Annotated in this window: 105 protein-coding genes, 4 tRNA genes and 1 pseudogene (2 of these 110 running past the window's edge); 53 read left to right on the top strand and 57 right to left on the bottom strand. The window is 60.4% G+C overall.

Annotated features, from left to right (window positions below; genetic code table 11):
* The 5 genes from msrP to IHQ43_RS24650 all read right to left on the bottom strand — a co-directional run.
* On the bottom strand, positions 1-373 hold the start of the coding sequence (gene msrP / locus IHQ43_RS24630) for a protein-methionine-sulfoxide reductase catalytic subunit MsrP (protein ID WP_192562410.1). Its footprint begins 641 nt before the window's first position; only the first 373 of its 1,014 coding nucleotides appear in the window; its start codon is at positions 371-373; its stop codon lies beyond the left edge, outside the window.
* Between the two features lie 62 nt (positions 374-435).
* Positions 436-1,293: a CDP-diacylglycerol--serine O-phosphatidyltransferase gene (pssA, locus tag IHQ43_RS24635; RefSeq protein WP_192562411.1), complete on the bottom strand. Its 858-nt coding sequence runs from the start codon at positions 1,291-1,293 to the stop codon at positions 436-438.
* A gap of 147 nt (positions 1,294-1,440) precedes the next feature.
* The gene (gene ilvC, locus IHQ43_RS24640) at positions 1,441-2,457 is read right to left on the bottom strand and encodes a ketol-acid reductoisomerase (protein ID WP_007959661.1); all 1,017 of its coding nucleotides are present in this window, start codon (positions 2,455-2,457) and stop codon (positions 1,441-1,443) included.
* Between the two features lie 48 nt (positions 2,458-2,505).
* Positions 2,506-2,997, bottom strand: coding sequence for an acetolactate synthase small subunit (gene ilvN / locus IHQ43_RS24645; RefSeq protein WP_003176102.1), 492 nt, complete (start codon positions 2,995-2,997; stop codon positions 2,506-2,508).
* A 2-nt stretch (positions 2,998-2,999) separates the two neighbouring features.
* Positions 3,000-4,724, bottom strand: coding sequence for an acetolactate synthase 3 large subunit (locus IHQ43_RS24650; protein WP_007959659.1), 1,725 nt, complete (start codon positions 4,722-4,724; stop codon positions 3,000-3,002).
* Between the two features lie 400 nt (positions 4,725-5,124).
* On the opposite strand from IHQ43_RS24650, the gene IHQ43_RS24655 reads away from it, so the two are divergent.
* Positions 5,125-5,541 carry a DUF4124 domain-containing protein gene (locus IHQ43_RS24655; RefSeq protein WP_192562412.1) on the top strand — a complete coding sequence of 139 codons (417 nt, stop codon included), beginning with the start codon at positions 5,125-5,127 and terminating at the stop codon, positions 5,539-5,541.
* 18 nt (positions 5,542-5,559) lie between these two features.
* Here IHQ43_RS24655 and IHQ43_RS24660 read toward each other — a convergent pair whose 3' ends face one another.
* Genes IHQ43_RS24660 through mrcB form a run of 3 tightly spaced genes read right to left on the bottom strand, consistent with a single transcriptional unit; the run spans position 5,560 to position 8,985 of the window.
* Positions 5,560-5,895 carry a YqcC family protein gene (locus IHQ43_RS24660; RefSeq protein WP_064599443.1) on the bottom strand — a complete coding sequence of 112 codons (336 nt, stop codon included), beginning with the start codon at positions 5,893-5,895 and terminating at the stop codon, positions 5,560-5,562.
* The gene (locus IHQ43_RS24665) at positions 5,895-6,644 is read right to left on the bottom strand and encodes a tetratricopeptide repeat protein (protein WP_192562413.1); all 750 of its coding nucleotides are present in this window, start codon (positions 6,642-6,644) and stop codon (positions 5,895-5,897) included. Before IHQ43_RS24665 ends, IHQ43_RS24660 begins: the two co-directional genes overlap by 1 nt.
* Positions 6,645-6,660: 16 nt before the next feature.
* Positions 6,661-8,985 carry a penicillin-binding protein 1B gene (gene mrcB / locus IHQ43_RS24670; RefSeq protein WP_102686292.1) on the bottom strand — a complete coding sequence of 775 codons (2,325 nt, stop codon included), beginning with the start codon at positions 8,983-8,985 and terminating at the stop codon, positions 6,661-6,663.
* A 118-nt stretch (positions 8,986-9,103) separates the two neighbouring features.
* Between mrcB and IHQ43_RS24675 the strand changes: the two genes are divergently transcribed.
* From IHQ43_RS24675 to IHQ43_RS24690, 4 genes are all read left to right on the top strand, one after another.
* Positions 9,104-10,660 (top strand): bifunctional aminoglycoside phosphotransferase/ATP-binding protein, encoded by a 1,557-nt coding sequence (locus IHQ43_RS24675; protein WP_192562414.1) that lies wholly within the window; start codon positions 9,104-9,106, stop codon positions 10,658-10,660.
* A gap of 91 nt (positions 10,661-10,751) precedes the next feature.
* Positions 10,752-11,096, top strand: coding sequence for a pentapeptide repeat-containing protein (locus IHQ43_RS24680; protein WP_192562415.1), 345 nt, complete (start codon positions 10,752-10,754; stop codon positions 11,094-11,096).
* A gap of 218 nt (positions 11,097-11,314) precedes the next feature.
* Positions 11,315-11,587, top strand: coding sequence for a TfoX/Sxy family protein (locus IHQ43_RS24685; RefSeq protein ID WP_003228231.1), 273 nt, complete (start codon positions 11,315-11,317; stop codon positions 11,585-11,587).
* Positions 11,588-11,602: 15 nt separating this feature from the next.
* Positions 11,603-12,394: a Crp/Fnr family transcriptional regulator gene (locus tag IHQ43_RS24690; protein ID WP_192562416.1), complete on the top strand. Its 792-nt coding sequence runs from the start codon at positions 11,603-11,605 to the stop codon at positions 12,392-12,394.
* Between the two features lie 226 nt (positions 12,395-12,620).
* Here the strand turns inward: IHQ43_RS24690 and IHQ43_RS24695 are convergent, their stop codons facing one another.
* Genes IHQ43_RS24695 through IHQ43_RS24710 form a run of 4 tightly spaced genes read right to left on the bottom strand, consistent with a single transcriptional unit; the run spans position 12,621 to position 16,167 of the window.
* Entirely contained in the window at positions 12,621-13,472 is an 852-nt protein-coding gene (locus IHQ43_RS24695; RefSeq protein WP_192562417.1) for a ChaN family lipoprotein, read from the bottom strand.
* Positions 13,473-13,493: 21 nt separating this feature from the next.
* Complete coding sequence (locus tag IHQ43_RS24700) at positions 13,494-14,261, bottom strand: heme ABC transporter ATP-binding protein (RefSeq protein ID WP_192562418.1); 768 nt, start codon at positions 14,259-14,261, stop codon at positions 13,494-13,496.
* Positions 14,261-15,244, bottom strand: coding sequence for a FecCD family ABC transporter permease (locus IHQ43_RS24705; RefSeq protein WP_192565057.1), 984 nt, complete (start codon positions 15,242-15,244; stop codon positions 14,261-14,263). Before IHQ43_RS24705 ends, IHQ43_RS24700 begins: the two co-directional genes overlap by 1 nt.
* Before the next feature lie 50 nt (positions 15,245-15,294).
* Positions 15,295-16,167 (bottom strand): heme/hemin ABC transporter substrate-binding protein, encoded by an 873-nt coding sequence (locus IHQ43_RS24710; protein ID WP_192562419.1) that lies wholly within the window; start codon positions 16,165-16,167, stop codon positions 15,295-15,297.
* A gap of 162 nt (positions 16,168-16,329) precedes the next feature.
* Between IHQ43_RS24710 and IHQ43_RS24715 the strand changes: the two genes are divergently transcribed.
* Entirely contained in the window at positions 16,330-16,647 is a 318-nt protein-coding gene (locus IHQ43_RS24715) for a Rieske (2Fe-2S) protein (protein WP_192562420.1), read from the top strand.
* Here IHQ43_RS24715 and sfsA read toward each other — a convergent pair.
* Together sfsA and IHQ43_RS24725 are read right to left on the bottom strand one after the other, a co-directional pair.
* Positions 16,644-17,357 carry a DNA/RNA nuclease SfsA gene (gene sfsA / locus IHQ43_RS24720; RefSeq protein WP_192562421.1) on the bottom strand — a complete coding sequence of 238 codons (714 nt, stop codon included), beginning with the start codon at positions 17,355-17,357 and terminating at the stop codon, positions 16,644-16,646. The genes IHQ43_RS24715 and sfsA overlap by 4 nt on opposite strands.
* Positions 17,357-18,529, bottom strand: a complete 1,173-nt coding sequence (locus IHQ43_RS24725; RefSeq protein WP_192562422.1) for a pyridoxal phosphate-dependent aminotransferase — start codon at positions 18,527-18,529, stop codon at positions 17,357-17,359. Before IHQ43_RS24725 ends, sfsA begins: the two co-directional genes overlap by 1 nt.
* Before the next feature lie 333 nt (positions 18,530-18,862).
* On the opposite strand from IHQ43_RS24725, the gene dksA reads away from it, so the two are divergent.
* The 14 genes from dksA to IHQ43_RS24795 all read left to right on the top strand — a co-directional run bounded on the left by dksA (position 18,863) and on the right by IHQ43_RS24795 (position 38,295).
* Entirely contained in the window at positions 18,863-19,306 is a 444-nt protein-coding gene (gene dksA, locus IHQ43_RS24730; protein ID WP_085712147.1) for an RNA polymerase-binding protein DksA, read from the top strand.
* Positions 19,307-19,389: 83 nt separating this feature from the next.
* Positions 19,390-20,286, top strand: a complete 897-nt coding sequence (gene gluQRS, locus IHQ43_RS24735; RefSeq protein ID WP_192562423.1) for a tRNA glutamyl-Q(34) synthetase GluQRS — start codon at positions 19,390-19,392, stop codon at positions 20,284-20,286.
* 77 nt (positions 20,287-20,363) lie between these two features.
* Positions 20,364-20,540, top strand: a complete 177-nt coding sequence (locus IHQ43_RS24740) for a hypothetical protein (RefSeq protein WP_003176118.1) — start codon at positions 20,364-20,366, stop codon at positions 20,538-20,540.
* Positions 20,524-23,478: a sensor histidine kinase gene (locus IHQ43_RS24745; protein WP_007959612.1), complete on the top strand. Its 2,955-nt coding sequence runs from the start codon at positions 20,524-20,526 to the stop codon at positions 23,476-23,478. Before IHQ43_RS24740 ends, IHQ43_RS24745 begins: the two co-directional genes overlap by 17 nt.
* 22 nt (positions 23,479-23,500) lie before the next feature.
* The gene (locus IHQ43_RS24750) at positions 23,501-24,937 is read left to right on the top strand and encodes a sigma-54-dependent transcriptional regulator (RefSeq protein ID WP_192562424.1); all 1,437 of its coding nucleotides are present in this window, start codon (positions 23,501-23,503) and stop codon (positions 24,935-24,937) included.
* Between the two features lie 734 nt (positions 24,938-25,671).
* The gene (locus IHQ43_RS24755; RefSeq protein ID WP_192562425.1) at positions 25,672-27,072 is read left to right on the top strand and encodes a polynucleotide adenylyltransferase PcnB; all 1,401 of its coding nucleotides are present in this window, start codon (positions 25,672-25,674) and stop codon (positions 27,070-27,072) included.
* A 3-nt stretch (positions 27,073-27,075) separates the two neighbouring features.
* Complete coding sequence (folK, locus tag IHQ43_RS24760; RefSeq protein ID WP_192562426.1) at positions 27,076-27,561, top strand: 2-amino-4-hydroxy-6-hydroxymethyldihydropteridine diphosphokinase; 486 nt, start codon at positions 27,076-27,078, stop codon at positions 27,559-27,561.
* 380 nt (positions 27,562-27,941) lie between these two features.
* On the top strand, positions 27,942-28,742 hold the full coding sequence (gene panB / locus IHQ43_RS24765) for a 3-methyl-2-oxobutanoate hydroxymethyltransferase (RefSeq protein WP_039771642.1): 801 nt from the start codon (positions 27,942-27,944) through the stop codon (positions 28,740-28,742).
* The gene (gene panC / locus IHQ43_RS24770) at positions 28,739-29,599 is read left to right on the top strand and encodes a pantoate--beta-alanine ligase (protein WP_192562427.1); all 861 of its coding nucleotides are present in this window, start codon (positions 28,739-28,741) and stop codon (positions 29,597-29,599) included. The genes panB and panC overlap by 4 nt, the downstream gene beginning before the upstream one ends.
* A gap of 358 nt (positions 29,600-29,957) precedes the next feature.
* Positions 29,958-31,622, top strand: a complete 1,665-nt coding sequence (gene pgi / locus IHQ43_RS24775) for a glucose-6-phosphate isomerase (protein ID WP_192562428.1) — start codon at positions 29,958-29,960, stop codon at positions 31,620-31,622.
* 192 nt (positions 31,623-31,814) lie between these two features.
* Positions 31,815-33,752: an acetate--CoA ligase gene (acs, locus tag IHQ43_RS24780; protein WP_192562429.1), complete on the top strand. Its 1,938-nt coding sequence runs from the start codon at positions 31,815-31,817 to the stop codon at positions 33,750-33,752.
* A 145-nt stretch (positions 33,753-33,897) separates the two neighbouring features.
* On the top strand, positions 33,898-34,914 hold the full coding sequence (locus IHQ43_RS24785) for a class I SAM-dependent rRNA methyltransferase (RefSeq protein WP_192562430.1): 1,017 nt from the start codon (positions 33,898-33,900) through the stop codon (positions 34,912-34,914).
* Between the two features lie 133 nt (positions 34,915-35,047).
* On the top strand, positions 35,048-37,999 hold the full coding sequence (locus tag IHQ43_RS24790; protein ID WP_192562431.1) for a DUF748 domain-containing protein: 2,952 nt from the start codon (positions 35,048-35,050) through the stop codon (positions 37,997-37,999).
* The gene (locus tag IHQ43_RS24795; RefSeq protein WP_192562432.1) at positions 37,999-38,295 is read left to right on the top strand and encodes a DUF2845 domain-containing protein; all 297 of its coding nucleotides are present in this window, start codon (positions 37,999-38,001) and stop codon (positions 38,293-38,295) included. Before IHQ43_RS24790 ends, IHQ43_RS24795 begins: the two co-directional genes overlap by 1 nt.
* A 168-nt stretch (positions 38,296-38,463) precedes the next feature.
* Here IHQ43_RS24795 and IHQ43_RS24800 read toward each other — a convergent pair whose 3' ends face one another.
* Entirely contained in the window at positions 38,464-38,820 is a 357-nt protein-coding gene (locus IHQ43_RS24800) for a BON domain-containing protein (protein ID WP_192562433.1), read from the bottom strand.
* 297 nt (positions 38,821-39,117) lie between these two features.
* A complete protein-coding gene (locus IHQ43_RS24805; protein WP_192562434.1) occupies positions 39,118-39,534 on the bottom strand; it encodes a pilin in 417 nt (138 codons plus the stop codon).
* 226 nt (positions 39,535-39,760) lie between these two features.
* Here IHQ43_RS24805 and pilB point away from each other — a divergent pair, with 226 nt between their 5' ends.
* From pilB to yacG, 5 genes are read left to right on the top strand one after another with little or no spacing between them, the layout of a single operon-like run.
* Complete coding sequence (gene pilB, locus IHQ43_RS24810) at positions 39,761-41,461, top strand: type IV-A pilus assembly ATPase PilB (protein ID WP_192562435.1); 1,701 nt, start codon at positions 39,761-39,763, stop codon at positions 41,459-41,461.
* A gap of 2 nt (positions 41,462-41,463) precedes the next feature.
* Positions 41,464-42,681, top strand: a complete 1,218-nt coding sequence (locus IHQ43_RS24815; protein WP_192562436.1) for a type II secretion system F family protein — start codon at positions 41,464-41,466, stop codon at positions 42,679-42,681.
* Position 42,682: 1 nt separating this feature from the next.
* On the top strand, positions 42,683-43,555 hold the full coding sequence (locus IHQ43_RS24820) for a prepilin peptidase (RefSeq protein WP_192562437.1): 873 nt from the start codon (positions 42,683-42,685) through the stop codon (positions 43,553-43,555).
* Positions 43,552-44,175 carry a dephospho-CoA kinase gene (coaE, locus tag IHQ43_RS24825; protein ID WP_192562438.1) on the top strand — a complete coding sequence of 208 codons (624 nt, stop codon included), beginning with the start codon at positions 43,552-43,554 and terminating at the stop codon, positions 44,173-44,175. The genes IHQ43_RS24820 and coaE overlap by 4 nt, the downstream gene beginning before the upstream one ends.
* On the top strand, positions 44,172-44,372 hold the full coding sequence (yacG, locus tag IHQ43_RS24830) for a DNA gyrase inhibitor YacG (RefSeq protein WP_011335983.1): 201 nt from the start codon (positions 44,172-44,174) through the stop codon (positions 44,370-44,372). The genes coaE and yacG overlap by 4 nt, the downstream gene beginning before the upstream one ends.
* A 6-nt stretch (positions 44,373-44,378) precedes the next feature.
* On the opposite strand, the gene IHQ43_RS24835 is transcribed toward yacG, so the two are convergent.
* Both IHQ43_RS24835 and IHQ43_RS24840 read right to left on the bottom strand, forming a co-directional pair.
* On the bottom strand, positions 44,379-44,594 hold the full coding sequence (locus IHQ43_RS24835; protein ID WP_007959584.1) for a hypothetical protein: 216 nt from the start codon (positions 44,592-44,594) through the stop codon (positions 44,379-44,381).
* Between the two features lie 65 nt (positions 44,595-44,659).
* Positions 44,660-45,349, bottom strand: coding sequence for an energy-coupling factor ABC transporter permease (locus tag IHQ43_RS24840; RefSeq protein ID WP_192562439.1), 690 nt, complete (start codon positions 45,347-45,349; stop codon positions 44,660-44,662).
* Between the two features lie 133 nt (positions 45,350-45,482).
* Here IHQ43_RS24840 and IHQ43_RS24845 point away from each other — a divergent pair, with 133 nt between their 5' ends.
* The 5 genes from IHQ43_RS24845 to IHQ43_RS24865 all read left to right on the top strand — a co-directional run bounded on the left by IHQ43_RS24845 (position 45,483) and on the right by IHQ43_RS24865 (position 48,921).
* Positions 45,483-46,109, top strand: coding sequence for a DUF1780 domain-containing protein (locus tag IHQ43_RS24845; RefSeq protein ID WP_007959580.1), 627 nt, complete (start codon positions 45,483-45,485; stop codon positions 46,107-46,109).
* Positions 46,106-46,633 (top strand): MOSC domain-containing protein, encoded by a 528-nt coding sequence (locus tag IHQ43_RS24850; protein ID WP_085655054.1) that lies wholly within the window; start codon positions 46,106-46,108, stop codon positions 46,631-46,633. The genes IHQ43_RS24845 and IHQ43_RS24850 overlap by 4 nt, the downstream gene beginning before the upstream one ends.
* Before the next feature lie 51 nt (positions 46,634-46,684).
* The gene (locus IHQ43_RS24855; protein WP_007909875.1) at positions 46,685-46,858 is read left to right on the top strand and encodes a DUF3094 domain-containing protein; all 174 of its coding nucleotides are present in this window, start codon (positions 46,685-46,687) and stop codon (positions 46,856-46,858) included.
* Between the two features lie 63 nt (positions 46,859-46,921).
* On the top strand, positions 46,922-48,220 hold the full coding sequence (locus IHQ43_RS24860; RefSeq protein WP_064599500.1) for an NAD(P)/FAD-dependent oxidoreductase: 1,299 nt from the start codon (positions 46,922-46,924) through the stop codon (positions 48,218-48,220).
* Between the two features lie 293 nt (positions 48,221-48,513).
* Entirely contained in the window at positions 48,514-48,921 is a 408-nt protein-coding gene (locus IHQ43_RS24865) for an HvfA family oxazolone/thioamide-modified RiPP metallophore (protein WP_007959573.1), read from the top strand.
* 72 nt (positions 48,922-48,993) lie between these two features.
* Here IHQ43_RS24865 and IHQ43_RS24870 read toward each other — a convergent pair whose 3' ends face one another.
* From IHQ43_RS24870 to rluD, 8 genes are all read right to left on the bottom strand, one after another.
* Entirely contained in the window at positions 48,994-50,619 is a 1,626-nt protein-coding gene (locus IHQ43_RS24870) for a methyl-accepting chemotaxis protein (RefSeq protein WP_192562440.1), read from the bottom strand.
* Between the two features lie 159 nt (positions 50,620-50,778).
* Positions 50,779-50,855 (bottom strand) — tRNA-Pro (locus IHQ43_RS24875).
* 97 nt (positions 50,856-50,952) lie between these two features.
* Positions 50,953-51,028, bottom strand: a tRNA-Lys gene (locus tag IHQ43_RS24880).
* A gap of 5 nt (positions 51,029-51,033) precedes the next feature.
* Positions 51,034-51,110: transfer RNA gene (locus IHQ43_RS24885), tRNA-Pro, on the bottom strand.
* Positions 51,111-51,119: 9 nt separating this feature from the next.
* A tRNA-Asn gene (locus IHQ43_RS24890) sits at positions 51,120-51,195 on the bottom strand.
* A 298-nt stretch (positions 51,196-51,493) separates the two neighbouring features.
* Complete coding sequence (gene clpB, locus IHQ43_RS24895; RefSeq protein ID WP_192562441.1) at positions 51,494-54,058, bottom strand: ATP-dependent chaperone ClpB; 2,565 nt, start codon at positions 54,056-54,058, stop codon at positions 51,494-51,496.
* A 130-nt stretch (positions 54,059-54,188) separates the two neighbouring features.
* Positions 54,189-54,911, bottom strand: coding sequence for a peptidoglycan editing factor PgeF (pgeF, locus tag IHQ43_RS24900; protein WP_192562442.1), 723 nt, complete (start codon positions 54,909-54,911; stop codon positions 54,189-54,191).
* Positions 54,908-55,870: a 23S rRNA pseudouridine(1911/1915/1917) synthase RluD gene (rluD, locus tag IHQ43_RS24905; protein WP_192562443.1), complete on the bottom strand. Its 963-nt coding sequence runs from the start codon at positions 55,868-55,870 to the stop codon at positions 54,908-54,910. The genes pgeF and rluD overlap by 4 nt, the downstream gene beginning before the upstream one ends.
* A gap of 152 nt (positions 55,871-56,022) precedes the next feature.
* Here rluD and IHQ43_RS24910 point away from each other — a divergent pair, with 152 nt between their 5' ends.
* The 4 genes from IHQ43_RS24910 (at position 56,023) to IHQ43_RS24925 (ending at position 60,320) form a co-directional block, all read left to right on the top strand.
* The gene (locus tag IHQ43_RS24910; protein WP_127799984.1) at positions 56,023-57,039 is read left to right on the top strand and encodes an outer membrane protein assembly factor BamD; all 1,017 of its coding nucleotides are present in this window, start codon (positions 56,023-56,025) and stop codon (positions 57,037-57,039) included.
* A gap of 125 nt (positions 57,040-57,164) precedes the next feature.
* Entirely contained in the window at positions 57,165-57,398 is a 234-nt protein-coding gene (locus IHQ43_RS24915; RefSeq protein ID WP_115079251.1) for a PP0621 family protein, read from the top strand.
* Positions 57,388-58,977, top strand: a complete 1,590-nt coding sequence (locus tag IHQ43_RS24920; protein ID WP_192565058.1) for a sensor histidine kinase — start codon at positions 57,388-57,390, stop codon at positions 58,975-58,977. Before IHQ43_RS24915 ends, IHQ43_RS24920 begins: the two co-directional genes overlap by 11 nt.
* On the top strand, positions 58,974-60,320 hold the full coding sequence (locus tag IHQ43_RS24925; RefSeq protein WP_192562444.1) for a sigma-54-dependent transcriptional regulator: 1,347 nt from the start codon (positions 58,974-58,976) through the stop codon (positions 60,318-60,320). Before IHQ43_RS24920 ends, IHQ43_RS24925 begins: the two co-directional genes overlap by 4 nt.
* Positions 60,321-60,369: 49 nt before the next feature.
* On the opposite strand, the gene thiO is transcribed toward IHQ43_RS24925, so the two are convergent.
* The 7 genes from thiO to IHQ43_RS24960 are packed head-to-tail and all read right to left on the bottom strand — an operon-like array spanning position 60,370 to position 67,143.
* Positions 60,370-61,470 carry a glycine oxidase ThiO gene (gene thiO / locus IHQ43_RS24930; RefSeq protein ID WP_192562445.1) on the bottom strand — a complete coding sequence of 367 codons (1,101 nt, stop codon included), beginning with the start codon at positions 61,468-61,470 and terminating at the stop codon, positions 60,370-60,372.
* A 57-nt stretch (positions 61,471-61,527) separates the two neighbouring features.
* Positions 61,528-61,929, bottom strand: coding sequence for a type IV pilin protein (locus tag IHQ43_RS24935; RefSeq protein ID WP_192562446.1), 402 nt, complete (start codon positions 61,927-61,929; stop codon positions 61,528-61,530).
* Between the two features lie 15 nt (positions 61,930-61,944).
* A complete protein-coding gene (locus IHQ43_RS24940; protein WP_192562447.1) occupies positions 61,945-65,037 on the bottom strand; it encodes a pilus assembly protein in 3,093 nt (1,030 codons plus the stop codon).
* Entirely contained in the window at positions 65,024-65,503 is a 480-nt protein-coding gene (locus IHQ43_RS24945; RefSeq protein ID WP_085747720.1) for a pilus assembly PilX family protein, read from the bottom strand. Before IHQ43_RS24945 ends, IHQ43_RS24940 begins: the two co-directional genes overlap by 14 nt.
* Before the next feature lie 10 nt (positions 65,504-65,513).
* Positions 65,514-66,227: a PilW family protein gene (locus tag IHQ43_RS24950; protein ID WP_192562448.1), complete on the bottom strand. Its 714-nt coding sequence runs from the start codon at positions 66,225-66,227 to the stop codon at positions 65,514-65,516.
* On the bottom strand, positions 66,224-66,673 hold the full coding sequence (pilV, locus tag IHQ43_RS24955; RefSeq protein ID WP_192562449.1) for a type IV pilus modification protein PilV: 450 nt from the start codon (positions 66,671-66,673) through the stop codon (positions 66,224-66,226). Before pilV ends, IHQ43_RS24950 begins: the two co-directional genes overlap by 4 nt.
* Entirely contained in the window at positions 66,670-67,143 is a 474-nt protein-coding gene (locus IHQ43_RS24960; protein WP_192562450.1) for a GspH/FimT family pseudopilin, read from the bottom strand. The genes pilV and IHQ43_RS24960 overlap by 4 nt, the downstream gene beginning before the upstream one ends.
* 127 nt (positions 67,144-67,270) lie before the next feature.
* On the opposite strand from IHQ43_RS24960, the gene IHQ43_RS24965 reads away from it, so the two are divergent.
* A complete protein-coding gene (locus tag IHQ43_RS24965; RefSeq protein ID WP_192562451.1) occupies positions 67,271-67,825 on the top strand; it encodes a GspH/FimT family pseudopilin in 555 nt (184 codons plus the stop codon).
* On the opposite strand, the gene ispH is transcribed toward IHQ43_RS24965, so the two are convergent.
* The 6 genes from ispH to murJ all read right to left on the bottom strand — a co-directional run bounded on the left by ispH (position 67,797) and on the right by murJ (position 75,215).
* Positions 67,797-68,741 carry a 4-hydroxy-3-methylbut-2-enyl diphosphate reductase gene (gene ispH, locus IHQ43_RS24970; protein ID WP_192562452.1) on the bottom strand — a complete coding sequence of 315 codons (945 nt, stop codon included), beginning with the start codon at positions 68,739-68,741 and terminating at the stop codon, positions 67,797-67,799. The two genes, IHQ43_RS24965 and ispH, sit on opposite strands and share 29 nt — an antisense overlap.
* 72 nt (positions 68,742-68,813) lie before the next feature.
* Positions 68,814-69,251, bottom strand: a complete 438-nt coding sequence (gene fkpB, locus IHQ43_RS24975; RefSeq protein ID WP_192565059.1) for an FKBP-type peptidyl-prolyl cis-trans isomerase — start codon at positions 69,249-69,251, stop codon at positions 68,814-68,816.
* A 7-nt stretch (positions 69,252-69,258) separates the two neighbouring features.
* Positions 69,259-69,771 carry a signal peptidase II gene (gene lspA, locus IHQ43_RS24980; RefSeq protein ID WP_007959539.1) on the bottom strand — a complete coding sequence of 171 codons (513 nt, stop codon included), beginning with the start codon at positions 69,769-69,771 and terminating at the stop codon, positions 69,259-69,261.
* Positions 69,764-72,595: an isoleucine--tRNA ligase gene (ileS, locus tag IHQ43_RS24985; RefSeq protein WP_192562453.1), complete on the bottom strand. Its 2,832-nt coding sequence runs from the start codon at positions 72,593-72,595 to the stop codon at positions 69,764-69,766. The genes lspA and ileS overlap by 8 nt, the downstream gene beginning before the upstream one ends.
* Before the next feature lie 13 nt (positions 72,596-72,608).
* Entirely contained in the window at positions 72,609-73,547 is a 939-nt protein-coding gene (gene ribF / locus IHQ43_RS24990) for a bifunctional riboflavin kinase/FAD synthetase (RefSeq protein ID WP_007959537.1), read from the bottom strand.
* 129 nt (positions 73,548-73,676) lie between these two features.
* Positions 73,677-75,215 carry a murein biosynthesis integral membrane protein MurJ gene (gene murJ / locus IHQ43_RS24995; protein ID WP_192562454.1) on the bottom strand — a complete coding sequence of 513 codons (1,539 nt, stop codon included), beginning with the start codon at positions 75,213-75,215 and terminating at the stop codon, positions 73,677-73,679.
* Positions 75,216-75,467: 252 nt separating this feature from the next.
* Between murJ and rpsT the strand changes: the two genes are divergently transcribed.
* Complete coding sequence (gene rpsT / locus IHQ43_RS25000; protein ID WP_003228351.1) at positions 75,468-75,740, top strand: 30S ribosomal protein S20; 273 nt, start codon at positions 75,468-75,470, stop codon at positions 75,738-75,740.
* A gap of 114 nt (positions 75,741-75,854) precedes the next feature.
* Here the strand turns inward: rpsT and IHQ43_RS25005 are convergent, their stop codons facing one another.
* The 5 genes from IHQ43_RS25005 to rplU all read right to left on the bottom strand — a co-directional run bounded on the left by IHQ43_RS25005 (position 75,855) and on the right by rplU (position 79,609).
* Positions 75,855-76,319 carry a CreA family protein gene (locus tag IHQ43_RS25005; RefSeq protein WP_192562455.1) on the bottom strand — a complete coding sequence of 155 codons (465 nt, stop codon included), beginning with the start codon at positions 76,317-76,319 and terminating at the stop codon, positions 75,855-75,857.
* Positions 76,320-76,329: 10 nt separating this feature from the next.
* Entirely contained in the window at positions 76,330-77,448 is a 1,119-nt protein-coding gene (gene proB / locus IHQ43_RS25010; protein WP_045121906.1) for a glutamate 5-kinase, read from the bottom strand.
* Between the two features lie 137 nt (positions 77,449-77,585).
* Complete coding sequence (cgtA, locus tag IHQ43_RS25015; RefSeq protein WP_115079266.1) at positions 77,586-78,809, bottom strand: Obg family GTPase CgtA; 1,224 nt, start codon at positions 78,807-78,809, stop codon at positions 77,586-77,588.
* Between the two features lie 193 nt (positions 78,810-79,002).
* Positions 79,003-79,260, bottom strand: a complete 258-nt coding sequence (rpmA, locus tag IHQ43_RS25020; RefSeq protein ID WP_016773121.1) for a 50S ribosomal protein L27 — start codon at positions 79,258-79,260, stop codon at positions 79,003-79,005.
* A 34-nt stretch (positions 79,261-79,294) separates the two neighbouring features.
* Complete coding sequence (gene rplU / locus IHQ43_RS25025; protein WP_007950961.1) at positions 79,295-79,609, bottom strand: 50S ribosomal protein L21; 315 nt, start codon at positions 79,607-79,609, stop codon at positions 79,295-79,297.
* Between the two features lie 239 nt (positions 79,610-79,848).
* Between rplU and IHQ43_RS25030 the strand changes: the two genes are divergently transcribed.
* The 3 genes from IHQ43_RS25030 (at position 79,849) to IHQ43_RS25040 (ending at position 81,804) form a co-directional block, all read left to right on the top strand.
* Positions 79,849-80,817 (top strand): polyprenyl synthetase family protein, encoded by a 969-nt coding sequence (locus tag IHQ43_RS25030; RefSeq protein WP_192562456.1) that lies wholly within the window; start codon positions 79,849-79,851, stop codon positions 80,815-80,817.
* Between the two features lie 180 nt (positions 80,818-80,997).
* Complete coding sequence (locus tag IHQ43_RS25035) at positions 80,998-81,339, top strand: zinc ribbon domain-containing protein YjdM (protein WP_192562457.1); 342 nt, start codon at positions 80,998-81,000, stop codon at positions 81,337-81,339.
* 207 nt (positions 81,340-81,546) lie between these two features.
* Entirely contained in the window at positions 81,547-81,804 is a 258-nt protein-coding gene (locus IHQ43_RS25040) for a PA4570 family protein (protein ID WP_007950964.1), read from the top strand.
* Between the two features lie 49 nt (positions 81,805-81,853).
* Here the strand turns inward: IHQ43_RS25040 and bamJ are convergent, their stop codons facing one another.
* From bamJ to IHQ43_RS25055, 3 genes are all read right to left on the bottom strand, one after another.
* The gene (gene bamJ, locus IHQ43_RS25045; RefSeq protein WP_007950965.1) at positions 81,854-82,471 is read right to left on the bottom strand and encodes a BamJ family beta-barrel-assembly machinery protein; all 618 of its coding nucleotides are present in this window, start codon (positions 82,469-82,471) and stop codon (positions 81,854-81,856) included.
* Between the two features lie 126 nt (positions 82,472-82,597).
* Positions 82,598-82,903 (bottom strand): DUF6482 family protein, encoded by a 306-nt coding sequence (locus IHQ43_RS25050; protein WP_007950966.1) that lies wholly within the window; start codon positions 82,901-82,903, stop codon positions 82,598-82,600.
* 135 nt (positions 82,904-83,038) lie between these two features.
* On the bottom strand, positions 83,039-83,527 hold the full coding sequence (locus tag IHQ43_RS25055) for a TIGR00645 family protein (RefSeq protein WP_007950967.1): 489 nt from the start codon (positions 83,525-83,527) through the stop codon (positions 83,039-83,041).
* A gap of 162 nt (positions 83,528-83,689) precedes the next feature.
* Here IHQ43_RS25055 and IHQ43_RS25060 point away from each other — a divergent pair, with 162 nt between their 5' ends.
* Positions 83,690-85,519, top strand: a complete 1,830-nt coding sequence (locus tag IHQ43_RS25060; protein ID WP_192562458.1) for a hypothetical protein — start codon at positions 83,690-83,692, stop codon at positions 85,517-85,519.
* Between the two features lie 32 nt (positions 85,520-85,551).
* Here IHQ43_RS25060 and IHQ43_RS25065 read toward each other — a convergent pair whose 3' ends face one another.
* Together IHQ43_RS25065 and IHQ43_RS25070 are read right to left on the bottom strand one after the other, a co-directional pair.
* Positions 85,552-85,881 (bottom strand): PA4575 family protein, encoded by a 330-nt coding sequence (locus IHQ43_RS25065; protein WP_007950969.1) that lies wholly within the window; start codon positions 85,879-85,881, stop codon positions 85,552-85,554.
* Between the two features lie 246 nt (positions 85,882-86,127).
* Entirely contained in the window at positions 86,128-88,566 is a 2,439-nt protein-coding gene (locus IHQ43_RS25070) for a Lon protease family protein (RefSeq protein ID WP_192562459.1), read from the bottom strand.
* Positions 88,567-88,866: 300 nt separating this feature from the next.
* Here IHQ43_RS25070 and IHQ43_RS25075 point away from each other — a divergent pair, with 300 nt between their 5' ends.
* From IHQ43_RS25075 to IHQ43_RS25090, 4 genes and pseudogenes are all read left to right on the top strand, one after another.
* A complete protein-coding gene (locus IHQ43_RS25075; RefSeq protein ID WP_007950971.1) occupies positions 88,867-89,355 on the top strand; it encodes a DUF3015 domain-containing protein in 489 nt (162 codons plus the stop codon).
* Between the two features lie 92 nt (positions 89,356-89,447).
* Entirely contained in the window at positions 89,448-91,301 is a 1,854-nt protein-coding gene (locus IHQ43_RS25080) for an Lnb N-terminal periplasmic domain-containing protein (protein ID WP_192562460.1), read from the top strand.
* 203 nt (positions 91,302-91,504) lie between these two features.
* The gene (locus tag IHQ43_RS25085; RefSeq protein ID WP_007950973.1) at positions 91,505-91,861 is read left to right on the top strand and encodes a hypothetical protein; all 357 of its coding nucleotides are present in this window, start codon (positions 91,505-91,507) and stop codon (positions 91,859-91,861) included.
* A 70-nt stretch (positions 91,862-91,931) separates the two neighbouring features.
* A pseudogene (locus tag IHQ43_RS25090) lies at positions 91,932-92,426 on the top strand (GreA/GreB family elongation factor).
* Here the strand turns inward: IHQ43_RS25090 and gdhA are convergent.
* Both gdhA and ettA read right to left on the bottom strand, forming a co-directional pair.
* Positions 92,423-93,760 (bottom strand): NADP-specific glutamate dehydrogenase, encoded by a 1,338-nt coding sequence (gdhA, locus tag IHQ43_RS25095; RefSeq protein WP_192562461.1) that lies wholly within the window; start codon positions 93,758-93,760, stop codon positions 92,423-92,425. The pseudogene IHQ43_RS25090 and the gene gdhA sit on opposite strands and share 4 nt — an antisense overlap.
* Before the next feature lie 316 nt (positions 93,761-94,076).
* The gene (ettA, locus tag IHQ43_RS25100) at positions 94,077-95,741 is read right to left on the bottom strand and encodes an energy-dependent translational throttle protein EttA (RefSeq protein ID WP_041065248.1); all 1,665 of its coding nucleotides are present in this window, start codon (positions 95,739-95,741) and stop codon (positions 94,077-94,079) included.
* 286 nt (positions 95,742-96,027) lie between these two features.
* On the opposite strand from ettA, the gene IHQ43_RS25105 reads away from it, so the two are divergent.
* From IHQ43_RS25105 to IHQ43_RS25125, 5 genes are all read left to right on the top strand, one after another.
* Positions 96,028-99,876, top strand: coding sequence for a bifunctional diguanylate cyclase/phosphodiesterase (locus IHQ43_RS25105; RefSeq protein ID WP_192562462.1), 3,849 nt, complete (start codon positions 96,028-96,030; stop codon positions 99,874-99,876).
* A gap of 253 nt (positions 99,877-100,129) precedes the next feature.
* Positions 100,130-101,383: a serine hydroxymethyltransferase gene (gene glyA, locus IHQ43_RS25110; RefSeq protein ID WP_085655048.1), complete on the top strand. Its 1,254-nt coding sequence runs from the start codon at positions 100,130-100,132 to the stop codon at positions 101,381-101,383.
* Positions 101,384-101,659: 276 nt separating this feature from the next.
* Positions 101,660-102,973: a C4-dicarboxylate transporter DctA gene (locus tag IHQ43_RS25115; RefSeq protein ID WP_192562463.1), complete on the top strand. Its 1,314-nt coding sequence runs from the start codon at positions 101,660-101,662 to the stop codon at positions 102,971-102,973.
* A gap of 49 nt (positions 102,974-103,022) precedes the next feature.
* Positions 103,023-103,727: a FadR/GntR family transcriptional regulator gene (locus IHQ43_RS25120; protein ID WP_192562464.1), complete on the top strand. Its 705-nt coding sequence runs from the start codon at positions 103,023-103,025 to the stop codon at positions 103,725-103,727.
* A gap of 24 nt (positions 103,728-103,751) precedes the next feature.
* Positions 103,752-104,462 carry a GntR family transcriptional regulator gene (locus IHQ43_RS25125; protein WP_192562465.1) on the top strand — a complete coding sequence of 237 codons (711 nt, stop codon included), beginning with the start codon at positions 103,752-103,754 and terminating at the stop codon, positions 104,460-104,462.
* 122 nt (positions 104,463-104,584) lie between these two features.
* On the opposite strand, the gene yjiA is transcribed toward IHQ43_RS25125, so the two are convergent.
* The 3 genes from yjiA to IHQ43_RS25140 form a co-directional block, all read right to left on the bottom strand.
* Positions 104,585-105,559, bottom strand: a complete 975-nt coding sequence (gene yjiA, locus IHQ43_RS25130; protein WP_192562466.1) for a GTPase — start codon at positions 105,557-105,559, stop codon at positions 104,585-104,587.
* A 159-nt stretch (positions 105,560-105,718) separates the two neighbouring features.
* A complete protein-coding gene (locus IHQ43_RS25135; RefSeq protein ID WP_003228401.1) occupies positions 105,719-105,916 on the bottom strand; it encodes a YbdD/YjiX family protein in 198 nt (65 codons plus the stop codon).
* 15 nt (positions 105,917-105,931) lie between these two features.
* Entirely contained in the window at positions 105,932-107,998 is a 2,067-nt protein-coding gene (locus IHQ43_RS25140) for a carbon starvation CstA family protein (protein ID WP_064382116.1), read from the bottom strand.
* A gap of 159 nt (positions 107,999-108,157) precedes the next feature.
* Between IHQ43_RS25140 and IHQ43_RS25145 the strand changes: the two genes are divergently transcribed.
* Positions 108,158-108,526, top strand: coding sequence for a PilZ domain-containing protein (locus tag IHQ43_RS25145; RefSeq protein WP_192562467.1), 369 nt, complete (start codon positions 108,158-108,160; stop codon positions 108,524-108,526).
* Here the strand turns inward: IHQ43_RS25145 and radA are convergent, their stop codons facing one another.
* On the bottom strand, positions 108,527-109,894 hold the full coding sequence (radA, locus tag IHQ43_RS25150; protein WP_007950985.1) for a DNA repair protein RadA: 1,368 nt from the start codon (positions 109,892-109,894) through the stop codon (positions 108,527-108,529).
* 143 nt (positions 109,895-110,037) lie between these two features.
* Positions 110,038-111,579, bottom strand: coding sequence for a catalase (locus IHQ43_RS25155; protein ID WP_192562468.1), 1,542 nt, complete (start codon positions 111,577-111,579; stop codon positions 110,038-110,040).
* 285 nt (positions 111,580-111,864) lie between these two features.
* Here IHQ43_RS25155 and mscL point away from each other — a divergent pair, with 285 nt between their 5' ends.
* On the top strand, positions 111,865-112,278 hold the full coding sequence (gene mscL, locus IHQ43_RS25160; protein WP_192562469.1) for a large-conductance mechanosensitive channel protein MscL: 414 nt from the start codon (positions 111,865-111,867) through the stop codon (positions 112,276-112,278).
* 34 nt (positions 112,279-112,312) lie between these two features.
* Here the strand turns inward: mscL and IHQ43_RS25165 are convergent, their stop codons facing one another.
* Positions 112,313-113,089: a ferredoxin--NADP reductase gene (locus tag IHQ43_RS25165; protein WP_192562470.1), complete on the bottom strand. Its 777-nt coding sequence runs from the start codon at positions 113,087-113,089 to the stop codon at positions 112,313-112,315.
* Between the two features lie 300 nt (positions 113,090-113,389).
* Here IHQ43_RS25165 and IHQ43_RS25170 point away from each other — a divergent pair, with 300 nt between their 5' ends.
* Together IHQ43_RS25170 and IHQ43_RS25175 are read left to right on the top strand one after the other, a co-directional pair.
* Positions 113,390-114,097 (top strand): LuxR C-terminal-related transcriptional regulator, encoded by a 708-nt coding sequence (locus tag IHQ43_RS25170; RefSeq protein WP_192562471.1) that lies wholly within the window; start codon positions 113,390-113,392, stop codon positions 114,095-114,097.
* 173 nt (positions 114,098-114,270) lie between these two features.
* Positions 114,271-114,893, top strand: the 5' portion of a protein-coding gene (locus tag IHQ43_RS25175) for a methyltransferase (protein ID WP_192562472.1). Its footprint extends 502 nt past the window's final position; only the first 623 of its 1,125 coding nucleotides appear in the window; it begins with the start codon at positions 114,271-114,273; the stop codon falls past the right edge of the window.

A 114,893-nucleotide genomic window follows, 5' to 3' on the forward strand; every position in this document is an offset into this window, starting at 1 on the left:
CCCCGTCCACCACCACACTCCACGGCTCGGTTTTCAACGAACCGGCATTGGCCGCCGGATCACCCTTATCGGTGCCGAACTCATAGAAGTTGTTGTAGTGGGTCGCGTCTTTGAAAGGTGTGATCGCCTCATCCTTGACGTTCACCCCTCCCCATTTGACAGAGGGCAATTTCTCGGCAAACCAGGCGGGCGCCTTTCCGGCTTCGACATCGGCATAGCGGGCAGCCTCTTCGGCACTGGCCCAGCGCGGCAGACTGCTCATGGCCAGACCGGCCGCGGTCGCTCCAAGCAATTGTCGGCGAGAGAGATAAATGGATTCAGGCGTGACGTCCGACTCATGGCAGTCGGACGCTTTGGGGACTTTGATCAGCATGGCAACTCCGCAGCTTTGGAGGACAGATGCACCATAGACTGCGGAGTATGAGGGAAATTACATCACTCGGCGTGTTTGTGACGACGAAGATGCAACAGATACTGCACCGGACCCGACGCGGCATAGGCGAGGAACACCAGCAGCAGAATGCGAGGCGGATCGCTGAACACCACGGCAAAGACCAGCACCACTGCAAGGATCGCCACGAAAGGCACGCGGCCCTTCAAGTCCAGCTCCTTGAAGCTGTTGTACTTGATGTTGCTGACCATCAGCATGCCGGCAGCCGCCACCATCAGCGCGACCAGGAATGACATCTTCGAACCCTGGATTCCGTAATCGCTGAACGCCCAGACAATCCCCGCAACCACACCGGCAGCAGCCGGGCTGGCCAGACCGATGAAGTAGCGCTTGTCGGCGGTACCCACCTGAGTGTTGAAGCGCGCCAGACGCAATGCCGCCCCCGCCACATAGATGAAGGCAACCATCCAGCCGACCTTGCCCATGTCACCCAGCGCCCAGCCGAAAGCCAGCAAAGCCGGAGCAACGCCGAAGGCAACCATGTCCGAAAGCGAGTCGTACTCGGCGCCGAACGCACTTTGCGTGTTGGTCATGCGCGCCACACGGCCGTCGAGACCGTCGAGCACCATGGCAACGAAGATCGCGATAGCCGCGAAAGCGAAATACTTGCTCGCATTCGCCGAGTCTCCGGCGCTCAACGCTGCCTGAGCGCTCATCGAGTTGATGATGGAATAGAACCCTGCGAACAGGTTCGCAGTGGTGAACAGATTCGGCAGAAGATAGATACCGCGATGCCGGACTTTACGGCCTTCTGCATCATGCCCTTCTTCGATGTGCTCATCGATGGGCAGCAGGCTTTCGGCGTCGGAAGCCTGGTTCGGCTCTTCGTGACGTTCGCTCATGGACAGTACCTTGCAACGGATTGGACATTTTCGACAGGTGTCTGGGACGACGGTTCGGCCACAAACGATGCAGCTTTATACCAGAACCGCCAGCCCATACGAAAAAACGCGGCCGAGGCCGCGTTTTTTCATACAAGGTTCGACGACTTAGTTTTTGGCTTTGTCGACGATCTTGTTGGCACCGATCCACGGCATCATGGAGCGCAGTTGCTCGCCGATGATTTCGATACCGTGAGCGGCGTTGTTACGACGCTTGGCGGTCATCGAAGGGTAGCCGGTTGCGCCTTCGCTGATGAACATTTTGGCGTATTCGCCGTCCTGAATACGTTTCAGGGCGTTGCGCATGGCCTGACGGGATTCGGCGTTGATCACTTCCGGACCGGTCACGTACTCGCCGTACTCAGCGTTGTTGGAGATCGAGTAGTTCATGTTGGCGATACCGCCTTCGTACATGAGGTCAACGATCAGTTTCAGTTCGTGCAGGCACTCGAAATAGGCCATTTCCGGCGCGTAGCCAGCTTCAACCAGCGTTTCGAAACCGGCTTTTACCAGTTCAACGGTACCGCCACACAGAACGGCTTGTTCGCCGAACAGGTCGGTTTCGGTCTCGTCCTTGAAGGTGGTTTCGATGATGCCGGTACGACCGCCACCCACACCGGCGGCGTAGGACAGCGCAACGTTCTTGGCGTTGCCCGAGGCGTCCTGGTAGATCGCGATCAGGTCAGGGATACCGCCGCCTTTCACGAACTCGGAACGTACGGTGTGGCCTGGGGCTTTCGGCGCGATCATGATCACGTCGAGGTCGGCACGCGGAACAACCTGGTTGTAGTGGATCGCAAAGCCGTGGGAGAAGGCCAGGGTGGCGCCTTTCTTGATGTTCGGCTCGATTTCGTTCTTGTACAGCTGGGACTGGAACTCGTCCGGGGTCAGGATCATGACCAGGTCGGCGCCGGCAACAGCGGCAGCCACGTCGGTCACTTTCAGGCCGTGGGCTTCAGCCTTGGCAACGGTAGCCGAACCTTTACGCAGACCGACGGTAACGTCGACACCGGAATCTTTCAGGTTGCACGCCTGGGCGTGGCCCTGGGAACCGTAACCGATGATGGCAACTTTCTTGCCCTGGATGATCGACAGGTCGCAGTCTTTATCGTAGAAAACTTTCATGAATTTCCCCTTTATATCCAGGCCGTTCAGGCCATTCGCTAATTTGGTTTAGATGCTGAGTACTTTGTCGCCGCGGGCAATACCGGTGACGCCGCTGCGGACGGTCTCCAGAATCGATGCGGTGCCGATGGACTGAATGAAGCTGTCGAGCTTGTCGCTGGTACCGGTCAGTTGAACGGTATACACGCTGGCGCTGACGTCGACGATCTGTCCACGGTAAATATCGGTGGTGCGTTTGATCTCGGCGCGCTGGGCGCCAGTGGCCTTGACCTTGACCAGCATCAGTTCGCGCTCGATGTGAGCGCTCTCCGACAGGTCCACCAGCTTGACCACTTCGATCAGCTTGTTCAGGTTTTTGGTGATCTGCTCGATGACTTCATCGTGGCCAACAGTGGTCAGCGTCAGACGCGACAGGGTCGGGTCTTCGGTTGGCGCCACGGTCAGGCTTTCGATGTTGTAGTTGCGCTGCGAGAACAGGCCGACTACGCGAGACAAAGCACCGGGTTCGTTTTCCAGAAGCAAGGAAATAATGTGCCGCATGATTAGGTACGCTCCGTCTTGCTCAGCCACATATCGCGCATGGAGCCGTCTTTGATCTGCATCGGGTAGACGTGCTCGCTGGTGTCGACCGAAATGTCGATCACGACCAGGCGATCCTTCAGGGCGAACGCTTCTTCCATCTTCGACTTCAAATCTTTCGATTCGGTGATGCGCACGCCGACGTGACCATAGGCTTCAGCCAGCTTGACGAAGTCAGGCAAGGATTCCATGTAGGAGTGCGAGTGACGGCTGCCGTAACTCATGTCCTGCCACTGACGAACCATGCCCAGAACACCGTTGTTCAGGATGACGATCTTGACCGGCAAACCGTATTGCAGGCAGGTCGACAGTTCCTGGATGTTCATCTGGATACTGCCTTCACCGGTGACGCACGCAACATCGGTGTCAGGGAAGCTCAGCGCGATACCCATCGCGGCCGGCAGACCGAAGCCCATCGTGCCCAGGCCACCGGAGTTGATCCAGCGGTTCGGCTTGTTGAACTTGTAGTACTGCGCAGCAAACATCTGGTGCTGGCCCACGTCGGAGGTCACAAAGGCGTCGCCCTTGGTCACTTCGCACAGGGTTTCGATCACGGTCTGTGGCTTGATCTTGCTGCCGTCGCCCTTGTCGTAAGGGAACAGGCCGCGATCACCGCGCCATTCATCAACCTGCTTCCACCAGCTGGCAACGGCTTCCTTGTTCGGGGTTTCGCCGATTTCCTTGAGGATCGCGACCATTTCGGTCAGGACGCTTTCCACCGGACCAACGATTGGCACGTCGGCCTTGATGGTCTTGGAAATCGAAGCCGGGTCGATGTCGATATGGATGATCTTGGCATTCGGGCAGAACTTCGGCGCGCCGTTGATCACGCGATCGTCGAAACGCGCACCGACTGCCAGGATCACGTCGGCATGGTGCATCGCCAGGTTGGCGGTGTAGCTGCCGTGCATGCCGAGCATGCCGATGAACTGACGATCAGTGCCAGGGTAGCCACCCAGGCCCATCAGAGTATTGGTCACCGGCAGGTTGAGCATTTGCGCCAGTTCGGTCAGCGGCGCGGAGCCGTTGCCGAGGATCACGCCACCGCCGGAGTACAGCACGGGACGCTTGGCCGCCAGGAGCATTTCTGCCGCCTTGCGGATTTGCCCGGAGTGACCGCGAACGGCCGGGCTGTAGGAACGCAGTTTGGCTTTCTTCGGGAAGATGTATTCGAACTTCTCGGCCGGGTTTGTCATGTCTTTCGGGATATCGACCACGACCGGGCCCGGACGACCGGATTGCGCCAGGTAGAAGGCCTTCTTCATGACTTCCGGGATTTCCGAAGCGTGCTTGATCATGAAGCTGTGCTTCACGATCGGCCGGGAGATACCGATCATGTCGGTTTCCTGGAACGCGTCGGTGCCGACCATGGTGCTTGGCACCTGACCGGAAATGATCACCATTGGAATCGAGTCCATATAGGCAGTGGCGATACCGGTGATGGCGTTTGTGGCGCCTGGACCGGAAGTCACCAATACCACGCCGGCTTTACCGGTGGCACGGGCGTAGCCGTCAGCCATATGGGTAGCCGCTTGTTCGTGACGAACCAGGATGTGGGTCACTTCCGGTTCTTTGAACAGGGCATCGTAAACATGAAGGAGAGCACCACCCGGGTACCCGTAGATATATTTGACGCCTTCGTCACGCAAAAAGCGGACGAGCATCTCACCGCCAGATAAAAGCTCCACGTTGTTCACCTCTAAAACGCCAGAATACCGTCCACAAAAAAGCGAACGGGTCTTAATAGGTTTACTTCTCGGCAGAGCATGAGCGACGGTGGTCGCCGACTACGTCAGCACTGACTGAGCAAGTATTGGGATCGTCCCAAGTGTTGCGGGCCTTTCCCACCCAGCGCGAGGTAACGCGTTGCGGGTGTAACAGGTCGACGCGGATATGCGCCTCATGATCTGCCGAGAGGGTCTGCTTCTGGCAGTCCCTGTACAGCGGACTTTGGATTCTTCTGTTTCGCCCTCTCCAAGTCAAGCCGTCAATGTGCTTAATTGTGGGTAAGCACATGAGAACGCAAGAAAAAACCTGGAAACCGCTACTCTGTTAGCTTCAATTGCGCAGTTTTGCCAAGGAATCAGCATGCGAACGCTTCTCCTGACTCTACTAATCAGCGCCAGCCCATGGTGCATGGCTGGTCAGATCTACAAATGGGTCGATGCCCAGGGCGTCACCCATTTCGATCAACAGCCACCACAAGGGCAGTCATCCACCGCCATGGAGTCGCCCTCCTCACCCGCGCCAAAACCGGCGCCATTACCAGGCGGCGGCGCGTTGGGCGATCAGAAAGCCATTGATGACACGGTCAAGAAGCAAGTGGCCGAGCAACAGAATCAACTCAAGGCATTTTGCGAACAGGCGCGGACGAATCTCGCGCAACTGCAGAACAATCCGCGCTTGAGGGAGGAAGTAGAGGGAGAATTGCGGCGGCTGAGCGACGACCAGCGCCAGCAACGTACTGCGGAGGCACAAAAACAGATTGCGGAAAACTGCCAGTAACCACTGGCAGTTTCCGGTTCATCGCGAAGCGGTGATCAGCAGGTCGAACTCTTTGAGCAAGACCTGAAGCTGCCGATCCTTGCCCTGCAGGTTGCGCTGGGCAAATACCATCTCGGCCATTTCCTGAATGCCCGAGGCATTGGGCAATGGCAGATCCTGTTCGAGGATCATCTTCATGCGCGGCAGGAAGATCCATTGCAGCCACTGCTCGAAATCGAGGGTGTCGACCGAAAACGGCTCGACACTGCTCAAGGCTTCAACCGAAGGCTGGACGTCATCCCACCAGCCCTGGGCGCGCAGTTCACGCTCGATCAACAGCAATTGATCGGCGACTTTGGAGAAACGACTGTCCATCACAGCGAAACCTTGGCCTTCTGACGGGCCAGAGTGGCGCCGGCGGAATCACCCTGTTTCTCACGTGCCTGGGCGATCAACTCCCACAGACTGGCCTGCAAGTCCGGACGACCATTGGCCATGGTCAGTGCACGACGAGCGGTCTGTTCGGCTTGTGGCGCATCGCCTTGGGCCATGCGCACCTGCGCCAGACGGTAGAGCACTTGCGGCTCGCGCGGCGCTACACGCTGGGCGCGCTCCAGACTGGAGGACGCACCGTTGAGGTCGCCACCGGCCTGCTGCTGTTGTGCAGTGGTCAACAGTGCCAGGACCGGGCCGTCCAGTTGTTCATCGGCAGACAGACCACCACTGCTGCTGCTGGCCGAAGGAATGCCGCTCGGCGTCGAAGGCATGCTGTAGCTGCCGGCGTTGATCGGCGCCGACTCGACCGGCGAAGGGTTGTACGGCCCCGGCGTGATGCCGCCAGACGCCGGGCCCGGAACGATCGGCGAGGTGCTGATCGGTGCCGAAGCCGCTGCGCCGCCCGGCACCATCACCACCACACCGGTATCGCCTTGCGGGATCGCCTGGGTCTGTGCCTGTGCAGGACGTTTCACCGTCGTTTGACGGAAACCGCCATTGGCCGAAATGCGCTCGCTGTTGGACACAGCGGTGCCGGAGTCCACAACCGGAATCGAACCACGCTGTACGGTGGAGCAGCCGCTGAGCAAAGCCACGGCGGTCACCGCTGGAATCAACCACTTGTTCACTTGAAACCCTCTTTGCTTAATTCATCCAGCCCTTGACCCAATCCATCACCGACTCGCCCGATGCCGGGCTTTCGCCCGCGCAGGAGGCGCCGGGTGGCGGTTCGCTGCCGCGAATATACGGCATCTGCACGGCGCCCGGACAGTTGGCATCGGAGCCCTGGCCGGTACGCGAATCGACCCAGGCCTGCACCACGTTGTCCGGCTGCGGCATGTCCAGCGGCAGCGGATCGGCCTTGCGCATGAAACTGGTCCAGACCTGCAATGCACCGGTGGCCCCGGTGAACGGCGTCTTGCCGTTGTCGTCACGGCCAAGCCAGACCACCGCCAGCAGATCCTGACTGAAGCCGGCGAACCAGCTGTCGCGCGAATCGTTACTGGTACCGGTCTTGCCCGCCAGTGTCAGGGTCCTTGGCAACACGTTATAAACCGAACTGCCGGTACCTTCACGCATGACCCGCTGCATGGCGTTCTGGATCAGGTAGATCGAGGCCGGATCAAAACGCTGCTCGATCTGGAACGGATAACGCTTGAGCGGCTCGCCGTCGGCAGTCAGCACGCTGCGGATCCCGCGCATCGGCGTATTGAAGCCACCGTTGGCCAGGGTCTGGTACATGGTCGCGACTTCGATCGGGGTCATGCCGCCAGCGCCGAGCAGCATCGACGGGAACGCTGGGAACTCGCGGGTCACGCCCAGGCGGCCCAAGGTCTTGAGGACATTCGGAACGCCGACCGCCAGCCCCAGACGCGAGGTCGACAGGTTGTAGGAATGTGCCAGCCCCTGATACAGGAATACCGTACCGTGGGAGCGACGGTCGTAGTTCTGCGGTTTCCAGACCTGCCCGTCCGCACCTTTGATTGAAAGCGGGTCGTCCGACAGCCAACTGGTCAGCGTGTACTGGCTCGGTTTCTCCAGTGCCGTGAGATAAACCGCCGGCTTGATCAGCGAGCCGATCGGCCGCACGGCATCCAGTGCCCGGTTGAACCCGGCAAAACTCGCCTGACGGCTGCCGATCATGGCCTGAACTTCACCGGTTTCCGGATTGGTCACGACCATCGCCGCTTCCACATCGTCGGAACCCTTGCGACCCGACAGGCGCTTGAAGGTGTCGTTGACCGAGGCTTCGGCTTTCATCTGCAGGATCGGATCGAAACTGGTGAAGATCCGCAGGCCTTCTTCGGTCAAGTCTTCGTCGCGGTAATCTTCACGCAATTGGCGCTTGACCAGATCGATGAAGCCCGGGAAAGAACTGTCGGCCAATTTGCCGCGCGTGGTCACGCCCAGAGGCATTTTCTTCGCAGCGGCTACCTGTTCGGCGGAAGCGACACCTTGCTGCTCAAGCACGTCTAGCACCAGATTGCGTCGTTCCAGCGCCCGCTCCGGGTTGCGACGCGGGTTGTAATAAGACGGACCTTTGACCATGCCGACCAACAGCGCGACCTGATGCAGCTTCAACTCGGACAAGGGCTGGGCGAAGAAGAACTGGCTCGCCAGACCAAAACCATGCACCGCGCGCTGGCCGTCCTGCCCGACAAAGACTTCGTTGAGGTAAGCCTCAAGGATTTCCTTTTTGTCGTAATGCAGCTCCAGCAGCATCGCCATCATCGCTTCGGTGAGCTTGCGGGTCAGGCTGCGCTCATTGGTGAGGTAGAAGTTCTTGACCAGTTGCTGGGTCAGCGTACTGCCGCCCTGAGTCATCTTGCCGCCCGAGGTGTTGACCCAGACTGCGCGGGCAATCGATTTCGGAGACACGCCCCAGTGGCTGTAGAAATCCCGGTCTTCCACGGCGACCAGGGTTTCCAGCAGATACGGCGGTACCTGATCGAGCTTGATCAGAATCCGGTCTTCGAGGTTTTTCGGGTAGATACCGCCGATCATCAGCGGCTCCAGGCGTACCACGGAGAGCTTCGAACCGTTGGTCGCAGAAAGCTCGGCCACGTAATCGCCGGAAAAACGCACGCGCACCGGCTGCGGTTTCTCAAGGCCTTCGTAGAACTGGAAGCCTCGGGTATTCAGATCAACCGTGTTGCCATTGACCGCCGCTGCGCCGGGACCGTTGCTCACGGCTTCGCGGCGATAGCCCAGGGCATCGAGTTCGGTGAGGAAATCGTCCTTGCTCAGCTTCTGTCCGACGAACAGCTCGAGCGGGCGCGCGTACACCTTGGCCGGGATGGTCCAGCGCTTGCCGGAGAACTTCTCCTGCACCACCGCATCGAGGTAAACGGCGAAGCCGGCCAGCACCACAAGGCCGACCAGACTGAGTTTAAGGGCCCAGCCCAACCATGGGCGCAGGCCCCGGGAAGCTGGTTTTTTAGGGGTACGGGGGGATCGAGTACGAGTCATGGCGGCGGATTATACGCACTTTATTCATACTCAACAGGAGCGCTCCGAGGTTTGCGTCGGGCTGGCGAGCGGCCATAATGAGCGCCTTGAATTTTCCCCAGTCCCTGAAGGATCGTCCGTGAGCCAGTCCCTGATCGCTGCCCTGCAAAACCCGGCCCTCTACCCGCATCCCGTCGAAGGGTTCCAGGTCATCGAAACCCATATCTCGTGGGTACTGCTCACCGGTCCTTACGCCTATAAAGTGAAGAAGCCGGTGAATTTCGGCTTCCTTGATTTCACCGGCCTGGATTCCCGCGAACATTTCTGTGGTGAAGAGCTGCGCCTGAACCAGCGCCTGACCGAAGATTTGTATCTGGAAGTGATTCCAGTGACCGGCAGCGCCGAAGCCCCGCAACTGGGCGGCGACGGCCCGGCCATCGAATACGTGCTGAAAATGCGCCAGTTCCCGCAGACCGGCCTGCTCAGCACCCTGCAAGCCAACGGTGAGCTGACTACCGCACACATCGACGCGATGGCCGAACAGATCGCCCGCTTTCACCTCAACGCGCCGAAAGTCCCGGCCGAGCACGATGCCGGCACACCTGAAAGCGTCATGGCGCCGGTGCGCCAGAACTTCGAACAGATCCTGCCGTTCCTCAGCGACAAGAACGACCTGCTGCAGCTCGATGCCCTGCAAGCCTGGGCTGAAAGCAGCTTTGATCGCCTGAAACCGCTGTTCGCGCAGCGCAAGGCTGACGGTTTCACTCGCGAGTGCCACGGTGACATTCACCTGGGCAACGCCACGCTGATCGACGGCAAAGTCGTGATCTTCGACTGCATCGAATTCAACGAACCGTTCCGTTTCACCGACGTCTGGGCCGATACCGGCTTCCTGGCAATGGACCTGGAAGACCGTGGCCTGAAATCCCTTGCCCGTCGCTTCATCAGTCAATACCTGGAACTGACCGGCGACTATCAAGGCCTGGAAGTGCTGAACTTCTACAAGGCCTACCGCGCACTGGTGCGTGCGAAGGTTGCGCTGTTCAGCATGCCGGCCGACGCCACTCCGGTGCAGCGCGCGACTACACTGCGCCAGTACCGCAACTACGCCAACCTGGCGGAAAGCTACAGCACCATTCCTTCGCGTTTCATGGCAATTACCCACGGTGTGTCCGCTGTAGGCAAAAGCCATGTGGCCATGCGTCTGGTCGAAGCGCTGGGCGCGATCCGCCTGCGTTCCGATGTCGAGCGCAAGCGTCTGTTCGGCGAGCAAACCGTTGCCAATGATGTTCAGGCCGGGATCTACAGCGCCGATGCCAGCACTGCAACCTATGCCCGCCTGCATGAAATCGCCGAAGTGATCCTGCACGCAGGTTTCCCGGTGGTGATCGACGCCACTTACCTCAAGCGCGAGCAACGCGACAACGCCGCCAAGATCGCCGAAGCCACTGGCACGCCGTTCCTGATCCTCGACTGCAACGCTCCGCAGGCAGTGATCGAGAGCTGGCTGGCGATTCGTCAGGCAGACAAGAAGGATCCGTCCGACGCGACCCTCGCCGTGATCGAAGCACAACAGGCCAACCGCGAAGCCCTGACGCCGGAAGAAATCCTGCGCAGCAAACGCGTGCAGACCAACGAATCCGGCACCCTCGACACTGTTGTGGCGCAGATCCGCCAGCGCCTGCCAGGTCTGTAAGAAACTATTTCGGCCGTGAAGCCCTCGCTTGCTTCACGGCCGTCAAATAGTGGCACTATACTGGCGTCATAAAACCAACAGGTGATTTGACATGAGCCAGCCGAAACTTCTCGACACCCCGCTTTATGCCTTGCTGCACAAAGACGACATCACAGGCTTCAACAATGAACGGCCGAAAGACGGCCCGATCGACATGATCGGCGGCGACTTCCGCGGCCTCGACCTGCGTGAACTGAACGCCGATGGCGTGGATTTCCGGGACGCCTACTTCCGTTCCGCCGACCTGCGCGGCATCGACTTTCGCAACGCCTCGCTGGAAGGGGCGAGCCTGGCCCATGCGCAGATTTCCGGGGCCTACTTCCCGCCGGAACTGAGTGCCGACGAAATCCTGATGTCGATGAATTTCGGTACGCGCCTGCGCTATCGCACCCGCTGAGTCTTTAAAAAACTGAACCGTCCAGCGCCCCCGCTTTGCGCTGGACTGCGTGCTATGGGTCATTCGCTCTCGCCCTCCCATCCTGATTCATCAGCGGAAACTGGCGTTTCTTAGAAGCGTTTGCGTCGAATCCGACCAAACAACCACGCTTTTCCTACTGATGGCTACACTCCTGAGAAGATCGCCCACGCACCATTCGGCCGTCGCAAGGAGGCTTGATGAATGATGAACTGCAACACCTGAAGAATCTTGGCAAGACGTCGGCGCAATGGCTGCATGCCGTGGGCATCCACAGCGCCTCGGATCTGCGTCGCCTGGGCGCCGTGGATGCCTATCGGGCCGTGCGCACGCGCGGGTTCCGGGCGTCGAAGGTGTTGTTGTATGCGATCGAAGGGGCGTTAATGGATGTGCACTGGAACGACATTCCCGCCGAACGCAAGGATGCGCTGAACAAGCAACTGGAAGCCATTTCATCCCGCCACAAGAACTAACGGGCATAGACCGTCATGTACCTGCTCGGGGAACAATCGGCTCAGGCCGATGCATTGATCAACCACTTGCAGAGCTTGCCTGCGCAATGGCTTGAAGGCCTGGCGCCGTGCGGGCCGGCCCTGGAACTGGAAGCCAGGGATGATCTGTTGGCAAGTTTGCCGGACGAGCAGTTGTTCTTGCTGACGCAGGGTGTCATCACCGGCCGACTGGGTGGCCGTGGTCTGTTCTATTGGCATGAGGGAGATTTGATCGGTCTGCAACAGGGGTCGGAGTGGGCGGATTGCACGCTGCACACGGATTACCCGCTGACACTACTACCCTATCGTCGAAGCGATTTGTTTCAACATGTGTACGGCGAAACGTCGCGCTCTGAGCAGTTTGTGCGCTACCTGCTCGGGCAGATGGCGTTGCTGGCGCACGCAGTCGCCGAGTTCAAGCCGCGCGAGTTTCGCAGCACCAATGGTTTCAAGCGGGTTGAAGCCGGGGACGTTCTGATCCGCCAGGGTGATGACGCCGATCATGTGTTCGTGATTATCGAAGGGCACGCCGAAGCGTTTGTTAACGGGCACAAGGTAGGCGACGTGCCCAAGGATGAAATATTCGGCGCAATGGCTGTGTTCACAGGCGAACCGCGCAATGCCACGGTGATTGCCCGGGAAGCAAGCACCGTGATGCTGATTCCCGGCGATCAGTTTCTGACCATGACCCGCACCAATCCGAAAATCGCCCACAGCCTGATCGAAAGCATGGCGCGACGTATCGACCAGCTCAACAAGCAGCTAACAGCATTTGGCAGCCAGACCTGAGGCCCGCATTCACGGGGCGTTTACGCCATTGCCGGGACAAAAAGACAGAAATGGAAAAACAGCAGTTGACTTGGTAATGAGAATCGCTATGATTATCACAACTGGTCGCGAGATCAGTCGATATTCTGAAAAGCCCTTGGTTCGGACTCTCAGATTATCTCCTCATCAGGCTAATCACGGTTATTTGACCCGGTTTTTACCGGGTCTTTTTTTGCCTGTGGAAAAGTCATTGCTTGCCGAACTGTTTACGCATCTCGGCGCAATAATCCGGTTTCGGTGTGGCCGGGGTAAACCAGACATAATCAGCCATCGCCGCCGTAATCTGACTGCCCTGCTCCGCCAGCATCAGCACCGTCGGCGCGTCGGGCGCGCCCAGATCCAGCACATGCAGCGGCACACCCACATCCTTGCGCGCGTGATACGCACCCGCCAATAACAACGCAGGCGCGGGCGCCGCCAATAAACGCGAGGCCATTCGCCGATCCCGTTGTTGCTGAACGGCCAGCATCGCCGGCATCTGTGATGACGGCAGCAAGCCGCAGTGAGAATCGCCGATCTGCGCCAACAGCGTCTCTTTCACAGATTTGGCGTTGCTGCGCTCACCGCTCAAAACCGGAGGATCGCGATAGAACGCGCGTATTTCGATGTTATCGAGGTTGGCCGCCAGCAACGGCCAGGATTGCGTCAAGGCGAACCGCACAATCGGGCCGTAGAGATTCCAGTCCCAACCGTCCTGCCAAGCCAATGCAGCGGGAAGATCAACCGGGGGTGTTGCGGCATGGCGCACGTCATCGACCCGCGACTGTTGATCGGGCGTCAGCATTTCCAGCAGGAGACTGCCCTGGGGGCGCGCTTCTTCGAGGTTCTGCAACAACCACAATTGAAGGGCGTGGTGATCGGCATTGTCATGCTGTTCGCCAATGATCAGCCTCGACGGTCTGCTCAGTTGCGTCAGTAATTGCTGCGCCGTCAGACTCTCGCCGCTGCGCAGATCACGGATTTCGCCCACGACCGGCGGCGGCGCCACATGCTGGCAACCCGCAAGCCACAACACCGCTAAAAGCAAAATCCTGCGCATGCCCTCACCTCGATGACGAAATCAGCGGGCGATAATCAGCGGATGCCCGCGCTCCGGGTGCGGCTGCACCAGTACTTCCAGACCGAAAACCGCCTTCAGCGATTCCGGACGCAACACTTGCTGCGGCGTATCCAGCGCCACCGGGCGTCCGCGTTCAAGCAGCAAGATGCGATCACAATAGCGTGCCGCGAGGTTCAGATCATGCAGGATCACCAGCACCGCCGCGCCGCGATCGGCAAATTCGCGCACCGCTTGCAGCGTCGTATGTTGATGCAGCGGATCGAGCATTGAGGTCGGCTCGTCGAGCAGCAACGTCTGCCCCGCCTGACCCGGCCAGAGCTGTGCCAGCACCCGCGCCAGATGCACCCGCTGACGCTCGCCGCCAGACAGCGCCAGATAACTGCGGCCACTCAGGTGCCCGGCATCGGCCGCCAATAATGCGGCAGCGACGATCTCGTCATCGCGCAAACGTCCGCTCTGATAAGGCAGCCGCCCCATACCGACCACTTCCTCAACACGAAAGGCGAAGTCCAGGGTCGACACCTGCGGCAACACCGCGAGCCGCTGGGCGCGCTGAGTGCCACTCCAATCGCTCAACGCCTCACCATCCAGCAGCACTTCACCGTCGCTGGCGCTCAACTCACCGCACAACGCGCCGAGCAAGGTGCTTTTGCCGGCGCCGTTCGGCCCCAGCACACCCAGCACTTCGCCCGGTTCGAGTTGCAGGCTGACATCGGCCAGAACGGTCTTGCGGCCACGGCGGATGTGCAGATTGTGCGCACGCAGCATCAGGCACGCCCTCGCAACAAAAGATAAAGGAAGAACGGCGCACCGATGAATGCCGTGACGATACCGATCGGCAGCTCCGCCGGCGCCAGCGCCAGCCGCGCCACCAGATCCGCCAGCAGCAACAGACTGGCCCCCGCCAGCACCGATGCCGGCAGCAATACCCGGTGATCCGGCCCCGCGAGCAAACGCACCAGATGCGGCACCACCAGCCCGACAAAGCCGATCATGCCCGCCGCTGCCACCGCCGCGCCGACACCCAGCGCCGTACAGAAAACCAGTTCGCGTTTGAGCCGTTCGACATCGATCCCCAGATGCCCGGCTTCCGATTCGCCAAGCAACAACGCATTGAGCGCTTTGGCCCGACGTGGAAGCCAGAGTGCAACACCGACAGTGATGATCAGCAGCGGCCACAACCGCGCGTAACTCGCGCCGTTAAGACTGCCCAGGTTCCAGAACGTCAACGTGCGCAACGTCGCGTCGTCGGCCAGATAGGTAAACAGCCCCACCGCCGAGCTGGCCAGCGCCGTCAGCGCAATCCCCGCCAGCAGCATGGTCGCAACATTCGTCTGCCCGTTACGGCGACCGAGTCGATAAACCAACGCCGTCACGCCGAGCCCGCCAAGGAACGCGCAAACCGACAACAGGTAAGGCCCGAACCACTCCGGCAGACCGCCGAAAAACGAACCGCCGACAATCGCCACCGCCGCGCCCAACGCCGCGCCGCTCGAGACGCCGACCAGCCCCGGATCGGCCAGCGGATTGCGAAACAGCCCCTGCATCGCCACCCCGGACAGTGCCAGCACACCGCCGACTGCCAGCCCCAGCAACGTACGCGGCAGACGAATCTGCCCGAGAATCAGTTCAGCCTGTTCCAGCCCGTCCGGCGCCAGCGGCACACCAATCATGCGCAGCGCCGCGCGCAAGGTATCGAACAACGGCAGACTGACCGGCCCCAACGCCAGCGACAGCCAGATCGCCAGCAGACACAGCAGGATCAGGCCGATAAACAAGCCACGGGGTTTGACCAGCGTGGTCATTGGCCGCTCTGGGCCGGATAGAAACCGTCAGTCAGGGTCTTCAGCGCTGCCGGCAAACGCGGCCCGAGCCCGCCCACCAGCAGCGTCGGGTCCAGCTCCAGCACGCGTCCGGTCTTGGCCGCACGGCTGGAATTGAGGATCGGGTTTTCCTTGAACAGCGCCGCTTTCGCCGCCTCGCCGGTCAGCGCGCGGTCAGCGAACACCAGCACTTCAGGATCGAGACTGGCCAGGGATTCCACGGAAAACGGTTTGTAACCTGTGTGGGTCGCAAGGTTATGCCCGCCCGCCTGTTGCAGCAGCCAGTCGGCGGCGGTGTCTTTGCCGGCGATCAGTGGCTTGCCGCCAGCATGGCCGAGCAGCAACAGCACACCCGGTGCTTTTTGCTTGGTCTGCGCCTCAGCCACGCGCGCTTTTTGCGCTTCGAGTTGCTGTTGATAACTTTGCAGCAATTGCGCGGCCTGGCTTTCGGCGCCCAGCAGTTGCCCGAGATGAGTGACGTTTTTTTCCAGCGTCGGCAGATCCGGCTGAGCCGAGAACAACTCCACCTGGACCTTGGCGCTGCGAACCTGCGAGATCACTGGCGGCGGGCCCATTTCCTCGGTGCCGATGAGAATATCCGGGCGCAGGCTTAGTATGCCTTCGGCCGACAGGCTGCGCTGATAGCCGATGCTCGGCAGGGACTTGAGGGATTGCGGATGCTGGCTGGTGGTGTCGACGCCCACCAGTTTCGCTTCGCCGCCCAGGGCACTCACCCACTCCGACAAGGCGCCGCCGGCGCTGACCCAACGTTGCGGCAACTCGGCCGCTGCAGCCTGGTGGCTGACCAAAAGTCCGACACACAGCACGGCAACGCGGGTACTCAGGCGCATAGACAGCTTCCTTGAAAGGTTTTCCCGGGCATCGGAACGGCAGGCCAAGTATCCTCGGCAGCGGTCACCTCGCCACGGGTGAAGGCGGCCATTTGATAATTGTTTGCATTTGAACGTCAAGCTCGGACATATCCAGACACGAGCCGACATTTGAGGATAGCCATGAAGTTTCTTTGCGCGGGTGCCGATCTGGTTGAGGGCGGCAGTCGCGGTTTCGATATCGACGGAAAAAAACTGTTTGCCGTGCGCCGCGCGGGGCAGGCTTACGTCTATGTCAATCGCTGCCCACATCGGGGCGTCGGCCTGGAATGGCACCCCGACCAGTTTCTCGACCCGAGCAACAGCCTGATCCAGTGCGCCACCCACGGCGCACTGTTTCTGATCGAGGACGGAGAATGCGTCGCCGGCCCCTGCGCCGGGCAAGCGCTGACGGCCATCCCTTGCCGTGAAGACGCGCAAGGGCTGTGGATCGACGTTTAACCGTTGAGCAGCACGTCCAGACGCCGGTCGATCACCATCTCTTCATGGCTCAAACGCACACCATACGCCAGGACTTCGACCCCGCACGCCACCGCCTCACGTAGCGCAGCGGCGTAGGCCGAGTCAATTTCTTCTGCCGGCCGCACCGCTTCGATACCCGTGAGATTGACGCAGTACAACTGCACCGCGCGAATCCCGTCCCGGGCCAGATGCGCCAGCTCACGCAAATGCTTGGCGCCGCGCTCTGTCACTGCATCGGGAAACGCCGCCACCGCCGTGCCGTCGAAACCCAGCGTGACGCTTTTCACTTCCACGTACGCCGGGCCAGTCGGATAGTCGAGGCGAAAATCGATCCGGCTCTTTTCCTGTCCGTACGCCACTTCGCGCCTGAGCCCGGTAAAACCGTTCAGCTCTCTGATGACGCCCGCCAGCAAGGCCTCTTCGACCAGTGCGTTGGCGCGTCCGGTGTTCACGCAAAACAGCCGACCCTGCGGTGTTTCGCCGACTTCCCACGTACCGGGCAGCTTGCGCTTGGGGTCATTGGAGCGGCTGAACCAGACCTGCCCGCCCTCGACCTGGCAATTGAGCATCGAGCCGGTGTTCGGGCAATGAATGGTCAGCAACTCGCCGCCAACGGTTTCGATATCGGCGAGAAAACGCTTGTAACGGCGGATCAACCGACCTTCTTCGAGAGGAGGATGAAAGCGCATCAGCCTTGCCAGCTCTTCAAGCCACGGGCGATGCGTTCCACCGCTTCCTGTAAGCGAGGGAGGTTTTGCGTGTAGGCAAACCGCACATGATGACCGGCCTGATAGCGGCCGAAATCCAGCCCCGGCGTGAACGCTACATGTTCGGTTTCAAGGAAATGCCGGCAGAACGCGAAGGCATCGCCGCCGAACTGGCTGATATCTGCATACAAATAGAACGCACCTTCCGGTTCGACAGCGATGTTGAAGCCCAGCTCCCGCAGTGCCGGCAGCAGGAAGTCGCGACGGCGGCCGAATTCGGCGCGGCGCTCTTCGAGAATCGCGATGGTGTCCGGTTCGAAACAGGCCAGCGCCGCGTGCTGGGCCATGCTCGGCGCGCTGATGTAGAGGTTCTGCGCGAGTTTTTCCAGCTCACTGACCGCCGCATCCGGCGCCACCAGCCAGCCGAGGCGCCAACCGGTCATGCCGAAATATTTGGAGAAACTGTTGAGGACAAATGCACTGTCATCCACTTCCAGCACACTGGCCGCGTCGGTGCCATAAGTCAGGCCGTGATAGATCTCGTCCACCACCAGATGCCCGTGACGCGCCTTGATGGCTTTGGATAACCCGGCCAGCTCATCGCGGGTCAGAATCGTACCGGTCGGGTTGGCCGGCGAGGCGACCAGCGCACCGACGCTGTCGTGATCCCAGTGGCGCGCCACCAGGTCCGGCGTCAGTTGGTAGCGAACGTCCGGGCCCACCGGTACAAGCTGCGCCGCACCTTCGACCAGTCGCAGAAAATGCCGGTTGCAAGGATAACCGGGGTCGGCCAGCAACCAGTGTTTGCCCGGATCCACCAGCAACGCACTGGCCAGCAGCAACGCGCCGGAACCGCCGGGAGTAATGAGAATCCGTCGGGGATCGATGTTCAGGCCGTAGCGCGTTTGATAGAAACCGGAAATCGCCTCGCGCAGCTCGGGAATGCCACGGGCCGCGGTGTAGCGGGTTTTCCCCGCCGTCAGGGCTTGCTGGCCCGCGCGGATGATCGGCTCGGCGGTGGTGAAGTCCGGCTCGCCGATTTCCAGGTGGATCACGTCGTGGCCGGCGGCCTGCAATTCATTGGCCCGCGCCAGCAACGCCATGACATGGAACGGTTCGATCGCACGACTGCGCGCACTGTAGGGCTGAGCCATTGGCCTTCCTTCAACGAGGGAAAAGAAACGATTCTACCCATCTGCCGGAACGAGCGAGAACCCGCAGCGGTCACAGCCTCAAGAACACTGGACTGTAACGACATAAGCGTACGCTCCAGGATTGACTAAAATGATTGATTGTCAGGTCTCCAGCACCACCAGACATGGCTTGGCAAACATTTGCAGGCACCACCGGCCGCGGGCTCGACATCCGGGAGTAGCGCGGGCCGAATTGATCTGGTAAGTTCGCCCGCTTGCAGCCGCAGGGCCGGCAGGTGTCGGTGATGGAGCAATCCTGCGCAATGGATTACAAGAGTAGAGGCGGTCCATTTCATGCCCACCCAAGCAAAGCAACAGCAGCAACAGGCGATCAGCGGTTTCGAACCTTACGTTCCGGCGGAAGGCGAAGAGTACATGGGCAAGCCCATGCGCGCGCACTTCACCAAGATCCTGACAAAGTGGAAACTGGACTTGATGCAGGAAGTCGACCGCACTGTTGATCACATGAAAGACGAAGCAGCCAACTTCCCTGATCCGGCCGACCGTGCCAGCCAGGAAGAAGAATTCGCCCTTGAGCTGCGCGCCCGTGACCGCGAGCGCAAACTGATCAAGAAGATCGACAAGACCCTGCAACTGATCGAAGACGAAGAGTACGGCTGGTGCGACTCTTGCGGCATCGAGATCGGCGTCAAGCGCCTCGAGGCCCGCCCGACTGCCGACATGTGCGTCGACTGCAAGAACCTGGCGGAAATCAAGGAAAAGCAGGTCGGCAAATAATCCCGGCCTGAACGAAAAACGGAGCGTGCGAACGCTCCGTTTTTGTTTCTGCTGTTCTTTGACTCTCAAGTAACATCGCCCCCATGACTGCCAACACCTCCCCCGCCTACATTGGCCGCTTTGCCCCGACCCCCAGCGGGCACCTGCACTTCGGTTCGCTGGTCGCCGCCCTGGCTTCTTATCTGGACGCACGCTCGGTGGGCGGTCGCTGGCTGGTGCGCATGGAAGACCTCGATCCGCCCCGGGAAGAGCCGGGCGCGCAAGCGGCGATTCTCAAAGCGCTGGAAAGCTATGGTTTCGAATGGGACGGCGAGATGGTTCGCCAGAGCGAACGGCATGAAGCCTACGCGCAAGTGCTCGACAGCCTGTTCAATCACGGCCTCGCCTACGCCTGCACCTGCTCACGCAAACAACTGGAGCCGTATCACGGCATTTATCCGGGACTTTGCCGCAATGCCGGCCATGTTCAGGAAGACGCCGCGATCCGCCTGCGCGTGCCGGAGCTGGAATATCACTTTATCGACCGGGTGCAAGGCGAATATCGCCAGCACCTGGGCCGCGATGTAGGGGATTTCGTGATCCGCCGCCGCGACGGTCTCTACGCCTACCAACTGGCGGTGGTGCTGGACGATGCCTGGCAGGGCATCACCGACATTGTGCGTGGCGCTGATCTGCTCGACTCGACGCCGCGTCAGCTCTACCTGCAAGAATTGCTGGGCCTGCGCCAGCCGCGTTATCTGCACCTGCCATTGATTACCCAGCCGGACGGCAACAAGCTCGGCAAGTCCTATCGTTCGCCACCGCTGGAAGCCGATCAGGCCACGCCATTGTTGCTGCGGGCCCTGCGCGCATTGGGGCAAAACCCGGGGCCCGAACTGGCCCACGCCTCGCCGCAAGAACTGTTGAACTGGGGCAGCGCCCACTGGGATGCCTTGAAAATCCCGCGCACACTGACCCTGCCCGAAGCGCAACTGCTGTGACGACACTTGCAGTGGCGCGCCCATCCGTTACCATCGCCGCACGTTTTCGGGCACGTGCATAAAAAAGAGAGGCCGGGATGTACATCTATCGCTTGGTCCTGCTTCTGGTCGTGGGGATCTACCTGTTTTCTCCCGCCATCATGGATTGGTGGATCGACGCTACGGGCGCCTGGTATCGCCCTTATCTGCTCTGGCTGATCCTGATTGTCGTGACCTTCATCCTGCAGAGCCAAAAAGATGCCGATGAGCTTTAGCCTGACCCAGATGCTGCTGATCAGCGCCGCCTACCTGGCCGCGTTGTTCGGGGTGGCGTGGATCAGTGAACGGGGCATGATCCCGCGGGCGATCATTCGCCATCCGCTGACCTACACCCTGTCGCTGGGGGTCTACGCCAGTGCGTGGGCGTTCTATGGCACGGTCGGTCTGGCCTATCAGTACGGCTACGGCTTTCTGTCCAGTTATCTCGGGGTGTCCGGCGCCTTTCTGCTGGCGCCGGTGCTGTTGTATCCGATTCTGAAGATCACCCGCACTTATCAACTGTCGTCGCTGGCAGACCTGTTCGCCTTCCGCTTTCGCAGCACCTGGGCCGGTGCGCTGACCACGATTTTCATGCTGATCGGCGTATTGCCGTTGCTGGCGTTGCAGATCCAGGCCGTGGCCGACTCCATCGGCATCCTCACCGGCGAACCGGTGCAGAATCGCGTGGCCCTGGCGTTCTGTGCGCTGATCATCCTGTTCACGATCTTCTTCGGTTCCCGTCATATCGCCACCCGTGAAAAGCACGAAGGGCTGGTATTCGCGATTGCCTTCGAATCGGTGATCAAACTGGCAGCACTCGGCGGTGTCGGCCTCTACGCGCTGTACGGCGTGTTCGACGGCCCGCAACAGCTTGAACTTTGGCTGTTGCAGAACCAGACCGCCCTCGCCGCCCTGCACACCCCGTTGCAGGAAGGCCCGTGGCGCACGTTGCTGCTGGTGTTTTTCGCCTCGGCGATCGTGATGCCGCACATGTATCACATGACCTTCACCGAAAACCTCAACCCGCGCTCTCTGGTCAGCGCGAGCTGGGGCCTGCCGCTGTTCCTGTTGCTGATGAGCCTGGCGGTGCCGCTGATTCTCTGGGCCGGCCTGAAACTCGGCGCCACCACCAATCCGGAATACTTCACCCTCGGCATCGGCATCGCCGCCAACAGCAAGTCGCTGGCGTTGCTGGCCTATGTCGGCGGTCTGTCGGCGGCCAGTGGTCTGATCATCGTCACCACGCTGGCGCTGTCGGGCATGGCCCTGAACCATCTGGTGCTGCCGCTCTATCAGCCACCGGCCGAGGGCAACATCTATCGCTGGCTGAAATGGACCCGCCGGGCGCTGATCGTCGCGATCATCATGGCCGGTTTCTGCTTCTACCTGATGCTGGGCGCCGAGCAGGATCTGGCCAACCTCGGCATCGTCGCCTTCGTTGCGACCCTGCAATTCCTGCCGGGTGTGCTGTCGGTGCTGTACTGGCCGACCGCCAATCGCCGCGGCTTTATCGCCGGTCTGCTGGCGGGGATCGTGGTGTGGGTCGTGACCATGCTGTTGCCGCTGGTCGGCAATCTGCAGGGTTTCTATATTCCGCTGCTGAACATGATCTACGTGCTGGACGACACCAGTTGGCACATGGCGGCCATCGCCTCGCTGGCGGCCAACGTCCTGATGTTCACGCTGATTTCGCTGTTCACCAATGCCAGCCCGGAAGAGGCCAGCGCTGCCGAAGCCTGCGCTGTGGATAACGTGCGCCGTCCGCAACGCCGCGAATTGCACGCAGCCTCCCCGCAAGAGTTCGCCACGCAACTGGCCAAGCCGCTGGGCGCCAAGGCTGCGCAGAAAGAAGTCGAGCAGGCCCTGCGCGACCTTTATCTGCCGTTCGACGAACGTCGCCCCTACGCCCTGCGCCGCCTGCGTGACCGGATCGAAGCCAACCTGTCCGGACTGATGGGCCCGAGCGTCGCCCAGGACATGGTGGAAACCTTTCTGCCGTACAAGGCCGGCGGCGAAAACTACGTCACCGAAGACATCCACTTCATTGAAAGCCGCCTTGAGGATTACCACTCTCGCCTGACAGGTCTGGCGGCCGAGCTCGACGCCTTGCGCCGCTACCACCGCCAGACCTTGCAGGAACTGCCGATGGGCGTCTGCTCGCTGGCCAAGGATCAGGAGATCCTGATGTGGAACAAGGCCATGGAAGAGCTGACCGGAATCGCCGCCCAGCGAGTGGTCGGCTCGCGCCTGAGCACCATCGCCAATCCGTGGAAAGATCTGCTGCAGGGCTTCATCCACCTGCCCGACGAGCACTTGCACAAACAGCACCTGGCCCTCGACGGCCAGACCCGCTGGCTGAACCTGCACAAAGCGGCCATCGATGAACCGCTGGCACCGGGCAATAGCGGCCTGGTGCTGCTGGTGGAAGACCTGACCGAAACCCAGATGCTCGAAGACAAACTGGTGCACTCAGAGCGCCTGGCCAGCATCGGCCGACTCGCGGCGGGGGTGGCCCATGAAATCGGCAACCCGATTACCGGTATCGCCTGTCTGGCGCAGAACCTGCGGGAAGAGCGCGAAGAGGATGGTGAGCTGACGGAAATCAGCGGCCAGATCCTCGAACAGACCAAACGCGTGTCACGCATCGTCCAGTCGTTGATGAGCTTCGCCCACGCCGGCAGCCATCAGCACAGCGACGAGCCCGTCTGTCTGGCAGAAGTCGCCCAGGACGCCATCGGCCTGCTGGCGCTCAACCGACGCAATTTCGAAGTCCAGTTCTACAACCTGTGCGATCCCGATCACTGGGTCGAAGGCGATCCGCAGCGGCTCGCCCAGGTGCTGATCAATCTGCTCTCCAACGCCCGTGATGCCTCGCCTGCCGGCAGTGCGGTGCGGGTCAAGAGCGAAGCCGGCGAACACACGGTCGATCTGATCGTCGAAGACGAAGGCAGCGGTATTCCGTCGAGCATCATGGATCGATTGTTCGAACCCTTCTTCACCACCAAGGATCCTGGCGAAGGCACCGGTCTGGGCCTTGCACTGGTCTATTCCATCGTTGAAGAGCATTATGGACAAATCACCATCGACAGCCCGGCTGATGTTCAGAGCCAGCGCGGCACCCGTATCCGGGTGACATTGCCGCGCCATGTCGAAGCGACGTCCGCTGTGAACTGAGACCGTCGAGAGTATCGAATCAATGCCGCACATTTTGATCGTCGAAGACGAAACCATTATCCGCTCCGCCTTGCGCCGCCTGCTGGAACGCAACCAGTACCAGGTCAGCGAAGCCGGTTCAGTGCAGGAAGCACAAGAACGCTTCAGTATTCCCACATTCGATCTGATCGTCAGTGACCTGCGTCTGCCGGGTGCTCCGGGCACTGAGCTGATCAAGCTCGGCCAGGGTACGCCGGTGCTGATCATGACCAGCTACGCCAGCCTGCGCTCGGCGGTCGACTCGATGAAGATGGGCGCGGTGGATTACATCGCCAAGCCTTTCGACCACGATGAAATGCTTCAGGCCGTCGCGCGGATCCTGCGCGATCGCCAGTCGGCGCCTGCAGCCAGCGAAGCAGCTCCCGCCAAATCAGCCAATGGCAGCGGTAAATCCGCCATCGACAACAGCAATGGCGAAATCGGCATCATCGGTTCCTGCCCGCCGATGCAAGATCTTTACGGCAAGATTCGTAAAGTCGCCCCGACCGATTCCAACGTGCTGATCCAGGGCGAGTCCGGTACCGGTAAAGAACTGGTGGCCCGCGCCCTGCACAACCTGTCGAAACGCGCCAAGGCACCGATGATCTCGGTGAACTGCGCGGCCATTCCGGAAAGCCTGATCGAGTCCGAACTGTTCGGTCACGAGAAAGGTGCGTTCACCGGTGCCAGCGCCGGTCGCGCCGGTCTGGTGGAAGCGGCGGACGGCGGCACCCTGTTCCTCGACGAGATCGGTGAGTTGCCACTTGAGGCCCAGGCTCGTTTGCTGCGCGTGTTGCAGGAAGGCGAGATTCGCCGGGTGGGCTCGGTCCAGTCGCAGAAGGTCGATGTCCGGTTGATCGCTGCAACCCACCGGGACCTCAAGAGCCTGGCGAAAATCGGCCAGTTCCGTGAGGACTTGTACTACCGCCTCCACGTGATCGCGTTGAAACTGCCGGCCCTGCGCGAGCGTGGCGCCGACGTCAACGAAATCGCCAATGCGTTCCTCGCGCGCCAGAGCGCACGCATCAACCGCACCGACCTGAAATTTGCCGCCGATGCCGAACAGGCGATCCGGCACTATTCCTGGCCGGGTAACGTGCGGGAACTGGAAAACGCCGTCGAGCGCGCGGTGATTCTGAGCGAAAGCCCGGAAATCTCTGCCGACCTGCTGGGCATCGACATCGAGCTGGGCGACCTGGAGGACGACGAATTCATCGGCCTGCCGGCTCAACAGCCCGGTAACGCCAGCAACAGCAGCCACGAGCCGACCGAAGATCTGTCACTGGAGGACTACTTCCAGCATTTCGTACTCGAGCATCAGGACCACATGACCGAGACCGAACTGGCGCGCAAACTGGGCGTCAGCCGCAAATGCTTGTGGGAACGTCGCCAGCGTCTGGGCATTCCACGGCGCAAGACCGGGGTCGCCAGCGAGAGCTGAACGTTACCTGTCGAGTGTGCGGGTTACCGTTGAAGAAGTGAAAAAACTGTTACCTCAGTCTTTTCACGTAACAGAAGCCGGGGTTATCGGTAACGAAACCCCGGCTTTTTTTCGCCCCGCGAAAACGGTTATATCGACCTAACCCCTTGTTTTATTGGGGTTCGCAAAAGTTGGCACGCCACCTGCTATATGTTTGGTACAAGAACAATAACAAGCAATGCACAAGACAATAAAAATAAGACGAATCGACTCACGCACAATAAAAACAAGACGGCGAGAGGCGCAGCTAACTGATTCTTTTGGAGAGGCGTTGTATTTGGGGCTAGCCCCACGACCAGGCCGAGAACAACAAAAACTGTCTTAAGACAGAGCCTGTACTGGTTGGATCGCAAGATCACTGCAACACAGCGACCAAAGCAATCCGTTTGCTCTTGGCTCCCGATTGGGAGGGTCATGAAGGAAAAGCTTCATGGCGAGGGCACTCAACAAAAACAAGAAGCCCGAATCAATAATAAAAAGAGCACGCAACTACTTCTTGGGGAGCTTCGGCTCCCCTTGTAGTTTCTCCTTCACGGCAAATCCCCCCTTCTGACGCATCTTCACCCCCTCTAGCCTGCGGCTTGCAGCGCAAATCGGCAGCGTCCTACACCATCCCTCGACTAAATGCTAGAATCCCGGCCCATCATGCGGTCATTCTCTGGTATGGCCGAACATTCCTTCAAACAGTGCATCCCATGCTGAAGAAGCTGTTCCAGTCATTCCGAACTCCCCTGCGTCGTACGCAACACATCCGTAGCACGCCTGAAGTCCTCAACAGCGGCCAACATTCGCTGCAGAAGGCGCAATTCAGCCGTTACGCGGTCAACATCGTCGAACGTCTGCAGGGCGCCGGCTACCAGGCCTACCTGGTTGGCGGTTGCGTGCGAGACATGCTGCTGGGCATCACGCCCAAAGACTTCGACGTCGCCACCAGCGCCACCCCCGAGCAGGTCCGTGCCGAATTCCGCAATGCGCGGATCATCGGTCGCCGCTTCAAGCTGGTACATATCCATTTCGGCCGCGAAATCATTGAAGTCGCGACTTTCCGCGCCAATCACCCGCAAAACGAAGACGACGAAGACAGCAACCAGTCTTCGCGCAACGAGAGCGGGCGCATTCTGCGTGACAACGTTTACGGCACCCTGGAAGAAGACGCGCAACGCCGCGACTTCACCATCAACGCCCTGTATTACGATCCGGTCAGCGAGCGCATCCTCGATTACGCCAACGGCGTACACGACATCCGCAACCACCTGATCCGCCTGATCGGCGACCCGAAGCAACGCTACCAGGAAGACCCGGTACGGATGCTGAGGGCTGTGCGTTTCGCCGCCAAGCTCAATTTCGGTATCGAGAAGCACACCGTCCAGCCGATCCGCGAACTGGCGCCGATGCTGCGCGAGATTCCGTCGGCCCGCCTGTTCGAGGAAGTGCTCAAGCTGTTCCTCTCCGGTCACGGCGCGATCACCTTCGAGATGCTGGTCGACCTGCAACTGTTCGCACCGCTGTTTCCGGCCAGTGCCGATGCGCTGGAACACAACCCGGAATACACCCACACGCTGATCAGCGAAGCACTGACCAACACCGACCTGCGGATCAAGCAGAACAAACCGGTGACCCCGGCATTCCTGTTCGCCGCGCTGCTGTGGCCTGCCCTGCCGGCCCGCGTGCTGCGTCTGCAAGAGCGCGGCATGCCGCCAATTCCGGCGATGCAGGAAGGCGCTCACGAACTGATCGCCGAACAGTGCCAGCGCATTGCGATTCCAAAGCGCTTCACCATGCCGATCCGCGAGATCTGGGACATGCAGGAGCGCCTGCCACGTCGCAGCGGCAAACGCGCCGACCTGCTGCTGGACAATCCGCGCTTCCGCGCTGGCTACGATTTCCTGCTGCTGCGTGAAAGCGCTGGCGAGCAGACCGATGGCCTGGGTGAATGGTGGACCGATTATCAGGACGCCAACGACAGCGAACGTCGCGACATGATCCGCGACCTCAGCGGCAAGGGTGATGACGCCAGTGGCGCACCGCGCAAGCGTCGCCGCAGCAGTGGTTCCAAGCGCAAACGCGCCAGCGCACCGAGCGCCACGGGCGAATAAGCTATGGAACGCATCTACATCGGCATGGGCAGCAACCTGGCTGACCCGGCCGAACAACTGCGCAGCGCGGTCGACGCGCTGGGGCAATTGCCCGACACCGAACTGGTCGGGGTCTCCGCGTTTTATCAGAGCGACTCGCTGCTGCCGGGCCAACCGCGTTACACCAACGCGGTCGCCGCGCTCGACAGCACGCTCGCCCCGCTGGATCTGCTCGATGCCTTGCAGGCGATCGAAAACGATCAGGGCCGCGAGCGCCTGGAGCGCTGGGGCCCGCGCACGCTGGATCTGGACATTCTGCTGTTCGGTGAACGCCTGATCGACGAGTCGCGCCTCAAAGTCCCGCATTACCACATGCAGAAGCGCGCGTTCGTTCTCTATCCCCTGGCCGAACTGGCCCCCGAAGATCTGCGCCTGGCCGATGGCCGCACCCTTGCCGATCTGCTCGCAGCCTGCCCGTTCGTCGGCCTCGAACGCATTACCTCAAACTGATACCACACCCTGTGGGAGCGAGCTTGCTCGCGAAGGCAATCTGACCGTCAATATCTGCATTGGCTGACTGACCGCTTTCGCGAGCAAGCTCGCTCCCACAGGGGCTTTTGTAGGACAAAAACTCCGCAGATCAGGCCCGCCGGCCCGCTGAATCGCATCAGTAACGCCGGTAACACTCCCCTCGTAACAATGCGGTAACACATGCAATTGACTTCCTGAGGTCTCATCACGACTATAGGCGTCCCGCTGCCGCCAACCCGGCATACAAGGGCGCAATCCAGGCCTTATAAGCACGACAAAAGAGCGTGCGCCTGAATAGATGACGAATCACGCGCGTTACTCGCAGTAGTTTCCAGAGCGCCTGAACGAGGATTTCTTACATGCCAGCCATCACCCTGACCACGCTCCAGAGCCTCAAGCAGAAAGGTGAGAAGATCACCATGCTGACCTGCTATGACGCGACCTTCGCCCACGCCTGCAACGAGGCCGGTGTCGAAGTGCTGCTGGTGGGCGACTCCCTCGGCATGGTCCTGCAGGGTCACGACAGCACCCTGCCGGTGACCACCGCAGAAATGGCCTACCACGTCGCCAGCGTAAAGCGTGGCAACTCTGATGCCCTGATCCTGGCCGACCTGCCGTTCATGGCCAACGCCACCCTTGAACAAACCATGACCAACAGCGCCCTGCTGATGCAGGCCGGCGCGCACATGGTCAAGGTCGAAGGCGCCTTGTGGCTGGCGGACTCGATCCGCCTGCTCGCCGAACGCGGCGTACCGGTCTGCGCCCACATGGGCCTGACCCCGCAAGCCGTGAACATTCTCGGCGGCTATAAAGTTCAAGGTCGCAACGAGAACCAGGCACGCCAGATGCGCGCCGACGCGATCTCCCTGGAGCAGGCAGGCGCAGCCATGTTGCTGCTCGAATGCGTGCCTAGCGAACTGGCGGCTGAAATCAGCCAGGCCGTGAAGATTCCGGTGATCGGCATCGGCGCCGGCAGCGACACCGACGGTCAGGTGCTGGTACTGCACGACATGCTCGGCCTGTCGATCAGCGGCCGCGTGCCGAAGTTCGTGAAGAATTTCATGCAGGGTCAGGACAGCATCCAGTCCGCGCTGAAGGCTTACGTCAGTGAAGTCAAAGCCACCACTTTCCCCGGGATCGAACACGGATTCTCTGCATGAACACCGTCAAAACCGTACGTGAACTGCGCGCCGCCGTGGCGCGCGCCCGCAGTGAGGGCAAGCGCATCGGCTTCGTGCCGACCATGGGCAACCTGCACAGCGGCCACATTGCCCTGATCACCAAGGCCACCCAGCGCGTGGACTTCGTGGTTGCGAGCATTTTCGTCAACCCGCTGCAGTTCGGCGCCGGCGAGGACCTCGACAAATACCCGCGCACCCTGGCGGCGGATCAGGAAAAACTGCTGGAAGCCGGATGCGACCTGCTGTTCGCTCCGACCGTTGAAGAAATGTACCCCGACGGCATGGCCGGTCAGACCCGGGTCAGCGTGCCGCAACTCTCCGAAGGCCTGTGCGGCGCCAGCCGTCCGGGGCACTTCGAAGGCGTGGCGACGGTGGTCAGCAAGCTGTTCAACATGGTCCAGCCGGACCTGGCGATCTTCGGCCAGAAAGACTTCCAGCAACTGGCAGTGATCCGCGCGCTGGTGCACGACCTGAACATGCCGATCCAGATCATCGGCGAGCCGACCGTACGCGCAGCAGACGGTCTGGCGCTGTCGTCGCGCAACGGTTTCCTCAGTGAAGAACAGCGCACCGTGGCGCCGGTGGTCTATCGCACCCTGAGCAGCATTGCCGAGTCGATCAAGCAAGGTAAACGCGACTTCCCTGCCCTGATCCAGGCGCAACGCCAGCAACTGGAAGCCGCCGGGCTGCGTCCGGATTATCTGGAAATCCGCCACGCCCTGACTCTGCGTCCGGCAACGGCGCAAGATCGTGATCTGGTGATTCTGGTCGCGGCATTCCTTGGCACCACGCGGTTGATCGACAACCTGCATCTGAATCTCGATACCCCCGCCTGAACACCGCAACATCAACATGCGGGAGCGAACCTGTTCGCTCCCGCATTCGTGTTACATCCCCTTCCAAGTCGTATTGCTGAGCACCTGACCATCGGGCAAACTGCCCGACGTTCGACTCCACGCGATAAGCAGGGACTTGCTCGCATTACCCGCCGTCTGTCGGCTCCGACTGTTATCAATGTTAAAAAAGTACCGAAAACAGGTCAGACAAAGCCAAGACAGATCGCGGCGCTGGGTTTACTGTATTCGCCCTGCGCCAAAGTAATCGTGTCGACGCAGTTGCCCCCTCGCCCAAACATGGCGGGGAGGTCTTTTCAGAGTTCAAAAGGCCGTTCAAGTAAAAAGGAAAACCGCAGCGATGGCGTACTACCGCACTCCTCATGACGTTACCGCTCTGCCTGCCTGGCAAGCGTTGAAAGATCACCGCCAAGCCATGCAGGATTTCAGCATGCGCGAAGCCTTCAACGCCGATCCGCAGCGCTTCAATCAGTTCACCCTCAGCAGCTGCGGACTGTTTCTCGACTATTCGAAGAATCTGATCAACGCCGAGACCCGCAACCTGCTGGTGGGTCTGGCCAATGAAGTCGATCTCAAGGGCGCGATCAAGGCGCTGTTCGACGGCGAAATCGTCAACTCTTCCGAAGGCCGCCCGGCGCTGCACACCGCCCTGCGTCGCCCGGTCGGCGACAAGCTGTCGGTCAACGGTGTCAACGTGATGCCTGAAGTACACAAGGTGCTGAACCAGATCACCGATCTCGTGGGCCGCATCCACGACGGTCTGTGGCGCGGTTACACCGAGAAGCCGATCACTGACGTGGTGAACATCGGCATCGGTGGTTCGTTCCTCGGCCCGGAGCTGGTCTCTGAAGCCCTGCTGTCCTACGCCCAGAAAGGCGTGCGTTGCCATTACCTGGCGAACATCGACGGCAGCGAATTCCACGAACTGACGCAAAAACTGCGCGCCGAGACCACGCTGTTCATCGTTTCGTCGAAATCGTTCAACACCCTCGAAACCCTGAAAAACGCCCAGGCCGCCCGCGCCTGGTACCTGGCTCAGGGCGGTTCGGAAGCCGAGCTGTATCGCCATTTCATCGCGGTATCGAGCAACAACGCGGCAGCCGTGGCCTTCGGTATCCGCGAAGAAAACATCTTCCCGATGTGGGACTGGGTCGGCGGTCGTTACTCGCTGTGGTCGGCCATCGGTCTGCCAATCGCGCTGGCCATCGGCATGTCCAACTTCAAGGAACTGCTGTCCGGTGCCTACACCATGGACCAGCATTTCCAGAGCGCGCCGTTCGAACAGAACATGCCGGTGCTGCTGGCCCTGCTCGGCGTGTGGTACGGCAACTTCTGGGGCGCGCAAAGCCACGCGATCCTGCCGTACGACCACTACCTGCGTAACATCACCAAGCACTTGCAACAGCTGGACATGGAATCCAACGGCAAGAGCGTGCGTCAGGACGGCACCGCAGTGTCGACCGACACTGGCCCTGTGATCTGGGGCGGCGTCGGCTGCAACGGTCAGCACGCTTACCACCAGCTGCTGCACCAAGGCACCCAGCTGATCCCGGCCGACTTCATCGTGCCGATCGTCAGCTTCAACCCGGTCTCCGACCACCACCAGTGGCTGTACGCCAACTGCCTGTCGCAGAGTCAGGCGCTGATGCTCGGCAAGACCCTGCCGGAAGCCGAAGCGGAACTGCGCGATAAAGGCATGAGCGAAGACCAGGTGCAGAAACTCGCACCGCACAAGGTGATCCCGGGCAACCGTCCGAGCAACACCATCGTGGTCGAGCGCATCAGCCCGCGTCGTCTCGGCGCACTGGTGGCGATGTACGAACACAAAGTCTTCGTGCAAAGCGTGGTCTGGGGCATCAACGCCTTCGACCAGTGGGGCGTGGAGCTGGGCAAGGAACTGGGCAAGGGCGTCTACAACCGCCTGGTCGGCAGCGAAGAAACCGCCGCTGAAGACCCGTCCACCCAAGGCCTGATCAACTACTTCCGTGGCCGTCACCGCGGTTGATCTGATCACGCTGTAGTAATCCTGTGGGAGCGAGCTTGCTCGCGATTTCGGTTATTCATTCAACATCAAGGTTGACTGAAACTCCGCCATCGCGAGCAAGCTCGCTCCCACAGTTGTTTTGCGCGTGACTTGAACCTGTTGACCTCTCGGCGCATCTTTATCCTTGTCGCACAACAAGAATAAGGAACCGTCATGTTCGATATCAGCACGTTCCCCAAAGCCGATGCCGTCCGCCGGGCTGCACAGTTGAGTCAGGACGACTACCAGCGCCTGTACCGCGAATCCATTGAACACCCCAGCACCTTCTGGGCCGAACAGGCCACTCGCTTCCTCGACTGGAGCACGCCGTGGCAGACCGTCCAGCGCTATGACCTGAAGACCGGCGAAGCCGCCTGGTTTGCCGGTGGCAAGCTGAACGTCAGCTACAACTGCATCGACCGCCATCTGCAAAAGCGCGGCGATCAGACCGCCATCCTCTGGGAAGGCGACGACCCTGCCGAATCGACGCAAATCACCTACAGCAAACTCCATCACCACGTCTGCCGCCTGGCCAACGTGCTGAAAAGCCGTGGCGTGAAAAAAGGCGACCGGGTGTGCATCTACATGCCGATGATCCCCGAAGCCGCTTACGCCATGCTCGCCTGCGCGCGGATCGGCGCGATTCACTCGGTGGTGTTTGGCGGTTTCTCTCCGGACTCCCTGCGCGACCGTATTCTCGACGCCGACTGCCGCACCGTGATCACCGCCGACGAAGGCGTGCGCGGTGGCAAGTTCGTGCCGCTGAAACAGAACGTCGACAAGGCCCTGCAGAGTTGCCCGAATGTCAGCACCGTCGTGGTGGTCGAGCGTACCCAGAACAAGGTCGACTGGGTCGAAGGCCGCGACCTCTGGTATCACCAGGCCGTGCGCGACGTCAGCGACGATTGCCCGCCGGAACCAATGGACGCCGAAGACCCGCTGTTCATCCTCTACACCTCCGGCAGCACCGGCAAACCCAAGGGCGTGTTGCACACCACCGGCGGTTACCTGCTGCAAGCGGCCATGACTTTCAAGTACGTGCTCGATTACCGCGACGGCGAGGTGTTCTGGTGCACCGCCGACGTCGGCTGGGTTACCGGCCACAGCTACATCGTCTACGGCCCGCTGGCCAACGGCGCGACCACACTGATCTTCGAAGGCGTGCCGAGCTATCCGAGCACTTCGCGGTTCTGGCAGGTGATCGACAAACACAAGGTCAACATTTTCTACACCGCGCCGACCGCCCTGCGCGCGTTGATGCGCGAAGGTGCCGGGCCTTTGCAGGAAACGTCGCGCGAAAGCCTCAGATTGCTCGGCAGTGTCGGTGAGCCGATTAACCCGGAAGCGTGGGAATGGTATTTCAACGTCGTAGGCGAACAACGTTGCCCGATTGTCGATACGTGGTGGCAGACCGAAACCGGCGGCATCATGCTCAGCCCGCTGGTCAGCGCCCAACGGATCAAACCGGGCTGCGCCACACAGCCGATGTTCGGCGTGCAACCGGTGCTGCTCGATGAGCACGGCAAGGAAATCAAAGGCGCCGGCAGTGGCGTGCTGGCGATCAAGTCGAGCTGGCCGGCGCAGATCCGCAGCGTCTACGGCGATCCGCAGCGCATGGTCGACACCTACTTCAAGCCCTACCCCGGTTACTACTTCACCGGCGACGGCGCCCGCCGTGACGAAGATGGCGACTACTGGATCACCGGGCGCATCGATGACGTGATCAATGTCTCCGGCCATCGCATCGGCACCGCCGAGGTGGAGAGTGCGCTGGTGCTGCACGACAGCATCGCCGAAGCCGCCGTGGTCGGTTATCCCCACGACGTCAAAGGTCAGGGGATTTATGCGTTCGTCACACCGATGAACGGCACCGAGCCCAACGACGAGCTGAAAAAGGAACTGCTGGCCCACGTCAGCAAGGAAATCGGCAGCTTCGCCAAACCGGACCTGATCCAGTGGGCCCCGGCCCTGCCGAAGACCCGCTCGGGCAAGATCATGCGGCGAATCCTGCGCAAGATCGCCTGCAACGAACTCGACAGCCTTGGCGACACCTCAACGCTGGCGGATCCGAGTGTGGTGCAGGGCTTGATCGATAAACGCTTGAACCAGTAAGGGTACAAAAGCATCGCGAGCAGGCTCGCTCCCCCAGGGACTCATGATCGTCTTTGGGAGCGAGCCTGCTCGCGATGGGAACCCCTCGATTGCCTGGCAAACTGCTAAACTCCCGCGCCCCGATTCCCTCCAGCAAGGCGCCCGCATGTCTTCCTTGAACCTGGCGCTGCGCGCCGCCCTCGATCAACGCCAGGATCTGCTCGCCGAGCTGCACCGCCAGGGCACCGACTGCTATCGGCTGTTCCACGGCAGCCAGGAAGGTGCCGGCGGCCTGACCATCGACCGCTACGGCCCGCAATTGATGGTGCAGAGCTTTCACCAGACGCTGACGCGCGAAGACCTGCTGCAACTGCACGCCATGATCAACCAGACCCTGGGGCTGGAAACACTGCTGGTCTACAACGACCGCTCCCGTGGCAACTCGCGAATCGACCGTGAAGACAGCGTCTACCGCGCCGACGACGCGGCACTGGCCGATCTGGTCGGCCACGAATGGGGCCTGAATTATCGTGTGCGTGGACGCCACGCCGGGCAGGATCCGCTGCTGTTCCTCGACCTGCGCAACACCCGTGGCTGGGTCAAGGATCACGCCAAGGGCAAAAGCGTACTCAACCTGTTTGCCTACACCTGCGGCGTTGGTCTTAGTGCAGCGGCCGGCGGTGCGCGCGAAGTGTGCAACCTGGATTTCGCCGAGGGCAATCTGGCGGTGGGGCGCGAGAACGGTTTGCTCAACCCGCAACTGCCGACCATGGAGTTCATCCAGTCCGACTATTTCCCGGCGATCCGCCAACTGGCCGGCCTGCCGATCAGCCAGCGTCGCGGGCAGAAACTGCCGAGCTATCAGCGCCTCGAACAGCGTCAGTACGATCTGGTGCTGCTCGACCCACCCGCGTGGGCCAAGAGTGCGTTCGGCACCGTCGACCTGTTGCGCGATTATCAGAGCCTGCTCAAGCCGGCCCTGCTGACCACCGCCGAGAATGGCGTGCTGATCTGCTGCAACAATCTGGCGAAAGTCAGCATGGATGACTGGCGCGAACAGGTGCTGCGCTGCGCCGAAAAAGCCGGGCGGCCGGTGCGTGAATGGAGCGTGATGACGCCAGGTGCCGACTTCCCTTCGCGGGATCAACAACCGCCGTTGAAGACACTGATTCTGCAGCTCTGATCTTTACCCCAGCAGGAGCAGCCTTCGGAGGCTCCTACAGAAATTGCAGACAAATCTGAACAATCCTGTCTCGCGCGATGTACTTCGGAACCGGAATCGCGTGCCATACTCCAAGGCACTCCGATTCAGACAGATGAAGCCACACATGCCCAAAGGATTGATTCGCGCGATTGGCGCCCTGCTGACTGCTCTGGCCCTCTACAGCCTGTTGGGGTTCCTGATTCTGCCGGGCATTGCGCTCAGGGTGGCCAACCAGCAACTGGCCAATTACGCCACGGTGCCGGCGCACATTCAGCGCATCGAGCTCAACCCGTTCAGCCTTGAACTCACACTGTGGGGCCTGGTGATCGGCGAGCCGGGCAAGGAACAAGTCGGCTTCGAACGTCTGTACGCCAACCTGCAGCTCGACAGCCTGTGGACCAAAGCCCTGCATCTGTCCGACATCGAACTGGAAAAATCCAAAACCGAGATCCTGTTCGCCAAGGACGGCCAGCTCAATCTTCTCGGTCTGTTCAAGCTCCCCGCCAGCGAGCCAACCCCGGCCGACCCCGACGCCAAACCGTTTCCGCTGCGCATCGACCGGATCCAGCTGGCCGGCGGCAACCTGCATTTCGTGGATGCGCGTCCCAGCGAGCCGATCGAATTCGTTTACGACAAGCTTGATTTCGAACTGAAAAACCTCAGCACCCTGCCCGATGACAACGCCGACATGACCCTGGTTGCCATCGGCCCGGCCGGCGGGCAGATCGACTGGACCGGAAATTTCAGCCTGATTCCGATCGCCTCCGAAGGGAAACTGAAAATCACCGACGGCAAGATGAAAGTCTGGTGGCCGTATGTACGTGACGCTGTGCCGCTGGATCTGGAAAGTGGCGCGTTCAACCTGAGCACCGACTACAAGCTCAACCTGTCCAAGGAAACCGAACTGCTGTTGAGCAATGTCGACCTCAGCATCGCCCCTTTCGCCATCAAGGCCCCTGACGGACGTCCGCTGGCGAAACTCGAGCGTCTCGACGTCAGCGATACCACCGTGGACCTGGCCAAACAGCAAGTGTTGGTCGGCAAGATCCGCAGCCAGAAGCTGGAAACCTGGGCAGCGCTGGAAGCGGACGGACAGCTGGACTGGCAAAAACTGTTCGCCAGCCAGCCATCGAAACCTGCCGCCAAAGCTGCAGCGGAACCAAAAAACACTCCGGCCGCCGCCGACTCGCCGAAACCCGAGCCGACCGCGCCGAGCAAGCCGTGGCAAGTGCTGCTCAAGGACGTGCAACTGCGTGACTATAAAGTGCATCTGGCCGACCGCTCGGCGAAGCCGGAAGTCACTCTGGACGTCACCCCGCTGAACGTCGATCTGCAAAATTTCGACAGTCTCAACGGCTCGCCTTTCAACCTCAGGCTCGATACCGGCCTGGGCAAGCAAGGCAAGATCAGCGCCGACGGCGTGGTCAACCTGGCCCCGGTCACCGCGCAACTCAACGTGAAAACCCAGGACATTGACCTGCGGGTCGCGCAGTCCTACATCAACCCGTTCATTCGCCTCGAGCTGCGCAGCGGCATGCTCGGCAGCGACCTGAAAGTGAACCTGAAAAGCACCGACCCGCTCGCCCTCAGCGTCACCGGTCGCGCTCAGATCGATCAGTTGCACACCCTCGACACCCTGAAAACCCGCGACTTCCTCAAGTGGCAGCAAGTGGTGGTCGAAGGCCTGAACTATCAGCACGGCGACAGCCTGTCGATCGACAAGGTCAACCTGTTCCAGCCGTACGCTCGGTTCATGATCAACGATGACCGCACCACCAACATCGACGACCTGTTGATCCCGCAACCGGCCGATTCCGGGGCGAAGACCGCCGCGGCGAAACCGGCGAGCAATGACAAACCGCTGGGCATTCACATCGGCGGCATCGCGATCAACGACGGTTCGGCCAACTTCGCCGACTTCAGCCTGACCCCCAACTTCGCCACCGCGATTCAACAGCTCAACGGCCAGATCGGCACCATCGACAGCCGTCAAGCGAAGCCCGCCAGCGTGGACGTCAAGGGCAAGGTGGACCGCTATGCGCCGGTGACCATCAAAGGCGCGGTCAACCCGTTCGACCCGATGGCCAGCCTCGACATCGCCACCAGTTTCAAACGGGTCGAGCTGACCACCCTGACGCCCTACTCCGGCAAGTTCGCCGGCTACCGGATCCGCAAGGGCCGGCTCAACCTCGACCTCCATTACCTGATCACCAAAGGCCAGCTCAAGGCCGAGAACAAAGTCGTGGTCGAGCAGCTGCAACTGGGTGAGAAAGTCGACAGCCCGGATGCCGTGAGCCTGCCGCTGAAACTGGCGATCGCCCTGCTCAAGGATGTCGACGGCAAGATTTCCATCGAGCTGCCGGTGACGGGCGATCTGAACAACCCGCAATTCAGCGTGATGCCGATTGTCTGGCAAACCCTGCGCAACCTGATCGTCAAGGCCGCCGCCGCACCCTTCAAGCTGATTGGCGGTCTGGTCAGCGGTGGCGGCTCGGAAGACCTCGGCACCGTGTCCTTCGCACCGGGTTCCAGCGACCTGAGTAAAGACGCCGAAGCCGCGCTGGTGAAACTGTCGCAAGCGCTGAAGGAGCGTCCGGCCCTGCGCCTGGAAATCGAAGGCACCGCTGCAAAAAGCAGTGACGGCCCGTTGCTCGCCGAACAGCGTCTGGAGCGCGAATACCAGTACAACTACTACAAGATGCTCCAGCGCCGAGGCGACAAGGTACCGGCTCAGGCCTCGCTGATCGAAGTGCCGGAAGGTGAAAAAGGTCCGCTGCTCGAAGGCATCTACCGCACACGTCTGAAAACCCAGCCACCGGCCGAATGGAAGGACCTGGGCAAGGAAGAACGCACGGCGAAAATGCGTGCCGACGTGATCAAGTTCTGGAGTTCCAGCGACGTGCTGCTGCGCCAGCTCGGCCAGGATCGCGCCAGCAGCATCAAGGACTATCTGGTGGACAAGGCCCAACTGGCCGACGATCGCGTGTACTTCATCGACGCCAATCTCGGCGAAGCGGAGAGCGACGGCCGGGTGGTGACGCAACTGCATCTGGATGCCGAGTGATGAACAGCCAATGGCTCACCGCAGTGGGGCTGGCATTGATCGCAAGCCACGCTGCGGCGTCCGATACCTTGCGCTGCGGTAGCCAACTGGTGAGCCTCGGCGACCGTGCCAGCGAGGTACTGCAAAAATGCGGTGAGCCGGTCAGTCGCGATCTGCTCGGTTACAAACGAAGCGCCAACCGTCGCGAAGAGTTTCAGGTCGAAGAGTGGACCTACGGCCCGAGCAACGGCATGTATCAATACCTGCGCTTTGAAGGCAATCGCCTGAGACAGATCGACAGCAAGCGCGGCAACTGACCTCCCCGCGTTTCCCTACCCCTGAATAGAACAGGCCCCGACACACATGTGCCAGGGCCTGTAATGGCCACATTCCGTGTGGCCGTTCGCATGAACTCCAAAGTGCGGCAGACGTATTGCTCGGCCCGCCTGTCGCGCCTTCTCCCGGTCCAGGCGAGAAGTCTTGCCTTACTCGGCTTTCAGACCGTCAGCGGAAACCGCTTTGACGCCTTTGATTTTCTTGGTGATGTTCACGGCGGTGGTTTTCTGAGCCTCGGTGACTGCAACAGTGGAGGACAGGGAAACAACACCTTTGTTGGTTTCGACTTTGATATCAGTGCCTGGGATGCCTTTCTCGGTCACCAGGTCACTTTTGACTTTGGTAGTGATCCAGGTATCGGAAGTAGCTTCTTTCGCCTTGGTGACTTCACCGGCAGCCAGAGTCATTGGCGCCTGGGTAGCCTGGGTCGATTGAGCGAATGCGCCGGTGGCCATGGTCAGGGTCAGCGCGGTAGCAGCAGCGGCAGTGATAGCGAACTTCTTCATACGAGTAACTCCTGTTTTTCTGGAAAGTCTGCTGCTTGTCTTGTCAGCAGGGTTACTGGAGATATTGCGAACGCTGTGCCAACTTTGAAACTGGAAATAAAGCCATATAAATCAATAAGTTATAAAAATAATGATTTCTCGGAATCATGCAAATTGCATGACCGGTGATTTAACTGCATGCAACTTGCAGACTGCAGATAACGGCTTAAGGCCATGATTCCAGAAGTTTTTCACATCAATAGACTCTGCAAAAAAAACCCCGCCGATGCGGCGGGGCTTGTTGTCAGGTGGACTGGATCATGCACCCGTGCATTGTTTAGGCAGATACTCCTGAGCGGCAGTACTGGTGCAGCTCCAGCCATTGGTCGCGTCACGGGTCAAGGTAATGGTTTTACTCAGCACCGGTGCCGGCGCGTTGACCAATGTGCACACAATGGTCCCGGCACCGGTGGATGCTGTGCCAGTAACGGCCAACGTGCAGTTACTGGTAGCGGCAGCACCGCCAGGCCCGGTATTGGCCGTGGTGGGTGCGGTACCGGCATTGATGACATCCTCATACGGGATTTTCATTGCCGAGATTTCGGCCAGCCCCGCCGTCACCTTCGACCGCGCCTGATATTTGGAGTACTGCGGCAGCGCCACAGTCGCGAGAATACCGATGATCGCCACAACGATCAGCAGCTCGATCAGAGTGAAACCTTGTTGGTTCTTCATAGACACGCTCCATGCATGAGTCGGAATCTCATGATCTGAACAGGACTGAGCACAGCCCGTGCCAAACGGCTACAGCCCTGTTCCGCTGGACTTAATCCGGTAGTCATGCCGATTCCTACAACCCGCAACCGCACTATCTGACACTTTTTGTCACCTGCACCCCGCGTGTTTGGCGCTGTCACTTGACTAGGCTATAAGTCATGAACGGCAAGCACGTGGAAACCCCATGAATGACATCGCTCTGAGCGGTCTGGCCAAACAACTGGTCCAGGCCGAACTGCTCACGGAAAAGAGTGCCCAGCAAGCCTGGCAACAGGCGCAGCGCAATCGCCTGTCGCTGGTCAGCTATCTGGTACAGAACAAACTGGTAAAGAGCGCGCAGGTCGCCGAGATTGCCTCGGAGCACTTCGGCATGGCGTTCCTCGACCTCAACTGCCTCGACAAGGAAACCCAGCCAAAGGGCCTGGTCAGTGAAAAACTGGTACGCCAGCACCACGCCCTGCCCCTCTGGCGGCGCGGCAACAAACTGTTCGTGGGGATCTCCGACCCGAGCAATCATCAGGCGATCAATGACATTCAGTTCAGCACGGGGCTGAGCACCGAAGCCATTCTGGTCGAGGACGACAAGCTCACCGACGCCATCGAAAAATTCTTCGACACCCACGCCACCGGCCTGGAGGAAATGGCGGATGTCGATCTCGACGGGCTGGATATCGAATCGGTTGAAGACGGCAAGCAGGACACCCTCGGCGGGGTCGATGCGGACGATGCCCCGGTGGTGCGCTTCGTGCACAAGATGCTGCTGGACGCGATCAAGAGCGGCTCGTCCGACCTGCACTTCGAGCCTTATGAAAAGAACTACCGGGTGCGGGTGCGCACCGACGGCATTCTGCGGGAGGTGGCCAAACCGCCGATTCAGCTCGCCGGGCGCATCGCCGCGCGCCTGAAGGTCATGGCGAGCCTCGACATTTCCGAACGACGCAAACCCCAGGACGGGCGGATCAAGATGCGTCTGTCGAAGAGCAAGTCGATCGACTTTCGGGTCAACACCCTGCCCACGCTCTGGGGCGAGAAAGTGGTGATGCGGATCCTCGACCCCTCCAGCGCCCAGATCGGCATCGATGCCCTCGGTTACGAGCCGGAGCAGAAAGACCTGTACATGGCCGCCCTCAAACAGCCGCAAGGCATGATTCTGGTGACCGGCCCCACCGGCTCGGGCAAAACCGTGTCGCTGTACACCGGGCTGAACATCCTCAACACCGTCGACATCAACATCTCCACTGCCGAAGACCCGGTGGAAATCAACATGGAAGGCATCAACCAGGTCAACGTCAATCCACGCCAGGGGATGGACTTTGCCCAGGCGCTGCGCTCGTTCCTGCGTCAGGACCCGGACGTGATCATGGTCGGCGAGATCCGCGACATCGAAACCGCCGAAATCGCGATCAAGGCCGCCCAGACCGGGCACCTCGTGCTGTCCACCCTGCACACCAACAGCGCGGCGGAAACCCTAACCCGCCTGCACAACATGGGCATTCCCGGTTTCAACATCGCGACCTCGGTGAGCCTGATCATTGCCCAGCGCCTGGCGCGAAAACTCTGCAGCCATTGCAAGAAACCCATCGAAATCCCTCGCGAAACCCTGATCAAGGAAGGTTTCCCCGAGGAACGCATCGGCCATTTCACGATCTATGAGCCCGCCGGTTGCGATCACTGCAACGGCGGGTACAAGGGTCGCGTGGGAATTTATGAAGTGGTGAAGAACACCCCCGAACTGCAACGGCTGATCATGGCCGAAGGCAACTCACTGGAAATCGATACCCAGATGCGCCGGGACGGCTTCAACGACCTGCGCACTTCGGGCCTGATAAAGGCCATGCAAGGCATTACCAGCCTTGAAGAAATCAACCGGGTCACCAAGGACTGAACATGGCGGTCAAGGCAGCGAAAATCAGCGTCTACGCCTGGGAAGGCACGGACCGCAAAGGCAGCAAGGTGACCGGCGAGTTGAGCGGCCAGAACCCCGCGCTGATCAAGGCGCAATTACGCAAGCAGGGCATCAACCCCGGCAAGGTGCGCAAGAAATCCGCCTCGCTGCTGAGCTTCGGCAAGCGCATCAAGGCCCAGGACATTGCCCTGTTCACCCGGCAGATGGCGACCATGATGAAGGCCGGCGTGCCGCTGCTGCAGTCGTTCGACATCATTGGCGAGGGCTTCGAAAACCCGGCAATGAGCAAGCTGGTGGACGAGGTGAAACAGGAGGTCGCCGCCGGCAACAGCTTCGCCGCCGCGCTGCGCAAGAAGCCGCAATATTTCGATGAGCTGTACTGCAACCTGGTGGATGCCGGCGAGCAATCCGGCGCCCTCGACACTCTGCTGGAACGGGTCGCGACCTACAAGGAAAAGAGCGAAAGCCTCAAGGCCAAGATCAAGAAGGCCATGACCTATCCGGCCGCCGTAGTGCTGGTGGCGGCGGTGGTCACCGGGATTCTGCTGGTCAAGGTGGTGCCGCAGTTCCAGTCGGTGTTCTCCGGCTTCGGTGCCGAACTGCCGGCCTTCACGCTGATGGTCATCAGCCTGTCCGAGTTCATGCAGCAATGGTGGTGGGCAATTCTCGGAGCGCTGGTGGCCGGTTTTTTCGGCACCCGCCATGCCCTGAAAAAATCCCAGGCCTTGCGCGACCGGCGTGATGCCTGGTTTCTCAAGCTGCCGCTGGTGGGCACATTGATGTACAAATCCGCCGTGGCACGTTTTGCCCGGACCCTGTCGACCACCTTCGCGGCCGGCGTGCCCTTGGTGGAGGCGCTGGACTCGGTAGCCGGAGCCACCGGCAACGTGGTGTTCAAGCGCGCCGTGCTGCGCATCCGCCAGGACGTTTCCACCGGCATGCAGCTGAATTTCTCGATGCGCTCCACGGGTATCTTTCCGAACATGGCGGTGCAGATGACCGCCATCGGCGAAGAATCCGGCGCACTGGACGAGATGCTCGACAAGGTCGCGGGTTTCTATGAGGACGAGGTGGACAACATGGTCGACAACCTCACCAGTCTGATGGAACCGTTCATCATGGTGGTGCTCGGGGTGATCGTCGGTGGTCTGGTGGTGGCGATGTACCTGCCGATCTTCCAACTCGGCTCAGCGATCTGACATGCCTATCGACGAACTCTTCAGTCTCTATCCGCTGGCCTTTGTTTTCACCGCCCTGCTGCTCGGGCTGGTGGTCGGCAGTTTTCTCAACGTGTTGATCTGGCGCCTGCCGAAAATGCTCGAGCGTGAATGGCGCCAGCAGGCTCACGATGTGCTGGGGCTGCCCGGGGAGGCGCCGTTGCCCACCTACAACCTGATGCTGCCGCACTCGCAATGCCCGCACTGTGGCCACCGGATCCGCGCGTGGGAAAATATTCCCGTGTTGAGTTACGTATTCCTGCGCGGGCGTTGTTCAGGTTGCAGCGCAGCGATCAGCAAGCGTTACCCGCTGACCGAACTGGCCTGCGGCCTGCTCTCGGCGTTCATCGCCTGGCATCTGGGTTTCGGCTGGCAGGCGTGCCTGCTGATCGTGCTGACCTGGGGCCTGTTGGCCATGAGCCTGATCGACACCGAGCATCAATTGCTGCCCGATGTACTGGTGCTGCCGCTGCTGTGGCTGGGGCTGATCGTCAACAGCTTCGAGCTGTTCGTTCCGCTGCACGATGCCCTGTGGGGCGCGGTGCTGGGCTACATGGCGCTGTGGTCGGTGTTCTGGCTGTTCAAGCTGATCACCGGCAAGGACGGCATCGGTCACGGCGATTTCAAACTGCTGGCATTGCTTGGGGCCTGGGGCGGCTGGCAGATTCTGCCGCTGACCATCCTGTTGTCCTCGCTGGTGGGCGCCGTGCTCGGGGTGATTTTGCTCAAGCTGCGCGACCAGAAAACCTCGACGCCAATCCCCTTCGGCCCGTATCTGGCAATTGCCGGCTGGATTGCCTTGCTCTGGGGTGGTCAAATAACCGGCTTCTATTGGCAGTTTGTCGGTTTGAAATGAATAACCCTGTGGAAAAACCCTGGATTCTCGGCCTGACCGGCGGCATCGGCAGCGGCAAAAGCGCCGCCGCCCAGCACTTCATCGATCTTGGCATTCACGTGGTGGACGCCGATCACGCGGCGCGCTGGGTGGTCGAGCCGGGCCGCCCGGCGCTGGCGAAGATCGCCGAACACTTCGGCCCCGATGTGTTGCAGGCCGACGGCACGCTGGATCGTGCAGCCCTGCGCAAACTGATCTTTGAGGTACCGGAGCAACGGCGCTGGCTCGAAGCCTTGCTGCATCCGCTGATCGCCGAGGAAATCGCCCATCACCTGGCGCTGGCACAATCGCCTTACGCGATTCTGGTCTCGCCGCTGCTGATCGAATCCGGGCAATACGCGATGACTCAGCGAATCCTGGTGATCGACGCCCCGCAACAATTGCAGATCGAACGCACCTTGCAGCGTGACCAGACCAGCGAACAGCAGGTCCAGGCGATCCTCAAGGCCCAGTCCAGCCGCGAAGACCGCGTCAGCCGTGCCGACGACGTGGTGGTCAACGACCGCGACCTCGCCTGGCTGCACAGCGAGGTCGAGCGCCTGCATCACTTTTACCTGACTTTATCCGGAGGCCAATCATGAGCCAGACCCCAACCGTCAACTGCCCGACTTGCGGCGCGCCCGTGGAATTCACCCCCGAAAACAAATACCGTCCGTTCTGCTCGGACCGCTGCAAACTGATCGACCTCGGCGCCTGGGCGTCGGAAGAGCACAAGATTCCGGTGGCCCCGGATGCCGAGGACGAACTGTTTTCCGGCGATTTCGACCCGCGTCACTGATTCCGCTCAGGGCCGCATGAAGCCGTAGTCCTGATCGTCGTCGAGGTTTTCCGCCAGAAAGCGCAACTCGTCGGCCAGGTCTTCGGCGTTGCGCACCGCCTTGCTCTGCTGCACCACCGCACTGAGCAAGGCACGCAGGCTCAGGCCCGGATCGAACCCCACCTCCTGCGCCATCTCCAGACTCTGCCGGGTTTCCTGCCTCGCCCACTCGTACACGCTCATGCCGCTGCTCCTGAAGGGATTTGGCCGAGCATGAAATGCCGCACGCCGGGTGGATTTGATGTGGATCAAGACTTGGGATCGTCGTCCTTCCACGGCGCCGAAAGGTAGCGGGTGCGGTTGAAGGTCTCCAGCCACTCCGGGCAAAACACCACCAAGGCGCTGACGACCATGCCGTTGATGAAGGCTTCGGGAAAAATCAGCAGCCACAGGTAACCGATGAAATCCTCCAGCCATTCGGGCATGGCGAAGAGGCCGTCGTACCAGAGCAACGTCAGGCTCAGCGTCAGGCAGAACAACGCCGACAGCGCGGCGGCGAAAAAGCCGGAACAGAAGATGTACACGAACGGATTGCGCGGCTGGGCGCGCTCGACCAGGATCGCCACACACTCGGTAATCAACACCGGCAACAGAATCAGCAAGGCGCCGTTGACCCCGACAGCCACCAGATCCTGACGCCCCAGCAGCACCAGTCCCAGTTGCGCCACCAGTCCGCCGAGGATCGCCAGCGGCCAGTCCAGCAGCAGCGTCACCGCCGTCATGCCGATGAAGTGGTAAGACACCCCGGTGTCGAAATCCCTGCGCACCAGCCACAGCAGAAACAACGCGAACACTGTGCCGAACAGCAAGTGCTGACGGCGGCTGTCGCTGAACAGTTCGACCCACGGTGCGCGGACAATTGCCCAGAGCAGCACCGGCAAGTAAATCAGCCAGCCGACCGTCAGGCTCGCCGATGACAACAGTTCTGCACCGATCATGATCCCATCACCTTCATTCGCACCGCAGACTCCTTTGATTGGCGCTCCTGCGGCGAAGTCTACACCTGCACGGCAGGAGATCTGCCGATGCAAAGCTTTCTGCTTGTCGCAATTGAACGCTAAGCTTGGGCCTATGGATGACTCAGATTATTTACGCCTGCTGACCATCGCGGCCGAGCAAGCCAACGCATTCCTGTCCAATGCCCGCAAATGGGAGCGTGAGCGTTGGGTCTGCCAGCGCCTGCTGCAAGGCTTGAATATTCCTTATCGCGCCGACGAATTCGCGCCCGCCGGTGAGCCGCCGGACGTGTTGTTTCGCGACGCCAACTTCGAAGTGTTTTTCGTCCTCGACGAGGGCCGTCGGCTCAACGACGAATGGCGCGATGAGCTGCAACGGCGGCGCAGTGCGTTTTCCCTCAGCCAACTGGTGCGCCGCGAGGCCAAGCCGCGGCGGATTCCGGCCAATGAATTTCTGCTGAGACTGGCGCCGACCTTGCGCAAGAAAGCGCACAACTACAAGGAACGCGGGATGGACCTGGGCGAGCTGGACATCATTGCCTTCGCCAGCCTGAAGCGCGAAGTGCTCGACCTGAACAGCCACTTTCCGCCACCCACCGAATACCTGCGTCAGGGCTGGCGTTCGCTGTCGCTGGTCGGGCCGACCTTTGCGCGGGTGCTGTTCGCCCACCCCGATGCCCCGGATTTTCTGCGCGGCAACCTGGGACGCAGCATCGTGTTCGATGTCGGGATCAGCCTGTGACGCCACTTCAACAATTGATTGCCGATGTCCCGCAGACCGGATGCGTGCGCTGGATTGGCGTGCGCCCCGAGTCACGGGGGCCGATGCTCGCGCTCGATGCCGTGGAGGCGCGGCTTGAAGCCGGGCTCACCGGCGATCACGCGCGGCCCGGTGTGCGCAATGCGCGGCAGGTGACGCTGATTCAGTGGGAACATCTGGCTGTCATCAGCGGCTTGATGGGCCGGTCGGCCGAACAACCGGTCACGCCTGAAGATCTGCGGCGCAATCTCGTTATAAGCGGGATCAACTTGTTCAGCCTCAAGGGGCGGCGCTTTCGCATTGGCCAGGCGATTTTCGAAACCACAGGCTGGTGCCAGCCGTGTGCGCGTCTGCAAAACAACCTTGGCCCCGGAACGTTCCAGGCCGTGCGCGGGCATGGCGGAATCACCGCGCGAGTGTTACAAAGCGGGATCATTCGCCTCGGGGACAGTGTGTCTGTCGAACCGGTCCCGGACAGTGGCTATGCTGCGTTCAATCCCGGTTGAAATCCGCTGTAGCGTGTTCTCATTCAGTAACGTCTACCTGACGAGGCCTTTATGACCAGCCGCCTGAACCCCGAAGACCAGAAGCATGTCGAAGAGTACCTGCAGTTGTCCCAACACCGTGTCGAGCGCCGGCCATTCCGGCCGTGGATGCTCCTGGTGCTGGTGCTGGCAGTGACCATTGGTCTGGGCCTGTTGAGCCGATTTATCAGTTACCTGACGCTATGAGCTGCATCGCGCTCGCTCGGTTAGCTGTACCGATTTCCTTTAAAAACCTTGCGAGCTATTCCTATGTCCCATCGTATTGTCATTGTCGGCGGCGGCGCCGGCGGTCTGGAGTTGGCTACCCGTCTGGGTAAGACTCTGGGCAAACGCGGTACCGCCAGCATCATGCTGGTCGACGCGAACCTCACGCACATCTGGAAACCGCTGCTGCACGAAGTGGCCGCCGGATCGCTGAACTCTTCCGAGGACGAACTCAACTATGTCGCCCAGGCCAAATGGAACCACTTCGAGTTTCAGCTGGGGCGCATGAGCGGGCTCGACCGTGAGCAGAAGAAGATCCAGCTGGCTGCCACCTACGACGAAAACGGCGTTGAGCTGGTCCCGGCGCGGGAAGTGCCCTACGACTCGCTGGTGATCGCGGTCGGCAGCACCACCAACGATTTCGGCACCCAGGGCGCCGCGCAGCACTGCCTGTTCCTCGACACCCGCAAACAGGCCGAGCGCTTCCACCAGCAACTGCTCAATCACTATCTGCGCGCGCACGCCGGGCAAACCGATGTGGTCCAGCAGATCAGCGTGGCCATCGTCGGCGCCGGCGCCACAGGCGTCGAACTGGCGGCCGAGCTGCACAACGCCGCCCATGAACTGGCGGCTTACGGCCTGGACCGGATCAAACCGGAAAACATGCACATCACCCTGATCGAAGCCGGGCCACGGGTGCTGCCAGCCCTGCCGGAGCGCATCAGCGGGCCGGTGCACAAGACTCTGGAGAAACTCGGAGTCAACGTGATGACCAACGCCTCGGTCAGCCAGGTCACCGCCGACAGCCTGATCACCGCCGACGGCAACGAGATCAAGGCCAGCCTGAAAGTCTGGGCCGCCGGGATCCGCGCACCGGGTTTCCTCAAGGACATCGATGGCCTGGAAACCAACCGCATCAACCAGCTGCAAGTGCTGCCGACGTTGCAGACCACCCGGGACGAAAACATCTTCGCCTTCGGTGACTGCGCCGCGTGCCCGCAACCGGGCTCCGATCGCAACGTTCCGCCACGGGCCCAGGCTGCTCACCAACAGGCGTCGTTGCTGGCCAAGTCGCTGAAACTGCGCATCGAAGGCAAGACCTTGCCGGAGTACAAATACACCGACTACGGCTCGCTGATTTCGCTGTCGCGTTTTTCGGCTGTGGGTAACTTGATGGGCAACCTGACCGGCAGTGTGATGCTTGAGGGCTGGCTGGCGCGGATGTTTTACGTGTCGCTGTACCGCATGCACCAGATGGCGCTATACGGGCCGTTCCGCACAGCGATGCTGATGCTGGGCAGCAAGATCGGACGCGGCACCGAGCCACGCCTGAAGCTGCACTGATGTAACACTCTGTGGGAGTGAGCTTGCTCACGAAGACGGTGGATCAGTCGACAAATGCATCGGCTGACCAGCCTCATTCGCGAGCAAGCTCGCTCCCACAGTGTTTTGTGTTAATCGAAAGATCTGTTTTCTACTGTATCTGCGCCACACCTTCCGCACCTTCGCTTACAAACTCCCTACTCCTAGACACAGACGCGATACACCGCCACCGCTTAATGGCCACACCCGAGCACACCTGCTCCGGCTGATCGCCCTTAACGTGTGGTTGCGCTGTGCAACCGAAGGAGAATGCAATGTCCCGTACTTCGAAAATCGGCAAAAACTCCCTTGGCCTGGTCGGTGCCGTACTGGCCGGCGGCCTGATGCTTTCAGGCTCGGTGTTCGCCGCGCAACCGCTGGCCCAGGGCTACATGGTCGCTTCGGCCGAGACCTCGGTGAAAACCCCGGAAGGGAAATGCGGTGAAGGCAAATGCGGCGATGCGTCGATGGCCAAGACCGACACCGATGGCGACGGCAAGGTCTCGCGCGCCGAGTTCCTGAAGGTCGCGCCGAAGTCCGACTTCGACAAGATCGACACCAACCACGACGGTTTCATCGACGAGCAAGAGGCGTACAACAACGTCAAAGCCAACTTCGAAGCCAATGGCAAAAAAATGCCGAAAGGCCTGTTCGAACACCTGAAAGACCAGGACGGTGCCTGATTTTTCAGACACCCGACAAAACAAAGCCGCGCTTTCTCTGACGAGAAGCGCGGCTTTTTCACATCATCACGATTACAACTGGAAGCGGCGCACCAAGCCCTGCAATGCGTTGGCCAGTTGCGACAGTTCATGGCTGGACGCATTGGTTTGATCGGCACCGGCTGCCGAGCGAACCGACAGATCGCGAATGTTCACCAGATTGCGATCCACTTCCCGCGCCACCTGCGCCTGTTCTTCGGCGGCGCTGGCGATCACCAGATTGCGCTCGTGGATTTCATTTACCGAGGCCGTGATCGTCTGCAACGCTTCACCGGCCCGCTCGGCCAGCACCAGTGTGGTGGCAGCGCGAGAGGCACTGGCCTGCATCGACTCCAGCGCCAGGCTCGAACCGTTGCGCATGCCCTGCACCATTTGCTCGATTTCCTGGGTCGATTGCTGCGTGCGATAAGCCAGCGCCCGGACTTCGTCGGCGACCACCGCGAACCCGCGCCCGCTCTCCCCGGCCCGCGCCGCTTCGATGGCGGCATTGAGCGCCAGCAGGTTGGTCTGTTCGGCAATCGCACGGATTACGTCCAGCACTTTGCCGATGTCCTGAGATTGATTGGCCAGTGACTGCACCAGCTCACCCGTGTGCTCGACTTCGCTGGCCAGAGCGTTGATGGCGTCGGCAGTTTCGCTGACCCGCTCCTGACCCAACTGCGCCGACTCGCTGGACTGGCGGGTGGCGTCGGACGTCGACACCGCATTGCGGGCGACCTCCTCGACGGCCGTGGTCATCTCGTTGACGGCGGTGGCGGCCTGTTCGATTTCGTTGTTCTGCTGTTGCAGCCCTTGCGTGCTGTCGTGGGTGACCGCGCTCAATTCGTCGGAAGCCGTCGCCAGTTGCGTGGCAGAACCGCTGATACCCTGCAGGGTTTCGCGCAGGTTCTGCTGCATCGTCGCCAACGCCTTGAGCAGACGGCTGACTTCATCGTTGCCGTGGGTTTCGATCGGACGGGTCAGATCGCCCCTGGCGACGTGCTCGGCAGCGTCGACGGCAGCGCTCAGGGGACGGACGATGCTGCGGGTGAGCAACATCGCCAAGGCCACGGTCGCCAGCGCCGCCAGAGCGATAAACAAAGTCACGATGGTGCGCGAGGTTTCATAGTGGGCAGCGGAGTTCTGGCTTTCAGCGGCGACCTGTCGGGCGAACAGATCCGCCAGGTCGTTGAGTTGTTTGCCGGAGCCGTCGACCACGGTTTTCATGTCGACGAGCAGCAGTTTGGTCAGCTCGTCGCGCTTGCCTTGCTCAGCGAGGGTGAACGACTGGGCGATGCCGGTGCGGTAGGCGGCAAAGGTTTTCTTGAACTGTTCGTACAACTGCTGACCTTCCGGGGTAGTCACCAGCCGGTCGTAGGCGGCGATTTTCTCGCTCAGTTCCTTGTCGCGGGTGTCCATCTGGCTGCGGTACGTGGCGATGTTGGCCGGATCCTGATCCAGCGCCATACGCAGGGAAATGGTGCGAATGCGCAACATGATCTCGCGAATCTCGTCGCCACCGCGAATGCTCGGCAGCCACTGCGTCTCCACCGCCACTTCGCTGTCGCGGATGCTCGACATCTGCCCCAGAGCAAACACCCCGAGCAACGCTACCAGCACCGCGATCAGGGCAAAGCCCAGGGCCGCACGGGGAGCAATATTCAACTGACGAAGCAACATGACGAACGCCCTTTTTCTTGTAATGGCCGGATGCAAGGGGCGATGGATGGCAGGCCCCTTTCGTTAGCGGGCTATCGGCAAGTTGTATGACGACTTGAATGAAACCTTTTCGAAGAGCAAAAAAAATCCCCGTATCTTTCGATACGAGGATTTTTAATATGGTCGGGGTAAGGGGATTCGAACTCCTGACATCCTGCTCCCAAAGCAGGCGCGCTACCGGACTGCGCTATACCCCGGTAAAAAAAAGGCGATCTTTCAAAGATCGCCTTCTTTGATCAGCGCTTTTGGCCTCTGATCTTAAGATTCGATCCCAGCGCTAACTGGTTTCAAAAATGGTGGGTCGTGTGGGATTCGAACCTACGACCAATTGGTTAAAAGCCAACTGCTCTACCAACTGAGCTAACGACCCAAAAATGGTCGGGGTAAGGGGATTCGAACTCCTGACATCCTGCTCCCAAAGCAGGCGCGCTACCGGACTGCGCTATACCCCGGCTTGAAATTGGCTCCGTGACCAGGACTCGAACCTGGGACCCAATGATTAACAGTCATTTGCTCTACCGACTGAGCTATCACGGAACTACATATTTCAATTTACTACGGTGAAACTTGCAGCTTCTCGACACCGTTTTCGCATCGCTGCGTTCGTGTGTCTGAGGCGCGCTATTCTACAACCTAGAACACCTCTGTCAACCCCCTAAATTGCTTTCAAGTTAATGATTTGCAACTTATTTCAGATTTCTGCCCAGTGAGCTGAAACCGTGTTGGTGACTGACTGCGGGGCGCACTTTACAAGCCTTTTCCTTTGAGTTCAACAGCCTGGCGAAAAAAAAGGCCTCGCATTGCGAGGCCTTGATTACTTCACCACCGTCAGGCGTCAGTTGAATGTGATCTCGTCGTTCTCCACGACACCGGTCGCGGTCTCGCCCGGCAGGAAACGTCCCGACAGGATCAACTGCGCCAACGGGTTCTCGATCCAGCGCTGGATCGCCCGCTTCAGCGGCCGTGCGCCATAGACCGGGTCGTAACCGACGGCAATCAGCTTGTCCATCGCCTCAGGGCTCAGTTCCAGCCTCAGCTCGCGCTCGGCCAGACGGCTGCGCAGACGGCCCAGCTGGATCTCGGTAATGCCCGCGATCTGATCCCGTGCCAATGGCTCGAAGATCACCACTTCGTCGACCCGGTTGATGAACTCCGGACGGAAGTGGGTGGAAATCGCATCCATCACCGCTGCCCGTTGCGCTTCACGATCACCGACCAATTCCTGGATCTGCATAGAACCCAGGTTGGAGGTCATGACGATCACGGTATTGCGGAAGTCTACCGTGCGGCCATGGCTGTCGGTCAGACGACCATCCTCCAGCACCTGCAGCAGGATGTTGAACACGTCCGGGTGCGCCTTCTCGACTTCGTCCAGCAGGATCACCGAGTAAGGCTTGCGCCGTACCGCTTCGGTCAGGTAACCGCCCTCTTCGTAGCCGACGTAGCCCGGTGGCGCACCGATCAGCCGTGCCACGGAATGTTTCTCCATGAACTCGGACATGTCGATCCGCACCATCGCCTCTTCAGTGTCGAAGAGGAATTCGGCCAGCGCCTTGCACAGCTCGGTTTTACCGACACCGGTCGGGCCGAGGAACATGAACGAGCCGCTCGGACGATTCGGGTCAGACAACCCGGCACGGGAACGCCGCACCGCGTTGGCCACTGCGACCACCGCTTCGTCCTGGCCGATCACGCGCTGATGCAACAGGCTTTCCATCTTCATCAGCTTGTCGCGCTCGCCTTCGAGCATTTTCGACACCGGAATACCGGTCCACTTCGAAACGACTTCGGCGATTTCCTCTTCGGTTACCTTGCTGCGCAGCAACTGGTTCTCGCTCTTGCCGTGCTGGTCGACCATTTGCAGGCTGCGCTCCAGATCGGGGATCACCCCGTACTGCAACTCGGCCATGCGGTTCAGGTCACCTTTGCGGCGCGCGGCTTCCAGTTCCTGACGGGACTGTTCGATCTTCTGCTGAATCTGCGCAGAACCCTGCACCTCGGCTTTTTCCGAGTTCCAGATTTCTTCCAGATCCGAATACTCCCGCTCGTGGCGGACGATTTCTTCCTGGAGTTTTTCCAGACGCTTGATCGCCGCTTCGTCGCTTTCTTTCTTCAGGGCCTGGGATTCGACTTTCAGTTGAATCAGGCGCCGCTCCAGACGATCCAGCACTTCCGGCTTGGAGTCGATCTCCATGCGGATACGGCTGGCCGCTTCGTCGATCAGGTCGATCGCCTTGTCCGGCAGCTGCCGGTCAGTGATGTAGCGATGGCTGAGCTTGGCCGCCGCGATGATCGCGCCGTCGGTAATCGCGACCTTGTGGTGAACCTCGTAACGCTCCTTGAGGCCACGCAGGATCGCGATGGTGTCTTCTTCGCTCGGCTCGTCCACCAGTACTTTCTGGAAGCGCCGCTCGAGGGCCGCGTCCTTCTCTATATATTGGCGGTACTCGTTGAGCGTGGTCGCGCCGACGCAATGCAGCTCGCCACGGGCCAACGCCGGTTTGAGCATGTTGCCGGCGTCCATCGAGCCTTCGCCCTTGCCGGCGCCGACCATGGTGTGCAGTTCGTCGATGAACAGAATGATCTGCCCTTCCTGCTTCGACAGCTCGTTGAGCAGCGCTTTCAGGCGCTCTTCAAACTCGCCGCGATACTTGGCACCGGCAATCAGCGCCCCCATGTCGAGGGACAGCAGCCGCTTGCCGCGCAGGCCATCCGGTACTTCGCCGTTGATGATGCGCTGAGCCAGACCTTCGGCAATCGCGGTTTTACCCACGCCAGGTTCACCGATCAGCACCGGGTTGTTCTTGGTGCGGCGTTGCAGAACCTGAATGGTGCGACGGATCTCGTCGTCACGGCCGATCACCGGGTCAAGCTTGCCTTCTTCGGCGCGCTTGGTCAGGTCGACAGTGTATTTATCCAGTGCCTGACGCGACTCTTCGTGGTTGGCGTCATTGACCGCCTCGCCACCGCGCAGGTTGTTGATTGCATTCTCCAGCGCTTTTTTGCTCACGCCCTGGCCGAGCAGCAACTTGCCGAGCTTGCTGTTCTCGTCCATCGCAGCGAGCAGCACCAGTTCGCTGGAAATGAACTGGTCGCCCTTCTGCTGGGCCAGACGGTCGGCCTGGTTGAGCAGACGCGCCAGATCCTGCGACATGTTGACGTCGCCGGTCGGGTTCTGGATTTTCGGTAATTGATCGAGCTCTTTGGTCAGCTCTTTACGCAAGCTGTTGACGTCGAAGCCCACCTGCATCAACAGGGGTTTGATCGAACCACCCTGCTGTTCAAGCATGGCTTGCATCAAATGCGCCGGCTCGATGGCCGGATGATCGTGGCCGACAGCCAGGGATTGGGCATCGGACAACGCCAACTGCAATTTGCTGGTTAAACGGTCTATACGCATGGGTCACCTTCCTTTTGAGCAGGCCGGACCTAAAAACCATCCTGAATAAAGAAACCTGCCAGATACCGCTATAGATGCGGTCGATTCTGGAAGATTCAAGCGTCAGGGTGTTGATGCAGGTCAGACAAGCTTAGCGGGTGAGCCAGACAAGGGAGGCGAAGCGACCAGTGCGCGATGCACGGCGATAAGAAAAGAAGCGAGGATCGGTCACGGTACAGAAACCGCCACCATAAACAGCGGTGACACCGCGAACCGCCAGACGCAGCCGCGCCAGCTTATAGATGTCGGCCATGAACTTGCCGGCGTTGTGGCTCGGGACAAAGGCCGTCTCGGCTTCGAGCAATTGATTGATGAAGACTTCCCGGACTTCCGGGCCGACTTCAAAGGCTTGCGGGCCGATGGCCGGACCGAGCCAGACCAGAACGTCTTCGGCGGGTACATCCAGACTGTCGAGGGTGGCTTCCAGCACGCCGGCCGCCAGACCACGCCAACCGGCATGAGCCGCTGCCACGCGAGTACCGGCACGGTCGCAGAACAGCGCCGGCAGGCAGTCGGCGGTCATCGCTGCACAAGCGATTCCAGGAGTATCCGTCCAGCTGGCGTCCGCCGTGGCCACCACGGACGGATCAGCATGCGCTACGGCAATCCCGTGCACTTGCTGCAACCAGGCAGGCTTTATAGAGAAGTGTTCGGTCAGGCGCCGACGGTTCTCGGCGACGGCCTCCGGGCGGTCATCGACATGATCGCCCAGGTTGAGGCTGTCGAACGGCGCCTCGCTGATGCCGCCCTCGCGGGTGGTGACACAGGCCTTGACGCTGGCCGGCGCGGGCCAGTCCGGCGTCAGCCAGTTCATCCGACGAATGCCTCGCGGTCCTGCTTGAGCAGGGTCAGCAGCCAGACCAGATCTTCCGGCAGCGGCGATTCCCAGCTCATGCGCTCACCGGTGGTCGGATGATCCAGCTCGAGGAACCGCGCGTGCAGGGCCTGACGCGGGAAGTGCTTGAGGGATTCGACCATGGTCTGGCTCGCGGCCGGCGGAATACGGAAACGACCGCCATACGCAGGATCCCCGACCAACGGGAAATTGATGTGCGACATGTGCACGCGAATCTGGTGAGTACGACCGGTTTCCAGCTTCACCCGCACGTGGGTGTGGGAACGGAAACGCTCCAGCACGCGGTAGTGGCTGACGGCCGGCTTGCCGCCTTCCATCACCGCCATGCGCTGGCGCTGCTGGCCGTGACGACCGATCGGGGCGTTGATCTTGCCGCCAGCGGTGACCACGCCGATCACGATGCACTCGTAGATCCGGCTGACGCTGCGGCTTTGCAACTGCGCCACCAGCTTGGTCTGCGCCTGAATAGTCTTGGCCACCACCATCAGACCGGTGGTGTCCTTGTCCAGACGATGCACGATACCGGCGCGCGGAACATTGATGATGTCCGGCACGTGGTGCAGCAAGGCGTTGAGCAAGGTGCCATCAGCGTGACCGGCAGCCGGGTGCACCACCAGGCCCGCAGGCTTGTTGATCACCAGAATGTCGTCGTCTTCATAGACGATGTCGAGTTCGATGTCCTGAGCGACCCATTCACCCTGGGCCTCCTGCTCGGCAGTGAGCTCAAGGATGGCACCGCCATGAACGATGTCGCGCGGGCGGATGACCGCCCCGTCCACAGTCAGGCGACCTTCTTTGATCCAGGCGGAAAGGCGCGAGCGCGAGTGCTCGGCGAAGAGTTGGGCGGCGACTTGATCGAGGCGTTGGCCGCCCAATTCGGACGGCACCTCTGCGCGAAGTTCAATTTTATCGGACATGCTCGGACTGGGCGTCGGCTACAGCCTTTGGTTTCGGCTGCGCGCTTGTGGTTAAATACGGCGTCTTTTGCCCCGGGGCTTTTCAACGGGGCGCTCATCATAACAGGACGGCCCCGCCCAAGACAGCGGCCGTCATAGGGACGCAAGCCGCCATGCAAGTGAAACACCTGCTGCTGATCGCCATCCTCGCATTGACCGCTGCTTGCTCATCGAAGGAAGTCGTAGACGAAAACCTGAGTGAAGCCGAGCTGTACCAGCAGGCTCAACAGGACCTGGACAACAACAGCTACACCAGCGCCACAGCCAAGCTGAAGGCTCTGGAGTCGCGTTATCCGTTCGGACGCTACGCCGATCAGGCGCAGCTGGAACTGATCTACGCCAACTACAAGAACGCCGAGCCGGAAGCTGCAAAATCCGCCGCCGAGCGCTTCATTCGTCTGCACCCGCAGCACCCGAACGTCGATTACGCCTACTACCTCAAGGGTCTGACTTCGTTCGACCAGGACGTCGGCCTGCTGGCGCGCTTCCTGCCGCTGGACATGACCAAGCGTGACCCGGGTGCTGCCCGCGACTCCTATAACGAGTTCGCCCAGCTGACCAGCCGCTACCCGAACAGCCGCTACGCGCCTGACGCCAAGCAGCGCATGATCTACCTGCGCAACCTGCTGGCTGCCTACGAAATCCACGTGGCCGACTACTACCTGACCCGTCAGGCCTATGTCGCTGCTGCCAACCGTGGTCGTTATGTAGTAGAAAACTTTCAGGAAACCCCATCGGTCGGTGACGGCCTGGCGGTGATGACCGAAGCCTACCAGCGTCTGCACCTGGACGATCTGGCGGCCACCAGTCTGGAAACCCTGAAGCTCAACTACCCGAATCACCCAACCCTGCAGGACGGCCAGTTCGTACCTCGCGTTGCCGAAGCCGACAACCGTTCGTTCCTGAGCAAGGCCACTCTGGGCCTGATCGAATCCCGTCCGCCGCTGCCGCCGGGAGAGACCCGTGCCAACCAGGACGTGCAGAAGCAGTTCCAGGACGCGAAAGACGCGATCCCGAACGAGCTCAAGCCGAAAGACGAAAACGGCGATGTGATCGAAGAGCCGGAACCGGAGTCGAGCGACAGCGACCGTTCCATCTTCAGCTACATGACCTTCGGTCTGTTCGACTGATCACTTCGGTGATGCCAAAAAGGGAGATCTTCGGATCTCCCTTTTTATTGCGGCGTGTGATTGGGCTGTGCGCTTGTCGGGTCCTTAGCTAAACTGCCGAATCATTAGCCGAAAAGCCGCCCATCATGCTTCGTTTACTGTTCTGGATTGCCTTGATCGCCGCTGCCGTCTGGTTGTGGCGCAAATTCAAGGCCCCCGCCTCGTCCGCCCGATCGCCTCGCGAACAGGATGCCGCGCCGATGGTGCGCTGCGCCCATTGCGGCGTGCACCTGCCCCGCGACCGCGCGCTGAACCTTCAACAACAGTGGTATTGCAGCCAGGCTCACCTTGAGCAAGGCCCCGGTTCCAGTGATCGCTGAGGCCGACAACGCCGACAGCAAACAGGCCCAGCGACTGCTGCGCCTCTATCATCTGTACCGTTTGAGTGTCGGCATCACCCTGGTATTGCTGATCTCCAGCAACATGGACAACCGCCTGCTGACCTCGGCCAACGACGAGTTGCTGCGCAACGGCAGCTGGTTGTACCTGGTGCTGAACATCCTGCTGGTAGTGTTCCTCGAGAATATCCGCCGCCCGGCCCAGCTATTCGGCCTCGCGCTGGTCGACATCCTGCTGCTGTGCGGCGTGTTCTATGCAGCGGGCGGCGTGGCCAGCGCGATCGGAAATTTGCTGATCGTCTCGGTGGCGATCAGCAACACCTTGCTGCGACGACGTATCGGCTTGCTGATCGCCGCCGTCGCCACACTCGGCATCGTCGGGCTCAGCTTTCTGTTGAGTTTCAGCCATCCCCTGAGCGCCAACGATTATCTGCAGGCCGGTACCCTCGGCGCCCTGTGCTTTGCTGCTTCGCTGCTGGTGCAGGGGTTGATCCGCCGTCTCGAAGTCAGTGAGAACCTGGCCGAGTTGCGCGCCAGCGAAGTGGTGGGACTCGAAGCCCTCAACGCGCTCATCCTGCAACGCATGCGCACCGGCATTCTGGTGCTCGACGAACAACGCCGGGTGCAACTGGCCAACCACAGCGCCAGGACCCTGCTGGGGCAAACGCAGCTTGAGGGCGATTTGATAGACGACCACTCGAGCGCACTGGTCGAACGTCTGCAACTGTGGCTGAACAACCCTACCCTGCGCCCGCAAAGCCTGAAAATCGCCGGCAACGGCCTAGAGCTGCAGCCGAGCTTCATCGCCCTGGAACAGAGTCCGAACCGCCAGACCCTGGTGTTTCTCGAAGACCTCGCCCAGATCGCCCAACAGGCGCAGCAATTGAAACTCGCTGCGCTGGGGCGACTGACCGCCGGTATCGCCCATGAAATCCGCAATCCGCTGGGGGCCATCAGTCATGCCGCGCAGCTGTTGCAGGAATCCGAGGAACTCGACGGCGCGGATCGGCGTCTGACGCAGATCATTCAAGACCACTCCCAGCGCATGAACCGAGTCATCGAAAACGTCCTGCAACTGTCCCGCCGCCAGCAGAGCGCACCGCAGCGGCTGGATCTCAAGCCGTGGCTGGAACAGTTCGTTTGCGACAGCCGCGAACAGGCCGGCGAACGCCAGCTCATTCACCTGCACGTCGGCCCGGGGGATTTTCGCACCCTGATGGATCCTGGCCAGCTCACACAGATTCTCGACAATCTGTTACGCAACGGCTGGCGCCACAGTGCCCTGCTGCACGATCCGGCCGAGGTCTGGCTGACGCTGTTCATCGACCCCGAAAGCACGCTGGCCGTGCTTGAGGTGCAGGACAATGGCCCCGGCGTGCCGCTGGATCAGCAGGCTCACCTGTTCGAACCGTTCTTTACCACCAGCAGCCAGGGCACCGGCCTTGGGCTTTATCTGTCCCGTGAGCTGTGCGAAAGCAATCAAGCGCGCCTAGACTTCAAATCACGCCAAGGCGGCGGCTGCTTTCGCATCACCTTTGCTCACGGACGGAAACAAAGTTGAACACGAGCCCACGGCAAAAAATCCTCATCGTCGACGACGAACCGGATATCCGCGAACTCCTGGAAATAACCCTGGGACGGATGAAACTCGACACCTTCAGCGCACGTAATCTCGGGGAAGCCCAGGCGTTGCTGCACCGCGAGACCTTCGATCTGTGCCTGACCGACATGCGCCTGCCCGATGGCACCGGCCTGGAACTGGTGCAGCACATTCAGCAACGTTATCCACAATTGCCGGTGGCGATGATCACCGCCTACGGCAGCCTGGAAACGGCGATCAACGCCCTGAAGTCCGGGGCGTTCGACTTCCTGACCAAACCGGTGGACCTGACCCGCCTGCGCGAGCTGGTCGGCTCGGCGTTGCGCATGCCGGCGGCGGGCAACGTCTGCACTTCGATCGACCGGCGGCTGCTCGGCGACTCACCGCCAATGCGCAACCTGCGCAAGCAGATCGACAAACTGGCCCGCAGCCAGGCACCGGTCTACATCAGCGGCGAATCCGGCAGCGGCAAGGAGCTGGTGGCCCGGCTGATTCATGAACAGGGCCCGCGCGCCAGTCAGCCATTTGTGCCGGTGAACTGCGGGGCGATTCCTTCAGAGTTGATGGAGAGTGAGTTCTTCGGCCACCGCAAAGGCAGTTTCAGCGGCGCGGTGGAGGATAAGCCGGGGCTGTTTCAGGCGGCTCATGGCGGCACGCTGTTCCTCGATGAAGTGGCGGATCTGCCGCTGTCGATGCAGGTCAAGCTGTTGCGGGCAATTCAGGAAAAAGCCGTGCGCAGCGTCGGCGGCCAACAGGAAACCGTGGTCGATGTGCGCATCCTCTGCGCGACGCACAAGGACCTCGACGCGGAAGTGGCTGCCGAGCGCTTTCGTCAGGACCTGTATTACCGGCTGAACGTGATCGAACTGCGTGTGCCGTCCCTGCGCGAGCGCCGCGATGACATCGAAGCGCTGGCCGGCCATATGCTCAAGCGCCTGGCCAATGGCACTGGACACCCGGCCGCACGTCTTCATCCTCATGCCCTTGAGGCGCTGAAAAACTACCGTTTCCCGGGCAACGTGCGGGAGCTGGAAAACGTGCTTGAACGGGCGCACACCCTGTGTGAAAACCGCACGATCGAGGCCGGGGATTTGCGCCTGAGTGAAGGTAACGGCAACGCCGAGGGCGGTATTGCCGATCTGACGCAGATCGACAACCTGGAAGACTATCTGGAAAGCGTCGAGCGCAAACTGATTCTGCAGGCGCTGGAAGAAACCCGCTGGAATCGCACGGCGGCGGCGCAGCGGTTGAGCCTGTCATTTCGGTCGATGCGCTACAGGCTGAAGAAACTGGGTCTGGATTGAAGATGCACAAAAACGCAGCCGGTGTTGGCTGCGTTCTTTTTATCTGGCTTCAGATTCGTCCGGCCGGTGCATACGGCGCCGGCTCAATGATCGGCGCACGCCCCAGCATCACATCGGCAAACAACTGGCAGGACGCCGGCGCCAGCACCAGCCCGTTGCGATAATGCCCGCAGTTCAGCCACAGACCGTCAAACCCCGGAACCCGGCCAATGTATGGAATGCCTTCGGGTGAACCCGGTCGCAGCCCGGCCCAGTGCCCCACCACTTCGGCATCGGCCAGCGCCGGCAACAACTCGACTGCCGAGGCCTTGAGGCTTTCCAGCGCGTTGTCCGTCGGGGTCTTGTCGAAGCCTTCGTGCTCCAGTGTGCTGCCGATCAGAATGTGCCCGTCGCGGCGCGGAATCGCGTAGCGCCCCTTGGCCAGCACCATGCTCGGCAGGAAATCCGCTGCACACTTGTAGAGAATCATCTGGCCCTTGACCGGTTCCACCGGCAGCGACAGGTTCAAGGTCTTGAGCAGTTCGCCGCTCCACGCGCCCGCCGTCAGCACGACCTGATCGCCGGCAATCACACCGGTGGAAGTCTGCACCCCCACCACTTGCTCGCCTTCACGGACAAACCCGCTGACTTCACACTGCTCATGAATCGTCACGTTCGGCAGCGCCTGCAACGCCGCTTTCAATGATTTCACCAGCCGCGGATTGCGCACGTTGGCCACATCGGCCATGTAGATCGCCCGGGAAAAACCGCCACCGAGTACCGGCACCGCATCATGCGCGGCCGAGATATCCACAGCCCGCAGCGGACGGTTTTCCCGCTCGGCCCAGGCTAGCGCTTCGGCTTCGTCATCCAGGTCCAGCCAGTACAGACCGGTGGTGTGCACTTCGGGATCGACCCCGGTATCGGCAAAAAGACGCTCGCCCAGCTGTGGATAAAAATCCTGTGACCAGTGCGCCAGCGCGGTGACGGCCGGGCTGTAGCGCCACGGATACAGCGGAGAGACGATACCGCCGCCAGCCCAGGACGATTCCTGGCCGACATTCGAACGATCCAGCAGCACCACGCTGCCGACTTCGGAGGCGAGGTTGTACGCAGTGAGCAGGCCAATCACCCCGCCACCGACAATCACCACTTGCTGTTGCCTGGTCATGTTTGATCCAACCGTAAAAAAGACAGTGGGCGCAAAAGGCGCCCGAAATAAAGCGGCTCAGCGGCCCCAGCAATCCTTGGTGGTCAGCCCGGTGGTCGCGTTGTTCATGCTTCTGACACCGGTATTGGTAAGGGTGAAATCCCCGCACTTGTCAGTGGCCATGGCGGTGCCGGTCTTGCGGGTCGCGGTCAGCAGGAAAGTCTGATCGGTGATGGTTGGCGTGATGGTGTAGAAATCGTTGCCAGTGCTCAACCCGGTGACACCGGTGTAGACGTTGTTCTTCGAATAGAAGCGTTCGAGGATCTGTGCCTGTTCCGACAAATTGCCCACCACGTCGGCACGGCGGCCCTTCTTCACGTACTCGGTGAGGCTCGGATAGCCGATGGTGATGACGATACCGATGATCGCAATCACGATCATGATTTCGATCAGGGTGAAACCTCGGTTGGATCTACGCATGCCTCGAACTCTCGCTTACTGAATTTGCCGCCACATGATACGACGGCTGCCGCCGCCGGATTTTTCCACCAGGGTGGTGATACCGCCACTGGAATCGTTCACGACCTTGCGTGATGCACCGTTGACGATGGCATTCAGGGTCGGGATACCGCCGCTGAACACTACGCCGCTGGAAATCGTGTCGTTGCTGTCGACCACGCCGTCGGCGTTGGTGTCGAGCACCGCGTAGTTGAGCATCTTACCGCTGAACGCATCGAGTTCGACCAGTTTACCGGTGCCGAAACTGGAACACGGGTCGGTGGTGTCGACACTGGCCGTGGTGAAAACAATGCGTCCCAGCACGAGACTGGCCTGATTGATCACCCGTTCGCCGGTCAATGCGTTGTTGTACACCAGCGGCAGATACCAGCCCTTCTCCGTCGGATAAGTCGTGTCGTTCTGGCTGGTGGTGACGAATTGCCCGGTACTGCCGGAGAACACCCCGGTAACCGCCTGCGCCTGCAGACTGCTGACCGTGATCTGGCCCGACCCGCCATCGGCGTCCCACACCGAATAGAACGCCTGCAAATCCTTGTTGGTCTTGTCGGCGGTTTCGTTGAACTTGCCGGTGCCGAAGAAAATCTGTTTGCCGCCCAGAGCGTTATCCGCCAGCAACGGTTGAGCGGTGATTGGCTGAGTCGCCCCGCCAGCCGCGGTAAATAACGGCTTGCCAGAAAACGCTACGCCCCAGCTATCGGACGACGTGGCGCTCAGGTCGAACTTCCACAACCGTCCCTTCAAGTCGCCGCCATACGCGGCCTGCACCACGTTCTGCGAATTGACCCGCAGCTTCACCGAGGACAAGCCGTTGGTGGTTTCCGTACTGTCGATGACGATTTTCTTGATCAGCGAACCATCGCGTACATCCAGCACATACAGTGCCGCCACCCCGGAGTTGCTGCCGTAACCGTTGGCGATAAACGCCGCCCAGCGACCATCGGCCAAGCGTGCCACTTCCGGACGGGCATAGGCGTAACCCAGATCATTGAAAGCGTTGGAGGTGCTGGCGGTGGTCGGCGCGCTGACTTCCCACAAGGCGCGGATGACGTTACCCGCCGAGGCGTCGAACAGCTGGAGCCCGTAGAAAGTCTTGCCGCCCGCCCCTGTGCCGCCGATGGCCAGGGTTTTCCAGGCCGTGCCGAATTGGGCGTCGAATACACCCAACTGACCGTCCACCAGAAACTTGTGGCTGACGCCATTGACGTAGTTCGGATCGGCAATCAGGCGCAGCGAGGGCAATACGCTGGACGGCATGTAGGCATAGCGTCGGGTACCGTTGGCCGAGTTGATGACGCTGACAAAACCATCATTGGCGTTCACCACCAGGCTGGCATTCATGTTCGAAGCCTTGGTGGTCAGGTAGGTACTGTAAGTGGTGTCACCGGCCAGATCGGAGGCGGTTTTTTCCGTGGGCGAAGCCAGCACCAGCGGCGAGTTGATGATGTCCCCGAGCAATACGCTGCGCACTTTTAGCCCGGACTTGTTGGTGCCCTTGCTCCATTCGACCAGGTCGATGCCGCTGATGCCGGTGGGCAAACCCTGGCTGAGAACGGTCTGCTGAGCCGGGGCGAAGTTACCGTAGGCCAGCGTCACCGCCGCGTTGTTCAGGGTGTTCCACGACTGGTAGGTCGGCGCGGTGGCGCCGGGCACGATGGCGGTGTCAGTGGTCCACAATACCGCCGATGTGTTGACCGCCCCGGCCGAGGTGAAGCCAAAGGACTTGATCGTGCCGCGCCAGTCCTTGGGGTCATAACTGGTCTGGAAATAACTGGTGCCGCTCGCCAGCGTGGTGCCACTGGCGACACCGCTGCCGCCGGAGCCGGCCTTGGAGGTGATGTCGCTCAACGCCGAAGACAGCGCGGCATTCAGGCCGGCGCTGTCGGTCGCCTGGTAGTAGCGGCCCTGTCCGTAATCGGCGGCGTCCGAGAGCATGTCGTTGGAAGCCGTGAAACCCACGGTGTAGGTGTTCATGTTCTGCCTGGGAAAATCCACGGCATTCCAGCTCTTGCCCGCCGCGTCGGTGCCGGAGGAACGCATGTCGATGTCGAAGGCGAACTTGGCGATATCGTCCAGGTACAGCGTATCGCCCTCGCCGTCCCCGTTCAGGTTGTTCCCGTCATTGTTGATGCCGTCCCAGTTCGGCAAGCGGCTGCCACCCAGCGGGTCATTGTTCGGAAAGGTGCGGTCGTAGGTCGGCAAACCATCGGTGATGACCACGCCGTAGTTTTTCTGGCAGCGATACTGGATCGGGCTGGTGTAGGTGCTCGGCGTGCTGTTGTAGTACGGCGCCATCCCGCGCATGTAGCGGGTGATTTCGTAGTAGGTCTCGGCCAGCGGCGTGTTGGCCACCGCGCTCAGACCGTTGATCGAGGAAATCAGTGCGTTGTAGTTGGTGTCGGCCTGGGCCTGGGTCACGCTGCCGCTGACCGGTGACAGGTCGCTGATGGAGCGCGCAATGAAACCGCCGTTGCCGGGGTTGTTGCTGGTGGCCGGGTTGAAGGTGGCAAGGCCCATGCGCAGGTTGCGGTTGCTGGTGACCAGTGCGGTGGAAACGTTGCGCGCCACGTTGATCCGGTAATCGTTGGGAATCGCCCCGGTGGTGAAGTCGCGTGTGCCGTTGTTGATCGCCAGACTCACCACGTAGGAAATGTAATCCGCCGAATAGCGGGTGTTGCCACTGCCCACCGGATCCGGCAGCTTCAGACAGAGCGGCGTCAGGCTGTTGTTGTAGAACGCATAGGCGCCGCCGGAACAGCCGGAGGTCGGCAGGCTCGAGAGAAAGATCGTATCACCGGTAATGGCGGTCGAGCTCAGGCACAGGCCGATGACCGCGTTGCACTGCCGGGCCGCCGTGCGATCCACGGTCGGATCAAAACCCGTCGCGTAGATGATGCTGTTCATGCTGCCCGAGTCGTCGATCATCAACATGACGTTCGGTGGCACGGCAGCCGCGCTCAACAGTGGCGAATCGGACGGCGTGAAAGCAAACGCCGGTACAGCCAGATAAAGCCCGGTCAGCATGCCAAGCAGCAGCGACAGCCACTTGAAGCGTCGCTCAGTACTTCGCATAGACACTCTCCACCACACTGCGCGAAGTGCCGGCGATGCCGACGGCCGTGACCCGGTACAAGGTCGCCGAGGTGTTGCTCGGCACGTTCACCGCCGTCAGGGTCGTGCCGATGTTCTGTACTCCGTAAAACCCGCTGCCAGCGGCGATCCAGGTCACGCCCGATGTGGAATTGAGCCCCGCAGCGCTGACCACCGAGGATTCCGCCGGCGGCGCACATTGAGTGGTGCTGGCGCACACCGCCAACGCGTAGCCATCCAGTTGCACCGCGCTTTCGCCGATGCGCAGCGCCGCCTCGGCAGTCTGGAAGGATTGATTGCGCAGGCTCACGCTGCCAGCCATTTTTTCCTGCAGGTTGGCGCTCTGCATCGATGACAGGCCGATCACCGTCAGAAGCAGCAGAAACACCAGGCTGACCAGCAACACCATGCCGCCTTGGGACCGCCGCCGGTGGAGAGAAACGTTCATCGTTCGCCCCTCACTGCAAGCGGTTGCGCAAGGCGGCAACCACGTTGAAGGTTTGATTGCGGACCCGGTTGTTCGGGTCAGTGAGGGTCAGGCTCAGGCGCACGCTGCGGATCCGCGCCGGATCACCGGGGTTGGCGCTGTAGGTGGACGCCGCGACGTCGGTCGCGGAACTCGCCAAACCAAACATCACGGTGAACGCACTGACGTTGTTCACCAGCACCTGCTGGGCCGGATTGCCGCTGCCGGTGCCCATCAGAATCTGGTTGTTGCTGAAGCTATAGACCAGCCGACGGATCGGAAACGCGATCTGTCCCGTCGCCGCCGCCCGCGCGCCGGTATAAGCGGTGGCGCTGTTGCGGCAATCGGAGACCACGGTCCAGGTCGGTGTCCCGCCCGCGCTGCCGACATCGGCGGTGACCAGGGTCAGCTTGAGGTTGGCGTTGTCCCAACTGATCGGTGTGATCTGGGCCCCATTGAAATCCCCCGCCGAGCTGGAATCGGTAATCGTGCCCAGGCAACCGAACATGCCCACCATGCGCAGTTCCTGAATCATCTTGCTCAGCACGAACCGCGCATCTTCCTGCATGGCGGCGGCGCTGTTCTGGCTGACGTAGGTGTTTTTTGCCGCCAGGAAAATCTGCACCACACCGAGCACCACGATCAGCCCCAACGCCAGGGCGACCAGCATTTCGATCAGGCCGAAGCCCAGGTTATGGCGCTTCATGGCGTGGCCACCGGGTCGACCGCGGCGCGGCTGGTCAGGACAAAGCTGCGGGGCGCACTGGCCGTATTGGCGGCGCGCGCGTCACTCCAGGTGATGGTGATGGTGTACACGCGTTGATTGAGGGTGATGCTGCCGGTGGCGGTCGGGCCGCCGAAATTGACGATGTTGGTGGTGAAGTCGTAGAGATCCTGATCCCGGGCGACGCTCAGGTTGCCCGTGGTGGGCGGTGTGACGGTGTAATCGGCGCCCGAGTTGGCGCGGATCCGGTCCATCATGTCGTAGGCGATGAAACTCGCCTGACTGGTCATGCGCGAACTGTCGGTGTACTTCAGCGCATTGAGCTGAACCGCCGCCGCGCCCAGTAACCCGACCGTCAGAATCAACAACGCGACCAGCACTTCGATCAGCGTCATGCCCTCCTGTGCGCGCTTGCTCCCTGCCCTCATCCGCAATTTCCACCCAATTGAATTCGTCCGTTCAGACACACGTTCAGCGTCCTGCTTTGCGTTCCCAGCGTGTAACTGATGACCACCGCCGTGGACGGTGCCGCCAGCCCCCCCAGATTGTTGAAATCCAGCGCGGTCACTCCAGAGGGTAGCGTCAGAGTCGCGCCGCTGCTCATCGCTGGAACAACCCGCAATACATTGGCCGGAGTGCCAGTACTGTCGTAGACCGACAACTCGCCGGTCCAGACGCTGCCGCCGGCGCTCGGCCGCAAGCGGGTGGTGATGCCCCGGTTGATCGCCTCGAGCCGTGCATAATTGAGGGCCCGTTGCAGGTCGCCGACTTCGGTGTCGGCCTTGCTGCCCTGCACCGAACGGGTGAACGCCGGCACCGCCATCGTGATCAGGATCACAAACACCGCGACCGCCACCAACAGCTCGATCAGTGTGAAACCTTTTGTACGATGATCCATCGATGCCCTCCGTTGCCGTCGGCTATACCTGTACAAACCTAGAACATTCGACCGGCATGCGCCGGTTGATTTACCGCGAACGGCGCACGGATTGCGCCGCTGTGCACAATCCAGGGAGGACGCGCGCATGCCGCAACAGGGTTTCAGTCTGGTCGAACTGCTTATGGGACTGGCGATCGGCGCAATTGTTCTGTCGCTGGTCAGTCCGGCGCTGGCGGACTTCACCGAATCAAACCGGCGGCAGCAGGCCGCTCAGTCTTTGCTCGACGGGATCCGCAATGCCCGGACCATGGCCATCACGCGCAATCAGAGCGTGGTGATCCATGGCATCAACGATGACTGGAGCCAGGGCTGGCGGATCATTCTGGATATCAGCGGAAAGGGATCGGGAGATGCCACGAATCCATTGCTGATCGAGCAGGCGAGTGACGGACGAATACCGATTGTCGGCAACTGGCTGGTGAGCCGGTACATACGCTTCAGCAGCCTGGGCCAGCCACTGGTGCCGGACCGGAAGTTTCAGGCGGGGACGTTACATTTATGCTCGGCTCGCGAGCCGGTCAGCCAGCTTCAGGTGGTGCTGGCGGCGACCGGTCGCGTACGCCTGGCCAGCCAAAAGGCTGAACAGGCGTTGTGTCGAAAGGATAAAGCGATCAGATCGAGCGGACGCGCAGCTCTTTAGGCATCGAGAACGTGATGTTCTCCTCACGCCCGGCCAGTTCGTCGGCACCGGTGGCGCCCCAGGCATGCAACTGCTGGATCACGCCACGCACCAGTACTTCCGGGGCGGAGGCGCCGGCGGTGATGCCGATACGCTCGACACCGTCGAACCAGCTCTTTTGCAGGTCTTCGGCGCCATCGATCAGGTAGGCCGGGGTGGACATGCGTTCGGCCAGCTCACGCAGGCGGTTGGAGTTGGAGCTGTTCGGGCTGCCCACCACCAACACCACGTCGCACTCGTCGGCCAGCTGCTTGACCGCGTCCTGACGGTTCTGGGTGGCGTAGCAGATATCGTCCTTGCGCGGCCCGCCAATGGCCGGGAAACGCGTACGCAGTGCGTCGATAACACGGCTGGTGTCATCCATGGACAAGGTGGTCTGGGTGACGAAGGCCAGTTTGTCCGGATCATGTACCTGCAACTCGGCGACATCCTTCTCGTCTTCGACGAGATAGATCGCGCCGCCATTGCTGACGTCGTACTGGCCCATGGTGCCTTCGACCTCCGGATGACCGGCGTGGCCGATCAGGATGCACTCACGACCGTCACGGCTGTATTTCGCAACTTCGATGTGCACCTTGGTCACCAGCGGACAGGTGGCGTCGAACACTTTCAGGCCACGGCCGGCGGCTTCGGTGCGCACGGCTTGCGAGACGCCGTGGGCACTGAAGATCACGATGACGTCATCCGGCACCTGATCCAGTTCTTCGACGAAGATCGCGCCACGATTGCGCAGGTCCTCGACAACGAACCTGTTGTGCACCACTTCGTGACGCACGTAGATCGGCGGCCCGAAGACTTCCAGGGCGCGGTTGACGATTTCGATCGCCCGGTCCACGCCGGCACAGAAGCCACGGGGGTTGGCGAGTTTGATTTGCATGCTGTGCCTCGTGTCTTGCGCGCGAAAATTCAGATCAATGCAGGAGCCGGTGCGGCCCCTGCAGAACAGCGATTACAGCGCTTTGACGGAGAAGATTTCCACGTCAAAGGTCAGCGTCTTGCCAGCCAGCGGGTGGTTGAAGTCGACGGTCACTTGCGCGTCGTCGAACGCTTTCACCACACCCGGCAGCTCAGTATTGGCCGCATCGTTGAAGATCACCAGCAGTCCCGGCGACAGTTCCATGTCCGCAAACTGCGAACGCGGGATGATCTGTACGTTTTGCGGGTTCGGCTGGCCGAAGGCGTTTTCCGGCTCGACGGTCAGGGTACGCTTGTCGCCGGCCTTGAAGCCGAACAGCGCCGCCTCGAAGCCCGGCAGCAGGTTGCCGTCGCCGACCTTGAAAGTCGCAGGGGCTTTGTCGAAAGTGCTGTCGACCGTGTCGCCGTTCTCCAGGCGCAATGCAAAGTGCAAGGTGACTTCCGTGTTCTGGCCGATGCGTTGCTCAGCCAATACCTGTTCAGTCATGAACGGTTTCTCCGGTTTTCTTACTTTTGAACATATCCAGTGCCAGCATCACCGCGCCAACGGTGATGGCGCTGTCGGCGAAGTTGAACGCCGGGAAGTACCAGCGGTTCTGCCAGTGCACCAGAATGAAATCGATCACATGGCCCAGGGCAATGCGGTCGTACAGATTACCCAACGCGCCGCCCAGCACCAGCGCCAGCGCGATGGCCAGCCAGGTTTCGTTGCGACCCAGACGCTTGAGCCAGACGACCAGCACCGCACTGACCGCAATCGCGATCAGCGCGAACAGCCAGCGCTGCCAGCCGGAGCTGTCCGCGAGGAAGCTGAAGGCAGCGCCGGTGTTGTAGGCCAGGGTCCAGCTGAAGTAATCAGGGATGATCACGATCTGCTGGAACATCTCGAGCTTGCCTTCGAAGTAGAACTTGCTGGCCTGGTCGATGACCAGAACCAGCAAGCTCAACCAGAGCCAGCTCAGCCGTCCGAAACGGCCAACGGCATTAGGCATAGTGACGAACCTCGCCGGCGCCATCGATGTTGTCCACGCAACGGCCGCAGATTTCCGGATGCTCCGGGTTCACGCCGACGTCTTCGCGGCAGTGCCAGCAACGGGCACATTTCGGGAAGGCGGATTTGACGATCTTCAGCTTCAGGCCGCTGACTTCGGTGACCACAGCATCGGCCGGAGCCTGCACGAACGGCGCAACAGTGGCAGTCGAGGTGATCAGGACAAAGCGCAGCTCGTTGCTCAGTTTGGCCAGGTCGGCGGTCAGCGCGTCTTCGGCGAACAGCGTCACTTCGGCTTGCAGGTTGCCACCGACGGCCTTCGCCGCGCGCTGGATTTCCATCTCTTTGTTGACCGCAACCTTCACTTCCATGATGCGATCCCAGTACTCGCGACCCAGCTCGAAGCCTTCCGGCAACTCGGTCAGGCCTTCATACCAGGTGTTGAGCATCACCGATTCGTTGCGCTCGCCCGGCAGGTATTGCCACAGCTCGTCGGCGGTGAAAGCCAGGATCGGCGCGATCCAGCGCACCAGCGCTTCGGAGATGTGGAACAGCGCGGTCTGGCACGAACGACGGGCCTTGCTGTCGGCGCCGGTGGTGTACTGGCGGTCCTTGATGATGTCCAGATAGAAACCACCCAGCTCCTGCACGCAGAAGTTGTGGATCTTCGAGTAGACGTTCCAGAAACGGTATTCGCCGTAGTGCTCTTGCAGTTCGCGTTGCAGCAGCAGGGTGCGATCTACCGCCCAGCGATCCAGTGCCAGCATGTCTTCGGCCGGCAGCAGGTCGGTGGCCGGGTTGAAACCGGTCAGGTTGGAAAGCAGGAAGCGCGCGGTGTTACGGATACGACGGTAGGCGTCCGCACTGCGCTGCAGGATCTGCTCGGACACGGCCATCTCGCCGGAGTAGTCGGTCGACGCGACCCACAGACGCATGATGTCGGCGCCCAGGGTGTCGTTGACTTTCTGCGGCGCGATCACGTTGCCCAGGGACTTGGACATCTTGCGCCCGGACTCGTCCACGGTGAAGCCGTGAGTCAGCAGCTCGCGGTACGGCGCGTGGTTGTCGATGGCGCAACCGGTCAGCAGGGAAGAGTGGAACCAGCCACGGTGCTGGTCCGAACCTTCCAGGTACAGGTCGGCACGCGGGCCGGTCTCGTGGCCCATCGGGTGCGAACCGCGCAGGACGTGCCAGTGCGTGGTGCCCGAGTCGAACCAGACATCGAGGGTGTCGCTGATCTTGTCGTATTGCGGGGCTTCATCGCCCAGCAGCTCGGCAGCGTCCAGTTTGAACCAGGCTTCGATGCCTTCGACTTCAACGCGCTTGGCGACTTCTTCCATCAGCTCGACGGTACGTGGGTGCAGTTCGCCGCTTTCCTTGTTCAGGAAAAACGGGATCGGCACGCCCCAGTTGCGCTGACGGGAGATGCACCAGTCCGGACGATTGGCGATCATCGAGTGCAGGCGCGCCTGGCCCCAGGCCGGAACGAACCTGGTGTCTTCGATGGCCTTGAGCGAGCGCACGCGCAGGGTGTCGCCGCTGACTGGCTCTTTGTCCATGCCGATGAACCACTGCGCGGTGGCGCGGTAGATCAGCGGGGTCTTGTGACGCCAGCAGTGCATGTAGCTGTGTTCGATGACGGTGGTGTGCATCAGCGCACCGACTTCGGTCAGCTTGTCGACGATGGCCGGGTTGGCCTTCCAGATGAACTGGCCGCCGAAGAACTCCAGCGACGGCACGTAGACGCCGTTGCTCTGTACCGGGTTGAGGATGTCGTCGTTGACCATGCCGTATTTCTTGCAGGTCACGAAGTCGTCCACGCCATAGGCCGGGGCGGAGTGAACCACGCCGGTGCCGGCGCCCAGTTCCACGTAGTCGGCCAGGTACACCGGCGACAGACGGTCATAGAACGGGTGACGGAAATTGATCAGTTCCAGCGCCGAGCCCGGCGCGGTGGCCAATACAGTGCCTTCGACGCCGTAACGGGTCAGGCAGGATTCGACCAGCTCTTCAGCCAGCACCAGCAGCTTGTCGCCGATGTCGACCAGCGCGTAGGTGAATTCCGGGTGAACGTTCAGCGCCTGGTTGGCCGGGATGGTCCACGGGGTGGTGGTCCAGATCACGATCGAGGCAGGTTTGCCCAGCGACGGCAGACCGAACGCGGCGGCCAGCTTGGCCTCGTCAGCGATCGGGAAGGCTACGTCGATGGTCGAGGACTTCTTGTTCTCGTACTCGACTTCCGCCTCGGCCAGGGCCGAACCGCAATCGAAGCACCAGTTCACAGGCTTCAGGCCCTTGAACACGAAACCGCCCTTGACGATTTCGGCGAGGGCGCGGATTTCACCGGCCTCGTTCTTGAAGTCCATGGTCTTGTACGGGTTGGCGAAGTCGCCCAGCACGCCGAGACGGATGAATTCGGACTTCTGCCCTTCGATCTGCTCGGTGGCGTAGGCACGGCACAGTTCGCGGGTCTTGTCCGCGCCCAGGTTCTTGCCGTGGGTCACTTCAACCTTGTGCTCGATCGGCAGACCGTGGCAATCCCAGCCCGGGACATACGGCGCGTCGAAGCCCGACAGGGTCTTCGAGCGGATGATCATGTCCTTGAGAATCTTGTTCAGTGCGTGACCGATGTGGATCGTACCGTTGGCGTACGGAGGGCCGTCGTGCAGGACGAACTTCGGACGATCCTTGCCAATCTCGCGCAACTTTCCGTACAGGCCAATACTGTCCCAGCGCTGCAGGATCTGCGGTTCGCGCTGTGGCAGGCCGGCCTTCATTGGGAAGGCGGTGTCCGGAAGGTTTAGCGTGGCTTTATAGTCGGTCATTTAAGGCTCTTCATTAGCGATGGGCGCTAGGTGCGGCTAGTGCACGGGCGGCGGCGACATCCGCGCTGATCGCCGTTTTCAATGCCTCCAGGGAGGCGAAACGCTGCTCTTCACGCAGCTTCTGGTGGAAAACCACCGTCAAACGCCGGTCATACAGATCGCCGGCAAAATCTAAAAGATGGACTTCAAGGTGGGCCTTGCCATCACCCTGGACTGTGGGCCGCACGCCGATGTTGGCGACGCCGGGCCAGGTCTTGCCGTCGATATCGACGTCGACCAGGTAAACCCCGGTAAACGGCACGCGACGGCGCTTGAGTTGAATGTTCGCCGTGGGCGTACCCAGTTGGCGGGCCAGTTTCTGACCATGCAGCACGCGACCGGCAATCCGGTACGGGCGGCCAAGCAAGCGTTCAGCCAACGCAAAATCGGCAGCGGCCAACGCGTTGCGCACCTGAGTGCTGCTGACGCGAATGCCATCCAGCTCGACGGTTTGCGCGGCTTCCACGGTAAAACCGTGGACCTGCCCGGCCTGCAACAGGAAATCGAAATCGCCGAGACGGTCGCAACCGAAGCGGAAATCGTCACCGACCTCCAGATGCTGCACGCCGAGGCCATCGACCAAAATCGTATCGACGAACTCGCTGGCGCTGAGCTTGCTCAAGCGCTGGTTGAAGGCCAGGCACAAGACCCGGTCAACACCTTCGGCGGCCAGCAGTTGCAGCTTGTCGCGCAACCGGGCCAGACGCGCCGGTGCGGTCTCAGGGGCGAAGAATTCCCGTGGCTGCGGCTCGAAAATCACCACGCAGCTGGGTACGCCCAACTCGAGCGCACGCTCACGCAGTCGGGCCAGAATGGCCTGGTGACCACGGTGAACACCGTCAAAGTTGCCAATAGTGGCGACGCAGCCCCGATGCTGGGGGCGCAGATTGTGGAGGCCTCGAACCAGCTGCATAACGCGCTTCTTGCTCATAAAGTGGCCGATTATAACCACACCCGACGGCCGACGACAGGCAACACCGTAACCCAAAGTGATCGAGCCGACAAAACTGCCGGCTCGCGCCCGTCTTTCAAGGGTGAAACCTCAGCTCAACGCCTTGCGATTGAAGTCGCGCAGGCGGAAACCGAGCAGCAGCAACATGCCGAAATAAGCGATCACGCCAGCTACCACCAACGCGCCCAGGCGCAGGAAGCGCTCAAGCATGTGGCCCTGATCCCACGCAGGCATGAAATGCATGCCGATCAACAGCACCGCCGACATCACCGCCACCGCAACCACAAGCTTGAAACCGAACTTCAGCCAGCCCGGCTGCGGTTGGTACATCTGCTGCTTGCGCAGTTGATAGAACAGCAGCCCGGCATTCAGGCAGGCACCGGCGCTGATCGCCAGTGCCAGACCGGCGTGCGCCAGAGGGCCAATCAACACCAGGTTGAACAGTTGAGTGACGACCAGGGTGAAGATTGCGATTTTTACCGGCGTACGGATGTTCTGTTGCGCATAGAAGCCCGGCGCCAGCACTTTGATCACGATGATCCCGAGCAGACCGACAGAATAGGCAATTAACGCCCGCTGTGTCATGGCCGCGTCAAAACCGCTGAACTGCCCGTACTGGAACAGCGAAACCGTCAACGGCTCAGCCAGAATCCCCAGCGCCAGTGCACACGGCAGCACCAGCACGAAGCACAGGCGCAGGCCCCAGTCGAGAATCCGCGAATACTCGTGACGGTCCTTGCTGGCGTAGGTCTTCGCCAATGTCGGCAGCAGGATGGTACCCAGCGCCACGCCCAGCACACCGGACGGCAGCTCCATCAGACGGTCGGCGTAATACATCCACGACACCGAGCCCGCCACCAGGAACGAGGCGAAAATGGTGTTGATGATCAGGGAAATCTGGCTGACCGAGACGCCAATGATCGCCGGCAACATCTGCTTCATCACCCGCCAGACGCCGGTATCGCGCAGATTCAGACGTGGCAGCACCAGCATGCCGATCTTTTTCAGGTGCGGCAGTTGATAGAGCAACTGCGCCAGGCCACCGACCAGCACCGCCCAACCGAGGGCCATGACCGGCGGATCGAAGTACGGTGTCAGGAACAGCGAAAACACGATCATGCTGACGTTGAGCAGGGTCGGCACGAATGCCGGCACCGAGAAACGGTTCCAGGTATTGAGGATCGCACCGGCCAGCGAGGACAGGGAGATCAGCAATATATAGGGGAAGGTCACTCGCAGCAGGTCGGAGGTCAGCTGGAATTTTTCCGGCGTGTCGGCGAAGCCCGGGGCCGTGGCCCAGATCACCCAGGGCGCGGCGATCATACCCAGCGCGGTGACCAGCGCCAGTACCAGCGTCAGCAGGCCGGAAACGTAAGCAACAAAGGTGCGGGTCGCCTCCTCGCCCTTCTGGCTTTTATATTCGGCGAGGATTGGCACAAAAGCCTGGGAAAACGCACCCTCGGCGAAAATCCTGCGTAGCAGATTGGGCAGTTTGAAGGCGATGAAGAAGGCATCGGTCGCCATTCCGGCGCCGAAAGTGCGGGCGATGAGCGTGTCGCGAACAAACCCGAGAATCCGGGAAAGCATCGTGATAGAGCTGACGGCGGCCAACGATTTGAGCAGATTCATTGAAGGAATGTGTGCCTGTCGATAAACAGCAGGCGAATAACGCGCCCACTTGTGCGATACTCCGCGCCGCAACAGCACAGAGCCAAAGCTCGCGAGTTTACAGGTCAAGCGCCGGAAATAAATATCCCGCCTCTTTATACCTACCACTTAGCGGAACGTCTCAAGCGCCCTTGACAAGACATCTCTTCATCGGCATGATTCGCGGCCTATTTTGTTTGCTATTTCCTAAAAAGTCTTTCGAGGAGCTCGACGGTGGCCAACTCACCTTCCGCCAAAAAACGTGCAAAACAGGCTGAGAAGCGTCGCAGCCACAACGCCAGCCTGCGTTCCATGGTTCGTACCTACATCAAGAATGTAGTTAAAGCCATCGACGCAAAAGACGCTGAAAAAGCTCAAGCTGCATACGTTCTGGCTGTGCCAGTTATCGACCGCATGGCCGATAAAGGCATCATCCACAAGAACAAGGCTGCTCGTCATAAGAGCCGTCTGAATGGCCACGTCAAGGCACTGAAAGAAGCTGCCTAAGCGACGTAGTCATTAAAAAACCGACCTCAGGGTCGGTTTTTTATTGCCTTCGATTTGCTGAAATCAAGGCCAAAAAAAGAGGAGCCAACCGGCCCCTCTTTTTTTTACGCGCGATTAATGAGCCGACGCCCACGGCAGAATCGGGATCGCTGTCACCGCATTCTGCGGGCTACCCTCGATCAGACGATCGCTGTAGACCAGATACACCAGCGTATTGCGCTTCTTGTCGAGGAATCGCACCACCTGCATGGTCTTGAACACCAGCGAAGTGCGCTCCTTGAACACCTCATCGCCATCCTTCAACTCACCCTTGAAGCTGATCGGTCCGACCTGACGACAAGCAATGGACGCTTCGGCACGATCCTCGGCCAGACCCAAGCCACCCTTCACGCCGCCAGTCTTGGCGCGCGACAGATAGCAGGTCACACCCTCGACCTTCGGATCATCGAACGCCTCGACCACAATCCGGTCATTCGGCCCGACAAATTTGAACACCGTCGACACCTGACCGATTTCCTCGGCCGAAACCAGCAATGGCAGCGCCATCAACAAGCCCAACAATCCTTTCGCCATGCGCATCGCGTTTTCCTTACACCAGAATCAGGTTGTCACGGTGAACCAGTTCAGGCTCCGCCATGTAACCCAGCAAACCGACAATCGCATCCGACGACTGACCGATGATTTTTTGTGCTTCCAGCGCGCTGTAGTTGGCCAGGCCGCGGGCGATCTCACGACCGTCCGGCGCCACGCAAACCACCATTTCGCCGCGACGGAAACTGCCCTGAACCAGCTTGACGCCAACCGGCAGCAAACTTTTGTTGCCTTGGGACAACGCGGACACCGCACCGTCATCCAGCACCAGGGTGCCACGGGTTTGCAGATGCCCGGCGAGCCACTGCTTGCGCGCCGCGAGCATGCCGCGCTCAGGCGACAGCAGCGTACCAATGCGCTCACCCGCCTTCAGACGATCGAGCACGCGCTCCAGACGCCCGCCAACAATGATGGTGTGCGCCCCGGAACGCGCCGCCAGACGCGCCGCACGCAGCTTGGTCTGCATGCCGCCACGCCCCAGCGCACCACCGGTGCCGCCCGCCACCGCATCCAGCGTCGGATCATCGGCGCGCGCTTCGTAAATCAGCTGCGCATCAGGGTTATTGCGCGGATCGGCGTCGAACATGCCGTCCCGATCCGTCAGGATCACCAGCAGATCGGCCTCGACCAGGTTGGCCACCAGCGCCGCGAGCGTGTCGTTGTCGCCGAAGCGGATTTCGTCGGTAACCACGGTATCGTTCTCGTTGATCACCGGGATGACTTTCAGCTCTACCAGCGCGCGCAAGGTGCTGCGGGCGTTCAGGTAACGCTTGCGGTCGGACAGGTCGTCGTGGGTCAGGAGGATCTGCGCAGTGTGCCGGCCATGCTCGGCAAAGCTCGATTCCCAGGCCTGCACCAGACCCATCTGACCGATTGCCGCAGCGGCCTGGAGCTCGTGCATCGCACTGGGTCGCGCAGTCCAGCCCAAACGGCTCATGCCCGCCGCCACTGCCCCGGAGGACACCAGCACCAGCTCGACGCCGGCCTCATGCAAAGCCACCATCTGCTCGACCCAGACACCCATTGCCGCGCGATCCAGCCCTTTGCCATCCGCTGTCAGCAAAGCGCTGCCGATCTTCACGACCCAACGCTGCGCACCTGTCACCTTGCTCCGCATCATCTTCAACCTTAGCTTGAGGGCAGCGCGACCTGGCACTGCCCGTGACGTTATTCGTGGTTCTTCGTGACCAACAATCGATTTCCAGATACTAAAACGCCGCTCGATTGAGCGGCGCTTAAGTTTACTGCAACGAATCAGTCACGCACGTAAATGATTTCCGGACCGTCTTCGTCATCCACATCTTCTTCGTCCCAGTCATCGTCGCCGATGTCGTGGACCGACTTCACGCCACTGCGACGCAGGGCACGCTTGTCGTCCAGCGCCTGCAACTGAGCACGGGCTTCGTCTTCGATACGCTGATCAAGGTCGGCCAGCTCTTCCTTGTAGGCCGGGTCATTGGCCAGGCGATCGGCACGATCTTCCAGGTAACGCATGATGTCGCGCGTCAGGCGCTCGGTGCCCTCTTTGGCGATGGCAGAGATCACGTAGACCGGACCTTCCCACTGCAGACGCTCAACGATTTCCTTGACGCGCTCTTCGTGCTCTTCCTCAAGAATCTGGTCGCACTTGTTCAGCACCAGCCAGCGATCACGCTCCGCCAGGGACGGGCTGAACTTGATCAGCTCGTTGACGATCACTTCAGCGGCGTCCGGTGCACTGCTTTCGTCCAGCGGCGCCATGTCCACGAGATGCAGCAACAGACGGGTGCGCGCCAGGTGCTTGAGGAAACGGATCCCCAGGCCGGCACCATCGGAAGCGCCTTCGATCAGACCCGGGATGTCAGCGATGACGAAGCTCTTCCAGCGGTCGACGCTGACCACGCCCAGGTTTGGCACCAGCGTAGTGAAGGGATAATCGGCGACCTTTGGCTTGGCAGCCGATACCGAACGGATAAAGGTACTTTTACCGGCATTCGGCAGACCCAGCAGGCCGACGTCAGCCAGAACCTTCATTTCCAGTTTCAGGTCGCGCTGCTCGCCCGGCTTGCCCGGCGTGGTCTGGCGCGGCGCACGGTTGGTACTGGATTTGAAACGGGTGTTGCCCAGACCGTGCCAGCCACCCTGAACCACCATCAGCTTCTGACCGGATTTGGTCAGGTCGCCGATAACTTCCTGGGTAGCAGAGTCGATGATCGTGGTGCCAACCGGCACGCGCAGGATCAGGTCTTCACCCTTCTTGCCGGTGCAATCGGTGCTGCCGCCGTTGGAGCCACGCTCGGCATCGAAGTGCCGGGTGTAACGGTAGTCCACCAGGGTGTTGAGGTTTTCGTCGGCCATCATGAAGATGGAACCGCCGTCACCGCCGTCACCACCGTTCGGGCCGCCGTTTTCAATGAATTTTTCCCGACGGAAACTCATGCAGCCATTGCCGCCGTCACCAGCCTTTACGCGGATCGATACTTCATCAACAAACTTCATAACCAACGCCTCTCGCCGTACGGACGAGCCGAAAAACAATCAAGACATAAGACTCTTGCAAAAATGAGCGCAGCGACCCCAATCCACGACCTGCATCGCACGCCGGCAGCCCATACAAACAGCTTTGCAAGAGACTCACCCCACAAACGAAAAAGCCCCGTCGCAAGACAGGGCTTCTCCAGCACTCTCGCAGTTAGGCTGCGATTACGCTCACGTAACGACGACCGAAGGCGCCTTTTACTTCAAACTTGATCACGCCTTCGATTTTCGCGAAGAGAGTGTGATCTTTACCCATGCCAACGCCGTAGCCAGCGTGGAATTGGGTGCCGCGCTGACGCACGATGATGTTGCCGGCCTTGATGACCTGGCCGCCATACATCTTCACGCCAAGGCGTTTGGCTTCTGAGTCGCGACCGTTACGGGTACTACCACCAGCTTTTTTGTGTGCCATGAGTCAATTCTCCTAGTGAGGAATTAGGCTGAAATTAAGCCTGAATACCGGTGATTTTGATCTCGGTGTACCACTGGCGGTGGCCCATACGCTTCATGTGGTGCTTACGACGACGGAACTTGATGATGCGAACTTTATCGTGACGACCTTGGGAGATCACTTCAGCCACAACGGTAGCGCCAGCAACAACTGGAGCGCCGATATTCACGTCGTCGCCATTGGCAACCAACAGAACGCGATCAAAAGTTACGGATTCGCCAGTAGCGACTTCCAGTTTTTCGATCTTCAGGTATTCACCTGGTGCAACTTTGTACTGCTTGCCACCAGTAACGATTACTGCATAAGACATGGTATTTCTCCGATAATCCTGCTCACCCAGCTCTTTATAAGAAGAGGTATTGGCTGGCATGGCTGCAATGGGCTGGAGGCCCGATTGCAATTGCGTAAGGCAGGTGCTGCCCAGGAAGTTCAGGGTGCGCGATTGTACGCAAGCCTTCGAAGTCATGCAAGGGGCCGTCCATCGCGCCTTGACAGTCCCGGACGTGGGTCCTAGCATGCCGCGCAACCCTTCTGGAGCACCTGTCGCTGATGCAACCCCAAGCTTTCTACCGCGCGGTGGCGGACGATTTTAGCGCCGTTGACGGCATCATCAAGAAGCAGCTGACCTCCCGAGTGCCGCTGGTATCGAAAATCGGCGATTACATCACGTCGGCCGGCGGCAAACGCCTGCGTCCTTTATTGGTGCTGCTGTGTGGCAAGGCCCTGGGTCGCGAAGGCGACGACATGCGCCTGCTGGCCGCCACCATCGAATTCCTGCACACCGCCACCCTGCTGCATGACGACGTGGTCGACATGTCCGGCATGCGCCGTGGCCGTTCGACCGCCAACGCCATGTGGGGCAACGCCCCGAGCGTACTGGTCGGCGACTTCCTGTACTCGCGCTCGTTCGAGATGATGGTCGAACTGGGCTCGATGCCGGTGATGAAGATCCTGTCCCAGGCCACGCGCATCATCGCCGAAGGCGAAGTGCTGCAGCTGTCCAAGGTTCGCGACGCCAGCACCACCGAAGAAACCTACATGGAAGTCATCCGCGGCAAGACCGCGATGCTGTTCGAGGCTTCGACCCACAGCGCCGCGGCGCTGGCCGGTGCCTCCGCCGAACAGAGCGAAGCCCTGCGCACCTTCGGTGATCACCTGGGCGTGGCGTTCCAGTTGGTTGACGATCTGCTCGACTACAAGGGCGACGCCGAAACCCTGGGCAAGAACGTCGGTGACGATCTGGCCGAAGGCAAGCCGACCCTGCCGCTGATCTACACCATGCGCGAAGGCACTCCGGAGCAAGCGGCACTGGTACGCCAGGCGATCCAGAAAGGCGGGATCGAAGACCTGGAAAGCATCCGCATCGCTGTGGAAGCCTCCGGTTCGCTGGAATACACCGCGCAACTGGCCCGTGATTACGTGGCCCGTGCGATCAAGTGCCTCGACGCGCTGCCGGCCAGCGAATACCGCGATGCACTGGTTGAACTGAGCGAGTTCGCGGTCGCCCGCACGCACTGATTCTGCCCACTGTGGGAGCGAGCTTGCTCGCGAAAGCGATCTGCCAGTCAGCATAAATGTTGACTGATCTGACGCCTTCGCGAGCAAGCTCGCTCCCACAGTTGTTTCTGCACTATGCCCTCCTTCGCGTAAAACCCTATACAATGTGCGACTTTTAGCGATCCTCTCCAAGGAGCCTTAGTGAGCACGTTGCCACCCTGCCCGAAATGCAATTCCGAATACACCTACGAAGACGGCACCCAACTGGTGTGCCCGGAGTGCGCCCACGAGTGGACTGCCGGCGGTGAAGCCGAAGTGGCGTCCGATGACGCAGTGAAGAAAGATTCGGTCGGTAACGTCCTGCAGGACGGCGACACCATCACCGTGATCAAGGACCTGAAGGTCAAGGGAACCTCGCTGGTGGTCAAGGTCGGCACCAAGGTCAAGAACATCCGCCTCTGCGATGGCGATCACGACATCGACTGCAAGATCGACGGCATCGGCCCGATGAAACTCAAATCCGAGTTCGTCAGAAAAGTCTGAGTCTGCTGTCTTCCATCCCGCGCCCGCCGTGGGATGGAGCTTCGCCCTCCCCTGCAATCCCCAGCAATTCCATGCGATAGCCAAACGCCAGCCGTGTTGACCTTACGCAATCTTTACCCGCAAAAAATCACAAACCGCCAATAGGCGCTTGCTATTTGACGAATAAGAATTATTCTCATTGAAACCCTTTCAATGGAGATGAGAACCATGACTTATTTGATCGACGCCTGGCTGGATCGCCCGCACCCGTACCTCAGGATCCTGCATCGGGAAACCGGTGAAGTCTGCGCGGTACTGGAAGAAGAAGCCCTGCACGAGTTGCAGGATCAAGGAGATCTGGACGTCAGCGGCCTGAGTTCCAGCGAGCCCTTGGTGCTCAAGGAGCTGGTGCGCAATCTGTTCCTGTTCTGCTATGCCCGGGCCTTGCGCCCGACCAGTGAACTGCACAACAAGATCGAAGTATGAGAACGGCGGAGAAACCCTGCACAAGCCACGCTTGTGCAGGGTAACGGGATTACAGAACGTCGAGCAGTTCGACGTCGAACACCAGAACGCTGTGCGGCGGGATGCTGCCAACGCCTTGAGCGCCGTAAGCCAGTTCGCTCGGCACGTACAGACGCCATTTGCTGCCGGCATTCATCAGTTGCAGGGCTTCAGTCCAGCCAGCGATAACGCCACCCACCGGGAATTCGGCCGGCTGGCCACGCTCGTAGGAGCTGTCGAACACGGTGCCGTCGATCAGCGTGCCGTGGTAGTGAGTACGCACGGTGTCTTCACGGGATGGCTTGGCGCCTTCACCTTGAGTCAGCACTTCGAATTGCAGGCCGGAAGCCAGCGTAGTGATGCCTTCTTTCTTGGCGTTTTCAGCCAGGAATGCCAGGCCTTCGCCAGCGGCGGCTTCAGCCTTGGCAGCGGCTTCGGCTTGCATGATCTCGCGGATCACCTTGAAGCTGGCGGACATGGCTTCCTGGCTTACACGGCTTTCCTTACCGGCGAATGCGTCGGTCAGGCCGGCCAGGATGGCGTCCAGGCTGACACCCGGTGGCGGGTTGTCGCGCAGCTGGTCACCCAGCTGACGGCCAATGCCGTAGCTGACGCGGGTTTCGTCGGTGGACAGATTTACTTCGGACATGACACTGCTCCGCTGTGCGGACGGCCTCAGGACTTGCCGTGCGTGCACAGCGCGTCCCGGCGCGCCCGGAACCAAAAGGGCGAGCAGACTAGCACAGATGTTCCGGCATTGATCAGGCCCCGGGGCCTACAGTGCGGATCGCCAGGCCAGTGGCACCTTCAGGCTTTCTTCACCACTGGCGCCAAGACCGCACATTTCATCGTGCACCGAGGTGTGCACCAGGTTGAACGGCAGCACTGGAAAGTTATGCAGCACATCCCGGGCATGCTCGACCGAACGCAGCGTCAGCATTTTCCCCTGCGGATCACTCAGCGGGTACGCCGCACCATGCATCCGGGCTTCAAGCAGATAGATCCCGCCTTCCATGGAGATCAGGTTCAGTTCGTCGACCTTTCTGGCGACGGCAAACGCATTCAACTCTTGCAGGTTCATGAACGCACCTCACGCGGTGGCGAGCCTTGAGACCTACAGGGATATGCCTCGGTCGATCAAAGTACAAGCCACAAACGACACCGCCCGTCTGTTTCGCAACAGACGGGCGGTTTTGTTACAACACTCGTCAGCTCATCAGTGCTTGGTGAGCTTGTCCAGATAACCCATGGCAAACGCCGAAATCACGAAAGTCATGTGGATGATCACGTACCACATCAGGTGCTCGGGATCGACGTTCTTGGCGTCCATGAAGATCCGCAGCAGGTGGATCGAGGAGATCGCCACGATCGACGCCGCCACCTTCATCTTCAGCGACGAGGAGTCCATGGTGCCCAGCCAGCTGAGCTTCTCTTTGCCTTCATCGATGTTCAGCTCGGACACGAAGTTTTCGTAGCCGGAAATCATCACCATCACCAGCAAGCCGCCGACCAGCGCCATGTCGATCAGCGACAGCAGCACCAGAATCAGCTCGGACTCGGCCATGGAGAAAACGTTGGGAATGACATGAAACACTTCCTGGAAGAATTTCAATGCCAGCGCCAGCAGCCCGAGGGACAGCCCGATGTAGATCGGCGCCAGCAGCCAGCGCGTGGCGTACATTGCATTTTCGATAAAGCGTTCCATTGACTCTCACACAAGAAGGGTTGAAATCGGCGGCGAGTATACCAGTCGCCCATGACAGCCAGAAACCGCCCGAAAATCCGCCACCTGCGTGTGTGTGTCAAAGTTTTTCTGCTAGTGTCCAAACCATTGACAGCCCAGCGACAGTGGACAGGACGACTGGAAATGGATGTGCGATTGCCGATAACGACTGCCGGAATTTGCTTCGCCCTGTTGCTTGGCGGGTGTTCGCCCGGCGAGGAAAAGCACGCCGTCAGCCTCGAAGAGAAGACCGCGCAGTTCGAGCAATCGCTGGACGCCATCACCGACCCGAAACTCAAGGACGCCGTGACCGAACTCGGCGGTTCGCTACTGCTGCTCGAACGCGCACAGCAGCGACTCGACAACAAACCGTCCCGGACCGAATACGGCGAAGACGCCCTCGGCGTACTCCGGCATTATCCGACACCCCAGGCGCTGGTCGACACCTTCATCAATGGCCTGTTTGTGCTGCACAAGGATTCCAGTTCCGATTACCTCACTGACCTGCAACCGGTGTTCCCCTTCGTTCTCAACATCCCCGGCGGCTTTCTGTTCCCCCATGGCGTGGAATGGCAATCGGTAACCCTGAGCAACAAACGGGTTATCGCCTATCAGCCGGAATGGTCGGAAACCGATCCGGGCATTCAGCTGAGTCCGTCCAGCTCCAACGTCACCAACCCCGATGACCTGACTGTCACCTACCCGTTCATCGAGGGCCTGAATGTCGACAAGAAAAACCTGCCGCGCCCGGTCAGCCTGCAAGGCCAGGTGGAAGTCATCGCACCGAAACGCCTGCACAGTTTCAATCTGGATAGAAAGGACGTCGGCCAGACCCGCTCCGACGGCAACCTCAGCGTAACCCTGCTGAAACTGGACACGCACTACGCCGAACTCGAGTTCAGCAACCAGCTGCCGCTCGCCCCGGAGGTCGCCAACGCCCGACTCAATCCGTTGATCGTTCAGGCCCGCGACTCGACGGGCCAGTATCTGGTGCGTGCCGGCGCCATCAACGAAAATCCCGAGCAGGTGGCGTTCTATCAAAAGCAGCTGGCGTACCTGCAACAGCAAAATGCCTGGAGCGAGGCGCTGGAAAAAAAGCTGGACGATGAACAGCAGGCCTTTGAGCAACAGCATCCGCACCACTACAACAAGGTGTACTTCAACGGCCCGATCGACACCCTTGAAGTCAGCCTGCTGGATTTTTCCGAAGCGACCGTCACCCGCAAGGCGCTGGATCTGCCCGTGCGCGAGTTCGATCCGCACACCACGGAAAAAACCGTGCAGCCACTGGACCTGCCGATCACCGTCTACGACGACCAGGCGTCCGACTGGCTCAAGGGCGCATCCCTGACTGAAGAACAGCTGAAAAGCGGCGTTCACATCCGCCAGTCGGTAGAAGAACCGAGCGCCGCGCGCATCGAGTTCGACCACCGCAAAACTTTCAACGATGAAATGCTTGGCGACGACTTCAGCCCCGGCGAAAGTCCGGTGACGTTCTTCACTGAAAAACACAACGGCAAACTCGACGAGCCAATCGAACTGCCACCCGAGGCGTATCAGGTCGATCCGCTACAGGCGACGATCACTTACGACCTGAACCTGTTCCCGGAAACCCCGGCGATTGCCGTCGGCTCGATGCCGTTGTTCCTGGCCACGGTGGACAAACAGGCTTATGAAGCCAAGGCCCTGCCTAAAGGTCTGGAAATCAAAAACAACGCGCTGGTGGTGGATTTGAAGCGATACCCGGCCAACGAATGGCGATTTTTCGTCAAGGACGACAGCGGTCATTATCTGAAACAGATTCTGTCGGTCAGCCACGACGCGAGCGCGGAAGGGCCGGCGTTATTCGGCGTGCATTATTTCTACGGCCGTCCGACGCACGTGGAAACCTACCAGCGAACCGACCTCGCCACCGTGCAATACGGCTTTGAGGTCAAACTCGACAAGGCACAGACCCAGGGTGCTGCGCCCTGATCGACGCTGATGGTCGGCACTGGTGATCGACGCTAATGGTCGAAGGTGCCGATGCTGCGTCCGCGTCCACCGTTGATCTGCCGCAACTGCGCCTGTAGATGCAGTGACCAGATCTGTGGATCATTGGCCAGTTCATAGCCGTGCATCGTCAGGCTTTCAACGATGGTGTCGAGAATCGACTCGGCGGCAATCGGTCCGTGGAACGGGCCCTGGGCTTTGATGGCGGAAGGTTGTTCACCGGCCATGCCGGCGGCGAAGAGCAACGTCCACATGCCGTTATCGCCGGCCAACGGCTTGATGGCGCATTCGATACGGGTCACAAGACCCAGGCATTGACGGGTGAGGCAGAGGTTGCGCGACATGGCGGCGACCCTCGGTAAAGCCGGTGTTCAGCCCTTGCTGAAGAGCTGTTTCGATCCAGTGATACTGTCGATGTCCTTGAGCAGAGAATAGAAGAAAAGTCCGCCGCGCAAGCCGCACAGAACCAGAAGGCGCCGAATGGTCATTGTGTGAATATTGACGCCAGAGTGATGGCACTTTCGATGATTGAACCGGAATAACTGTGGGAGCGAGCTTGCTCCCACAGGGGCATTACAAGGAGACTGATATCAGGCCGGCTTGGCCTCCGCCAGCGCCTCCTGCGCCAGTTCCTTCTCGGCCTCTTTCAGATCCTCTTCGCTGATCATCTCGGCAATCACTCGCAGACGCTCCACCACCCGCGCGTTGACGCTGCCTTCCGGGAATTCGCCCTCTTCGTTCGGCTCACCGGCCGGCTCGCCCACCAGCAGGCTCAACGCTTCGTCAGCCTGGCGCACCGCGTAAACGTGGAACTGCCCGGCACGCACCGCCGCCAATACTTTTTCATCAAGCATCAGCGTGGCGACGTTGGCCTGCGGAATGATCGCGCCCTGCTCGCCCGTCAGCCCGCGTGCTTCGCAGAGACGGAAGAAGCCTTCGATCTTCTCGTTGACCCCGCCCACCGCCTGCACTTCACCGAACTGGTTGATGGAACCTGTGATCGCGAAGCACTGCTTGAGCGGGGTTTTCGACAACGCCGAAATCAGCGTGCACGCCTCGCCCAGCGACGCACTGTCGCCATCGACGTAGCCGTAGGATTGCTCCAGCGCGATGCTCGCGGAAATCGCCAGCGGGAATTCCTGGGCGTAACGGCTGCCCAGATACCCGGTGAGGATCATCACGCCCTTGGAGTGGATCGGCTGACCGAGGTTGACCTCGCGCTCGATGTCGACGATGCCGCTGCCGCCCGGGTACACCGTGGCGGAAATCCGCGCCGGCACCCCGAACGCCGAGTCGCCGACTTCGAGCACAGTCAAACCGTTGCACTTGCCGACCGCCGCGCCGTCGGTATCGATCAGAATGATCCCCGCCAGCATGTCGTCGAGAATCCGCGCCGACACCCGACCGGTACGGGTGGCCTTGGCCTTGAGCGCACGCTCGATGTGGCCGGCGTCGGTCATTTCATCGTTGGCCAGGTGCCGGATGAAGTCCGCCTCGCTGACCAACTGGAACAGATCGCCGATCCGCGCCGACAAACGCCCCTGATGTTCGGCCAGACGCGCGCTGTAAGTCGCCAGACGCGCCACCGCATCGGCGGTCAACGGCGCCATGCCTTCTTCGGAAGTGCGGGTTTTCAGCAACTGGGCGAACTGCTCCAGGCTTTCGTCGACCATCGGAATGTCTTCGTCGAAGTCCACCAGAACGCGGAACATCTCCTGGAAGTCCGGATCGAGGTCCTGCAGCGTGTAATACAGCTGACGGGCACCGATGATGATCACTTTGACCTGCAACGGAATGTGCTGCGGGTTGAGCGTCACGGTGGCGAAACGGCCCATCTCGCCCAGCGGCGATTCCATCTTCAGCTTGCGCGATTGCAGGGCGCGCTTGAGCGCATCCCACACGAACGGCTCACCGAGCATTTTTTCCGCTTCAAGGATCAGGAAACCACCATTGGCGCGGTGCAGTGCACCCGGACGCAACTGGCGATAGGTGGTGTAGAGCGCGCCCTGATCGGTGGTGTACTCGATGCGGCCGAACAGGTTTTCGTAGGTCGGATGCGGCTCGAACACCACCGGTGCGCCGCCGCTGGCCGGATGGCCGACCACCAGGCTCGGTGCGTATTGTTCTTCCAGCAGCTTGCGCGCGACCGCGTCGGTCTTGCTGTCATCGACCAGTTGCTCGACCACGGTTTTCAGCAGATAGACCTGCATCGCTTGCAGGTAACCGCAGACGGCAGCGTTTTCCGCGTACTTTTCCGACAGCGGTGCGAGCAGAGGCTGCAAGGCCAGAGTGATGGTTTCTTCGTTGAGCTGACGCAGTTGGTTGCTCGATTCGCGCTTCCATTGCGGCAGGCTGGCGAGCTCTTCGTTCAGGCGTTCTTCGAGGCCGGAAATGTCCTCGTGGAAACGCTCGCGCTCTGCCTCCGGCAACTGGGCGAATTCGGCTTCGTCCAGCGCCTTGCCTTCAAGCATCGGGGTAAAGGCGATGTTGCTGCTGTCGCGGTACAGGGCGACGTCTTTTTCCAGGGCCAGACGTTCGATGACGTCCAGCGCCTTGTCGTAGCGCTGATTGAAGGCGCGGTCGATGGCGCTCTTCTTCTGCTGGTAGGACGGATGTTCGAACACCGCAGGAAAGGTCGACAGCAGGTTGTCGATCAGGCCGTTGATGTCGCCGATGAATGCTCCGGCGCTACCCGATGGCAGTTCCAGGGCGCGAGGTTCGCGCGGCTCATCGAAATTGTTGACGTAGACCCAGTCCGCCGGGGTCTGCAGGCGTTTGCCTTCGGCCTTCAGGTAACGTTTGACGAACGAGAAACGGCCGGTGCCGGGCTCGCCCATGACGAATACGTTGTAACCGGGGCGTGGCATGGCCACACCGAACTGCAAGGCTTCGACCGCTCGTTCCTGGCCAAGCACACCGCGAAAGGGCTCCAGATCATTGGTGGTAGTGAAGCTGAACTGTTCAGCGGAAAACGGACGGGTCAGCGCTTCGGGCGCTAGACGCAAGCTGGCAGCAACAGGATCAGGCATCGGGCTTCCTTAACAATCAGGCGGGGCAGATAGCGGCATTCTGGCGCTGCCCGAGCCCCACTGGCAAGGCGCGCCATACGACAAAGCATAGACAACCGGCCAACCTCGACCCAGCCCCATTGAAACCGGGGGTGTCGCCAAATCTTTCGTAAAAAATCACGGAACCCCGGGAACGTGCCTAAACTCCAAACTGCGCGGCTGGAACTAATACCGGCCCACTGGCTTCGTTTGGATCTGTTTCTACAGAGCTTGGGGGGCCAGAACCCTGTCCATTGGTATGCACACAAAGAGAACAAAGCTATGAAACGGATTCTTCTCGGTACTCTCTTCACCGCTGTATCCATCAACGCAATGGCGCAAGCTCCAGGCGGCCCGGATTGCGGTTGGGGCAACATGCTGTTCGAAGGTCAGCGTGGCACCCCGGCTCACTTCCTGGCATCCACCACCAACGGCACCTCCGGCAACGCCACATTCGGCATGACGTCCGGCACCAACGGTTGCTCCACCAACGCATCGCTGACCTACGGCGGCAAATCCTGGTTTGCCATGAATGGCATGATGAACGAGCTGTCCGAAGACATGGCAAAAGGCAACGGCGAAGCGCTGACGACCTATGCCGTGGTACTGGGCGTGGCGCCGGAAGACCGTGCGCACTTCGCCGCCGTCACTCACGAGCACTTCCAGCAGATCTTCAGCAAGGCTGACGTGACCGCCGAAGACGTGCATACCAACACCCTGGCCGTTCTGAAGGCAGACCCACGTCTGGCCAAGTACGCGACTCAGGCTTAAGCTCGACCCACCCGCTTCTTTCGGGAAGCGGGTTTTATTTTTTCGACCCGCCCTTCTTGGGTCTTTGTTTCTTTCGACTTAAGTTGCCATTTATGCTCAAACGCCTTGCCTGGCTGGCGCTGTGTGTCTGCGCCCCGCTGTCCGCCGCGCCTCACGTCGACCCTCAACGTTTGCAGCAACTGGCCAACGACCGCTTCTGGATTTCCCTCGGTCATTACGAAACCGCCAAGCTCGGTGGCTGGCGCAGCTACGTCAGCGACAAAAAATTCTTTCTTGCCCCCGATGGCAACGAACACCCCGACCATGAACTGGCCGCCACCGTGCAGGCGCTGTACGCCCCCGCCAGTCTCGGTGAGCAACACGCTCAGTGCGTTTATCCGGCACGTACCCGCTGGCTGAAGGATCAACTCAACCTGACCGACCTGCCGACGCCGGACTGCGCCGAATTCAAGAAATGGTTCAAGGATGTCTCGCCCCACAGCGCGGTGATGATTTTCCCGGCGGCCTACCTCAACAGCCCGTCGTCGATGTTCGGCCACACCCTGCTGCGCATCGACCAGGCTGACGTACAGAGCGACAAGACTTCGCTACTCAGTTACGCGATCAACTTCGGCGCGTACATCGAAGGCTCGGACAACAGCATTCTTTACGCCTGGAAAGGCCTGATGGGCGGTTATCCGGGGCTGTTCGCGCTGGTGCCCTATCAGGAAAAACTCTCGGAATACCGCAGCCTGGAAAACCGTGACCTGTGGGAATACCGGCTCAATCTGACGCAAGCCGAAACCGCACGGATGGTCGAGCATGTGTGGGAGTTGAAGCAGATCCAGTTCGACTATTTCTTCTTTGACGAAAACTGCTCCTATCGCCTGCTCGAACTGCTGCAGGTCGCCCGCCCGAGCCTGCGCCTGACCGAGCAATTCCCGCTGACCGCGATCCCCACCGACACCGTCAAAGCGGTGAAGGAAGCCGGGCTGGTCGAGCACATCGAGTATCGCCCTTCCCGCGAGCGTGAACTGCTCAGCCGCGCCGAGCCCCTGAGCGGCGAGGAACAGGACTGGGTGCTGAAGGTCAGCGCCGATCAGCAGCAATTGCAGGATCCGATGTTCAAGGCCCTGCCCCGGGATCGGCAAGCGCTGATCATCGACGCCGCGTATCGGCTGGAGCGCTACCGCGCCAACGGCCAGGAGCGTGATCCACAGCGTGCGCAGCGCAGTTTCGAATTGCTGCGGGCGATCAACAAGAACCCGGCGCCGGAGCTGCAAATTCCTCAGCCAGGCCTGCCCGAGGACGGCCACGAATCGCGTACCTGGCAGGCCGGTCTCGGCACGCGCGGTGACCGCGCGTTCGGTGAGTACGGCTTGCGCATGGCCTATCACGACCTCAACGACAACGCCGAGAGTTTCCCCCTCGGCGCGCAGATCGAAATCCTGCAAATGAAGCTGCGCCAGTACGAAGGCAATCACTGGCAGTTCCAGCAACTGGATCTGGCGACCATCCGCTCGCTGACGCCGCGCAATGCGCTGTTGCAGCCGCTGTCGTGGCAGGTCACCGGTGGTCTTGAACGTGTACCGGGCAAGCACGACGACGAAACGTTGGTCAGCCATGTCAACGGTGGTGGTGGCGGGACCTGGGCGTTGGGTGACGATGTGCTGGGCTTTGCCCTCGGGACGGTGCGCGTTGAACACAACAATGATTTCGCCGAGTTCGTGTCCCCCGCAGGCGGTTTCAATACCGGCGTGCTGTGGAAAAACCCGCTCGGTAATCTCAGTGTCGAGGCCAAAGGCGATTACTTCTTCAATGGCGAAGTGCGCCGTAGCCTGAGCCTGAACCAGCAGTGGGAATTGTCGCGCAACCTCGGCCTGCGCCTGAGCGCCCAGCGTGAGTTCAGCCATCTGGCAACACCGGAGACCGAGGTGATGCTGGAAGTGAAGTGGTATCACTACTGAAACGACCACTGTGGGAGCGAGCTTGCTCGCGATGGCAATCGGTCAGTCGCCATTGAGGTGACTGACACTCCGTCATCGCGAGCAAGCTCGCTCCCACAGGGATTTGCGCTGTTCTACAGATTGCTCACGCGCCTTTCACATCCTTCCGACGAATCCGCTTCTAGACTTTCCCTATCAGCCGTTTGACGGCTCGGGAGAGTGTGATGTGGCGGTGTGCGGTTTTTGCGGGCGTGTTGCTGTTGCTGGGTGGCTGTCAGAGCACCCACGAAGATCTGATTGCCAAGGGTTATCCGCCGGCGTTCGCCGACGGTTTCGATGACGGTTGCATCAGCGGTCGGCAAGCGGCCGGTTCGATCAGTGGCGAGTTTCGCAAGAACGTGCCGCGTTATCTCAAGGACAAGCAATACGCCGAGGGCTGGAGCGACGGCTTCCGCCAATGTCAGGCGATGCTGGAAAACAAGGACCGCGAACAGTATCGCAACGAGCACTGGGACGAACGCGAGCGCGCCTGGCAGCAGGAAAAGGATCAGGGCGCCGCGCGGGCTTATCGTTCGCAGTAGGTCGTTTCCAGACATCCAGCGAAACCTTTTGCCTGCGACCATGGCCCAACGGTTGTAACAGGAGCCCATCATGAGTCGCGCCTTCGTCAACGAAGACAACGCCGCTGCGCAAGCCGATCAGCCGGTCGAACGGCAGGTCAGCAAGCAGCCCAATTACGTCACGCCGCAAGGGCTCGCCCAGTTGCAGGCGAAAGTCGCCGAACTGCAAACCCTGCACGCCGAACAGTCTGCCAAGGGCGAACAGGCCGACAAGCAGCGGCTGGCCGATCTCGAACGGGATTTGCGTTACTTCAATCAACGGGTCGGCAGCGCTCAGGTCGCACCGGCCCCGACGTCGAACGACAAGGTGCAGATCGGCAGTTGGGTGACCTACGCCGATGAACACGACACCGAGCGCCGGGTGCAACTGGTCGGTGAAGACCAGGCGGATGCCGCCAACGGCCTGATCAACTAGGCCTCACCGCTGGGCCGTGCGCTGCTTGGCGCACGGCTCAACGATGAAGTGCTGTGGCAGCGCCCGGCCGGCGATCAACTGATCGAAGTGATCCGCATAGAACGTTCTTAAACAACGCCTTGGGCGAGCATCGCATCGGCGACCTTGACGAAGCCGGCGATGTTCGCGCCTTTGACGTAGTTGATCCGGCCGTTTTCCTCACCGTAATGCACGCAGGCGTGGTGGATCGACTGCATGATCCCGTGCAGCTTGCTGTCCACCTCGCCGCCCGTCCACAGCAGGCGCATGGCGTTCTGCGACATCTCCAGCCCACTGACCGCCACGCCGCCGGCATTCGAGGCCTTGCCCGGCGCGAACAGGATCCCGGCCTCGATAAAGATATCCACAGCCTCAAGGGTGGTCGGCATGTTCGCGCCTTCTGCCACGCAGATGCAGCCGTTGCGCAGCAAGGTGCGGGCGGATTCGGCGTCGAGCTCGTTCTGGGTCGCGCATGGCAGCGCGATGTCGCACGGCAACGACCATGGCAGTTGACCGGCACGGAACTCCAGGCCGAATGCCGCCGCCAATTCGCTGATCCGCCCACGCTTGACGTTTTTCAGTTCCAGCAGCGCCAACCACTGTTCTTCGCTCAGGCCGGCCTCGCAATACAGCGTGCCTTCGGAGTCAGACAGGGAAATCACCTTGCCGCCCAGATCCATCACTTTGCGAGCCGCGTACTGCGCAACGTTGCCGGAACCGGAGATCGCCACGCGCTTGCCTTCGACGGTCTGCTCGCGACGCTTGAGCATTTCCTCGGCGAAGTACACACAACCGAAACCGGTGGCTTCCGGGCGGATCAGGCTGCCGCCGTAGGTCATGCCCTTGCCGGTCAGCACGCTGGTGAACTGGTTGCTCAGGCGCTTGTACTGACCGAACAGGAAACCGATCTCCCGCGCGCCAACACCGATATCGCCGGCCGGCACGTCGACATCGGCACCGATGTGACGGTACAGCTCGCTCATGAACGCCTGGCAGAAACGCATGACTTCGGCGTCGCTCTTGCCCTTCGGATCGAAGTCCGAACCGCCCTTGCCGCCGCCCATGGGCAGCGAGGTCAGGGAGTTCTTGAAGGTCTGTTCGAAGGCGAGGAATTTCAGCACGCCCAGGTTCACCGAAGGGTGGAAGCGCAAACCGCCCTTGTACGGGCCGATGGCGCTGTTCATCTGGATGCGGAAACCGCGATTGACCTGGACCTTGCCCTGATCGTCGACCCACGACACCCGGAACACCACCGCCCGTTCCGGCTCGCACATACGCTCCAGAATCCCCGAGGTCAGATAGTGCGGATTGGCTTCGAGAAACGGCCACAGGCTGCGCAGGACTTCTTCGACGGCCTGGTGGAATTCGGGTTGATCCGGATCGCGTTTTTTCAGGCGGGCGAGGAAGGACTCGACGGATTCGATCATGGGCAAAGTCTCGGCAAATTTATTGTCGTTGGAGGAGATTGAGCCGGACTGTAACAAACGATCTGTACACAGCAACAGACAAAAATGTCGCATTTATGAAAACAAACAGTACACAAGCTGTGATTTAAGATCTGCTTCGACTGATATTCCGCCATCGCTGGCAAGCCAGCTCCCACAGGATTTGTGTCTTTTCTTTCATGGGTGAACACCGCAGAAATTGTGGGAGCTGGCTTGCCAGCGATGAGGCCCGCGCAGTATTGCAGGCAAAAAAAAGCGGAGCCCGAAGGCCCCGCTCTTTCATGCAACCAACCGGTTATCAGGCCAGTTTCTTGTGGCGTACCCGGTGTGGCTGGGCCGCCGCTTCGCCGAGGCGCTTTTTGCGGTCGGCTTCGTACTCGGTGTAGTTGCCTTCGAAGAACACCGCTTGCGAGTCGTCTTCGTACGCCAGGATGTGGGTCGCGACGCGGTCGAGGAACCACCGATCGTGAGAGATCACAATGGCGGCGCCCGGGAAGTCCAGCAGGGCTTCTTCCAGGGAACGCAGGGTTTCAACGTCGAGGTCGTTGGACGGTTCGTCGAGCAGCAGGACGTTGCCGCCCTCCTTCAGGGTCAGCGCCAGGTGCAGACGACCGCGCTCACCACCGGACAGGTCCTTGACGAACTTCTGCTGATCGCCGCCCTTGAAGTTGAAGCGGCCGACGTAGGTACGCGACGGGATCTCGTAGTTGCCGATGCGGATCTGGTCGGAACCGTCGGAGATCTGCTGGAACACGGTCTTGCTGCCGTCCAGGTCCTCGCGGCTCTGATCCACGCAGGCCAGTTGTACGGTTTCGCCGATCTCGATGCTGCCGGAGTCCGGGGTTTCCTTGCCCATCAGCATGCGGAACAGGGTCGACTTACCGGCACCGTTACCGCCGATCACGCCGACGATGGCGCCTTTGGGCATCGAGAACGACAGGTTGTCGATCAGTACGCGATCGCCGTAGCCCTTGGTGACGTTCTTGAATTCGATGACCTTGTCACCCAGGCGCGGACCGGCCGGGATGTAGATCTCGTTGGTTTCCGAACGCTTCTGGAATTCCTGCGACTGCATTTCTTCGAAGCGTTGCAGACGAGCCTTGGATTTCGACTGGCGGGCCTTGGCGCCTTTGCGCACCCACTCCAGCTCTTCCTTCATGGCTTTTTCGTGGGCCGATTGCTGCTTGGATTCCTGGGCCAGACGATCGGACTTGGCTTCCAGCCAACCCGAGTAGTTGCCCTCGTAAGGAATGCCCGCGCCGCGGTCGAGTTCCAGAATCCAGCCGGCAACGTTGTCCAGGAAGTAACGGTCGTGCGTGATCGCTACCACAGTGCCCGGGAAGTCGTGCAGGAAGTGTTCGAGCCACGCAACGGAGTCGGCGTCCAGGTGGTTGGTCGGTTCGTCGAGCAGCAGCATGTCCGGGGCGGACAGCAGCAGACGGCACAGGGCCACACGACGCTTTTCACCACCGGACAGGTGTTCGACCTTGGCGTCCCAGGCCGGCAGACGCAGCGCATCGGCGGCGACTTCCAGCTGGCGCTCGAGGTTGTGACCATCGCTGGCCTGCAGGATCGCTTCGAGTTTGGCCTGCTCGGCAGCCAGTTTATCGAAGTCGGCATCCGGGTCGGCGTAGGCGGCGTAGACCTCGTCCAGACGCGCTTGCGCATCCTTGATCACACTGACCGCTTCCTCGACCACTTCTCGCACGGTCTTGGTTGGATCAAGTTGTGGCTCTTGCGGCAGATAACCGATGTTCAGATCCGGCATCGGACGTGCTTCGCCCTCGAACTCGGTGTCGACGCCGGCCATGATTTTCAGCAGCGTGGATTTACCCGAACCGTTGAGGCCGAGTACGCCGATCTTGGCGCCGGGGAAGAAAGACAGCGAAATGTTTTTCAGGATTTCCCGCTTCGGCGGAACAACTTTGCCCAGCCGATGCATGGTGAAGACGTATTGAGCCATGGAGAACCTTGGGTCAGTGACAGATGAATGATTGGAGCGCAGGCGATGCCCGGCCAGACCGATGCGCGTCGTTCACTTGATGGTCATCAATGCGTGCGCGCTGAAAAAGTCTGAGTCTAGGAGCTGGAACGCTCCCGCGTAACCGGCAAAGCTACCTTAATGACCGGTGGCAGTCCAGCCGAGCGGGGCTGGCACTTCGCCACAACTCAAGGCATGCTAGCCGCCCCTTGGGCGTCCGGCTTATAGTGCACGTCGCGCCAGTCCAGCCAGACAGCAGGATTACAGCTTGTCCAACGTCACTCCGCCAGCCTCTGTGAGCAGCACCCAACCGGCGCCCGGCTCGTCCCTGCGCGGAACATTGAAAGGCGCACTGGCGACACTGGTGCTGTTGCTACTCGCGCTGCTGTTCTGGCAGTTGCTCGATCAACTGCGCGAAACCCAGAAAAACCAGCGTCAGTACACCATCGACTACACCGCCGACCTCGCCGCGCAGGTCAGCCTGAACATGGCGTTGAACGCGCAGATCGCCCTAAATCTGCTACCGATCGTCGAACAGCCCCAGTCAGCCGACGAACAGCAGGCGCTGCTGCGCAAGCTTCAGCAATCGCTGCCCGACCTGCGCAGCCTGGCGCTGCTCAGCCCGTCCGGAAAAATCCTCAGTGACAGCGCCTCTGACAGCCACGACGCCGATTACCTCAGCGATCTGGTTCGCCGCAGTCGAGCCCAAGCCCATTATTTCAGCAACGCCGACGACGGTTCGGTGGTGCATCTGTTGCTGCATCAGGCCAGCGGCAGCACGCGCGGTTACTGGGCGCTGCGCCTGACGCCGACCTTCTTCGACGCACTGACCAAACAGGGCGACAGCGGAATCCGTCCGCTGTGGCTGGTGGAAAACCGCGTCAACCATCAGATCATCAGCCGTGACGAAGCACTGCCGTCCACCAAGACCAGCACCCTGACCCCGGACGATCTGGCCAACAGCGTGCTGACCGTGCCGCTGAGCAGCAGCGACTGGCAATTGCGTGGCCTGTTCGACCGTCAGCATGTGCTCGAACAACTGCTGCCGGCGTTCATCGGCAAATGCCTGTTGGGCCTGGCGCTCTCGCTGCTGCCGTTCATCGCATTGCTCAACATGCGCCGTCGTCAGCGTCAGGTGCATGAAGGGCGTCGGCGCTATCAGGATATTTTCGAAGGCACCGGCGTGGCGTTGTGCGTGCTGGATCTTTCGGGGCTCAAGCAGGTTTTCGAGAAGGCTCAGATCCAGACCAGCGACCAGCTCAAGGCCTGGCTCGACCAGCCGGCGCAGCGCCAGCAATTGCTTCACGAACTGCATGTGACCGAGGTCAACCAGGTCGCACTGCAACTGCTTAACGTCAATTCCTGCGACCACGCCTGGCAACTGTTGATCGACGGCCAGCCGCACAGTCAGTGCGCCATCGGCAATCAGGTGCTCGACGCCGTGCTCCAGCAGCAAAAGCAGCTGGAACTGGAAATCAGACTGCCGGACATCAATGGCCGCGACCAGCATCTGTGGCTGGTGCTGCGCCTGCCCCAGGAGCAGCACGACTACAAGGCCGTGATCCTGAGCATCAACGACATCACCAGCCGCAAGCTGATCGAGCTGTCGCTGCTGGAGCGCGAAGGTTTCTGGTCGGACGTGGTGCGTACCGTGCCGGATCACCTGTATGTGCAGGACGTGATCAGCCAGCGGATGATTTTCAGCAACCACCACCTCGGCCAGACCCTCGGTTACAACCGCACCGAGCTGCATCAGATGGGCGAGTACTTCTGGGAAATCCTCCTGCACCCGGAAGATGCCGACTACTACCATCGCTCGCGGCAGATGCAGCGTCACGCCGGTTACAGCCAGTTGTTGCAATGTCAGTTGCGCTTCCGTCACCGCGACGGCAAGTGGCGGCGCTTCGACATTCGCGAACAGGCGCTGGCCCGTGACAAACACGATCAGGTCACGCGGATCATCGGCGTGGCCAAGGACATCACCGAGCAGATCGAAGCCAGCGAATCATTGCGCGACAGCGAACAGCGCTACCGCATGCTCGCCGAAAGCATCAGCGACGTGATTTTTTCCACCGACAGCAAGCTGTCGCTGAACTACGTCAGCCCGTCGGTGCAAGCGGTGCTGGGTTATGACGCCGAGTGGATTTTCCAGAACGGCTGGCAATCGACCATCGCCAACCCGCAGCAACTGAGCGGCATCTATCACCTGATGGATCGCGTCAGCAAAGCCTTGGGCAAACCCGAGCAACTGGGGATTTTGCGCAGCCAGGTGCAGACCCAGATGTTCCTGTTCGACTGTCTGCGGGCCGACGGCCGCAAGATCCCGATCGAACTGCGTCTGGTGCTGGTGTGGGACGAACACGGCGCCTTCGAAGGCGTGCTCGGGGTCGGGCGCGACATCAGCCAGCAGCGCCGCGCCGAAAAAGACCTGCGCATGGCGGCCACGGTATTCGAGCACTCGACCTCGGCGATCCTGATCACCGACCCCGCCGGTTACATCGTCCAGGCCAACGAGGCGTTCAGCCGGGTCAGCGGCTACGCGGTGAGCGAAGTGCTCGACCAGTTGCCGAACATGCTCACCGTCGACGAACAGCAGGACGCGCACCTGCGCTACGTGCTCAAGCAGTTGCATCAGCACAGCACCTGGGAAGGTGAAGTCTGGCTCAAGCGCCGCAACGGCGAGCACTACCCGGCGTGGGTCGGCATCACCGCCGTGCTCGATGACGAGGGCGACCTCGCCAGTTACGTGTGTTTCTTCAGCGACATCAGCGAGCGCAAGGCCAGCGAACAACGGATTCACCGCCTCGCCTACTACGACGCCCTGACCCATCTGCCGAACCGCACGCTGTTCCAGGATCGCCTGCACACCGCGCTGCAATCGGCCGAACGGCAGAAGTCGTGGGTGGTGTTGATGTTCCTCGACCTCGACCGTTTCAAACCGATCAACGACTCCCTCGGCCACGCCGCCGGCGACCGCATGCTCAAGGACATGGCCACGCGTTTGCTGGCCTGCGTCGACGATGACGACACCGTGGCGCGAATGGGCGGCGACGAATTCACTCTGCTGCTGCAACACCGCTCCAGCCGCGAAATGGCGCTGAACCGTGCGATCCACGTCGCCGAACAGATTCTTGGCAGCCTGGTGCGACCGTTCGTGCTGGAGGGTCGCGAGTTCTTCGTCACCGCCAGTATCGGCATCGCCCTGAGCCCGCAGGACGGCAATGAACTCAGCCAGCTGATGAAAAACGCCGACACCGCGATGTACCACGCCAAGGAGCGCGGCAAGAACAACTTCCAGTTCTACCAGGCCGACATGAACGCCAGTGCGCTGGAACGCCTGGAACTGGAAAGCGACCTGCGTCACGCCCTGGAGCAGAACGAATTCGTGCTCTATTACCAGCCGCAGTTCAGCGGCGACGGCAAACGCCTGACCGGCACCGAAGCCCTGCTGCGCTGGCGTCACCCCCGTCGCGGACTGGTGCCACCGGGGGATTTCATCCCGGTGCTCGAGGAACTCGGTCTGGTGGTGGACGTCGGCGACTGGGTGATCAGCGAGGCCTGCCGTCAGCTCAAGACCTGGCACCAGAGCCGCGTGCGTGTACCGAAAGTCTCGGTGAACATTTCCGCCCGGCAGTTCTCCGACGGCCAGCTCGGCACGCGGATCGCCACCATCCTCAAGGAAACCGGCCTGCCGCCGGCGTGTCTGGAGCTGGAGCTGACCGAAAGTATCCTGATGCGCGAAGTCAGCGAGGCGATGCAGATCCTTGCCGGCCTGAAGAACCTCGGCCTGAGCATCGCGGTCGACGACTTCGGCACCGGTTACTCATCGCTGAACTACCTCAAGCAATTCCCGATCGACGTGCTGAAGATCGACCGCACGTTCGTCGACGGCCTGCCGTCCGGCGAGCAGGACGCGCAGATCGCCCGGGCGATCATCGCCATGGCCCACAGCCTGAATCTGGCGGTGATCGCCGAGGGTGTGGAAACCCATGAGCAACTGGACTTCCTGCGCGAGCATGGCTGCGACGAGGTTCAGGGTTATCTGTTCGGACGGCCGATGCCGGCGGGACGGTTCGAGGCGCAGTTCAGCAATGATGCGCTGTTCATGTTCGACTGAAGATCGGCGGCGCGGCCATCGCTGGCAAGTCGAGTCGTCGCACCGCAGCTCCCACAGGTTTGATGCCGATCAAAATATCGGGTTACCACCCCGACTATTGTGGGAGCTGGCTTGCCAGCGATGAGGCCAGCAAAAGCACCGCACATCTGTCATGAACGCCACTTGTCTGCGACATGATGTCGTTTCATATGCCATCCAAAACCCGATGGGTTAGAATGCCCCCCTTTTCTGCCCCCGATCCTTGAGGACCGCCATGTTCAGCCGTGATTTGACTATTGCCAAGTACGACGCCGATCTTTTTGCCGCCATGGAGCAAGAAGCCCAGCGCCAGGAAGAACACATCGAGCTGATCGCTTCGGAGAACTACACCAGCCCAGCGGTGATGGAAGCTCAAGGCTCGGTACTGACCAACAAGTACGCCGAAGGCTACCCGGGCAAGCGCTACTACGGTGGTTGCGAGTACGTCGACGTCGTTGAACAACTGGCCATCGACCGCGCCAAGGAGCTGTTCGGCGCCGATTACGCCAACGTTCAGCCGCACGCAGGTTCCCAAGCCAACGCCGCTGTCTACCTGGCCCTGCTGTCGGCGGGTGACACCATCCTGGGCATGAGCCTGGCACACGGCGGTCACCTGACCCACGGCGCCAGCGTTTCCTCCTCCGGCAAACTGTACAACGCCATCCAGTACGGCATCGATGCCAACGGCCTGATCGACTACGACGAAGTCGAGCGTCTGGCGGTTGAACACAAGCCGAAAATGATCGTGGCCGGTTTCTCTGCCTACTCGCAGATCCTCGACTTCCCGCGCTTCCGCGCCATCGCCGACAAGGTGGGCGCCTACCTGTTCGTCGACATGGCTCACGTGGCCGGTCTGGTCGCCGCTGGCGTCTACCCGAACCCGGTTCCATTCGCTGACGTCGTGACCACCACCACCCACAAGACCCTGCGCGGTCCACGTGGCGGCCTGATCCTGGCTCGCGCCAACGCCGACATCGAGAAGAAGCTGAACTCCGCCGTATTCCCGGGCGCCCAGGGTGGCCCGCTGGAGCACGTGATCGCCGCCAAAGCGATCTGCTTCAAGGAAGCACTGCAGCCTGAGTTCAAGGCTTACCAGCAACAAGTGGTGAAAAACGCCCAGGCCATGGCCGGCGTGTTCATCGAGCGCGGTTTCGACGTGGTTTCCGGCGGTACTGAAAACCACCTGTTCCTGCTGTCGCTGATCAAGCAGGAAATCTCCGGTAAAGACGCCGACGCCGCCCTGGGCAAAGCGTTCATCACCGTGAACAAGAACTCCGTGCCAAACGACCCACGCTCCCCGTTCGTCACCTCCGGCCTGCGCTTCGGTACTCCGGCGGTGACCACTCGCGGCTTCAAGGAAGCAGAGTGCAAAGAGCTGGCCGGCTGGATCTGCGACATCCTGGCTGACCTGAACAACGAAGCGGTGATCGACGCCGTTCGTGAGAAAGTCAAAGCCATCTGCAAGAAACTGCCGGTATACGGCGCTTAATTGCGACGTTAAACCCGCAGCATGAAAAACCGGCCAGTGATGGCCGGTTTTTTTTCGCCCGCAAAAAAGTTTCGATAGGGAAATGGCTCAAGGTCGGGGGCTCGCGCTCAACTGGTCAGACCGGTCATGCCAATTCGTCATTTTTCACTTGCGATCCGTAAAAAACAGCGCCTAGACTGCACCCGCACTGGACATACCGGTAAGACCACAATAATTAAGTCCTGAATCTGATGCGCCCCGCGCACGGCAGCCAGGACACCGACCAGGATTCCTCCCATGCTCAGATGGTGCTCGCGTTCAATCTTCCTCCAAGTGGTTCTCGGACTGGTGCTCGGCATCGTCTGCGGGCTGACCCTTCCCGAATACTCGGCCCAGCTCAAACCGCTCGGCGACGGCTTCATCAAACTGATCAAGATGCTCATCGGCCTGATCGTGTTCTGCGTGGTGGTCAGCGGCATCAGCGGCGCCGGCGATTTGAAGAAGGTCGGGCGCATCGGCCTCAAGTCGGTGATCTACTTCGAAGTGCTGACTACCATCGCCCTGGTGATCGGCCTGGTGTTCGCCTTCACCACCGGAATCGGCAGCGGCGCCAACATCCATCTGGAGCAGCTGTCCGCCGCCGACATGGGCGACATCGCCGAACGCGGCCAGCACATGCACACGACCACCCAGTTCCTGATGGACCTGATCCCGACCTCGGTACTCGGCGCCTTTGCCGACAACAACATCCTGCAAGTGCTGCTGTTCTCGGTGTTGTTCGGCAGTGCATTGAATCTGGTGGGCGAAGCCGCTTCCGGGATCTCGCGGCTGATCAACGAATTGAGCCATGTGATCTTCCGCATCATGGGCATGATCGTGCGTCTGGCGCCGATCGGTGTGTTCGGCGCCATTGCCTTCACCACCAGCAAATACGGCCTGGATTCGCTGCAACACCTGGGCAGTCTGGTCGGTTTGTTCTACCTCACCTGCATCGCGTTCGTCAGCGTGATTCTCGGTCTGGTGATGCGTGCCTCCGGCCTGCGCATGTGGCCACTGCTCAAGTACCTGCGCGAAGAATTGCTGATCGTCATGGGCACCGCCTCGTCCGACGCCGTGCTACCGCAGATTATGCGCAAGCTTGAGCATCTGGGCATCGGCAGCTCGACCGTCGGGCTGGTGATTCCCACCGGTTACTCGTTCAACCTCGACGGTTTTTCGATCTACCTGACCCTGGCCATCGTGTTCATCGCCAACGCCACCGGTACGCCGCTGGCCATGACCGACCTGCTGACGATTCTGTTGGTGTCGCTGATTACCTCCAAAGGCGCCCACGGCATTCCGGGATCGGCGCTGGTGATTCTCGCGGCCACGCTGACGGCCATCCCGGCGATTCCGGTGGTCGGTCTGGTGCTGGTGCTGGCGGTGGACTGGTTCATGGGCATCGGCCGGGCACTGACCAACCTGATCGGCAACTGCGTCGCCACCGTGGCCATCGCCCGCTGGGAAAAGGACATTGATGTGCAGCGGGCGAACAAGGTGCTCAACGGCGAGCAGGGCTATAACTTTCAGCCGAGAAAAACGGCCGCTCAAGGGGCGGCCAAAGAATTCTGAATGAGCGCCGTGCCTGCGCCAATGCAGGCACGGCTCATGGAGCGAACACGTGATTACTACATCAACCGTCGTCAACTCAGTGGTGGAAAAACTCCGCGCCGCATTGGCCCGTGGCCAGTGGCGTTCCGGCGAGATGCTGCCGGGTCAGCGTGAACTGGCCGAACAACTGGGCATCAGCCGCCCGAGCCTTCGCGAAGCGGTGATCGTGCTGGAAACCCTCGGCCTGGTGCGCTCGATGCCGGGCAAAGGCGTGGTGGTGCTCGACGCCCAGGCCGGTGACAGCCAAAGCCACGACAGCGCAGTGGCCGGCGCCAGCCTCGAAGACGTGCTGCAACTGCGCTACACCCTCGAACCGTTCATCGTTGGTCTGGTGGCGCAGTCGATCAGCAGCAAGGAAGTCGGCCAGTTGCGCCTGACCCTGATGGACATGCGCGAAGCCCTCGAAGCGGGCGACAGCGAAGCCGGGGTCAGCGCCTACATCGCCTTCCACGAGGAGCTGTTCACCCTGACCTCGAATCCGATTTTCCAGAGCGTGGTGCAACAGACCAGCAATGCCCTCAAGCAAAGCGCCGAAGTACTGCGCAATTCGCCGGAGCATCTGGCCGAACGCCTTGAGGAAAACGAAGCCGTGGTGCGCGCGATACGCAGCAAGAACAGCGCCCAGGCCAGCGCCGAGATGCGCCGGCACATCCTGCGTGAAGGCCAGCGGATGGGCATCGAGCTGAATATTCCGGATGACAACCTGAGTCACTGAAACGCCTCACACTGGAGACCGGCCATGAACAGTCTTGCCTCGCCGTCGCACCCTCGCCCGACCTCGACGGCCCTGCCCTTCTCCCGCCTGCACGCGCCGGTGGACGATCTGTATCCGCGCCTGCTCGACGCGATTCTCGAACAGCGCCTCGATGCCGCCAGCCGTTTTACCGAAGAGAGCCTGAAACAGATGTTCGGCGTCAGCCGCGCCGATGTGCGTCGGGTGCTGACCCAACTGTCCCACGAACAGATCATCGTGCTGCGGGCCAACCACCGACCGCGAGTGGCCGCGCCGGACGCCGAGCAGACACGTCAGGCGCTGCATGCCCGTCGTCTGGCCGAGAACACGCTGGTGCGGCTGGCTTGTCAGCATGCGCAGGCTGAAGATGTGAAGCGCCTGCGAGCGTTGATCGAACGTGAGCGCCAGGCTGTGGATAAAGATCGACGGGGCGCAGCGATTCGCCTGTCCGGGGAGTTTCATTTGCAGTTGGCGAAAATGGCGGGGAATGCACCGTTGGCGCATTTTCTCGGCACATTGGTGCCGCTGACCTCACTGGCGATTGCGCGATGCACTGAAACCACGCACAGCTGTTGCGCATGGCAGGAGCATCTGGCGTTGATTGAGGCGTTGGAGCGTAGAGATGTTTCCAGAGCCGGTATGTTGATGAATCGGCATCTGGGACATCTTGAGCAGATGCTGCTGGGTTCAGCCCTTGAGCAATGCGTTGTCGGTTAGATCGCCATCGCTGGCAAGCCAGCTCCCACAGGGTTTGAGGTGATCAAAAATATTGTGCCCTCTGCTTAACCTGTGGGAGCGGGGTTGCCCGCGATGACTTCATCACGGGCACCGAACATCCCTCAGCCTGCCACGACCCGGGCAAACCCCGCCCGGATTTTCTCTTCCGGCAAATCATCGGCGATAAACACGATCACGCTTTCCCGTGCCTCGCCTTCCGCCCACTCGGTATCCCAGTCGAAGCCGTAGAGTTTCAATACGCCCTGAAACACCAGCCGCCGTTCTTCACCCGCAATGTTCAACACGCCTTTGTAGCGCAGCAGTTGCTTGCCGTGTTCTTCCAGCAACTCGTTCATGAACTCGCTGAGCTGATCGATATCCAGCGGCTGATCGGTACGCAACACCAGACTGGAAATCCGGTCAATGGACGGCGCCTTGCTCACCGGCCGCAGACTCACCCCGCCGCCGAGATCGGCATTCAGGTTGAACCCGCGCACATCGAGCAATTCGGCCAGATCGATGTTGCCGTGTTCCACCACGCGGATCGGTGCGCGGCGGTTGATGCGGGTCAGGCGTTCGCTGAGCGCGGTGAACGCGGACTCGTCCACCAGATCGGTCTTGCTCACCAGCAAGCGGTCGGCAAAACCGATCTGCGCCTGAGCGATGGTCTGGGTCAGGTGCAGTTCGGCGTGAGCGGCGTCCACGAGCGTAATGATGCCGTCGAGCAAATAGCGTTCGCGCAGTTCTTCGTCGATGAAAAACGTCTGTGCCACTGGCGCCGGGTCGGCCAGGCCGGTGCATTCGATGACCAGCCGATCGAAAGCGATTTCGCCGCTGTCCAGACGTTCGAGCAGCAGGTACAGGGCTTTGGTCAGGTCGGTGTGGATGGTGCAGCAGACGCAGCCGTTGGCCAGGGTCATGACTTGCACCGGCTCGTCGCCCAGCAGTTGGGTGTCGATGCCGGCGTCACTGAATTCGTTTTCGATCACGGCGATTTTCAGGCCGTGCTCGGCTTTCAACAGATGGCGCAGCAAGGTGGTCTTGCCGGCGCCGAGGAAACCGCTGAGTACCGTTACAGGTATTGGAGAAGACAACATCGATCCCCTTCACAAAATTGATGAACAACACAAAACAAATGTGGGAGCGAGCCTGCTCGCGAATGCGGTGTGTCAGTCAAAGCATTCGCCAACTGACACTACGCTATCGCGAGCAAACTCGCTCCCACAGGGGGACTGCATCAACCGAAGGCTGTCAGATCAACAGCACTTCGGCCCACCCTTGCCACCGTAACGGGCTTCCTGACGTTCGCGAAAGAACATCTCGTAGCTCATCACCGGTTTGTCCGGGTGTTTGGTCTGCATATGCTCGACGTAGGTGTCGTAGTCGGGCATGCCGACCATCAGGCGCGCAGCCTGACCGAGGTATTTACCGAGGCGACTCAGGTCATTGAACATGCTGCAATCCTCTGGTTACGCGTCCGGCAGGGCCTGGAATGGCGATTCTTTGTCCGTACGCTCTTTTTTGCCCCAGGCGGCGATGCCGACCTTGAGCGCATAGAACAGGATGCTGAATACCACGAACAGGAACAGCGCGGTCAATGTAGCGTTGGTGTAGGCGTTGAAGATCACGTGCTGCATCTGCTCGACGCTCTTGGCCGGCGCCAGCACCTGACCGTTGGCCAGTGCATCGCTGTACTTCCTGGCCAGCGACAGGAAGCCGATCGCAGGGTTGGCGTCGAACAGCTTGATGAAGCCTGCAGTGGTGGTGCAGATCAGCAGCCAGGTGGCCGGCAGCAGGGTGACCCAGATGTAACGCTGGCGCTTCATCTTGATCAGGACCACGGTGCCGAGCATCAGCGCGATACCCGCCAGCATTTGGTTGGAGATACCAAACAGCGGCCACAAGGTGTTGATCCCGCCCAGTGGATCGACCACGCCCTGATACAGCAACCAGCCCCACATCGCCACACAACCGGCGGTGGCGATCAGGTTGGCGGACCAGGATTCGGTGCGTTTCAGCGCCGGTACGAAGGAGCCGAGCAGGTCCTGCAGCATGAAGCGACCGGCACGGGTACCGGCATCGACTGCGGTCAGGATGAACAGTGCTTCGAACAGGATCGCGAAGTGGTACCAGAACGCCATGGTGTTTTCACCCGGCAGGACACTGTGCAGGATCTGCGCGATACCGACCGCCAAGGTCGGCGCACCACCGGCACGGGCCAGGATGGTGGTTTCGCCGATGTCATGCGCCACCGCTTGCAGGGCTTCCGGGGTAATTGCAAAGCCCCAGTTGCTGACTGCGGTTGCCACGGACACCACGTCACCGCCGACCACGGCGGCCGGGCTGTTCATGGCGAAGTACACGCCAGGCTCGATCACCGAGGCAGCGACCATGGCCATGATGGCCACGAACGATTCCATCAGCATGCCGCCGTAACCGATGTAGCGGGCGTTGGTTTCGTTATCCAGCAGCTTCGGTGTGGTCCCGGAGGAGATCAGCGCGTGGAAACCGGATACCGCACCGCAAGCGATGGTGATGAACAGGAACGGGAACAGACCGCCCTTCCACACCGGGCCTGTGCCGTCGACGAACTGGGTCAGGGCCGGCATTTTCAGCTCGGGCATGGTCACCAGGATGCCGATCGCCAGGGCGACGATGGTACCGATCTTGAGGAAAGTGGAGAGATAGTCACGCGGCGCCAGAATCAGCCACACCGGCAGCGAAGCGGCGACGAAACCGTAACCGACCAGCATCCAGGTAATCTGCACGCCAGTGAAGGTGAAGGCCTTGGCCCAGACCGGATCGGCGGCAATCTGCCCACCCAGCCAGATCGAACCCAGCAGCAGCAACACGCCGACTACCGAGATCTCGCCGATGCGGCCCGGACGGATGTAGCGCATGTAGATGCCCATGAACATCGCGATCGGGATGGTCGCCATCACGGTGAAGATGCCCCACGGGCTTTCAGCCAGGGCTTTCACCACGATCAGCGCCAGCACCGCGAGGATGATGATCATGATCAGGAAGCAGCCGAACAGGGCGATGGTGCCGGGAATGCGGCCCATTTCTTCACGCACCATGTCGCCCAGCGAACGGCCGTTGCGACGGGTCGACATGAACAGGACCATGAAGTCCTGCACCGCGCCCGCCAGCACCACGCCGGCGATCAGCCACAGCGTACCGGGCAGGTAACCCATCTGCGCCGCCAGTACCGGGCCGACCAGAGGGCCCGCGCCGGCGATGGCCGCGAAGTGGTGACCGAAGAGAATGTGTTTGTTGGTTGGAACGTAGTCCAGACCGTCGTTGTTGAGCACGGCGGGGGTGGCCCGACGCGGATCGAGTTGCATCACATTGTTAGCGATGAACAGACTGTAGTAACGGTACGCAACCAGATAGATGGCCACGGCGGCGACCACAATCCACAAGGCGTTGATCGCCTCGCCTCGGCGCAATGCCACTACGCCCAGGGCGCACGCTCCTACGATTGCCAGCAGCAGCCAGGGTAAGTGGCGTAGCAGGCTATTATTATTTTTCATTTTATTATTCCAGCCAGGGTGGACAAGAAAGACAGCCACCCCGAGTTTAGCGCTACTGGCGGCAAAGGCCATACCCCGACATTGGTCTAGACAGTCCATTCGTTGGCATCACACCGCCGGTCGGGTCTATAGTCAGCTGACCTTCCTGAGGATTGCGCCATGAGCGAGCATCCGTCCGAGCGTCGCCGCTTCAAACGTATCGCGTTCGACGCCAGAACCGAATTGAGCCAGGGCGAGTACATCTGGCCGGTGAAGCTGATCGACCTGTCGCTCAAGGGGCTGCTGATCGAGCGCCCCGAGCCCTGGCTGGGCAATCCCGAGCAGGACTTTTTCGTCGACATTCATCTGAGCGATGACGTGCACATCGAGATGGATGTGCAACTGGCTCACGAAGATCACGGCCAGCTCGGTTTCGTGTGTCGGCATATCAGCCTGGAGTCGATCCAGCGCCTGCGTCGCCTGATCGAACTGAATCTGGCCGACGAAACCGAACTGGAACGCGAGCTCGGGGCGCTGATAGACGTCTGATCACTCGAACAACGAGTCCAGCGCCTGCTCCAGACGCGTCACCGCAATGATCTGCAAACCCGGCGGAGCTTCCTTCGGCGCATTGCCCTTGGGCACGATAGCGCGCTTGAAACCGTGCTTGGCGGCTTCTTTCAAACGCTCTTGACCGCTCGGCACCGGGCGCACTTCGCCGGACAGGCCGACTTCGCCGAACACCAGCAAGTCATGGGGCAACGGACGGTTGCGCAGGCTCGACATGACTGCCGCCATCAACGCCAGGTCGGACGCGGTTTCCAGCACTTTCACCCCGCCGACCACGTTGAGGAACACGTCCTGATCGTGGGTCGGAATGCCGCCATGGCGGTGGAGAACCGCCAGTAACATCGCCAGACGATTCTGATCCAGACCCAGCGTGACCCGACGCGGGTTGGCCAGATGGCTGTCATCCACCAGCGCCTGCACTTCCACCAGCATCGGCCGGGTGCCTTCCCACGTTGCCATCACCACACTGCCCGGGACTTCTTCCTGAGCGCGGGTGAGAAAAATCGCCGAAGGGTTGGAGACTTCTTTCAGGCCCTTGTCGGTCATGCCGAACACGCCCAACTCGTTGACCGCGCCGAAACGGTTCTTCACCGCCCGCAGCAGGCGCAATCGCCCGTCGGACTCGCCCTCGAAATACAGAACGGTGTCGACCATGTGCTCCAGAACCCTCGGCCCTGCGAGCGCGCCTTCCTTGGTCACGTGGCCCACCAGGAAAATCGCAGTGCCGCTTTGTTTGGCATAGCGCACCAGTAACGCCGCACTTTCGCGCACCTGGGACACGCCGCCCGGTGCCGATTGCAGTTGTTCGGTGAAGATCGTCTGGATCGAGTCGATCACCATCACCTTGGGTTTTTCCTGACGGGCGGTGGCGATGATGGTTTCGATGCAGGTTTCGGTCATGACCCGCAGTTGATCCTGTGGCAGGCCCAGGCGGCGCGCGCGCATGGCGACCTGTTGCTGGGATTCCTCACCGGTGACGTACAGCGCCGGCATGCTCTTGGCGAGGTTGCACAGGGTCTGCAACAGAATCGTCGATTTGCCGATGCCGGGGTCGCCGCCGATCAATACCACCGAGCCGTCCACCAGACCACCGCCGAGCACTCGGTCGAGTTCGCCGGAGGCTGTGGAGAAACGCGGAATCTCTTCGATGCTGACTTCGGCCAGCGTCTTGATCTGGGCCTGCTGTCCGGCCCAGCCGGTACGCCCGCTCGGGGCGGCGGCACCGCCGCTCTCGACCATGGTTTCGGTCAGGGTGTTCCAGGCGCCGCATTCGCCGCACTGCCCGGCCCACTTGGGAAAGGTTGCGCCGCACTCGGTGCAGCCGTACATGCGCTTGGCCTTGGCCATCTGAACCCCCGGCAAAAACCGCGATGATAACGCAGCCATCGTCGATCAGCGCGCCGCGCCGGGACGGATTTCTCCGCTGCCCAGACGCGCGGCGCTGCTGCCGGTCAATCCCCGACAAGTGCCGGGGCTTGAAAGGGTCGCCGTCAGTCGACCAGTTTGGCCGCCAGGGCCTTGACCCGATCCAGGTCACCCTTGGCCACTTTGGTCACACCGGCGCCGTATTCCGGATCCGCCTTATAGAGGAAGGACAGCATGATGTGCTTGCTCTCGTCATCGGCGCCGGCCAGCGAGCCGCCAAAGCTGTCGATCAGATCCTGACGCTCCTTCTTGCTGAACGAACGATACAGATCACCGGCCTGCTTGAAATTCTGTTCACGCTGGATCTTCGCCTGTTGCGTGCTGCCCTGCAGCGCGGTCTGGCTGTATCGCGCAGCTGGGGTCTCTTCACGCGGTTGCAGACGGCTTGGCTGATAGTTGACACCCGAGGTGCTCGCACCGGCATTCATCGCGCCATCCTGATTGCCATTGTTGACGGCGGTTTTGGCAGCATTGATCGGCAATTGCAGGGCGTTGGCGCCGAGGCGATACATTTGCGTATCGGCATAGGCAAATATTCGACCTTGCAGCAGACGGTCTTCCGAAGGCTCGATACCCGGTACAACATTAGAAGGCGCCATGGCCACTTGTTCGGTTTCCTGGAATACATTCGCAGGATTGCGGTTCAACACCATTTGTCCAACTTTTCGCTCAGGAATACCTGGCCAGATCTTGGTTGCATCAAGAGGGTCGAAGTCAAACTTGGACAAATCTTGCGGATTCAAGACTTGAATGTACAAGTCCCACTTCGGAAAGTTGCCTTTGTAAATATTTGTTACCAAATCATGAGTCATGTGACTGTAATCTCGACCCTGAACTTGCTCAACTTGTTGCGGATCGAGATTCTTGATGCCCTGCAAACTTTTCCAGTGAAACTTCACATAGTGCACATCGCCCTTGGCATTGACCAACTTGTAAGCGTGCACACTGTTGCCGTCCATCTCCCGATAACTGGCCGGAGTGCCCGAATTGGAATACAACTCGGTCAATGTACGGGTCGCTTCCGGTACATGGGAGAAGAAGTCGAAGCGGCGCGAGTCATCGTCAAGGTTGGTACGCGGATCGGGCTTGAAGGCATGCACCATGTCCGGAAACTTGATCGCATCGCGGATGAAGAAGGTCGGGAAGTTGTTACCCACCAGATCCCAATTACCGTCAGCGGTGTAGAACTTGGTTGCGAACCCCCGAGGGTCACGCAGGGTTTCCGGAGAGTGATTGCCGTGAACCACCGCCGAGAAACGCACGAACACTGGCGTGACCTGGCCGGCGGTGAACACCTTGGCCTTGCTCAGATCGCTCAGATCGCTGGTCGCGGTGAACGTGCCATGGGCACCGGTGCCGCGGGCATGCACGACGCGTTCGGGAATACGCTCGCGGTCGAAGCGTTGCAACTTCTGGATCAGTTGCACGTCCTGCAACAGCACCGGGCCGCTTGCGCCAGCGGTTTGCGAGTTCTGGTTATCACCGACCGCCGCACCGTTGTCACGGGTCAGCGGCGCGGCATTCACGGAGAAGGTCAGTAGACCGGCAGTCAATAAGCCGAAGGTACGACGAAGGGGAAAGGCCCCCAGGCCAGGCATGGAATTCATTTCAGGCTCCTCTGTTCTTTTGAGGCGCATCCAGGTGCGCCAACCAGAGGCTAGAAGCTCGGCCCGTCAAACATAAATAGAAAGTTCGTAACGCGATGATTGATCATTTTTTCTTGAAGATCAGCACGTTGCAGCGTATTTCGCGCGCGATTAGTGGCACTTTGCAAACTAATTACGATTCGATGTGTCGATAAAAACGGGCTTTGTAAGAAGGTGTTTCGCGCAGGACGCGTTTTGCTGATTTACACTGCTGACACCAAACTCATCTGTAACAAGGAAATAACTATGGGCGTGCTTAGCGAGTTCAAGGCCTTCGCGGTCAAAGGCAATGTGGTCGACATGGCCGTCGGTATCATCATCGGCGCGGCCTTCGGCAAGATCGTTTCGTCGTTTGTCGGCGATGTGATCATGCCGCCAATCGGCCTGCTGATCGGTGGAGTGGACTTCAGTGACCTGGCGATCACCCTGAAGGCGGCCGAGGGCAACGCCCCAGCAGTCGTGATGGCCTACGGCAAGTTCATCCAGAGCATTCTGGACTTCGTGATCGTCGCGTTCGCGATTTTCATGGGCGTCAAAGCTATCAATCGCCTCAAACGCGAAGAAGCGGTGGCCCCGACCCTGCCGCCGGTGCCAACCAAGGAAGAAGAACTGCTGGGCGAGATCCGCGATCTCCTCAAGGCTCAGAATAACCGGCCTTGAATACAGTAAACGGCGCCTGAGGGCGCCGTTTTTTTTACCAATAGTTTTCCACCGCCACCTGCCCCGGTCGCCGAGTCAGGCTCAAGGCCATACCGCGTTGCTTGAGTAACGCCCGGGTGTCATCGATCATCTGCGGATTGCCACAGAGCATGACCCGAGAATACTCCGGAGTCAGCTCGACGCCTGCCACCCTCTCCAGCTCGCCATTTTCGATCAGCGTGGTGATGCGCCCGTTGAGGGCACCGGCATAAGACTCACGCGTGACCACCGGAATGAACTGGAACTTGTGGGCATATTCCGCGAGGTAGTCGCGCTGCATCAGCTCCGCAATCAGCTGCTGATAGGCCAGTTCCCGGGCCTCCCGCACGCTGTAGACCAGGATGATTCGCTCAAATTTCTCCCACACCTCGAAGTCCTGAAGGATCGACAGAAACGGTGCCACTCCCGTGCCTGTGGATAACAGCCAGAGGTCGCGGCCATCTATGAAACGATCGAGCGTCAGATAGCCAAAGGCCTGACGCTCGATCAGCAAACTATCCCCCGCCTTCAGCCGGCTCAATTCGCTGGTGAACTCGCCACCCGGTACCACGATGGAAAAGAACTCGAGAAACTCGTCGAACGGCGAAGACACCATCGAGTAGGCGCGCCACACCATGCTGCCGTCCTCACGGGTCACACCGAGCCGCGCGAATTGCCCGGCGCGAAAGCGGAAACCGGCATCGCGCGTGGTACGCAGAGTGAACAGGGACGGAGTCAGCGGTCGCACATCGAGCAGTGTCTGCCGGCTGAATTTTTCGCTACTGGCGGTCATCGGTTTACTCCCTCAACACAAACGCCAGTGTCACGCATACTTCCCCCAAGAAACACTGACAAATTGTGGTGATATTTATTAGTGCAACTGCTCCAGAAATAATTATTTAACCTGAAGATCAAAATATTTACAGGGTTACTCACACGCAAGTAAATCGTTGTGAATATTCCGGATAATTCCCTGATCTAGAGCAAAAAAATTTAAACAGCTTGTAGGACGCAGCCTACACTGCTCTTCGTATCTGCTTTCTTGGATCCAATCCCCCCCCCCCCCGCAAAGTGTTTCCGGAGAACAATCAAAATGGAAAGGTGGAAGGAGTACCAGATAGAACAGCTGACGCGTGCGAAGGAAATCGAAAACGCTTTTCCGATTTTGAAAACGTTTGCCAACAATATAGGTTTCCAGTTTTGCGGAATTAAAATTTCAATGCCTGCCTCGCCGTCATTCAAGTCGTTGCGTATCAATAACTTTACAACAGCGTGGAACGATGAATACGAAAACAACTACAGTACCGATGACCCAATAACATCATATTGCCATGGGTCAATGCTGCCATTTCTTTGGAGCAGAAACGCTTTTTCGAAGACACCGCACATGTGGGGTGCACTTCAAAGCCATGGAATGGAACATGGCTGGTCGCAGTCATACCACCATGAAACGACCGGTTTGTGCTGCACCGTCAGCCTCGCGCGAACGTACTGCGAAGTTTCCGCATTGGAACTCTATGAGCAATATGGCGTGATGCACTACGTTGCGCAGCATTTGACTGAATTGTTCGCTCGTACGCTTCCGGCAGTGGTGACCAAAACGTCACCTATACGGTTGTCCCCACGGGAAATTGAAATCGTCAGGCTCTGTGCCCTAGGGAAAACGTCCTGGGAAATCGGAAAAATCCTGAAAATCGCCGAGAGCACAGTCAATTACCATACAAAAAACCTGATTGTTAAGTTCAACGCCTGCAACAAGATGTCGGCCATCGTCAAGGCTTCCAAGCTTGGATTCCTCTAAGCGGCCTCAGCCACCGCACTCAAATCAGACAAGAATTGCCAAAGAAAAAAACGTACCATTTGCAACCTTCCTGAGTGATGACGCGATCCTTCGCGCCGCTGTCCACTCGGACGGTTCCGCAGCACTCCCCCTGGGCCGCGGGACACCCGTCGATTACCCAGAGTCCCCGCCCCATGCCTTTGCTCGATACGCCCTTCGCCCAGCTTGATCTGATCCGCCAGCCCGAACAGCAGAATGAACCGCTGCAAGCTTTCGACGCGGCCGACGAATACCTGCTCAATCATCTGGTCGAACAGCATCTGCCGGCGGAGGCACGAGTCCTGGTGCTCAACGACAGTTTCGGTGCTCTGGCCATCAGCCTCGCAGGCAAAGTGCAGGTCAGCAGCAGCGGTGATTCATTCCTGGCGTTTCAGGGGCTGGAAAAAAACCTGCTGCGCAATGGCCAGGCGTTTGATGCTCTTCGCGGTATTCCTGCCAGCGAGCCGTTGGTCGGGCCGTTCGACCGGGTGCTGATCCGCGTACCGAAAACCCTGGCACTGCTGGAAGAGCAACTGATTCGTCTGCAAGGCCAATTGGCGCCCGGCGCACAAGTGGTAGCAGCGGCGATGGTCAAGCATTTGCCCCGCGCCGCCGGTGATCTGCTGGAACGCTACATCGGGCCGGTTCAGGCTTCGCTGGCCGTGAAAAAAGCCCGACTGCTGATCGCTACGCCCGAGGCCAAAACGCCAGCCGTCTCGCCCTACCCGACCCGTTATCGCCTCGACGAGCCGGCCATCGAACTGCTCAACCACGCCAA

Origin of the sequence: Pseudomonas gozinkensis, from assembly GCF_014863585.1 — a bacterium.
GTDB classification, from domain to species: Bacteria; Pseudomonadota; Gammaproteobacteria; order Pseudomonadales; family Pseudomonadaceae; genus Aquipseudomonas; species Aquipseudomonas gozinkensis.

Bases quoted from the DNA above. Each gene is read 5' to 3' on its own strand.
- ettA (WP_041065248.1), bottom strand. From the start codon at position 95,741: ATGGCTCAATACGTCTTCACCATGCATCGGCTGGGCAAAGTTGTTCCG.
- cgtA (WP_115079266.1), bottom strand. From the start codon at position 78,809: ATGAAGTTTGTTGATGAAGTATCGATCCGCGTAAAGGCTGGTGACGGC.
- IHQ43_RS25005 (WP_192562455.1), bottom strand. From the start codon at position 76,319: ATGCGCATGGCGAAAGGATTGTTGGGCTTGTTGATGGCGCTGCCATTG.
- IHQ43_RS24965 (WP_192562451.1), top strand. From the start codon at position 67,271: ATGCCGCAACAGGGTTTCAGTCTGGTCGAACTGCTTATGGGACTGGCG.
- IHQ43_RS24860 (WP_064599500.1), top strand. From the start codon at position 46,922: ATGTCCCATCGTATTGTCATTGTCGGCGGCGGCGCCGGCGGTCTGGAG.
- IHQ43_RS24800 (WP_192562433.1), bottom strand. From the start codon at position 38,820: ATGAAGAAGTTCGCTATCACTGCCGCTGCTGCTACCGCGCTGACCCTG.
- IHQ43_RS25115 (WP_192562463.1), top strand. From the start codon at position 101,660: ATGCTCAGATGGTGCTCGCGTTCAATCTTCCTCCAAGTGGTTCTCGGA.
- pgi (WP_192562428.1), top strand. From the start codon at position 29,958: ATGGCGTACTACCGCACTCCTCATGACGTTACCGCTCTGCCTGCCTGG.
- ilvN (WP_003176102.1), bottom strand. From the start codon at position 2,997: ATGCGGCACATTATTTCCTTGCTTCTGGAAAACGAACCCGGTGCTTTG.
- IHQ43_RS24835 (WP_007959584.1), bottom strand. From the start codon at position 44,594: ATGAGCGTGTACGAGTGGGCGAGGCAGGAAACCCGGCAGAGTCTGGAG.
- ispH (WP_192562452.1), bottom strand. From the start codon at position 68,741: ATGCAAATCAAACTCGCCAACCCCCGTGGCTTCTGTGCCGGCGTGGAC.
- thiO (WP_192562445.1), bottom strand. From the start codon at position 61,470: ATGACCAGGCAACAGCAAGTGGTGATTGTCGGTGGCGGGGTGATTGGC.
- IHQ43_RS24865 (WP_007959573.1), top strand. From the start codon at position 48,514: ATGTCCCGTACTTCGAAAATCGGCAAAAACTCCCTTGGCCTGGTCGGT.
- IHQ43_RS24690 (WP_192562416.1), top strand. From the start codon at position 11,603: ATGTACCTGCTCGGGGAACAATCGGCTCAGGCCGATGCATTGATCAAC.
- rpmA (WP_016773121.1), bottom strand. From the start codon at position 79,260: ATGGCACACAAAAAAGCTGGTGGTAGTACCCGTAACGGTCGCGACTCA.
- IHQ43_RS24855 (WP_007909875.1), top strand. From the start codon at position 46,685: ATGACCAGCCGCCTGAACCCCGAAGACCAGAAGCATGTCGAAGAGTAC.
- radA (WP_007950985.1), bottom strand. From the start codon at position 109,894: ATGGCCAAGGCCAAGCGCATGTACGGCTGCACCGAGTGCGGCGCAACC.
- murJ (WP_192562454.1), bottom strand. From the start codon at position 75,215: ATGAATCTGCTCAAATCGTTGGCCGCCGTCAGCTCTATCACGATGCTT.
- IHQ43_RS25070 (WP_192562459.1), bottom strand. From the start codon at position 88,566: ATGCCTGATCCTGTTGCTGCCAGCTTGCGTCTAGCGCCCGAAGCGCTG.
- IHQ43_RS24960 (WP_192562450.1), bottom strand. From the start codon at position 67,143: ATGGATCATCGTACAAAAGGTTTCACACTGATCGAGCTGTTGGTGGCG.
- IHQ43_RS24750 (WP_192562424.1), top strand. From the start codon at position 23,501: ATGCCGCACATTTTGATCGTCGAAGACGAAACCATTATCCGCTCCGCC.
- IHQ43_RS24655 (WP_192562412.1), top strand. From the start codon at position 5,125: ATGCGAACGCTTCTCCTGACTCTACTAATCAGCGCCAGCCCATGGTGC.
- IHQ43_RS25135 (WP_003228401.1), bottom strand. From the start codon at position 105,916: ATGTTCAATGACCTGAGTCGCCTCGGTAAATACCTCGGTCAGGCTGCG.
- IHQ43_RS24685 (WP_003228231.1), top strand. From the start codon at position 11,315: ATGAATGATGAACTGCAACACCTGAAGAATCTTGGCAAGACGTCGGCG.
- coaE (WP_192562438.1), top strand. From the start codon at position 43,552: ATGAATAACCCTGTGGAAAAACCCTGGATTCTCGGCCTGACCGGCGGC.
- pilV (WP_192562449.1), bottom strand. From the start codon at position 66,673: ATGAGGGCAGGGAGCAAGCGCGCACAGGAGGGCATGACGCTGATCGAA.
- IHQ43_RS25040 (WP_007950964.1), top strand. From the start codon at position 81,547: ATGACTTATTTGATCGACGCCTGGCTGGATCGCCCGCACCCGTACCTC.
- IHQ43_RS24820 (WP_192562437.1), top strand. From the start codon at position 42,683: ATGCCTATCGACGAACTCTTCAGTCTCTATCCGCTGGCCTTTGTTTTC.
- ribF (WP_007959537.1), bottom strand. From the start codon at position 73,547: ATGCAGCTGGTTCGAGGCCTCCACAATCTGCGCCCCCAGCATCGGGGC.
- IHQ43_RS25075 (WP_007950971.1), top strand. From the start codon at position 88,867: ATGAAACGGATTCTTCTCGGTACTCTCTTCACCGCTGTATCCATCAAC.
- IHQ43_RS24815 (WP_192562436.1), top strand. From the start codon at position 41,464: ATGGCGGTCAAGGCAGCGAAAATCAGCGTCTACGCCTGGGAAGGCACG.
- yjiA (WP_192562466.1), bottom strand. From the start codon at position 105,559: ATGTTGTCTTCTCCAATACCTGTAACGGTACTCAGCGGTTTCCTCGGC.
- IHQ43_RS24870 (WP_192562440.1), bottom strand. From the start codon at position 50,619: ATGTTGCTTCGTCAGTTGAATATTGCTCCCCGTGCGGCCCTGGGCTTT.
- glyA (WP_085655048.1), top strand. From the start codon at position 100,130: ATGTTCAGCCGTGATTTGACTATTGCCAAGTACGACGCCGATCTTTTT.
- yacG (WP_011335983.1), top strand. From the start codon at position 44,172: ATGAGCCAGACCCCAACCGTCAACTGCCCGACTTGCGGCGCGCCCGTG.
- IHQ43_RS25030 (WP_192562456.1), top strand. From the start codon at position 79,849: ATGCAACCCCAAGCTTTCTACCGCGCGGTGGCGGACGATTTTAGCGCC.
- ilvC (WP_007959661.1), bottom strand. From the start codon at position 2,457: ATGAAAGTTTTCTACGATAAAGACTGCGACCTGTCGATCATCCAGGGC.
- IHQ43_RS25165 (WP_192562470.1), bottom strand. From the start codon at position 113,089: ATGACCGCCAGTAGCGAAAAATTCAGCCGGCAGACACTGCTCGATGTG.
- IHQ43_RS24935 (WP_192562446.1), bottom strand. From the start codon at position 61,929: ATGCGTAGATCCAACCGAGGTTTCACCCTGATCGAAATCATGATCGTG.
- rplU (WP_007950961.1), bottom strand. From the start codon at position 79,609: ATGTCTTATGCAGTAATCGTTACTGGTGGCAAGCAGTACAAAGTTGCA.
- proB (WP_045121906.1), bottom strand. From the start codon at position 77,448: ATGCGGAGCAAGGTGACAGGTGCGCAGCGTTGGGTCGTGAAGATCGGC.
- IHQ43_RS24660 (WP_064599443.1), bottom strand. From the start codon at position 5,895: ATGGACAGTCGTTTCTCCAAAGTCGCCGATCAATTGCTGTTGATCGAG.
- IHQ43_RS24940 (WP_192562447.1), bottom strand. From the start codon at position 65,037: ATGCGAAGTACTGAGCGACGCTTCAAGTGGCTGTCGCTGCTGCTTGGC.
- rluD (WP_192562443.1), bottom strand. From the start codon at position 55,870: ATGTCCGATAAAATTGAACTTCGCGCAGAGGTGCCGTCCGAATTGGGC.
- IHQ43_RS25155 (WP_192562468.1), bottom strand. From the start codon at position 111,579: ATGAATTCCATGCCTGGCCTGGGGGCCTTTCCCCTTCGTCGTACCTTC.
- IHQ43_RS24695 (WP_192562417.1), bottom strand. From the start codon at position 13,472: ATGCGCAGGATTTTGCTTTTAGCGGTGTTGTGGCTTGCGGGTTGCCAG.
- panC (WP_192562427.1), top strand. From the start codon at position 28,739: ATGAACACCGTCAAAACCGTACGTGAACTGCGCGCCGCCGTGGCGCGC.
- IHQ43_RS24700 (WP_192562418.1), bottom strand. From the start codon at position 14,261: ATGCTGCGTGCGCACAATCTGCACATCCGCCGTGGCCGCAAGACCGTT.
- pilB (WP_192562435.1), top strand. From the start codon at position 39,761: ATGAATGACATCGCTCTGAGCGGTCTGGCCAAACAACTGGTCCAGGCC.
- IHQ43_RS25050 (WP_007950966.1), bottom strand. From the start codon at position 82,903: ATGAACCTGCAAGAGTTGAATGCGTTTGCCGTCGCCAGAAAGGTCGAC.
- lspA (WP_007959539.1), bottom strand. From the start codon at position 69,771: ATGCCTAATGCCGTTGGCCGTTTCGGACGGCTGAGCTGGCTCTGGTTG.
- IHQ43_RS24790 (WP_192562431.1), top strand. From the start codon at position 35,048: ATGAAGCCACACATGCCCAAAGGATTGATTCGCGCGATTGGCGCCCTG.
- IHQ43_RS25055 (WP_007950967.1), bottom strand. From the start codon at position 83,527: ATGGAACGCTTTATCGAAAATGCAATGTACGCCACGCGCTGGCTGCTG.
- gdhA (WP_192562461.1), bottom strand. From the start codon at position 93,760: ATGATCGAATCCGTCGAGTCCTTCCTCGCCCGCCTGAAAAAACGCGAT.
- pssA (WP_192562411.1), bottom strand. From the start codon at position 1,293: ATGAGCGAACGTCACGAAGAGCCGAACCAGGCTTCCGACGCCGAAAGC.
- mscL (WP_192562469.1), top strand. From the start codon at position 111,865: ATGGGCGTGCTTAGCGAGTTCAAGGCCTTCGCGGTCAAAGGCAATGTG.
- pgeF (WP_192562442.1), bottom strand. From the start codon at position 54,911: ATGAACTGGCTGACGCCGGACTGGCCCGCGCCGGCCAGCGTCAAGGCC.
- gluQRS (WP_192562423.1), top strand. From the start codon at position 19,390: ATGACTGCCAACACCTCCCCCGCCTACATTGGCCGCTTTGCCCCGACC.
- IHQ43_RS25065 (WP_007950969.1), bottom strand. From the start codon at position 85,881: ATGTCGCGCAACCTCTGCCTCACCCGTCAATGCCTGGGTCTTGTGACC.
- IHQ43_RS25060 (WP_192562458.1), top strand. From the start codon at position 83,690: ATGGATGTGCGATTGCCGATAACGACTGCCGGAATTTGCTTCGCCCTG.
- ileS (WP_192562453.1), bottom strand. From the start codon at position 72,595: ATGACCGACTATAAAGCCACGCTAAACCTTCCGGACACCGCCTTCCCA.
- IHQ43_RS24715 (WP_192562420.1), top strand. From the start codon at position 16,330: ATGAAGTTTCTTTGCGCGGGTGCCGATCTGGTTGAGGGCGGCAGTCGC.
- IHQ43_RS25170 (WP_192562471.1), top strand. From the start codon at position 113,390: ATGGAAAGGTGGAAGGAGTACCAGATAGAACAGCTGACGCGTGCGAAG.
- IHQ43_RS25140 (WP_064382116.1), bottom strand. From the start codon at position 107,998: ATGAAAAATAATAATAGCCTGCTACGCCACTTACCCTGGCTGCTGCTG.
- mrcB (WP_102686292.1), bottom strand. From the start codon at position 8,985: ATGACTCGTACTCGATCCCCCCGTACCCCTAAAAAACCAGCTTCCCGG.
- sfsA (WP_192562421.1), bottom strand. From the start codon at position 17,357: ATGCGCTTTCATCCTCCTCTCGAAGAAGGTCGGTTGATCCGCCGTTAC.
- IHQ43_RS24950 (WP_192562448.1), bottom strand. From the start codon at position 66,227: ATGAAGCGCCATAACCTGGGCTTCGGCCTGATCGAAATGCTGGTCGCC.
- IHQ43_RS25080 (WP_192562460.1), top strand. From the start codon at position 89,448: ATGCTCAAACGCCTTGCCTGGCTGGCGCTGTGTGTCTGCGCCCCGCTG.
- IHQ43_RS24795 (WP_192562432.1), top strand. From the start codon at position 37,999: ATGAACAGCCAATGGCTCACCGCAGTGGGGCTGGCATTGATCGCAAGC.
- folK (WP_192562426.1), top strand. From the start codon at position 27,076: ATGGAACGCATCTACATCGGCATGGGCAGCAACCTGGCTGACCCGGCC.
- IHQ43_RS24725 (WP_192562422.1), bottom strand. From the start codon at position 18,529: ATGGCTCAGCCCTACAGTGCGCGCAGTCGTGCGATCGAACCGTTCCAT.
- IHQ43_RS24915 (WP_115079251.1), top strand. From the start codon at position 57,165: ATGCTTCGTTTACTGTTCTGGATTGCCTTGATCGCCGCTGCCGTCTGG.
- IHQ43_RS24805 (WP_192562434.1), bottom strand. From the start codon at position 39,534: ATGAAGAACCAACAAGGTTTCACTCTGATCGAGCTGCTGATCGTTGTG.
- IHQ43_RS24745 (WP_007959612.1), top strand. From the start codon at position 20,524: ATGCCGATGAGCTTTAGCCTGACCCAGATGCTGCTGATCAGCGCCGCC.
- IHQ43_RS24910 (WP_127799984.1), top strand. From the start codon at position 56,023: ATGCAAGTGAAACACCTGCTGCTGATCGCCATCCTCGCATTGACCGCT.
- IHQ43_RS24785 (WP_192562430.1), top strand. From the start codon at position 33,898: ATGTCTTCCTTGAACCTGGCGCTGCGCGCCGCCCTCGATCAACGCCAG.
- IHQ43_RS25085 (WP_007950973.1), top strand. From the start codon at position 91,505: ATGTGGCGGTGTGCGGTTTTTGCGGGCGTGTTGCTGTTGCTGGGTGGC.
- IHQ43_RS24710 (WP_192562419.1), bottom strand. From the start codon at position 16,167: ATGCGCCTGAGTACCCGCGTTGCCGTGCTGTGTGTCGGACTTTTGGTC.
- IHQ43_RS25145 (WP_192562467.1), top strand. From the start codon at position 108,158: ATGAGCGAGCATCCGTCCGAGCGTCGCCGCTTCAAACGTATCGCGTTC.
- IHQ43_RS24740 (WP_003176118.1), top strand. From the start codon at position 20,364: ATGTACATCTATCGCTTGGTCCTGCTTCTGGTCGTGGGGATCTACCTG.
- bamJ (WP_007950965.1), bottom strand. From the start codon at position 82,471: ATGTCCGAAGTAAATCTGTCCACCGACGAAACCCGCGTCAGCTACGGC.
- IHQ43_RS24755 (WP_192562425.1), top strand. From the start codon at position 25,672: ATGCTGAAGAAGCTGTTCCAGTCATTCCGAACTCCCCTGCGTCGTACG.
- panB (WP_039771642.1), top strand. From the start codon at position 27,942: ATGCCAGCCATCACCCTGACCACGCTCCAGAGCCTCAAGCAGAAAGGT.
- IHQ43_RS24680 (WP_192562415.1), top strand. From the start codon at position 10,752: ATGAGCCAGCCGAAACTTCTCGACACCCCGCTTTATGCCTTGCTGCAC.
- acs (WP_192562429.1), top strand. From the start codon at position 31,815: ATGTTCGATATCAGCACGTTCCCCAAAGCCGATGCCGTCCGCCGGGCT.
- IHQ43_RS25125 (WP_192562465.1), top strand. From the start codon at position 103,752: ATGAACAGTCTTGCCTCGCCGTCGCACCCTCGCCCGACCTCGACGGCC.
- IHQ43_RS24945 (WP_085747720.1), bottom strand. From the start codon at position 65,503: ATGAACGTTTCTCTCCACCGGCGGCGGTCCCAAGGCGGCATGGTGTTG.
- clpB (WP_192562441.1), bottom strand. From the start codon at position 54,058: ATGCGTATAGACCGTTTAACCAGCAAATTGCAGTTGGCGTTGTCCGAT.
- IHQ43_RS24845 (WP_007959580.1), top strand. From the start codon at position 45,483: ATGGATGACTCAGATTATTTACGCCTGCTGACCATCGCGGCCGAGCAA.
- IHQ43_RS24840 (WP_192562439.1), bottom strand. From the start codon at position 45,349: ATGATCGGTGCAGAACTGTTGTCATCGGCGAGCCTGACGGTCGGCTGG.
- dksA (WP_085712147.1), top strand. From the start codon at position 18,863: ATGCCCACCCAAGCAAAGCAACAGCAGCAACAGGCGATCAGCGGTTTC.